This window comes from Bradyrhizobium sp. BR 10289 (assembly GCF_019455385.1).
Classification (GTDB): Bacteria; Pseudomonadota; Alphaproteobacteria; order Rhizobiales; family Xanthobacteraceae; genus Bradyrhizobium.
This window is the reverse complement of record NZ_JACOFR010000003.1, coordinates 396,387-487,097: the sequence shown is the minus strand read 5'-3', so window position 1 is coordinate 487,097 and position 90,711 is coordinate 396,387. Positions and strand designations below refer to the sequence as shown.

The 90,711-nt window shown below is 64.6% G+C and carries 78 protein-coding genes and 1 pseudogene (1 of these 79 cut by a window edge); 43 read left to right on the top strand and 36 right to left on the bottom strand.

Features of this window, described 5'->3' with window-relative positions:
- Positions 1-410: 410 nt before the first annotated feature.
- Positions 411-3,251, bottom strand: coding sequence for an ATP-binding protein (locus HYH08_RS08895; RefSeq protein WP_220009387.1), 2,841 nt, complete (start codon positions 3,249-3,251; stop codon positions 411-413).
- A gap of 198 nt (positions 3,252-3,449) precedes the next feature.
- Here HYH08_RS08895 and HYH08_RS08890 point away from each other — a divergent pair, with 198 nt between their 5' ends.
- The 4 genes from HYH08_RS08890 (at position 3,450) to HYH08_RS08875 (ending at position 6,419) form a co-directional block, all read left to right on the top strand.
- On the top strand, positions 3,450-3,869 hold the full coding sequence (locus HYH08_RS08890; protein ID WP_220009386.1) for an organic hydroperoxide resistance protein: 420 nt from the start codon (positions 3,450-3,452) through the stop codon (positions 3,867-3,869).
- Between the two features lie 36 nt (positions 3,870-3,905).
- Positions 3,906-4,937, top strand: a complete 1,032-nt coding sequence (locus HYH08_RS08885; RefSeq protein WP_220009385.1) for an alpha/beta fold hydrolase — start codon at positions 3,906-3,908, stop codon at positions 4,935-4,937.
- A 72-nt stretch (positions 4,938-5,009) separates the two neighbouring features.
- Positions 5,010-5,573, top strand: coding sequence for a cytochrome P460 family protein (locus HYH08_RS08880; protein ID WP_220009384.1), 564 nt, complete (start codon positions 5,010-5,012; stop codon positions 5,571-5,573).
- An 18-nt stretch (positions 5,574-5,591) separates the two neighbouring features.
- Positions 5,592-6,419, top strand: a complete 828-nt coding sequence (locus HYH08_RS08875; RefSeq protein WP_220009383.1) for an SDR family NAD(P)-dependent oxidoreductase — start codon at positions 5,592-5,594, stop codon at positions 6,417-6,419.
- Positions 6,420-6,424: 5 nt separating this feature from the next.
- On the opposite strand, the gene HYH08_RS08870 is transcribed toward HYH08_RS08875, so the two are convergent.
- The 3 genes from HYH08_RS08870 to HYH08_RS08860 form a co-directional block, all read right to left on the bottom strand.
- Complete coding sequence (locus HYH08_RS08870; protein WP_220009382.1) at positions 6,425-9,934, bottom strand: PAS domain-containing hybrid sensor histidine kinase/response regulator; 3,510 nt, start codon at positions 9,932-9,934, stop codon at positions 6,425-6,427.
- A 185-nt stretch (positions 9,935-10,119) separates the two neighbouring features.
- The gene (gene hemA, locus HYH08_RS08865) at positions 10,120-11,349 is read right to left on the bottom strand and encodes a 5-aminolevulinate synthase (RefSeq protein ID WP_220009381.1); all 1,230 of its coding nucleotides are present in this window, start codon (positions 11,347-11,349) and stop codon (positions 10,120-10,122) included.
- 195 nt (positions 11,350-11,544) lie between these two features.
- Complete coding sequence (locus HYH08_RS08860) at positions 11,545-12,273, bottom strand: GntR family transcriptional regulator (RefSeq protein ID WP_220009380.1); 729 nt, start codon at positions 12,271-12,273, stop codon at positions 11,545-11,547.
- Positions 12,274-12,430: 157 nt separating this feature from the next.
- Here HYH08_RS08860 and HYH08_RS08855 point away from each other — a divergent pair, with 157 nt between their 5' ends.
- From HYH08_RS08855 to aroQ, 4 genes are read left to right on the top strand one after another with little or no spacing between them, the layout of a single operon-like run.
- Complete coding sequence (locus HYH08_RS08855) at positions 12,431-13,459, top strand: TRAP transporter substrate-binding protein (protein ID WP_220009379.1); 1,029 nt, start codon at positions 12,431-12,433, stop codon at positions 13,457-13,459.
- 12 nt (positions 13,460-13,471) lie between these two features.
- Entirely contained in the window at positions 13,472-14,020 is a 549-nt protein-coding gene (locus HYH08_RS08850; RefSeq protein ID WP_220009378.1) for a TRAP transporter small permease, read from the top strand.
- On the top strand, positions 14,017-15,297 hold the full coding sequence (locus tag HYH08_RS08845; RefSeq protein WP_220009377.1) for a TRAP transporter large permease: 1,281 nt from the start codon (positions 14,017-14,019) through the stop codon (positions 15,295-15,297). Before HYH08_RS08850 ends, HYH08_RS08845 begins: the two co-directional genes overlap by 4 nt.
- A gap of 19 nt (positions 15,298-15,316) precedes the next feature.
- Positions 15,317-15,748 (top strand): type II 3-dehydroquinate dehydratase, encoded by a 432-nt coding sequence (aroQ, locus tag HYH08_RS08840; RefSeq protein ID WP_220009376.1) that lies wholly within the window; start codon positions 15,317-15,319, stop codon positions 15,746-15,748.
- 62 nt (positions 15,749-15,810) lie between these two features.
- On the opposite strand, the gene HYH08_RS08835 is transcribed toward aroQ, so the two are convergent.
- The 4 genes from HYH08_RS08835 to HYH08_RS08820 all read right to left on the bottom strand — a co-directional run bounded on the left by HYH08_RS08835 (position 15,811) and on the right by HYH08_RS08820 (position 20,553).
- The gene (locus HYH08_RS08835; protein WP_220009375.1) at positions 15,811-16,872 is read right to left on the bottom strand and encodes an MBL fold metallo-hydrolase; all 1,062 of its coding nucleotides are present in this window, start codon (positions 16,870-16,872) and stop codon (positions 15,811-15,813) included.
- 96 nt (positions 16,873-16,968) lie between these two features.
- On the bottom strand, positions 16,969-19,116 hold the full coding sequence (locus HYH08_RS08830) for a methyl-accepting chemotaxis protein (protein WP_220009374.1): 2,148 nt from the start codon (positions 19,114-19,116) through the stop codon (positions 16,969-16,971).
- A gap of 166 nt (positions 19,117-19,282) precedes the next feature.
- Positions 19,283-20,008 (bottom strand): outer membrane protein, encoded by a 726-nt coding sequence (locus HYH08_RS08825; protein ID WP_220009373.1) that lies wholly within the window; start codon positions 20,006-20,008, stop codon positions 19,283-19,285.
- Between the two features lie 224 nt (positions 20,009-20,232).
- Positions 20,233-20,553, bottom strand: coding sequence for a helix-turn-helix domain-containing protein (locus tag HYH08_RS08820; protein ID WP_220009372.1), 321 nt, complete (start codon positions 20,551-20,553; stop codon positions 20,233-20,235).
- 184 nt (positions 20,554-20,737) lie between these two features.
- Here HYH08_RS08820 and HYH08_RS08815 point away from each other — a divergent pair, with 184 nt between their 5' ends.
- On the top strand, positions 20,738-21,028 hold the full coding sequence (locus tag HYH08_RS08815) for a hypothetical protein (RefSeq protein ID WP_220009371.1): 291 nt from the start codon (positions 20,738-20,740) through the stop codon (positions 21,026-21,028).
- Between the two features lie 6 nt (positions 21,029-21,034).
- On the opposite strand, the gene HYH08_RS08810 is transcribed toward HYH08_RS08815, so the two are convergent.
- From HYH08_RS08810 to HYH08_RS08795, 4 genes are all read right to left on the bottom strand, one after another.
- Positions 21,035-21,547 carry a PaaI family thioesterase gene (locus HYH08_RS08810; protein WP_220009370.1) on the bottom strand — a complete coding sequence of 171 codons (513 nt, stop codon included), beginning with the start codon at positions 21,545-21,547 and terminating at the stop codon, positions 21,035-21,037.
- A gap of 161 nt (positions 21,548-21,708) precedes the next feature.
- The gene (locus HYH08_RS08805) at positions 21,709-21,918 is read right to left on the bottom strand and encodes a hypothetical protein (protein WP_220009369.1); all 210 of its coding nucleotides are present in this window, start codon (positions 21,916-21,918) and stop codon (positions 21,709-21,711) included.
- On the bottom strand, positions 21,915-22,079 hold the full coding sequence (locus HYH08_RS08800) for a hypothetical protein (RefSeq protein WP_220009368.1): 165 nt from the start codon (positions 22,077-22,079) through the stop codon (positions 21,915-21,917). Before HYH08_RS08800 ends, HYH08_RS08805 begins: the two co-directional genes overlap by 4 nt.
- Positions 22,080-22,276: 197 nt before the next feature.
- A complete protein-coding gene (locus HYH08_RS08795; protein WP_220009367.1) occupies positions 22,277-23,566 on the bottom strand; it encodes an NADH:flavin oxidoreductase/NADH oxidase family protein in 1,290 nt (429 codons plus the stop codon).
- 103 nt (positions 23,567-23,669) lie between these two features.
- Between HYH08_RS08795 and HYH08_RS08790 the strand changes: the two genes are divergently transcribed.
- Together HYH08_RS08790 and HYH08_RS37870 are read left to right on the top strand one after the other, a co-directional pair.
- Positions 23,670-24,122: a MerR family transcriptional regulator gene (locus HYH08_RS08790; protein ID WP_220009366.1), complete on the top strand. Its 453-nt coding sequence runs from the start codon at positions 23,670-23,672 to the stop codon at positions 24,120-24,122.
- 186 nt (positions 24,123-24,308) lie between these two features.
- On the top strand, positions 24,309-24,578 hold the full coding sequence (locus HYH08_RS37870) for a hypothetical protein (protein ID WP_228747637.1): 270 nt from the start codon (positions 24,309-24,311) through the stop codon (positions 24,576-24,578).
- A gap of 12 nt (positions 24,579-24,590) precedes the next feature.
- Here the strand turns inward: HYH08_RS37870 and HYH08_RS08785 are convergent, their stop codons facing one another.
- From HYH08_RS08785 to HYH08_RS08765, 5 genes are all read right to left on the bottom strand, one after another.
- Positions 24,591-26,210: an ABC transporter ATP-binding protein gene (locus tag HYH08_RS08785; RefSeq protein WP_220009401.1), complete on the bottom strand. Its 1,620-nt coding sequence runs from the start codon at positions 26,208-26,210 to the stop codon at positions 24,591-24,593.
- Between the two features lie 2 nt (positions 26,211-26,212).
- On the bottom strand, positions 26,213-27,052 hold the full coding sequence (locus HYH08_RS08780) for an ABC transporter permease (protein ID WP_220009365.1): 840 nt from the start codon (positions 27,050-27,052) through the stop codon (positions 26,213-26,215).
- Complete coding sequence (locus tag HYH08_RS08775) at positions 27,049-28,020, bottom strand: ABC transporter permease (RefSeq protein ID WP_220009364.1); 972 nt, start codon at positions 28,018-28,020, stop codon at positions 27,049-27,051. Before HYH08_RS08775 ends, HYH08_RS08780 begins: the two co-directional genes overlap by 4 nt.
- 203 nt (positions 28,021-28,223) lie before the next feature.
- Positions 28,224-29,786, bottom strand: coding sequence for an ABC transporter substrate-binding protein (locus tag HYH08_RS08770; RefSeq protein ID WP_220009363.1), 1,563 nt, complete (start codon positions 29,784-29,786; stop codon positions 28,224-28,226).
- A gap of 296 nt (positions 29,787-30,082) precedes the next feature.
- The gene (locus HYH08_RS08765) at positions 30,083-30,394 is read right to left on the bottom strand and encodes a hypothetical protein (protein ID WP_220009362.1); all 312 of its coding nucleotides are present in this window, start codon (positions 30,392-30,394) and stop codon (positions 30,083-30,085) included.
- Between the two features lie 184 nt (positions 30,395-30,578).
- On the opposite strand from HYH08_RS08765, the gene irr reads away from it, so the two are divergent.
- A complete protein-coding gene (gene irr, locus HYH08_RS08760; RefSeq protein WP_220009361.1) occupies positions 30,579-31,067 on the top strand; it encodes a Fur family transcriptional regulator Irr in 489 nt (162 codons plus the stop codon).
- Positions 31,068-31,186: 119 nt separating this feature from the next.
- On the opposite strand, the gene HYH08_RS08755 is transcribed toward irr, so the two are convergent.
- Positions 31,187-32,737: a winged helix-turn-helix domain-containing protein gene (locus tag HYH08_RS08755; RefSeq protein WP_220009360.1), complete on the bottom strand. Its 1,551-nt coding sequence runs from the start codon at positions 32,735-32,737 to the stop codon at positions 31,187-31,189.
- A gap of 133 nt (positions 32,738-32,870) precedes the next feature.
- Here HYH08_RS08755 and mddA point away from each other — a divergent pair, with 133 nt between their 5' ends.
- Entirely contained in the window at positions 32,871-33,659 is a 789-nt protein-coding gene (gene mddA, locus HYH08_RS08750) for a methanethiol S-methyltransferase (protein WP_220009359.1), read from the top strand.
- A gap of 224 nt (positions 33,660-33,883) precedes the next feature.
- Positions 33,884-34,306 carry a GFA family protein gene (locus HYH08_RS08745; protein ID WP_220009358.1) on the top strand — a complete coding sequence of 141 codons (423 nt, stop codon included), beginning with the start codon at positions 33,884-33,886 and terminating at the stop codon, positions 34,304-34,306.
- 175 nt (positions 34,307-34,481) lie between these two features.
- Here HYH08_RS08745 and HYH08_RS08740 read toward each other — a convergent pair whose 3' ends face one another.
- Complete coding sequence (locus HYH08_RS08740) at positions 34,482-36,029, bottom strand: winged helix-turn-helix domain-containing tetratricopeptide repeat protein (RefSeq protein WP_220009357.1); 1,548 nt, start codon at positions 36,027-36,029, stop codon at positions 34,482-34,484.
- Between HYH08_RS08740 and HYH08_RS08735 the strand changes: the two genes are divergently transcribed.
- The 3 genes from HYH08_RS08735 (at position 35,922) to HYH08_RS08725 (ending at position 39,229) form a co-directional block, all read left to right on the top strand.
- Positions 35,922-36,143 (top strand): hypothetical protein, encoded by a 222-nt coding sequence (locus HYH08_RS08735; RefSeq protein ID WP_220009402.1) that lies wholly within the window; start codon positions 35,922-35,924, stop codon positions 36,141-36,143. The genes HYH08_RS08740 and HYH08_RS08735 overlap by 108 nt on opposite strands.
- Positions 36,144-36,498: 355 nt before the next feature.
- Positions 36,499-37,860, top strand: coding sequence for a 3-carboxy-cis,cis-muconate cycloisomerase (gene pcaB, locus HYH08_RS08730; protein ID WP_220009356.1), 1,362 nt, complete (start codon positions 36,499-36,501; stop codon positions 37,858-37,860).
- A 112-nt stretch (positions 37,861-37,972) separates the two neighbouring features.
- Positions 37,973-39,229, top strand: a complete 1,257-nt coding sequence (locus tag HYH08_RS08725) for an aminopeptidase (RefSeq protein WP_220009355.1) — start codon at positions 37,973-37,975, stop codon at positions 39,227-39,229.
- 217 nt (positions 39,230-39,446) lie between these two features.
- On the opposite strand, the gene HYH08_RS08720 is transcribed toward HYH08_RS08725, so the two are convergent.
- Positions 39,447-40,001 (bottom strand): hypothetical protein, encoded by a 555-nt coding sequence (locus tag HYH08_RS08720; protein WP_220009354.1) that lies wholly within the window; start codon positions 39,999-40,001, stop codon positions 39,447-39,449.
- Positions 40,002-40,239: 238 nt separating this feature from the next.
- On the opposite strand from HYH08_RS08720, the gene HYH08_RS08715 reads away from it, so the two are divergent.
- On the top strand, positions 40,240-40,695 hold the full coding sequence (locus HYH08_RS08715) for a cupin domain-containing protein (RefSeq protein WP_220009353.1): 456 nt from the start codon (positions 40,240-40,242) through the stop codon (positions 40,693-40,695).
- 134 nt (positions 40,696-40,829) lie between these two features.
- On the opposite strand, the gene HYH08_RS08710 is transcribed toward HYH08_RS08715, so the two are convergent.
- The 5 genes and pseudogenes from HYH08_RS08710 to HYH08_RS08690 all read right to left on the bottom strand — a co-directional run.
- A complete protein-coding gene (locus HYH08_RS08710; protein ID WP_220009352.1) occupies positions 40,830-41,882 on the bottom strand; it encodes an amidohydrolase family protein in 1,053 nt (350 codons plus the stop codon).
- A gap of 95 nt (positions 41,883-41,977) precedes the next feature.
- Complete coding sequence (locus HYH08_RS08705) at positions 41,978-42,499, bottom strand: hypothetical protein (RefSeq protein WP_220009351.1); 522 nt, start codon at positions 42,497-42,499, stop codon at positions 41,978-41,980.
- 65 nt (positions 42,500-42,564) lie between these two features.
- Entirely contained in the window at positions 42,565-43,377 is an 813-nt protein-coding gene (locus HYH08_RS08700; RefSeq protein WP_220009350.1) for an MBL fold metallo-hydrolase, read from the bottom strand.
- A gap of 125 nt (positions 43,378-43,502) precedes the next feature.
- Positions 43,503-45,029 (bottom strand): permease, encoded by a 1,527-nt coding sequence (locus HYH08_RS08695; protein WP_220009349.1) that lies wholly within the window; start codon positions 45,027-45,029, stop codon positions 43,503-43,505.
- Positions 45,026-45,721 (bottom strand): annotated as a pseudogene (locus HYH08_RS08690) (ABC transporter ATP-binding protein); the annotation flags it as partial. The pseudogene HYH08_RS08690 and the gene HYH08_RS08695, both read right to left, overlap by 4 nt.
- Before the next feature lie 327 nt (positions 45,722-46,048).
- On the opposite strand from HYH08_RS08690, the gene HYH08_RS08685 reads away from it, so the two are divergent.
- The 6 genes from HYH08_RS08685 (at position 46,049) to HYH08_RS08660 (ending at position 52,903) form a co-directional block, all read left to right on the top strand.
- The gene (locus tag HYH08_RS08685) at positions 46,049-46,924 is read left to right on the top strand and encodes a branched-chain amino acid ABC transporter permease (RefSeq protein WP_220009348.1); all 876 of its coding nucleotides are present in this window, start codon (positions 46,049-46,051) and stop codon (positions 46,922-46,924) included.
- Positions 46,925-46,929: 5 nt separating this feature from the next.
- Entirely contained in the window at positions 46,930-48,081 is a 1,152-nt protein-coding gene (locus tag HYH08_RS08680; protein WP_220009347.1) for a branched-chain amino acid ABC transporter permease, read from the top strand.
- Positions 48,078-48,836: an ABC transporter ATP-binding protein gene (locus HYH08_RS08675; protein ID WP_220009346.1), complete on the top strand. Its 759-nt coding sequence runs from the start codon at positions 48,078-48,080 to the stop codon at positions 48,834-48,836. The genes HYH08_RS08680 and HYH08_RS08675 overlap by 4 nt, the downstream gene beginning before the upstream one ends.
- Before the next feature lie 4 nt (positions 48,837-48,840).
- Positions 48,841-49,629 carry an ABC transporter ATP-binding protein gene (locus HYH08_RS08670; RefSeq protein WP_220009345.1) on the top strand — a complete coding sequence of 263 codons (789 nt, stop codon included), beginning with the start codon at positions 48,841-48,843 and terminating at the stop codon, positions 49,627-49,629.
- 96 nt (positions 49,630-49,725) lie between these two features.
- Complete coding sequence (locus HYH08_RS08665; RefSeq protein WP_220009344.1) at positions 49,726-51,564, top strand: AMP-dependent synthetase/ligase; 1,839 nt, start codon at positions 49,726-49,728, stop codon at positions 51,562-51,564.
- Between the two features lie 139 nt (positions 51,565-51,703).
- Positions 51,704-52,903 (top strand): ABC transporter substrate-binding protein, encoded by a 1,200-nt coding sequence (locus HYH08_RS08660; RefSeq protein WP_220009343.1) that lies wholly within the window; start codon positions 51,704-51,706, stop codon positions 52,901-52,903.
- A gap of 185 nt (positions 52,904-53,088) precedes the next feature.
- Here HYH08_RS08660 and HYH08_RS08655 read toward each other — a convergent pair whose 3' ends face one another.
- Positions 53,089-54,213: a lysozyme inhibitor LprI family protein gene (locus HYH08_RS08655; RefSeq protein WP_220009342.1), complete on the bottom strand. Its 1,125-nt coding sequence runs from the start codon at positions 54,211-54,213 to the stop codon at positions 53,089-53,091.
- A 94-nt stretch (positions 54,214-54,307) separates the two neighbouring features.
- The gene (locus HYH08_RS08650) at positions 54,308-55,027 is read right to left on the bottom strand and encodes a transglutaminase-like cysteine peptidase (RefSeq protein WP_220009341.1); all 720 of its coding nucleotides are present in this window, start codon (positions 55,025-55,027) and stop codon (positions 54,308-54,310) included.
- Between the two features lie 725 nt (positions 55,028-55,752).
- On the opposite strand from HYH08_RS08650, the gene HYH08_RS08645 reads away from it, so the two are divergent.
- The gene (locus HYH08_RS08645; RefSeq protein WP_502787562.1) at positions 55,753-64,854 is read left to right on the top strand and encodes a FecR domain-containing protein; all 9,102 of its coding nucleotides are present in this window, start codon (positions 55,753-55,755) and stop codon (positions 64,852-64,854) included.
- A gap of 140 nt (positions 64,855-64,994) precedes the next feature.
- Complete coding sequence (locus HYH08_RS08640; RefSeq protein ID WP_220009339.1) at positions 64,995-67,226, top strand: CHASE2 domain-containing protein; 2,232 nt, start codon at positions 64,995-64,997, stop codon at positions 67,224-67,226.
- 36 nt (positions 67,227-67,262) lie between these two features.
- On the opposite strand, the gene HYH08_RS08635 is transcribed toward HYH08_RS08640, so the two are convergent.
- The 3 genes from HYH08_RS08635 to HYH08_RS08625 are packed head-to-tail and all read right to left on the bottom strand — an operon-like array spanning position 67,263 to position 69,841.
- On the bottom strand, positions 67,263-67,973 hold the full coding sequence (locus HYH08_RS08635; RefSeq protein ID WP_220009338.1) for a DUF1045 domain-containing protein: 711 nt from the start codon (positions 67,971-67,973) through the stop codon (positions 67,263-67,265).
- Between the two features lie 18 nt (positions 67,974-67,991).
- A complete protein-coding gene (locus tag HYH08_RS08630) occupies positions 67,992-69,185 on the bottom strand; it encodes an alpha-D-ribose 1-methylphosphonate 5-triphosphate diphosphatase (protein WP_220009337.1) in 1,194 nt (397 codons plus the stop codon).
- Positions 69,182-69,841, bottom strand: a complete 660-nt coding sequence (locus tag HYH08_RS08625; protein WP_220009336.1) for an LbetaH domain-containing protein — start codon at positions 69,839-69,841, stop codon at positions 69,182-69,184. The genes HYH08_RS08630 and HYH08_RS08625 overlap by 4 nt, the downstream gene beginning before the upstream one ends.
- Positions 69,842-70,016: 175 nt before the next feature.
- Between HYH08_RS08625 and phnC the strand changes: the two genes are divergently transcribed.
- The 4 genes from phnC (at position 70,017) to phnE (HYH08_RS08605) (ending at position 73,628) form a co-directional block, all read left to right on the top strand.
- A complete protein-coding gene (gene phnC / locus HYH08_RS08620) occupies positions 70,017-70,826 on the top strand; it encodes a phosphonate ABC transporter ATP-binding protein (RefSeq protein WP_220009335.1) in 810 nt (269 codons plus the stop codon).
- A 64-nt stretch (positions 70,827-70,890) separates the two neighbouring features.
- Complete coding sequence (phnD, locus tag HYH08_RS08615; RefSeq protein ID WP_220009334.1) at positions 70,891-71,826, top strand: phosphonate ABC transporter substrate-binding protein; 936 nt, start codon at positions 70,891-70,893, stop codon at positions 71,824-71,826.
- Between the two features lie 72 nt (positions 71,827-71,898).
- A complete protein-coding gene (gene phnE, locus HYH08_RS08610) occupies positions 71,899-72,783 on the top strand; it encodes a phosphonate ABC transporter, permease protein PhnE (protein ID WP_220009333.1) in 885 nt (294 codons plus the stop codon).
- A gap of 29 nt (positions 72,784-72,812) precedes the next feature.
- Positions 72,813-73,628 carry a phosphonate ABC transporter, permease protein PhnE gene (phnE, locus tag HYH08_RS08605; RefSeq protein ID WP_228747673.1) on the top strand — a complete coding sequence of 272 codons (816 nt, stop codon included), beginning with the start codon at positions 72,813-72,815 and terminating at the stop codon, positions 73,626-73,628.
- Between the two features lie 122 nt (positions 73,629-73,750).
- Here the strand turns inward: phnE (HYH08_RS08605) and phnF are convergent, their stop codons facing one another.
- On the bottom strand, positions 73,751-74,482 hold the full coding sequence (phnF, locus tag HYH08_RS08600) for a phosphonate metabolism transcriptional regulator PhnF (protein WP_220009331.1): 732 nt from the start codon (positions 74,480-74,482) through the stop codon (positions 73,751-73,753).
- A 168-nt stretch (positions 74,483-74,650) separates the two neighbouring features.
- On the opposite strand from phnF, the gene phnG reads away from it, so the two are divergent.
- From phnG to HYH08_RS08555, 9 genes are read left to right on the top strand one after another with little or no spacing between them, the layout of a single operon-like run.
- Positions 74,651-75,064, top strand: a complete 414-nt coding sequence (gene phnG / locus HYH08_RS08595; protein WP_220009399.1) for a phosphonate C-P lyase system protein PhnG — start codon at positions 74,651-74,653, stop codon at positions 75,062-75,064.
- Positions 75,065-75,068: 4 nt separating this feature from the next.
- Entirely contained in the window at positions 75,069-75,677 is a 609-nt protein-coding gene (phnH, locus tag HYH08_RS08590; protein WP_220009330.1) for a phosphonate C-P lyase system protein PhnH, read from the top strand.
- A 3-nt stretch (positions 75,678-75,680) separates the two neighbouring features.
- Positions 75,681-76,796 (top strand): carbon-phosphorus lyase complex subunit, encoded by a 1,116-nt coding sequence (locus tag HYH08_RS08585; RefSeq protein ID WP_220009329.1) that lies wholly within the window; start codon positions 75,681-75,683, stop codon positions 76,794-76,796.
- Positions 76,793-77,683 (top strand): alpha-D-ribose 1-methylphosphonate 5-phosphate C-P-lyase PhnJ, encoded by an 891-nt coding sequence (locus tag HYH08_RS08580; protein ID WP_220009328.1) that lies wholly within the window; start codon positions 76,793-76,795, stop codon positions 77,681-77,683. Before HYH08_RS08585 ends, HYH08_RS08580 begins: the two co-directional genes overlap by 4 nt.
- Positions 77,676-78,467 (top strand): phosphonate C-P lyase system protein PhnK, encoded by a 792-nt coding sequence (phnK, locus tag HYH08_RS08575; protein WP_220009327.1) that lies wholly within the window; start codon positions 77,676-77,678, stop codon positions 78,465-78,467. The genes HYH08_RS08580 and phnK overlap by 8 nt, the downstream gene beginning before the upstream one ends.
- 8 nt (positions 78,468-78,475) lie before the next feature.
- On the top strand, positions 78,476-79,174 hold the full coding sequence (gene phnL / locus HYH08_RS08570) for a phosphonate C-P lyase system protein PhnL (protein ID WP_220009326.1): 699 nt from the start codon (positions 78,476-78,478) through the stop codon (positions 79,172-79,174).
- Positions 79,175-79,185: 11 nt separating this feature from the next.
- On the top strand, positions 79,186-80,343 hold the full coding sequence (locus HYH08_RS08565) for an alpha-D-ribose 1-methylphosphonate 5-triphosphate diphosphatase (RefSeq protein ID WP_220009325.1): 1,158 nt from the start codon (positions 79,186-79,188) through the stop codon (positions 80,341-80,343).
- Positions 80,340-80,936, top strand: a complete 597-nt coding sequence (gene phnN, locus HYH08_RS08560; RefSeq protein ID WP_220009324.1) for a phosphonate metabolism protein/1,5-bisphosphokinase (PRPP-forming) PhnN — start codon at positions 80,340-80,342, stop codon at positions 80,934-80,936. Before HYH08_RS08565 ends, phnN begins: the two co-directional genes overlap by 4 nt.
- 26 nt (positions 80,937-80,962) lie before the next feature.
- Positions 80,963-81,574 (top strand): pyridoxamine 5'-phosphate oxidase family protein, encoded by a 612-nt coding sequence (locus tag HYH08_RS08555; RefSeq protein ID WP_220009323.1) that lies wholly within the window; start codon positions 80,963-80,965, stop codon positions 81,572-81,574.
- On the opposite strand, the gene HYH08_RS08550 is transcribed toward HYH08_RS08555, so the two are convergent.
- Positions 81,561-83,363: a tetratricopeptide repeat protein gene (locus tag HYH08_RS08550; RefSeq protein WP_220009322.1), complete on the bottom strand. Its 1,803-nt coding sequence runs from the start codon at positions 83,361-83,363 to the stop codon at positions 81,561-81,563. The genes HYH08_RS08555 and HYH08_RS08550 overlap by 14 nt on opposite strands.
- Positions 83,364-83,524: 161 nt before the next feature.
- Between HYH08_RS08550 and HYH08_RS08545 the strand changes: the two genes are divergently transcribed.
- Positions 83,525-84,877 carry a class I SAM-dependent methyltransferase gene (locus HYH08_RS08545; RefSeq protein ID WP_220009321.1) on the top strand — a complete coding sequence of 451 codons (1,353 nt, stop codon included), beginning with the start codon at positions 83,525-83,527 and terminating at the stop codon, positions 84,875-84,877.
- A gap of 1 nt (position 84,878) precedes the next feature.
- Here HYH08_RS08545 and HYH08_RS08540 read toward each other — a convergent pair whose 3' ends face one another.
- The gene (locus tag HYH08_RS08540; protein WP_220009320.1) at positions 84,879-85,610 is read right to left on the bottom strand and encodes an SDR family NAD(P)-dependent oxidoreductase; all 732 of its coding nucleotides are present in this window, start codon (positions 85,608-85,610) and stop codon (positions 84,879-84,881) included.
- Positions 85,611-86,001: 391 nt separating this feature from the next.
- On the opposite strand from HYH08_RS08540, the gene HYH08_RS08535 reads away from it, so the two are divergent.
- Complete coding sequence (locus HYH08_RS08535) at positions 86,002-86,223, top strand: hypothetical protein (protein ID WP_220009319.1); 222 nt, start codon at positions 86,002-86,004, stop codon at positions 86,221-86,223.
- Positions 86,224-86,241: 18 nt separating this feature from the next.
- Entirely contained in the window at positions 86,242-87,195 is a 954-nt protein-coding gene (locus tag HYH08_RS08530; protein ID WP_220009318.1) for an aliphatic sulfonate ABC transporter substrate-binding protein, read from the top strand.
- Here the strand turns inward: HYH08_RS08530 and HYH08_RS08525 are convergent.
- From HYH08_RS08525 to HYH08_RS08515, 3 genes are all read right to left on the bottom strand, one after another.
- Positions 87,192-87,974, bottom strand: coding sequence for an alpha/beta fold hydrolase (locus tag HYH08_RS08525; protein WP_220009317.1), 783 nt, complete (start codon positions 87,972-87,974; stop codon positions 87,192-87,194). The two genes, HYH08_RS08530 and HYH08_RS08525, sit on opposite strands and share 4 nt — an antisense overlap.
- 4 nt (positions 87,975-87,978) lie before the next feature.
- The gene (locus HYH08_RS08520) at positions 87,979-89,274 is read right to left on the bottom strand and encodes an O-acetylhomoserine aminocarboxypropyltransferase (RefSeq protein ID WP_220009316.1); all 1,296 of its coding nucleotides are present in this window, start codon (positions 89,272-89,274) and stop codon (positions 87,979-87,981) included.
- A gap of 138 nt (positions 89,275-89,412) precedes the next feature.
- Entirely contained in the window at positions 89,413-90,222 is an 810-nt protein-coding gene (locus HYH08_RS08515) for an IclR family transcriptional regulator (protein WP_220009315.1), read from the bottom strand.
- Between the two features lie 128 nt (positions 90,223-90,350).
- On the opposite strand from HYH08_RS08515, the gene HYH08_RS08510 reads away from it, so the two are divergent.
- Positions 90,351-90,711, top strand: the 5' portion of a protein-coding gene (locus HYH08_RS08510; RefSeq protein WP_220009314.1) for a Bug family tripartite tricarboxylate transporter substrate binding protein. The gene runs 605 nt beyond the window's last position; 361 of the gene's 966 nt are visible here — the first part of the coding sequence; the start codon lies at positions 90,351-90,353; its stop codon lies beyond the right edge, outside the window.

Below are 90,711 nucleotides of genomic sequence, written 5' to 3'. Positions count from 1 at the left end.
GGACCGTGCGTACGGCAAAACCGTGTGGTCCTGGCCGTCGTTGCTACGGTCAAGCCCTTCGCGGAGGTGTGCGCGAGCCCAACCGGGCGGACGGCATCGTCAATTCGCGGGGCGAGGGAGGCCAGAAGGAAAGGTCGGCTCCCGGGAGAGCACGGCATAAGCCGTCCGACCATCGCGCAGGGAAGGCCGAGTGTTCGGCTACACCTGTATGCTGCTGTGCGGTCTCTTTGCGCTACACTTTCGCGCAGCGGACCGCGGGTGCCAGTCGGCACCCGGTCTTCCCTGCGCCCTCTCGATTTCGAGGGTGGAGCGACCAGGCAAAGCTCGGGCGAAATGCGCCACGAGAACGAGAAGGTGTGTCTGCGGGGGCTGTGTGCGTTTGAGGATGGCAATGCTGCCCCTCGCCATCCCTATAATGTCTCCAACAACTCGTCGGCTGTCCTGATGTCTGCCGTCTCGGCCCCCGCGGCAAAGCCTTCGCGCGATGATCGAAGCAATTGCGCAGCCTCCTCGCGCCGGCCGCGCGCAGCAAGGAGTTGCGCCAGATCGATCGCGGCGCGCAGCTCCCAGGCCTTTGCGCCTTTGCGGCGGCTCAAATCCAGGGACTGCACGAACTGCGCCTCTGCCTGTTCGGATTGCGGCGCCGGCAGCGACAACAGAACTCTCCCCTTCATCCGCAGCAGCTCGGGCATGTACAAATGATCGCCGCCTTGCTGGACGAGGCGGATGGCGTCGCCGACCAGGCGCGCGCTCTGCTCGGACTCTCCGAGCGCCAGAAGGCCGTGAACCAGCGCGATATTGAACGTCGTAGTGAGCAGCTCGTAGCCGGACTCGTGGAGTTCGCGCAGGCAGCTGCGTATCGTCTCGATCCCGCCCGCAGCATTGCCGCGCCGGATCGCCAGCTCGCCTTTGACGCCGCGGCCGACCGCGAGATACGGGCCCATCGAATGCGATTCGGCATGTGCGATGAAGCGGTCGATGTTGGCTTCCGCATCGTCGAGATCTCCGCTCCAGAGGTCGATCGAGACCGCCCAGATCAGCGCGATGCAGAGCGTGATCGGATGGTCCATCTGCGCGGCGTCCGCGACCGTCTGCAGCGCGAGCTGCCGCGCATCCGCGGGCCGGCCCTGGAGCCAGAGCTCGCGCGCAAGCGAAATGCCGGCGCGGTTGCGATGGTCGAAGCCGTAGACCGTGCTGATCCGCTCCGTGCCCGGCCCGTGCCAGGCGGCCGTCAGCATCTTCAGCGCGTCACGATGCTCCCCGGCCAGATGCAGGGACACACCCAGCAGTGAATGAGCGAGCGCGATCGAGGCGGCATCACCGAGTGTTCCCGCGACTGCGAGGCTCTGCTGCGCATAGCCGAGCGCGGCGTCGAACTGCCCCAGCCGCTCGTGGAAGATATGCATGCGGCCGAGCAGCTGAAGCTGGTTCGGCGCGTCGCCGCGCGCCTCCGCAATCGCAAGGCTCCGGCGCAGCGCGGCAAGCGCCGCCTCGCTGCCGCCGCGCGTGAACATCAAGGTCAGTCCGAGGGCGGCCTGGATGTGCATCTCCTCGGCGCTGCCGCGCGCCGATGGATCGATTGCAAGCAGCGCGCGTTCCGACCGGCGCCGGCATTCGGTCAGCAGCGACATCGCAAGGAAGATCGGCGCCGCAGCAGCAGTCAGCGCAATGCCGATGTCGGCATTGCCGTTCGGGCCAAAGCACCAGTCGAGCGCGGCGCGCACATTGTGGAGGGCGGAGAAGTGGATCGCGCGTTCGTCCGGGCTCGGCACCGTCGCCCATGTCGTGCCGGCCTGCTCCAGCCATCGTTGGTAATACGCGGCGTGCCGGGCGGCGAGCGCTGCGTCGCCAGGCTCGATCCCCAGCAGATAGGCGCGCGTCGTGTCGAGCAGCCGGTAGCGCATCATGGCGCCGACGGGGCGCGGCGCGACCATCGACTTGGCGACGAGACTGTCGATGGCGTCGAACAGGCGGGCGCGGTCGACATGTTCATCCGGCACGATCTCGAGCGCGGCGTCGATGGTGAAATGGCCGGCGAAGACCGCAAGGCGGCGCAGCACGAGGCGTTCAGTGTCGGACAAGAGGCTGAAGCTCCAGTCCAGCGTCGCCTGCAACGTCTTCTGCCGCGGCGGCGCGGTGCGCTGACCCTGCCAGAGCAGATTGAGCCGTTCGTCGAGCAGCGCCGCGGTCTGCTCCAGGCCATAGGCTTCGACCCGGCCCGCGGCGAGTTCGATCGCCAGGGCCATGCCGTCGAGCCTGCGGCAGATACCCGCGACGATCGCGGCATTGCGATCGTCGAGAGCGATCTCGGCGCCGCCGGCCGCGGCACGTTCGAGGAAGAGCTGAAGCGCGGGATAGGTCTGTGCGGCAGCCGCCGTCAGTGCGGCATTGTCGGGTGGCACGGCGAGCGGCGCGAGGCGATGGACCTGCTCGCCCTCGACGCGCAGCGCCTCGCGGCTGGTGGCGAGGATATGGACATGCGGCGCGGCATGAAAGATCTCCGCCGCCAGCGGTGCGGCCGCGGTGATCACGTGCTCGCAATTGTCGAGGATCAGCAGCATCCGCTTGTCGCGGAGATGAGCGAGCAGCGCGGGCAGCGGATCGTCCGTCTGCGCCGGCAGGCCCAGCATCAGCAGGATCGATGTGAGCACGAGGTCGGGATCGCTCAAGGCGGCAAGGTCGACAAAGTGCGCGGCCTCGGAAAATGTTTCGAGCAGATCGTGAGCGATCGCCACCGCGACTGCGGTCTTGCCGACGCCGCCGGGGCCGACGATCGTGACGAAGCGCGAGGTGATGAGCCTGTCCGAAACAGCGGGGATCGCATCGTCGCGGCCGACCATCCGTTGCAACCGGCTCGGCAGTTTGACAGGCTGCAGCTCCGCCCGCGATGTTGGACGGCGTTCGGCTGCAATCTGCGCACGCGAGATCGGCGCCACAAAACAGTAGCCGCGCCCCGACAGCGTGGTGATGTAGCGGGCCCCGTCCTTGCCGTCGCCGAGGGCTTTACGAAGCGCTGCGACGTGAAAACGCAGATTGGCCTCCTCAACGGTGAGGCCGGGCCACACCAGCGCCATCAGATCCCATTTGCTGACGACCTCGTTCGGCCGCGACATCAGCGCGATCAGCGTGTCGAAGGCCTTTGCGCCGAGCGGCAGCGCAACCCCCTCGCGTGTCACGAGCCGCTCGTGCGGCGTCACGGTAAATGGCCCGAACGACAGGGTTCCCGTCGCGGTGCTCGCCGGCTCAGTCATGGCGGAATCCTGGTCCTTTCGAACGGACCGGATAGCAGATGCTCGCGATCCGGCAAGGGTGCTGCCGTATCGGGATCAGACCACGGATGCAGGCCTCGTGAGGAGTTGCAAGCCGGGTCCTTACAACATCTCACAAGTCCAAACGGGCGTCTTCCGGCCGCCGCTGATAGTCAGTTGCGCGACGGCAAGGAGACTTTCATGACGCAAACGGCAAAACTGCTCTACACGGCCAGGACCCACACCAGCGGCGGGCGACAGGATGGCGCATCGCGCAGCTCCGATGGCCGCCTCGATGTCAAATTGTCGCCGCCGGGCGGTGCGGGCCTCGGCACCAACCCCGAGCAATTGTTTGCAGCCGGCTGGTCGGCTTGCTTCGAGGGCGCCATGGAGAAGGCGGCTCGCACGCGGAAAATCGTGCTTCCGAGAAAAAGTGCGATCGATGCGGAAATCGATCTCGTGCTCGACGAGGGCACTTATTCGCTTCGAGCCCGTCTCAATGTCAGCCTGCCGGGCCTCGACCCCGAGATCGCACGCGGCATCATCGATGATGCACATCAGACCTGTCCCTATTCCAAGGCCGTTCGCGGCAACATCGAGGTCACGGTCGCGCTGGCCTGACGCAGCATCGTCAATCATCAACAAGGTAGCCACATCATGAAGCAGATCATCGACCAGCACCGCCGCAAGTTTTTTGGCGTCGCCGCAGGAACCGTTGCCGTCGGTCTCGGCGTCGCAGGTCTCGTGCGCGCCCAGACCGACGCGCCCCAATCGTCCGCATCGAACGCATCCTTCGGGCCGATCAAGCAGATCGACGCCGGCGTTCTCAATGTCGGCTATGCCGAGGCAGGTCCCGCGAACGGTCCCGTCGCGATCCTGCTGCACGGCTGGCCCTACGATATTCACGCTTTCGTCGACGTCGCACCGATCCTGGCCAAGGCCGGCTATCGCGTGATCATCCCATATTTGCGCGGCTACGGCTCGACGCAGTTCCTCTCCAGCGAGACGCCGCGCAACGGCGAGCCCGCCGCGCTGGCCGTCGACATCATCGCGCTGATGGACAAGCTCGACATCAAGAAGGCCGTTATCGCCGGCTTCGACTGGGGCGCGCGTACCGCCGACATCATCGCCGCGCTGTGGCCGGAACGCTGCCGCGCGCTGGTGTCGGTCAGCGGCTATCTGATCTCCAGCCAGGCGGCCGGCAACGCACCGCTGCCGCCGGCGGCCGAACTGCAATGGTGGTACCAGTTCTATTTCGCGACGGAGCGCGGCCGCGCCGGCTACGAGAAGTATACGCATGATTTCGCGAAACTGATCTGGAAGCTGGCTTCGCCGCAATGGAAGTTCGACGACGCCACCTTCAACCGAAGCGCGGCGGCGCTGGACAACAAGGATCATGTCGCAATCTCCATCCATAATTATCGCTGGCGGCTCGGCCTCGCCCAGGGCGAGGCGAAATACGAGGAGATCGAGAAGAAGCTCGCGGCGGCGCCGGTGATCAGCGTGCCGACGATCACGATGGAAGGCGACGCCAACGGCGCGCCGCATCCCGATCCCGGCGCCTATGCCAAGAAGTTCTCAGGTCGGTACGACTTCCGCCTGATCACCGGCGGCATTGGCCACAATCTGCCGCAGGAAGCGCCACAGGCCTTTGCCAAAGCCGTCATCGACGCCGAGGGCGGCGCCTGAGGATTTTGCTTGAAGCCTCGGTCCAGCACGGCTGGGCCGAGGATCGTTCGTTGCTCCAGCTTGGTGAAGGTCATGACGCCGACTGAACCTGAAAAGAAGAAATCCGCATTCACCACGGCCATCCTGCTCGCCGCGGCGCTGATCGTCGTTCTCCTGACGTGCGTGCCGTATCTGGTCTCGATCGCGCTTGCCGAAGGGCCGGCCCAAGCCAGCACAGCGGATGCGTCGCCGATCTTCGGCGTCACCATTCCCGCCGGCTACAAGCAATGGGAGCTGATCGCGCCAGCCGAAGAGGCTGCGCCGCTCGACGAACTGCGCGCTGTGGTCGGCAACCAGATCGCCATCGATGCTTATCAAGCCGGCAAGCTTCCGTTCCCGGACGGCACCATTCTGGTCAAGCGTGCCTGGAAGCGAAAGCAGTCACCGGAATTCGCCTCCGCGACGGTTCCGGGCGCCGCGACGACCGTGCAGGTGATGGTCAAGGATTCCAGAAAGTATGCCTCGACCGGCGGCTGGGGCTTCGGCCGCTTCATCAACGGCAAACCGGTCGACGAGGCCCAGCATCGCACCTGCTGGGGTTGTCACGAAGCCCGCGCCAAAAGCCGCGATTATGTTTTCACCAGGCCCGCGCCTTGAGACCTTACGGAGACTGACATGAAGACCTGGTTCATCAGTGGCAGCTCGCGTGGGCTCGGCCGTGCCATCACGGAGGCGGCGCTTGCGGCGGGAGATCGCGTGGTTGCCACGGCTCGGGAGCTCCAGTCGCTCAAATCGCTGGGTGAACGCTTCGGTGAGAGATTGCGGCTCGCAAAGCTCGATGTCACCGATGAGGCTGCCGCGCAAGCGGCCGTTGACCTCGCCGTCACGGCGTTCGGCGGCCTCGATGTGGTCGTGAACAACGCCGGCTACGGCGACCTCGGATCGGTCGAGGACACGAGCCTGGACTTGTTCCGGCGCCAGATCGAGGCCAACCTGATCGGCACCATCATCGTCACCAAGGCGGCTATTCCCGTGCTGCGCCGGCAGCGACGCGGGCACATTATGCAGATCTCCTCCGTCGGTGGACGGATCGGCGCGCCCGCACGCGCGGCCTATTCGGCTGCGAAGTGGGGGATCGAAGGCTTCTCGGAGTCGCTGGCACGGGAGATGGCGCTGATCGGGATGAACGTCACGATCGTCGAGCCCGGCGGCTTCCGGACGGGCTTCGCGCAGGCTGCGCATGCGACGGACGAGGGCAGGCCGGAATATGACGCGGTCGTCGGTGCCGCCGTGAGGATGCAGCGTGACTATGATGGCCGCCAGCCCGGTGATCCCGCGAAGGCTGCTGCCGTGGTCCTCGAGCTCGCGAACATGGAGCGTCCCCCTCTGCGGATCGCGCTCGGCAGCGATGCCGTGAACGCCATCGCGGCGGCGGACCGGCGACGTCTCGAAGAGCTCGAGAGGTGGCGAGCGCTCAGCATCTCCACGGACTTCGGAGCGTAGCCGTCCTATTCCGCCGCAACCATCTGCTGCGTGCGCCACTGTCCGAGCAGGGCGCGCAGCGAGGCCGGCTTCACCGGCTTGTTGAGCACCGCGATTTTTTCGTCACGCGCGGCCACTTGCACGGCGGGGCTGCGATCGGCGGTGATCAGGATCGCCGGGATCGAATCGCCGAAGCGGCGGCGGATCTCGCGGATCGCGGCGACGCCGTTGCCGCGGTCGAGATGATAATCGACCAGGAGGCCGGTGACCCTGCGGCCTGCCGCCTCGATCGCGGCGATCGCGCCCTCGGGGTCGGCGACCGCGATCACCTCGGCGTCCCACGCCTTCAGCAGCGTGCGCATGCCGTCGAGGATCGCCGCATCGTTCTCGATGCAGACGATCAGCGCGCCCGCGATCGGCGTCCGCGCCAGCGGCGTCGCGCTGGTGACGGCGGCGGTGAGGGTGATCGCCTTCGCCGTCGGCACCGTGACCGAGAACACGGAGCCGCGGCTCGCATTGGCATCGATGGCGATGCCGTGGTTGAGCACGCGCGCCAGACGCTCGACGATGGAGAGGCCAAGGCCGAGGCCGCGCGCGATCCGCGCGCCCTGCTCGAGCCGGTGGAATTCCTTGAAGATCTCGCCGCGCTTGACCGGCGGGATGCCGACGCCGGTGTCGTAGACGCAGATCTTGAGCGAAGGGCCCTGGCGGCGGCAGCCGACCAGCACGCGGCCGCGCGGGGTGTATTTGATCGCGTTGGAGATCAGATTCTGCAGCAGGCGCCGCAGCAGCAGGCGGTCGGACTCGACCGGGAGCGAGCAGGGCACGAAGGTGAGGTCGAGGCCCTTGGCGCGCGCGATCGGCGCGAACTCGATCTCCAGCGAGCGCATCAGGTCCGCCATCTTGAAGCTCGAGATCGAGGTCGCCATCGCGCCGGCGTCGAGCCGGGAGATGTCGAGCAGCGCGCCGAGGATCTCCTCGATGGCCTGCAGCGACTCGTCGATGTTCTCGACCAGCCGCGTCTCCTCGCCATTGTGCTGGCGCTCGACGAGGCTCGTGACATAGAGCCGCGCCGCGTTCAGCGGCTGTAGGATGTCGTGGCTGGCGGCCGCGAGGAAGCGCGTCTTGGAGATGCTGGCATCCTCCGCCGTGCTCTTGGCCAGCGCCAGCTCCGAGTTCAGCCGCGTCAGCTCCTCGGTGCGGTCGCGCACGCGCTTTTCCAGCGTCGCATTGGCGCGCTCCAGCGCTTCGGCCGCCTCGAATGTCGGCGTGACGTCGGTGAAGGTGATGACGAAGCCGCCGCCCGGCATGCGGTTGGTCAGGATCTCGATCACCATGTGCCGTTCCGGCAAGCGTTCGAGATAGGGCTCGCTGTCGGTGGTGTAGGCGGCCAGCCGCCGCTCCAGAAGGGCCTCGCGCTCGACCGGATCGGCGGGGTTGCTGACGTCCATGAATTCCAGGATCTCGCGCAGTGGCGTGCCGAACTGGATGAAGTGCGGGGGGACGTTGAGGAGGTCGCCGAACTGCCGGTTGGAGCAGATCAGGTGCAGGTCGGCGTCGAACACCGCGATGCCCTGGCGCACATGGTTGAGCGCGGTCTGGAGGATTTCGCGGTTGAAATGCAGCGCCGCATGGGAATCGTCGAGCAGCTTGAGCGCGGCTTTCGCGGAGACCGTGCGCTTGCGCAGCAGCAGCGACATCACGAGGCGCGAGGACGCAGCTCCGATCGAGGAGGCGATCAGGTGCTCGGCGTGCTGCAGCAGTTCGAAATCGGCGGGCGCGGCGGGCTCGAGCCGCACATTGCGCCTTGCCGAGAAGGCCTCGAACGAATGCCGGGCGCGGTCGGGCCCGAGATATTGCGCGACGGTGGCCTGGATGTCCTGCACCGTGACGGTGGTGCGCCAGCGGCGGAAGCTCGGGGCGATCGGCGCCAGCGTGTTGGGCACGAACAGGTCCGCCTGCACCAACTCGATCGACGACGGCTGTCGCGCCAGCGACAGCAACACATAGGTGAGGATGTTGAGCGACAGCGACCAGATCACGCCATGCATCAGCGGCGGCAGATCGGCGCCGAACAGCGCCTGCGGCCGCAGCGCCTCGATCCCGAACGGGCCATGCTGGAGCAGCAGGATGCCCGCCGTCGACGAGTCCATGAAGCTCGGAATAAACAGCGTGTAGAGCCAGACCGCAAAGCCGACCAGCATGCCGCCGATGGCCCCGCGCGCGGTCGCGCGTCGCCACAAAAGTCCGCCGAAGAAGCTCGGTGCGAGCTGGGCGATGGCGGCGAAGGAGAGCAGGCCGATCGCCGCGAGCTGGGTGTTGCCAAGCGCGCGATAGTAGAAATAGGCCATCACCATGATGGCGAAGATCGCAAGGCGCCGCGAGCGCAGCAGGAAGTCGCTGAAATCAGCGCCGCCAGGGCGTCCCTCCGGCCGTCGTTGCAGCACCAAGGGCACCACGAGATCGTTCGAGACCATGATCGACAGCGCGACGCATTCGACGATCACCATCGCGGTCGCCGCCGACAGCCCGCCGACGAAGACGGCGACGCTGATCAAATCCGCGCCGCCCTCCATCGGCAGTGCCAGCACATACATGTCGGGATCGGCGGCACCGAACGGGAAGCTGACGAGGCCGGCGAGCGCGATCGGAATCACGAACACATTGATGGCGACGAGATAGAGCGGGAACAGCCAGCGCGCGCGGCTGACCTCGGCGTCCGAGGAATTCTCGACGACGCTGACATGGAACTGGCGCGGCAGCAGCATGATTGCGCACAGCGACAGCAGCGTCATGGTGAGGAAGTTGCCGATCGACGGCGCGTATTCGATGGCGCGCACCGCCTCCGGCGTCTTCATCGCGCGCTCGATCAACTCATGCGGCGAGAACATCCAGAAGGTGACGAAGATGCCGGCGGTGAGGAAGGCGACCAGCTTGACGATGGATTCGGTTGCGACCGCCAGCATCAATCCGTGCTGATGCTCGGTGGCGTCGGTCTGCCTTGTGCCGAACAGCACGGCGAAGGCCGCCATCGCCAGCGTCACCATCAGCGCCATGTCGCCGACGATCGGGATGTGGGAGAAGGCCTGGTCCTCGCTCAGGATGGTCGCGAGCGAGGAGGCGACGGCTTTGAGCTGGAGCGCGATATAGGGCACCGAGCCGATGATCGCGATCAGCGCCACGGTTGCCGCCACCGCCTGGCTCTTGCCGTAGCGCGCGCCGATGAAGTCGGCGATCGAGGTGATGTTGTGGGCCTTGGCAAGCTGGATCACCCGGCGCAAGACACCGGCACCGAGGCCGATCATCAGGATCGGGCCGACATAGATCGCCAGGAAGTCGGTCGAGGTCCGCGTCGCAAAGCCGACCGAGCCGAAGAAGGTCCAGGAGGTGCAGTAGATCGCCAGCGACAGCGGATAGATCAGCCCGGACGCGCGGCCGGCCTGGGCCAGTGAGCGGCGGTCGCCATGGCTCGCCACCAGGAACAGGAAGCCGATATAGCCGAAGGCGGCGGCGATCACGCCCCAATCGTGCAGCATGGCGAGCGTGCTTCTCCCTGGGCGCTGGCGGCGCCGGGCCTCATTTTCCGAGCAAATCTAGCGCGTTGGACGAGAGGACGCGACAGCGAAATGCCGTACGGGAGCGGGAACTGGGGTTGTCGTTAAGGTGCAGGATGAGCTGCCCGCTCTCCCTCTCCCCGCAAGCGGGAAGAGGCGAAGAAAACCTACTCCGCCGCCAGCGACTTCTCGCGCAGCGGCAGGCCGAGCCGGTCCCACACTTGCAGCAGGGCTTCAGCGAGCTGATCGATCAGGCCGTCGTCGTGATAGGGCGAGGGAGTGATGCGCAGGCGCTCGGTACCCTTGGCCACCGTCGGATAGTTGATCGGCTGGATGTAGATGCCGTGCTCTTCGAGCAGCAGGTCGGAGGCCTGCTTGCACTTCTCGGCATCGCCGATGAACAGCGGCACGATGTGGGTGTCGCTCGACATCACCGGAAGGCCCGCGGCGTTGAGGATCGCCTTGACGCGTGCTGCACGGTCCTGGTGGCGCTCGCGCTCCCAGCTCGAGGTCTTCAGGTGCTTGATCGCGGCGGTCGCGGCCGAGCAGATCGCCGGCGGCAGCGCGGTGGTGAAGATGAAGCCCGGCGCGTAGGAGCGCACGGCGTCGATGATCTGGCCGTTGGCGGCGATGTAGCCGCCGAGGCAGCCGAACGCCTTCGCCAGCGTGCCTTCGAGAATGTCGATGCGATGCATGACGCCGTCACGCTCGGCAATGCCGCCGCCGCGCGGGCCGTACATACCGACGGCGTGGACCTCGTCGACATAGGTCATCGCGCCATATTTTTCGGCGAGATCGCAGATTTTTGCGAGCGGCGCGACGTCGCCGTCCATGGAGTAGAGGCTCTCGCAGGCGATCAGCTTCGGCCGGCTGGGACCGGCGGCCTTCAGCAGCGCTTCGAGATCGGTGAGGTCGTTGTGACGGAACACCTGGCGCTCGCAGCCGGACTGGCGAATGCCTTCGATCATCGAATTGTGGTTGAGTTCGTCCGACAGGATGAGGCAGTTCGGAATCAGCTTCGCGATGGTCGCGATGCCGGTCTGGTTCGAGACATAGCCCGAGGTGAACAGCAGCGCGGCTTCCTTGCCGTGGAGATCCGCGAGCTCGGCCTCAAGCTGCACCAGCGGATGATGCGTGCCGGCGATGTTGCGGGTGCCGCCTGCGCCGGTGCCGACGCGCGTCGCGGTCTCGACCATGGCGCCGACCACCTTGGGGTGCTGGCCCATGCCGAGGTAATCGTTGGAGCACCAGATCACGACGTCGCGCTTGCCCTTGGGCGAGTGCCAGAGCGCATGCGGGAACCGGCCGGCGATGCGTTCCAGATCGGCGAACACGCGGTAGCGCCGCTCAGTGTGGAGACGATCGAGGGCGGAATTGAAGAACTGGCTGTAATCCATCGGCGCAACCTGAGACGGAACTGACCAAAAGGGTGCATATCCTTAGAGCTTTTCCAGCTCCAATGTCTATGCGCTATCCCACATTTGGCCCTGTGGGGCGTCTGGGCAAAATGCCCTATCGTGCGAATTGAAACTTGATCCCGATCAAGTTCGCGCGAGAGGTCATGTTGCTCTGCACCATGCGTCTCCGCGCGCCTAGCCGGCCTTGGCCTTCCTGCGCGGCTCGGCGCGCGTGTCCTTGACGAGAGGCTTTAACCAATCCGAATTGCGCAAGGCATGCGCCACGCAATCATGGATGTGGGTATGCAGCACCTTGTTCGCGCCCTTGGCATCGCGCTTCAGCGCCAGCTCCTTCAGCTCGCGATGCTCGGCCGCCGCCATCTCCCCGCGGAAGACGACCGCGATCATCTGGTAGCGCAGATAGCGGTCATAGACAGCTGCATGCGCATCGAGCAGCACCTTCGAGCCGCAGGCCGCGACGAGCGCGCGATGAAACTGGAAATCGCACTGTTTCCAGCTCTCGGCGTCGGATCGCTCGCCTGACAGCAGCATCCGCTCCATTGCCGCGAGCTTGTGATGCGCGGAGACGATATGCGCCTCCCAATCGAGATCGCCGGTGGCGAACGACTTCTCGATCATGTGGCCTTCGAGCAGCTCGCGTAGCTCGGCGATCTCCTGGAATTCGGTCGCCGAGATCGGCGCCACCTCGAAGCCGCGCTGGCCTTCGGCGACGACGAACCCTTCCGAACACAGCCGGTTCAGCGTCTCGCGCAGCGTCGAGATGCTGGTGCCGTAGGCGCTGCTCATCCGCTCGAGCTTCAGCTTCTGACCGGGCGTCAGCTTGCCGAAGATCAGGTCGGTGCGGATGCGGCGGTAGGCGCTGTCGCCCACCGTCTCGGCGGTCGTGTCGGGAGAGATGTCCATGCCTCATCCTAGCGCTTTAAACCCGCGTATTGCCAAATTTCGCAACTTTATCAAGCGTTTCTTATATTACCAGACAAAATAGAAAATATAGGTTGATTTATAATACGTCATACAACACCTTCGCTCCCCAAGAACGAAGGTCATCAGGGAGGGCGCGATGCGGGTTCGGTTCAAAGGTCTGGCTTGGGTGGCGGCGGTTGGTGCGATCGCCATTGGCGTGGTGGGACCGGTTTCGGCCCAGGCCATTCAGGAGCGCACCATCCGGTGGGGGCACCTCAACAACACCGACCACCCCGTCAGCAAGGGCGTGCAAAAGTTCGCCGAGATCGTCGCGGCCAAGAGTGGCGGCAAGATCAAGGTGCGCGAATATCCGGCCAATCAGCTCGGCAGCGAGATGCAGCAGCAATCGGCGCTGCGTGCCGGTACCCAGGAGATGCAGTCGCCGGCGACGACGTCGTTGGTCGGCATCGTCAAGGATTTCGGCCTGATCGATTTCCCCTTCATCGTCTCGACGCCGCAGCAGGCCGATGCCTTGCTCGACGGTCCGCTCGGCGCGGCGCTGCTGGCAAAGCTGCCGGAGAAGGGGCTGGTCGGTCTCGCTTATTGGGATCTCGGCTTCCGCAACGTCACCAACAGCAAGCGCGCCATCACCAAGGGCGAAGACCTCGGCGGCATCAAGATCCGGGTGATCCCGAACCCCGTGTATCTGGAGACCTTCAAGGCCTTCAACGCCAACCCGGTGCCGATGAGCTTTTCGGAGCTCTACAGCGCGCTGGAGACCGGCACCGTCGACGGGCAGGAGAATCCGTTCTCGGTGATCCTGTCGAACAAGTTTTTCGAGGTGCAGAAATATCTCAGTGTCACCAACCACACTTATTCGACCAACATCATCCTGATCAGCAAGAAGTTCTGGGACGGGCTCTCGCCCGACGAGCAGAAGATCCTGCAGGACGCCGCCATCGAGGCGCGCGACTACCAGCGCAAGGTGAGCCGCGAGCAGGCCAAGGCCGCGATCGACGAGCTCAAGGCGAAGGGCATGGCGGTCAACGAGATCGCGCCCGTCGAGCTCGATCGCATGCGCGAGAAGACGAAGCCAATTGCGGAAAAGTTCTCGGCCGAATACGACCCGGCCATCGTCAAGCTGTTCAACAGCGAGCTCGATCGCGTCCACGCGCAAAAGCCCTGAGCGCCGGACACCATGAAAACGATCGTCGATGCCTATTTCTGGCTGCTCCGCGCCGTCATCGCCGTGCTGCTCGCCGCCATGGTTGTGCTGGTGTTCGGCAATGTCGTGCTGCGCTACGGCTTCAACTCCGGCATCGCGATCTCGGAGGAGCTGTCGCGCTGGCTGTTCGTCTGGATGGTGTTTCTGGGCGCGGTCATCGGCATGAAGGAGCACGCTCATCTCGGCGTCGACAGTCTCGTGAAAGTGTTGCCGCCGTTCGGCCGCAAGGTCTGTTACGGCCTCAGCCACGCGCTGATGCTCTATGCCTCCGTGCTGCTGACGGAGGGATCATGGAAGCAGACGGTGTTGAACTGGGACACGGTTGCCCCGGCCTCGGGACTCTCGGTCGGCCTGTTCTATGCCGCCGGTATCGTGTTCGGTGCCTCCTCCTGCGCGATCATCGGCCATGAGCTTTACCGGCTGATGATCGGGCAGATTGCCGACGCCGATCTCATCGCCATCAGCGAGTCCGAGGAACTTGCGCATTCTGCTGAAGCCGCGAGCGGAAAGCAGCAGGCATGACCGTCGCCGTCTTCACGTTCTCGCTGCTGGGCGCCATGGCGATCGGGATGCCGATCGCGTTCGCGCTGATCATCTGCGGCATCGCGCTGATGACGTATCTGGCGATGTTCGATTCCCAGATCATCGCGCAGAACGTCATCAACGGCGTCGATTCCTTCCCGCTGATGGCGGTGCCGTTCTTCATCCTCGCCGGCGAGGTCATGAACACCGGCGGACTGGCGCGCCGCATTCTCAATTTCGCGATCGCATTGGTCGGCCATTTCCGCGGCGGGCTCGGCTATGTCGCGATCCTGACGTCCTGCATCCTGGCATCGCTGTCGGGGTCGGCCGTCGCGGATGCCGCTGCGCTTGGCGCGCTGCTGGTGCCGATGATGGCAGCCGCCGGCCATAACCGCGCCAGCGCGGCTGGTCTCGTTGCGGCCGGCGGCATCATCGCGCCGGTGATTCCGCCCTCGATCGGTTTCGTCATCTTCGGCGTCGCCGCCAACGTCTCGATCTCGAAACTGTTCCTCGCCGGCATCGTGCCGGGCCTGCTGCTCGGCGTCGGCCTGTGCTTGGCCTGGTGGTGGGTAGTGCGCAAGGAGAACCCGGCGCGGCTGCCGCGCAAGAGTCTTGCCGAGATCTGGCGCGCGCTGATCGACGGCTTCTGGGCCCTGATGTTGCCGATGATCATCATCTTCGGCCTGCGCTTCGGCATTTTCACGCCGACGGAGGCCGCCGTCGTGGTCGCGGTCTATTCGCTTGTGGTGGCGATGGGCGTCTATCGCGAGCTCAAGCCATCGCAATTGCCGGGGCTATTGGTCTCGACGGCGCAGACCACGGCCGTCGTGATGTTCCTCGTCGCGGCGGCGCTGGTGTCGTCCTGGCTGATCACCGTCGCCGAGATCTCCGACCAGATCGTCGCGCTGGTGCAGCCGTTCGCCGGCAACAAGACCATCCTGACCCTGGTCCTGATGATCATCGTCGTGATCGTCGGCACAGCGCTCGACATGACGCCGACGATCTTGATCCTGACCCCGATCCTGATGCCTGTTGTCAAGCAGGCCGGCATCGACCCCGTCTATTTCGGCGTGCTCTTCATCATCAACAATGCGATCGGCCTGATCACGCCGCCGGTCGGCGTCGTGCTCAACGTGGTTGCCGGCGTCTCGCGCGTCTCGATGGACGACCTGATCCGCGGCGTCTGGCCGTTCATGATCGCCCAGCTTGTCGTGCTAGCCTTGCTGACGCTGTTTCCTGTTCTCGTCACCGGACCTGCAAAATGGTTCGGCGGCTAACTCCCGGAAGGACCCGACCATGAAGCGCGTGATGATCCTCAACGGTCCCAACCTCAATATGCTCGGCATCCGCGAGCCACACATCTACGGCACCACGACGCTCGACCAGGTGAATGCGAGCTGTGAGGAGATCGCCGCAAAGCTCGGGCTCAAGCTCGTCTTCCATCAGTCGAACCATGAGGGCGTGCTGGTCGATCTGATCCAGTCGGCGCGGCAGGATGCCGACGCGATCGTCATCAATCCGGCCGGGCTCTCCTTCACCTCGGTCTCGATCATGGACGCGATCAAGACGTTCGAAGGCCCGGTGCTGGAGGTCCACATCTCCAACATCCACGCCCGCGACGAATATCACCGCCACTCGAAGATCTCGTTCGTGGCGACCGGTGTGATCTGCGGGCTGGGGCCGTTTGGCTACATCGCGGCGCTGCACGCGATCGCGAATATGAAGTGAGTTGTTGCCGCGATGACGGAGCGCTCCCTCTCCCCGCAAGCGGGGCGAGCTGAAGGAAGAGCTCACGTCGTCCGGAACTGCAGCACGCCGTCCTTTGTCTCGGCCGTCAGCCGGCCCTCGACGATCATGTAGTTGACGTGGGCAACGAGCTCGCCGGCGGCAAAGCCCATCTGGTGCTCGTCGAGGACGTGCTTGTTGAAGACAACAGGCACCAGCGCGCGCGAGGTCTGCGGCACTTCGCGGCAGGCTTCCGCGATCAGGCGGCAGCGCTCCTCGTGGTGATCGGCGAGCTGCTTGATGCGGGTCTTCAGCCCGTAGAACGGCACGCCGTGGCCGGGCAGCACCAGGAGATCATAGGGCAGCGTGGTGGTGAGGCTCGCGAGCGAAGCCAGATATTCGCCGAGCGAATTCTGGTCGGGCTCGACCGCCCAGACACTGACATTCGGCGAGATCTTGCTCAGCACCTGGTCGGCGGACAGGAACAGCTTGTCGTCGGCGCAATACAGCATCACCTGGTCGAGTGCATGCCCGCCGCCGGTGATCACCTTGAAGCGGCGCGTGCCGATCACGACCTCGTCGCCATGCGAGATGCGGCGGTAGGACGGCGGCAGCACCGAGACCCGCTTGAGATAGTCCTGGCCGCGGCCGAGCAGCTTCTCGGTGAGCGACTCGTCCATGCCGTGGCGGCGGAAGAACAGCCGCTGTGCCTCGCACCGTTCCTCGGTGCCGCGGTTCTGGTGATAGACCGATTGCAGATACTCGACCTGCGACATCACCAGCGGACAGTTGAACCGCTCGACGATCCACCCCGCAAGGCCGACATGGTCGGGGTGTGAATGCGTCACGATCAGGCGCGTGATGTTGACGCCCTTCAGCGGCCCCTCGAACAGCCTGGTCCAGGCCTCGATCGTCTCCTCATTGCCGAAACCGGCATCGACCATCGCATAGCCGTCGCCGTCGGCGAGCAGATAGATGTTCACGTGGTTGAGGCGGAACGGCAGTTTCAGCCGCGCCCACAACACGCCGGGGCGGACCTCGACGACCTCGTCGGGGCCGGGATGCTGTTCCCAGGGGTAGCGCAGGGCCTCGGCCGAGGACGGCACAGTGTCGGTTTTCGCGTTCATGCTACCGGCTTAAACCTGCCGGGCGTGTGGCGCCAGCCGAAAAAGAATGCTGGCGCGCCCCCGCATAGCGGACATTCCGGGCTACGGGACGGTGCCTTACGCCGCCCGCATGTTGTTGAGGAACGCGTCGATCTCCCCGCGCAGCATGTCGGCCTCGCGGCGGAGCGCGTCCGAGGCGCCCAGCACTTCGCTCGCCGCGGCGCCGGCCTCGGCCGAAGCCGTGGAGACGCCGACGATGTTGCTCGAGACCTCGCTGGTGCCGCCGGCGGCGTGCTGGATGTTGCGGGCGATCTCGCGGGTGGCCGCGCCCTGTTCCTCGACCGCGGCAGCGATCGTCGTGGTGACGTCGTTGATCTCGCCGATGATCCGGCCGATGCCCTGGATGGCGCCGACGGCCGAGGTCGTGACCTCTTGCATGCTGGCGATCTGGGTGCGGATCTCCTCCGTCGCCTTCGCGGTCTGGCTCGCGAGGCTCTTCACTTCGGAGGCGACCACCGCAAAGCCGCGGCCGGCTTCGCCCGCGCGCGCCGCCTCGATGGTGGCGTTGAGCGCGAGCAGATTGGTCTGCGAGGCAATCGTCTGGATCAGATCGACGACGACGCTGATGCGGCTGGCGCTGTCCGCAAGGCTCTGCACCGTGGCGTCGGTAGCGCCCGCCTCGTCCACCGCCTTCTTGGCGATCGCGGCGGAGGTGACGACCTGCTTGCTGATCTCCTCGATCGAGGACGACAGCTGCTCGGTGCCCGACGACACGGTCTGCACGTTGACCGAGGTTTCCTCGGCGGCGGAAGCGACCGCGTTCACCAGCGCGTTGGACTGGTCGGCGGTGTTCGACATGCTCTGCGCGGTCGATTGCATCGAATTGGCCGATTGCGCGAGATTGTCGAGCGCATTGCGCACCGTGCCCTCGAACTCGGCGATGCGGGCTTCCATGCGCGCGGCGCGCTCGGCCTTGGCGACGCGGTCCTTGTCCTGCTCGTTCGCAAGCGCCCGGGCTTCGATCATGCTGTCGCGGAACACGGTCAGCGTTTCCTTCATCGCGCCGATCTCGTCGTTCTGCCGGGAGCGGACGATCTCGACGTCGAGGTCGCCGGCCGACAGCAGCTGCATGGCGCGCTGAAGCTCCCGGATGCGGCGCAGGATGTTGCGGCCGACATAGAGCCAGACGAACAGCACCGAACCGACCAGCGTCAGCGCGCCCAGTCCGAGCATGGCGGTGGTGGCGAGGGAAATCTCCTGCCGGGCCTGGAAGGTCGACGCGTCGGTCTCCTTCTGCACGCCGTCGACGAGCTGCTGCACGCTGATGCCGAGGCCGACATTGAGCTTGCGGGTCTCGTCCAGGATGGTCTGGCCGTAGTCGATGGCGTCGAGCTCCTTCTGGCGGATCTTGAACACCCCGGTCTTGCCCTCGCCGAACGCGAACAGTTTTTGCACCGCATCGCGCATCGACTGCATCGAGGCAATCTTCGGCAGGTCCTCGAGGTTCGACTTGACGCGGTCGCGCGTCGTCTTGAATTCCTTCTCGATCACCTCCAGCGTGTCGCTGTTGTTGGCCGAGAGCGCCGCCATCATGTCGGCGGCCATCAGATTGCCGTTGGCGGAGATCGTCGAGATCTGCGCGACGGTGCGGGCAGCTTCGGTGGCATCGTCGGCGGAGACGTCTGCCGCGCCGAGGATCGCGTTCAGGCGCGTTTGCGCGTCGAGCATCGCTGGGCCGGCCGCATCGACGAAGGCGAGCTGGGCCTTGCGCAGCGCTTCATATTGCTTGTCGTGCAGCGCGCCGGTTTCGAGCCGTTCGCGTGCCGCCGAGACCAGGCTCTGGGTGGCTTCGTCGATGCTCTTGGCGGTGTCGCGCAGCGCGGTCGCGATCTGCTTGTCGGCGCCGAGCTCGATGATCTCGCCGAGCTTGGCCATGGCGAGCTGCTGGATGTCCTGCACGCCCTTGGTGCGTTCCTTCAGCGCGTCTTCGCTCGGCGAAGCCAGCAGGCCCGGGCCCTGTGCCGCGAGCGTGGCGCTCTGTGATGCGAGTTGAAGGCTGGCGGAGAGGCGCGGAATGTCGCGGCCGCTCAGATCCATCATGGTCGCGCCGAGATGATTGAACACGAAGCCGGCGCCCGCGGCGATCACGAGGCCCATGCCCGCGATCACCGCGAAGGCGGTGAACAGGCTGCCGCGCACGCCCCATTTCGGCATTTTGAAACGAGGTTTGAAACGGCCAAGAAAGCCACCGAGACGGATCGCCATCGAAATTCCCCCACGCCTGATCTTTATATTTTCGTCGCGGAGTATCCTTGGCGCGGGTTAAAAAATCGCAAGTTGCACAATTGGTTGGCAAGTTCCGCAGAGCGAAAAAGCAAAGGGCCGGCAGCGTTGCCGGCCCTCGATGATGAAGACGTTTTTTGAGGCGCGATCAGTAGCGCGCGACCGTCGAGTTGGCCCAGTTGAAGCGGTAGTTGACGCCCGCCTTGAAGGTGTGGTCGTCGGTGGTGAAGTTGCCGGTGCCCGTCAGCGGGCCGCCGGTGAAGTGCGCGTCGCCGAAATTGTAATACTGGTACTCGGCCTTGGCCGACCAGTTCGGGGCGAACATGTATTCGAGGCCGGCGCCGACCGTGTAGCCGTTGCGGTGATCGCCGGTGATGACGAAGGCAGTCGGCACGCCGCCGACGGTGACCTTCTCGTTGTTGTCGGAATAGGCGTAGCCGCCTTTCACGTAGACGAGGCCGGGACCCCAGGTGTAGCCGACGCGGCCGGTGATCGAGCCGAGGCCGCGCTGGTCATTGGTGTAAGCAACGCCGCCGGGGAATACCGCGCCGACGCTGCCGGAGAGCCAGGAATACTGGGCTTCGGCACCGACCAGGAAATTCGGGTGGAACTGCCAGTCCGCGCCAGCCTGCACGCCGCCGAGGAAGCGGCCGTTGCCGTTGTTGCCGGTGGAGAGGCCGCTGAAATTGTTGTCGCTGGAGAACGCGCCGCCGAGATGCGCACCGATGTAGAAACCGGTCCAGTTATAGATCGGCGCGGCATAGGCAGGCGCGGGCGCCTTGTAGTAATTGCGGTTGCCGAGATCGGCGCCGATCGCCGGCGCAGCCGCGCCCAGCGCGATCAGTGCAACGGTCGCAAACAGAATCTTCTTCATCGTCTTGAACTCCAACACTAAAGGTCCCCGGCAGGCGCGCTGTCCGCGCCGCGTTGGTTTTGCAGATAGCTCGCTTTTGACGAAAATGCTGTCACATCCGTGGCACAGCGGCAGCCAACCTAACTTATTGGGCTGCAATTGATTTTCGTGCTTAATGGCGGCTTAAGAAGTGGTGAAGGAAGGTTTAATTTCGCGCCCGCGCGGTAACGCGCGTGCGTTTTGCCTTAACCAAGACGGCGTCGCGCTTCATCCCGCATCTGCTCGCGGAAGGCCGCGCGCTTCGCGGGCCGGTCTTCCTCGCGCACGTCGTGACGATCGAAGATGTCGAACTTCTCCATGATCGGATAACGCTCGCTCGCCATCGCGAGCACGCGCAGCACCTTGGTTGCCGACGGCGTAGGACCGCTCACCTCCCAGCGCCTGATGGTGTCGGCGCCGCCCTTCTCCGGCAGTCCGCACAGCTTTGCCATGTCGGCCGCGGTGAGCTTCCGCTCGAGGGCGTCGGAGAGATCGTTGCGGAGCTGCTTGAGTTCGGCGCCGGTCATGCTGCTTGCGTCCAGGGACATCACTTGATGAGCAATGCACTAGCGCTGATTCGGGTCCAGCCGAAGGCAGCGAGCGCGTGCTGTGGCACCTTCGCATTCGCACGGAGTTATGAACACCGGGCCAATGGAAATCTTGCGGACGATGAACACATGCTGGGTGCAGCCAGTTGCCGAGGGATCAACCATGACAAGCTTCAAATTCGCCATTGCCACGCTCATCGCTGCCGGACTGCTTGCTGCGCCCGTCGCGGCGGAAGCGAAGAAGCACCGGTCGAGCAGACATTATTACAACACGAGCACGGTGGCCCCTAGCTATGGCGGTGCCGGATCGCTCGCCGCGCAGCCGAGGCCGACTTACGGATCGTCGGGACAGACGGTCGGCACGGTGACGGCGCCGTCGATTGGAACTTACAATTGGCCGTCGGTCGGCGTGACCAATGCGGTCCCGACCTGGAGCAATACCAACCCTCGATGACGTCCGTCAGCCTTCCGGGCTGGCCTTCTCGATGCCGAACACCAGGCAGGTCGTCGTCGCGTGTGCGAGCAGCCGGCCCTTTGTATCGGTGATGCGGGCTTCGGCAGTGGCGACGCGGCGGCCGGCGTTGAGCACACGGCCTTCGGTGCGGATCGTGCCGCTGGCCTCGCTCATACCGCGTACGAACGAAATCTTGAATTCCAGCGTCGTGTAGCCGGTCCCGGCGGGCAGGGTGGTCTGCACCGCGAGTCCCATCGCAGAGTCCAGCAGGATCGCGGCATAGCCGCCATGGACGGAGCCGATCGGATTGTAATGACGCAGCCCCGGCACGCTGTGGATCACGACAATTCCGGGCTCGGCGGTGCAGTCGAACGGCTCGACCGTCTGCATGATCGGCGGCTCGGGCAATTGCCGGGCGAAAATCCCACGGACGAAATCAAGCCCGGACATCGATGTTATCAATTCGATGGGAACGACACCATATTTGGCTGCCGGCTTGTCGGCCTTGTCGTCACCCATCCCTGGTCTCCCCGCATCTCCATAAGATGATAATTATCATATGATGGAGGATGTCGACGAGTCAAAACGCAGCTCGCGGCCTGATTGGCGCATGCCACGACCCGCAAGTCGCGGCCCATAGGATCCGGATCGTGCCGCCCCCGATAGGCGGCTTTGTGTCGTTAGATTCCTCGGCCGTTCTGCTGACCGATCACGCAGCGCCAGGCTGCCAGGCGCTCGGCCGGGTGCTGGTTCATCCATTCGGCAAGCTGCGGCGCGCCCATCAGGCAGGACTGCACAGAGACTTCCGCAAAGTCGGAGCTGGTCACGAGCTGCTCGTGACAATTGGACGGAGAAGCGAGGCTGCAGAGGACTGCGATGATCTTGATCATGCGAGGTTGCCTCTGTCGCTCTGGCGCGTATTGGCTCCACGCGACGGCTCGCCGGCCGCATCAGCCGGCGGGAAGATGCTGTCGTAGATCGCGCGCGCTTCCTGGATGAGGCGAAGACGCTCGCGCTCGGATTTCGAGACAAACTGAATAATCTGGCCCATGTCGGCTCCAATCAATCGCAAGCTCCATCATCAGATGATGGAAATCATGCCATTCCATGTGGGTGCGAACCGCGGGTTTTCAGGTGTGCAAGCGGTCACAAGGAATAAAAAGCCCGTGACCATTCCGTTCCTATGCGGAGCCGGATACCGGAGACCAGCTCCGCCTCACTCTGCGGCCAAGGCTATCGACCAGGGCTCTAACTGGCCTCGGCTATGGGCAAATCTGCCCCGGACGCAGCAATTGTCGACGCCTCGGCCGCCGGACGCTGCGCAATCCACCGCCGATATTGCCGCGTCCGGAATGCGGCCGCGACCTGCTGCAGGATCAAAGCCCCTAGCGGCGACACTTTTGGGTTGGGGCTTCCACCTCGGCTCAATCGCCGCAACTGGAATTTGACGACAGCCATGTTGGCGAGCGAGGCCAGCATCTTGTTTGTCCATCTGATGGGCCGAAGCTCGGGGACCATGTCCTTGCCGAGACGCCAGTCGCGCGGCAGATGCGGGTCGATCGCGAGCGCGGTGCCGATGCCGACCATATCTACTCCGCTGCCGAGCACCTGATCGGCAATCGCGCGGCGCCGGATGCCTCCGGTGACCATCAGCGGCATTTTGGCAACCGTCCTGATGTCGCGTGCGAATTCCAGGAAGTAGGCTTCGCGCGCGAGCGTCCTTCCATCGCGCGACTGCCCCTGCATGGCCGGCGCCTCGTAGCTTCCGCCGGACAGCTCCACGAGATCGACGCCGAGATGGTTGAGCATCTCCACCACGTGCCGAGCGTCTTCGGTGCTGAAGCCGCCGCGCTGGAAGTCGGCCGAGTTGAGCTTGACGGCGACCGCGAAACCCGGCGAGACCTTGGCGCGCACGGCCTTCACGATCTCCAGCAGCAGGCGCGCCCTGTTCTCGAGCGAACCGCCCCATGCATCGGTTCTCCGGTTGCTGAGCGGTGAAAGGAATTGGCTGAGCAGATAGCCGTGCGCGGCGTGAATCTCGACGCCGGTAAATCCGGCCTGCTCGCCCAGTTGAGCCGCTCGCGCAAATCGCCTGATGACGTCGGCGATGCCGTCGTCCGTCAATGCCTCAGGTACCGCGAAGCGATTGGACATCTTGCCGAGGTCCAGCGCCACAGCGGAGGGCGCAAACGCCTTCTGGCCGAGATTGGCCTGCATCTGGCGGCCCGGGTGGTTGATCTGAAGCCAGATCTGGGCGCCTTTGGAGCGGCCGATCTCGGCCCAACGTTTGAACCTGTCGAGATGCCTGTCGTCCTCCAGCACGACGCCGCCCGGACCCGTCATCGCGCGTCCGTCGACCATGACGTTGCCGGTGATGATCAAGCCGACTTCGCCGTCGGCCCAGGATTGGTAGAGACGCATCAATTCCGGCGACGGCGCCTGGTCGGCGTCGGCCATGTTCTCTTCCATCGCGGCCTTGGCGATGCGGTTGGGAATCACGGAACCATTGGGGAGCGTCAGCTTCTCGAACGCTGTCATGGGGCTCATTTCGTAGACGGCCTGTCGTGGATGATTTGTCTTGATCGTGACGCGACTCTACCCTTAAAGTTAACTTTAAGGTCAACCCCTATCGAGGCGCGGCATGAGGATTGGAGAGCTGGCGGCCCGCAGCGGCCTGACCGCGTCCCGGATCCGCTTTTACGAAGCGAGCGGCCTGATCCGCTCAGTCGATCGTGGCGCGAATAATTACCGCGAGTTCACGCCGGACGCGGTCCTGCTGCTGGAGATCATCACCAGCGCCCAGAGTGCCGGCTTCTCGCTTGACGAGATCCGCCGTCTGATGCCGCCGAAATTCGACGCCTGGCGCCACGACGAACTCGTCGGCGCGCTCAAGGGGAAGGTTGCCGAAATCGAGGCGTTGCGTGAACGTCTCGGTGAGAGTCTGGAGCGACTGCGCGCCATCATCGAGACCATCGAGACCAAGCCCGACGGATTGAGCTGCGGCGACAATGCGAAGCGGGTGATGAGCCGCTTTCGCAAGCAAGGCGCGTCGGCTTCGAAGACGAGAACAGCGTCTCGTACGAGATCGTCCTAGCGCATCGGCTCTCGCCGCAAGGCCTGTATTCTTGTCGCGGCATCGTGATGGAGTGTTGAAGAGCCGTAGTGTGCCTGTTGCGGCACATTGTCGTGCGGGCGGAGTTGTAAGGTTGCTCAGGGCAAAAGCGGTTCGACGGGGGAAGGATCGATGCCACTGAGGCACCGCGCTCGAAAGGGACCTGCCATGACAAGAACGAGAAGCTTGATTGCTGCACTTATCGCCGTCGGATTTGCGGCGTCGCCGTTCGCTGCAAGCGCCCAGTCGTCAGCAGGTGCACAAAGCAGCACGCGTCTGAGCCCGGGCGTACCGGCTCAACAAGGCACCTATGGACAATCGGGACAGACGGTGGGCACGGTCACCGCACCCTCGGTCGGAACATCCAATCAGCCGTCCGTCGGCGTCACGAATTCCGTCCCTAACTGGAACAACACCAACCCTCCCGCCAAAAAGTAGCGACTTGTCACCTCACGCCGCCGGCGCACGCTCCTTGCGTCCCGGTACTGCCGCCAGCAGCTCGCGCGTATAGGCGTGCTCCGGTGCGGCAAACAGCTGCGTGGTCGGCTTCAGCTCGACGATGGCGCCGCGCTGCATCACCGCGATGCGGTCGCAGATTTGGGCTGCGACGCGCAGGTCGTGGGTGATGAACAGCATCGAGAGGCCGAGGCGCGCCTTGAGATCTTCGAGCAGTCTCAGCACCTGCGCCTGCACGGAGACGTCGAGCGCGGAGACGGCCTCGTCGGCGACGATGATCTCGGGCTCGAGCGCGAGAGCGCGCGCGATGCCGATGCGCTGGCGCTGGCCCCCGGAGAACTCATGCGGATAGCGTTCGAGCGCGCCGGCATCGAGGCCCACCATCTTGAGAAGATCGCGGGCGCGATCGAATGCGACCTTCGGATCGGTGCCGGCGGCGATCGGGCCGTCCGCAATGATGTGGCCGATCTTGCGGCGCGGATTGAGCGAGGCGAACGGGTCCTGAAAGATCATCTGGATGCGATGGCGCTCGGCGCGCAGCGCCTTGCCTGAAAGACTCGTGAGATCGGTCTCGCCGATCCGCACCGTGCCGCGGTCGGCTTCGATCAGCCGCATCACGAGACGCGCCACCGACGACTTGCCCGAGCCGGACTCGCCGACGAGGCCGAGCGTCTCGCCTCTGAGGATGTTGAAATTGACCTCGCGCGCGGCATCGACGCGGCGGTCCTCGCGAAACCAGCCGCCCGACGTGACATACGTCTTGCCGAGCCCGATCACCTCGACGGCCTTGGCCTGATCATCGAGCGGCGCGCGTTTCGGCGGATCCATCGACGGCACGGCGGCGAGCAGCGCCTTGGTGTAATCGTGCTGCGGATCGTTGAAGACGGTCGCGGCAGGACCTTCCTCCACGACTTTGCCGTGGCGGAGCACCACGACCTGGTCGGCGATGTCTGCGACCACGCCAAAGTCATGGGTGATGAACATCACCGCCATGTTGCGGTTGCGCTGGAGGTTGCGGATCAGCTTGAGGATCTGCGCCTGCGTGGTGACATCGAGCGCGGTGGTCGGCTCGTCCGCAACCAGCACGGCCGGCTCGAGCGCGAGCGCCATTGCGATCATGGCGCGCTGGCGCTGGCCGCCGGAGAGCTGGTGCGGATAGGCGCGCACGATGCGTTCGGGGTCGGGCAGACCGACCTCGCGCGCCAAAGCGAGTGCTCGCGCGCGCCGCTCCTTCGGCGTGAGCAGACCATGGGCCTCGAACATCTCGGCCATCTGGTCGCCGATCCGCATCAACGGATTGAGCGCGGTCATCGGCTCCTGGAAGATCATCGCGAGACGGCGGCCGCGCAGGTCGCGCCAGCCGTCGTGGTCGAGCTTTAGCAGGTCGCGGCCTTCGAACTGGATCTCGCCCGACCTGACCGACACCGTATCTGGCAGAAGTCCCATGAGCGCATGCGCGCACATCGACTTGCCAGAGCCAGACTCGCCGACGACGCAGACGATCTTGCCGGGCCGCAAATCGAGCGAGACGCCGTCGACGGCAAACGGACGCTCCGCGCCCCTGGGCAGCGCGATTCGCAAATTCCTGATCGAGACGGCGGGCGGAGCGGTCATCATCAGCGGCCCTCCCGCGACAGGCGCGGATTGAGCGCGTCGTTGAGGCCTTCGCCGATCAGGTTGAGCCCGAGCACCGAGATCAGGATCGCGACGCCAGGAAACACGGTGATCCACCAGGCCTGGCGGATCACGGTGCGCCCGGCGCCGACCATGTAGCCCCAGGAGATCAGATTGGGATCGCCGAGGCCAAGGAAGGCCAGCGAGGATTCCAGCAGGATCGCGGTCGCCACCATCAGCGAGGCCAGCACGATCACTGGGGACAGCGCGTTCGGCAAAATTTCGCGCAGGATGATCCAGCTGTTGCTCTGGCCGGTGACCACGGCGGCCTGGACATATTCGCGGGTGCGCAGCGACAACACCTCGCCGCGCACGAGGCGGGCGACCGGGGGCCAGCTCACCACGGCGATCGAGGCCACGATCGAGTAGATCGAGGGCTGCAGGATCGCGACCAGCACGATTGCCAGCGCAAAGCTCGGAATGGTCTGGAAGAATTCGGTGAAGCGCATCAGGGCGTCGTCGACCTTGCCGCCGAAATAGCCGGCCATGGCGCCGATGGGAACGCCGACGACCAGCGCGACGAGCGTGGACACCAGGCCAACCAGGAGTGACACGCGCGCACCAAAAATCATGCCGGCGAAGACGTCGCGGCCGAGTGCGTCGGTGCCGAGCGGCACGGTCGAGAGCGTGAAAGGGGGCAGGAACGGCCGCTGCACCATGCGCCATGGCGAATTCGGGAACAGCATCGGCCCGAACACCGCGACCGAGATCGCAAGCAGAAGGATGATGAGCCCGATGACGCCGCTCGGGCTTCTGAGCATCGATTTCCAGAACTGTTTCATGCGGCGAATTCGATGCGTGGGTCGACCAGGCGATAGACGAGGTCGGTGATGAGGTTGAAGATCAGCACCATGACCGAGCAGGTCACGAAGACGCCGAGCAACAGATTGTAGTCGCGCTGGAGCAGCGCGTCGTACATCAGCCGCCCGATGCCCGGCCAGGCGAACACGGTCTCGGTGATGACGGCGCCGCCGATCAGCGTGCCGGCATGCACGCCGGCCAGCGTCACGACGGGCAGCAGCGCGTTGCGCAGCACGTGGCGCCGCTGGATGACGGAATCGGAGAGGCCCTTGGCCCGCGCGGTCTTGACGAAGTCGAGCCGCTTCACCTCGAGCATCGAGGCCCGCGTCATGCGGGTATAGGTCGCCATGAAGAACAGGCCGAGCGTCATCGCCGGCATGATCAGGTGCTTTGCGACATCGACCACATACGCAAAGCCGGTGAGGTTGGCGCCGACCGTCTCGTAGCCGAAGCTCGGCAGCCAGTCGAAGGTCACCGAGAACAAGAGGATGCCCATCAGCGCCACCCAGAAGATCGGCATGGCGTAGAAGATCAGTGCGAATATCGTAATGCCGGTGTCGAGGATGGTTCCGGCAAAGCGCGCGGCAAAGGTTCCGAACAGGATGCCGAGCATCAGCGAGATCGCAAACGCCGTCAGCGTCAGCAGCAATGTTGCCGGCAGCCGTTCTGCGATCAGCTTTGCGACAGGCGCTTGCTGGCGGAACGAGAAGCCGAGGTCGAGGGTCGCGATGCCCTTGACGTAGATGAACAGCTGCTCGGGCACCGGCTTGTCGAGGCCGAATATTTCCCGGAGCTGCTGGACGAAGACCTGGTCACTGGCGCCGGCCTCGCCCGCCATCACGACCGCGGGATCGCCGGGCGCAAGCCGGATCAGGAAGAAATTGAGGACGACGATCGCAAGCAGGACGATCACGCCCTTCACGACACGCTGGGCAACGAAGGAGAGCATCTAGATTCGTATGCTAGTTGATTGAGCTGGTCTCGCCGCGAGGGACACCTCTCCCCAACGGGGAGAGGTCGCGCCGAAGGCGCGGGTGAGGGGGATCAGGTTCCACGAGGGAGCGCAGCCCCTCACCCGGATCGCATCTTTCGATGCGATCCGACCTCTCCCTATGGGAGAGGTGGGCACCGCCGCTGCCTCAGCGAGCGCGCTCACTTGTCGAGCCATGCGTCCTTGAAGCCGTCATTGACCCCGATCCCCGTGGTGATCAGGTTCTTGACCTTGCAGCGCGTGATGGTCGGGAACTGCAGCTCGAGCATCCAGGCCACCGGCACGTCCTCGACCAGGATCTTCTGCGCCTTCTCGTAGATCTCTTTGCGCTTGGAGTCCGGGGTGGCCACCGCGCCGTCGGCGAACAGCTTGTCGATCTCCGGGTTGGAGTAACCCTCGACGTTGTTGAACACCTGGCCCTTGGCGATGTTGCTGGAGATGTAGTTGCGGCCGACGCCGAGTGCGGGATCGCCATACTGGTAGAGATAGGTGAAGGCGATGTCGTAGTCCCAATCGCCGATCTTCTGGTTGCCGCCGGCAACGTCGGTGGCGATGGTCTCGATGTTCATGCCGACGTCCTGGAGGTTCTGCTTCACCGCTTCACCCCAGCGCTGCCAGGTCTCGCCATAGGCGAGCGGCAGCAGGCGGATCTTCTCGCCTTTGTAGCCGGCTTCCTTCAGCAGCGCCTTGGCCTTGGCAGGATCGTACGGGTATTTCTTCACGTCGTCGGTGTAATATTTGATGGCCGAAGACGAAGGGCCGGTCGCAACCTTGCCGAGCCCGTTCCAGATCACGTCCTTGGCGAAGTCGCGATCGATCGCATACATGATCGCCTGCCGCACCCGCTTGTCCGCGAGCGGACCCTGACGATTGTTCAGCCACAACCAAGCCAGCGGCGAGAAAAACTCCCAGCCGGCGCCGGTGACGCAGGTGTCCTTCAGCTTGGTCAGGCGGGGAACGTCGAAGTTCTCGACCGAACCGCCGGGCAGCACGTCGACCTTGCCGGTCTCATAGGCCACCGAGCGCGCGGCGGCGTCGGGTATGATCTGCCAGTAGATCTCGTCGAGATAGGGCTTGCCCTTCTCGTAATAGTTCGGATTCTTGACCAGGCGAATGAACGAGCCCTTCTGCCATTCCTTGAACATGAAGGGGCCGGTGCCGACAGGCGCGTTATTGTAGGGGTTGGTCTTGAAGTCGGTGCCTTCGTAGAGATGCTTCGGCACCATCGGCATCGAGCCGACCTCGAAAATGCCGAGGAACGGGCCGAACGGCTGCTTCAGCGTGAAGACGACAGTGTAATCGTCGGGCGCCTCGACCTTGTCGACCTGTGCGAGGTTGGTGCGCGCGCGGGCGTGCGTCTGCTTCAGCATCTCGATCGAGAACAGCACGTCCGCCGAGGTGAAGGGCTTGCCGTCATGCCAGGTGACGCCCTTGCGGAGCTTGAAGGTGTAGGTCTTGGCGTCCTCGCTGACTGTCCAGCTCTCGGCGAGCTCCGGAAGCGGCTCGAGCTTGGGGCTGTAGCGCAGCAGGCCCTCGAAAATGTTGCCCGAGACCATCTGGGTCGGGCCGTTCTGGATCATCGCAAGCATCAGGCCAGGCGGCTCGGGCTGGATCACGGCATTGATCACACCCCCCGTCTTCGGCTCTTGCGCAAGCGCCGGTTCGAGAGCCGAGGCCGTGAGGCCGCAAGCCAGGAGGAGTCCAAGCAACACTCGTTTTGGCATGTCGTATCTTTCTTAAGCGAGACCAGCCGTAAACGCTTCGCACGTCATGGCGCGCAAAGCTACGGCCGGCCCATCCCAGTCCCCATCCGATATGAGGCTCACATAGTCCCATTCGACGCCGCAAGATGAAAGTCTCGACAGTGTTCGCACAAAAAATGTACAGTGCGTCCTGTTTTGACCGCAGGTCTCCCATCGCCGAAGCGCTCGCATCGTGCGATTACAGGGGTCCGTCATGTCCGAGACGGGGCCAGGCACGATTGCGCAAGTCCGCGCCTGCGGCCAAAAGCATCAGGCCGTCAGCCTGTGCCGAGCGCCCGCTGCAGCTCGGCGAGCGCGTCCGCAAGCTGCTCGCGGTGCGCAATGTCGTCCTTGGAGAAGGCTGCCACGCTGCCTGCGAGTTCGTGCAGGATGCCGGCCAGCAGGCCGAAATTGATGTGCAGGTGCACCGATTTGCGTTCGTCGGCCGCACCGGGATGCTGCAGCACCAGCGCAAGGCCGCTGCCGTCGAGCTTCGCCTCGAACCGGGATGAATGCTCGAAAGTGCCGACATAGAACTTGTCGGGATATTCGAGCGCGATCTCTGCCTTGTCGGGAACCGGCCTGGACATGTGCCCCTCGTCGATAGCTCGTCACCCTGGCACGGAATAATTCAGGCCGCCTTGCGATAGGTCAGAGGTCTCCCGCTTGCAGATTTGATCCGGATCAAAGCCGGCTAGCCGCTCTTGCGATCCAATGGCAACTGGCGGTATGCGACGCAGCCCGTTCCCGTTCATTCAGCCGTGAGATTGATCGATGGACTTCCGGGCCGAGCATATACCGACCGTCGACGAGAGCGGCCCCGATCTCGCCGGCCCCGATCTGCAGCCGGACGAGGGCGTGCAGCATTGCTTGCGAGTGCTCAGCGAGGCCGGCCTGCGCCCGACCCGCCAGCGCTTGGCGCTCGGCCAATTGCTGTTCCTGCGCGGCCACCGTCACGTCACCGCGGAGGGGCTTCATGCCGAAGCGATCGCCGCGAATGCATATCTCTCGCTCGCGACCGTCTACAACACGCTGAACCAGTTCACCGAAGCCGGCCTGCTGCGCCGGATTGCGGCCGACGGCATCAAATCGTTCTTCGACACCGACACGTCCGTGCATCCGCACTTCTATATGGAGGGCGAGGACATGCTGGTCGACGTGGCCGACGGCCTGACCTTCACCAGGATTCCCGAGGCGCTTCCCGGCCACGAGATCGCGCGGCTCGACGTCATCGTCCATCTGCGCAGAAAGCACGCCTCGTGATCCGGGCCTGACGATCCGCTAAAGCATGATCCGGAATAGTGCGAAGCGGTTTTCCGAAAAGGTCATGCTCAAACAACAACCTAAAGCGCGATGACGATTCATCCCAATCTCATCGCGTTTTAGCGCAATCCCGCGCGCCGGAATCCCTCCAGATAGTGCTCGCGGTCGGCGTCGTTGGCCCATGGCAACTGCGTCGCGATCCAGTGCAGCGAGATATTTGGTTGGGTGCGGCGAAGTTCGCCCAGCGCCATCTCCGCAAGCGCGCTGTCGCCGGTCATGCCGGCGGAGACCGCGAGGACGCGATAGGCGCCGGTGAGGTCGCCGCGGTGGCGGATCGCCTCGCGCGCTAGCGTGATGGCCTCGTCATAGTGTCGTTCGGTGAAGCGCGCATAGCCGGCGATGCCGTAATAGATCGCCAGCGAAGGATCGCGGGGTGACAGCCGGATCGCCCGCTCCGCCGCGTCGTAGGATTCGCTCGAGCGTCCGGCATAGGACAGCGCCAGCGCGTAATAGCCCTGCGCCAGCGAAAAATTCGGATTGAGCGCGAGCGCCTGCTCGAACTCGGACAGTGCGTCGGACAGCCTGCTTGTGGAGAAGAAGACGCTGCCGAGTGCGGCGTGCGCCCAGGCATCCTCGTGGTCGTGGCGCACCGCGGCAAGGGCTGCAGCCTCCGCAATTGGCGCGGTCGTGGCAAGCTCGGCCCAGCCGAGATGGACGCCGAACATATGGCTCGCCGCGAGCACCGACAGTGCCTGGCCGTAATTCGAATCGATGGCGATGGCGCGTTCGAGCAGGGCTTGCGCCGCCTCGTGATCCTGCCGCGTCACCCGCCAGTAATGCGACAGCGCGCGCATCAGGAGGTCCCAGGCATCGAGGCTCGCGGGAGGCTTGCGCTGGCTGCGGAAATTCTCCGCCGCGTGGATCTGCGGCTCGATCGCGGCGACGATCGCATTGGTGATGTCGTCCTGCACGGCGAAGACGTCGACCAGCTCACGGTCGTAGCGCTCGGCCCAGAGATGGCTGCCGGTGGTGGCGTCGTTGAGCTGCGCGGTGATGCGCACGCGATTGTCGGCCTTGCGAACGCTGCCTTCGACGATGTAGCGGACGCCGAGCTCCTCGGCGATCTGCCTGATGTGAACCGCGCGTCCCTTGTAGGTGAAGGACGAGTTGCGGGCGATCACCATGAACCAGCGCTGTTTCGACAGCGCGGTGAGGATGTCCTCGCTGATGCCGTCGCCGAAATAGTCCTGCGTGGGATCGCCGCTCATGTTCTCGAAGGCGAGCACGGCGATCGCGGGCCGGTCCGTCACCACGCGCGCCAGGACAGGGCCTGGTTCCGCTGGTGCCAGCGGCGTTGCAACCTCTTCCCGGACTTCGCCGACGAAACGAAAGCCCTTGCGCGGGATGGTCTTGATCAGTCGCTGCGTCGCGCCGTCATCGCCAAGCGCCTTTCGCGCCGCGTTGATTCGGCTGTTCAGCGCCGAGTCCGAGACGATGCGGTCGCTCCAGATCTGGCTGATCAGGTCATCCTTGCTGACCACACGTGCGCGCTGCGCGACCAGGTAAAGCAGCAGGTCGAACACCTGCGGCTGCAGCGGCACGGCGGCGCCGCCGCAGGTGAGCTCCCGCAGGTCGCCGTCGAGCACTTTGTTTTCAAAGAGGAATCGCACGTTTCTGTCGTCTCAAGCAAAAATCAAAGTCGTCTCAGGCGAAAATCAACCGTCCGCCAAAGCCTGGGGACGTCCGATCCGGCATGGTGCGAAGACCAAACAGTGCCGATGCCTCGGCACAACGGAGCGTTCTATGACCCAACTTGATCACCAGGTTCATTCCATCGGCCCGGAGGTTGCGGGCTCTCGCATTTTCAAGTTCATCGCCTTTCTGTACGGAATTGCGGCATATCTCGTGTTTTTCGTCAGCATTCTCTACGCCATCGGCTTCGTCATGGGGCTGGTGGTGCCGAAGACCATCGACACCGGTGCCGACACGCCGACGGCCGAGGCCGTCATCATCAATCTCTTGCTGATGGCGCTGTTCGCCGTCCAGCACAGCGTGATGGCGCGGCAGCGCTTCAAGGCGTGGTGGACGCAGTTCGTCCCCAAGCCGGTCGAGCGCAGCACCTATGTGTTGTTCGCGAGCCTGTCGTTGCTGCTCCTGTTCTGGCAATGGCGACCGCTGCCGACCGTCATATGGGAGGTCCAGAATCCGGATCTCGCCGTGACGCTGGTCACGCTGTCCGTGGCGGGCTGGGTGCTGGTGTTCACCTCGACCTACATGATCAATCACTTCGAGTTGTTCGGCCTGCATCAGGTGACCAACCATCTCGTCGGCAAGGAAGCGGCGCCGGCGCGCTTCAAGACGCCGCTGCTCTACAAGTTCGTTCGTCATCCGATCTATCTCGGCTTCATCATCGCGTTCTGGGCCGCGCCGATCATGACGGCAGGACATCTGTTGTTCGCGGCCGTGACCACCGCATACATCTTCGTCGGCATCGCGCTGGAGGAGCGCGACCTCGTCGACCTCTTCGGTGACGAATACCGGCAGTACAAACAACGGGTGTCGATGCTTATTCCCTGGCGCCGGTCAGTCTAGGTCGCACGTGCCGCTGCCGCGTCCGCCGAAAGGAGGACGCGCGGCGGACCCGGCGCGCGTAACTGACTTTGCCGGACTTCAGCCTTCAAAATGTCTCGGAGTGTTTCCCCTCACTCCGGGGCCACCAGCGCGAACCAAGCTCGTCGCGACCCCCGTCTCTGCCGCGATGTCGGCGAACTGGAGCGGAGAGAAGAATTCCATCTTTCATCAATGGAGACGATTCAATGAAACATATCGGACACTGCTTCTGCGGCGCGGTCACGGTCGAGGTCACGGGCGAGCCGGCGGCGATGGGCTATTGCCATTGCCGCTCCTGCCGCTCCTGGTCGGGCGGACCGGTCAACGCCTTCAGCCTGTGGAAGCCTGAAGCGGTGCGCATCACCGAAGGCGCGCAGAACGTCGAGACTTTCGCCAAGACGCCGCTTAGCCAGCGCAAATATTGCAGGAAGTGCGGCGGCCATCTCATGACCAACCATCCGCCGCTCGACCTGATTGACGTCTTCACCGCCACGATCCCCACGCTCGCCTTCACGCCCGGCGTCCACGTCAATTATTCGGAGACAGTGCTGCCGATGCGCGACGGCCTGCCCAAGCTGAAGGATTTTCCCGCCGAGTTCGGCGGCAGCGGCGAGATGATGCAGGAGTAAGCGACGTCCTTCCTTCTCCCCTTGTGGGAGAAGGTGGCGCGAAGCGCCGGATGAGGGGTTCTCTCCGTTCGCGAAACTATTCGTGAGGACAGATACCCCTCACCCGGCTTCGATGCTTCGCATCGAAGCCACCCTCTCCCACAAGGGGCGAGGGTGCACCGTCACCGTGGTGGGTTTACCTCATCCCTGCGCGCCGAAACCCTTCCAGATAATGCTCGCGATCTTCGGCCCGCAGCATCGGCAGCTCGCGCGTGAGCCAGGCCAGAGAGAGGCCGGGCTGGGCGCGATTGAGGCCGCGAAGCGCGGATGCTGCGAGCTGGGCATCACCCGACATGCCGGCGGCGGCGGTCAGCACGCGATGGGCGCCGACGAAATCGGCGCGCTGCCGCATCGATTCCCGCGCCAGCTGGATCGAAGCCTCGTAATTGCGGCCAATGAACTGCGCGTACGCCGCTACTCCGCAATAGATCGCCGCGAGCGGATCGCGCGGGCTCAGCCGCAGCGCGCGCCGCGCGGCGGCGTCGCCGTCCTGCCATCGCCCCGCATAGCACAGCGTCACGCCATAGAAGGCGTGTGCCATCGCAAAATTCGGATTGAGTCTGAGCGCCAGCTCGAACTCCGCCAACGCATCGTCGAAGCGGCGGCGGAAAAGATAAGTATAGGCGAGGCCGTGATGGGCCCATGCGTCCTCGCGATCGGCCTGCACCGCCGCAAGTGCCGCGCGCTCGGCGACCGGCACGGTCGCGGCCATGTCGGCCCAGCCCATATGCGCACCGAAGATGTGGCTGGTCGCGAGCAGGCCCAGCGCCTTGCCATAGGCGGGATCGATCGACGTTGCCTTCTCCAGCAGGGCTTGCGCGGCGGCATTGTCCTCGCGGGTGATGCGCCAGTAATGCGACAGTGCGCGCATCACGAGATCCCAGGCATCGAGGCTGCCCGGCGGCTTTTGCTGGGCTCGAAAGCTTTCGGCGGCGTAGAGCTGCGGCTCGATCGCGGCGACGATCGCCTCGGTGATCTCGTCCTGGACGGCAAAAATGTCGGCGAGCTCGCGATCGTAGCGCTCGGCCCAGAGATGGCCGCCGGTCGAGACGTCATTGAGCTGCGCCGAGATGCGTACGCGCTCGCCGCTCCGCCGCACGCTGCCTTCGAGCACGTAGCGCACGCCGAGGTCGCGCGCGACCTCGTTCATGTGCACGGCACGGCCCTTGTAGACGAAGGAGGAATTGCGGGCGATGACGAAGAACCAGCGCAGCTTCGACAGCGCCGTGATGATGTCCTCGCTGATCCCGTCGGAGAAATAGTCCTGCTCGCGGTCGCCGCTCATATTGGTGAAGGGTAGCACGGCAATCGCGGGCCGGTCGGGCAGCGTGAGCGTCTGTGTCGCGCGGTTCGGCTCCGGCGCGATCGCGGCGAGCTTGGTCTCGACGTCGCCGACGAAGCGAAAGCCCTTTCGCGCGATGGTGCGGATCAAGGCCTGGTTCGCGCCATTGTCGCCGATCGCCTTGCGCGCCGCGTTGATCCGGCTGGTCAGGGTGGATTCGGAAACGCTGCGCCCGTGCCAGATCTTGTCGATCAGCTCGTCCTTGCTGACCACCCGGTCCCGGTTCTCCATGAGATGGACGACGAGGTCGAACACCTGTGGTTCCACGGAAACGGGAACCTGCTCGCGGCTCAGCTCGCGCCGGTCGGTGTCGAGAAGGTGATCCCGGAACAGAAACTGCACGTCGAAAACTCGGACCTCACGGCGACATCAGGCAATGAAGAAATCAAAAATGGATTTCGATTTGAAGTCTGTGAGTCCGCCGAGCGGTCGAGCCGGTTCACCACGATTGCGTGATGGCAGCCATGCGGTTTTCGGGGAGGTATACAACCTCGGCGAGAATTCAGCGGTTTGGAGCGGATTGCTGAGGGCTATGGCCGCTCTTTCTCCTTCATCCTGAGGTGCTCGCCTCTTCGGCGAGCCATCGAAGGATGGACGGCCCGGCTGCATCGGGGCCGCTCATCCTTCGAGGCTTCTCATGGGACGCGTTGCGTCCCATGCCTCGCGCCTCAGGATGACGGGGCGGCAGCCGGCGTGCTGCTGCGAGACTGTGGGACGTCGAAGGTGTGACGAACAATGAATGTCGATTGCTCCGCCAACGAAGCTGCGTAATCTCTCCCCCATACAAAACACCAACCATAAAGAAACGCCCATGCCCGCTTTTCACGCCTCCACCACCGTGCTCGACTCCATGCTGTTCCGTGATGCCTTCGGCACGTCGGCGGTGCGCGAAGTGTTTTCCGACGTCGCGTTGGTGGGGCGTTATGCCGAGGTCGAGGTGGCGCTGGCGAGGGCGGAGGCGCGATGCGGTGTGATCCCGCAGGAGGCGGCCGACCAGATCGCGGCGAGGACCGATGTCGCCGCGCTCGATTTCGACCTGCTCCGGCAGGAGACCGACATTGTCGGCTATCCGATCCTCCCTCTGGTGCATCAGATGGTGAAGCAGTGCGGCGAGGCCGGCCGCTACGTGCATTGGGGCGCGACCACGCAGGACATCATGGACACAGCGGTGGTGTTGCAATTGCGCGCTGCGCTCGAGATCGTCGGGCGTGACATCGCGGAGCTGCGCAAGATCCTCGCCGATCTCTCCAGGCGCTACCGCGATACGCCGATGGCGGGGCGCACCCACCTCCAGCAGGCGCTGCCGGTGACGTTCGGCTACAAGACCGCGATCTGGCTGGCGATGTTCGACCGTCACGCCGAGCGACTCGCGCAATTGAAGCCGCGCGTGCTGGTCGGGCAGTTCGCCGGTGCGGCCGGCACCCTGGCCTCACTCGGCGACAAGGGTTTTGAAGTGCAGGAGGCGCTCTGCGCCGAGCTGAAGCTCGGCGTGCCCGCTTCGACCTGGCATGTCGCGCGCGACGGCTTTGCCGAAGCGGTGAATTTCCTCGCCCTCGTCACCGGTTCGCTTGGCAAGATCGCCCTCGACATCATGATCATGGCCTCGACCGAGTTCGCGGAAGTCTACGAGCCCTTCGTCAAGGGCCGCGGCGCCTCCTCGACCATGCCGCAGAAGCGCAACCCGATCTCGTCCGAGCTGATGCTGGCGGCAAGCAAGGCAGTGCGCCAGCATGCCGGCCTGATGCTGGACGCGATGGTGCAGGATTTCGAGCGCGCCACCGGTCCCTGGCACGCCGAATGGATGGCGATCCCCGAAAGCTTCGTGCTGACCGCCGGCGCCCTGCACCAGGCCAAGTTCGCGCTCGCCGGCCTGATCGTGGACGAACCCAGGATGAACGACAATCTCGCCATAAGTCGTGGCCTGATCGTGGCCGAAGCGGTCATGATGGGGCTGGCGCCGCAAATCGGCCGGCAGGAGGCGCATGACGTGGTCTATGACGCCTGCCGGCTGGCCAACGACAAGGGGTTGACGCTGGCCGACGCACTGGCCGCCGACCCGCGCGTTTCGAGCAGAATCGACCGCGCGACCATCGATACCCTGACTTCACCGAAAAATTACCTCGGCCTCGCGCCCGCCATGGTCGACCGGGTGCTGAAATCGGCAACGCGTTGAAAACCAAACGCGTGGAATTGCGTATCTTTAACGGTTCGCAAGCCGCTCGCGCACTTGTGTCTGGGGATGCTAGGCTTAGATTGAACGACAGATTTTCGGCAGAGGACCACGCATGACCGATCACCGCAATTCCGCCGCTCCCATCGATCCCACCAAGCTCGACCGGCTGGCCGAGGTGGCGGTGAAGGTGGGATTGGGCTTGCGGCCGGGACAGGACCTGCTCCTGACGGCACCCGCGATCGCGCTGCCGCTGGTGCGCCGGATCGCCGTGCACGCCTACAAGGCCGGGGCCGGCATCGTCACGCCGATCCTGTCCGACGAGGAGATGACTCTGGCGCGCTACCGCCACGGTCACGACAACAGTTTCGACCGCGCCGCCAACTGGCTTTACGAGGGTATGGCGAAGGCATTCTCGAACAATACGGCGCGTCTCGCCATCGTCGGCGACAATCCGATGCTGCTGTCGGGCGAAGATGCCTCCAAGGTCGCGCGCGCCAGCAAGGCCAATTCGATGGCGTATCAGCCGGCGCTGGAAAAGATCGTCAATTTCGACACCAACTGGAACATCATTGCCTATCCGAGCCCGTCCTGGGCGAAGCAGGTGTTTCCGAACGATCCCGAAGACGTTGCGGTCGGCAAGCTTGCGGACGCGATCTTCGCGGCCTCTCGCGTCGATCGCGAGGACGCCACGGCCAATTGGGCGAGCCACAATGCGGTGCTGCGCGAGCGCACCAACTGGCTCAACGGCCAGCGCTTTCGCGCGCTGCAATATTCGGGTCCCGGCACCGACCTCACCATCGGGCTCGCCGACGGTCATGAATGGGAGGGCGGCGCCTCGCTGTCCAAGAACGGCATCAGCTGCAACGCCAACATTCCGACCGAGGAGGTCTTCACCACGCCGCATTGCCGGCGCGTGTATGGCCATGTCGTGAGCTCGAAGCCGCTGTCCTATCAGGGCACGCTGATCGACAACATCGCGGTGCGCTTCGAGGACGGCAAGATCGTGGACGCCAAGGCTTCGCGCGGCGCCGAGGTGCTGAACAAGGTGCTCGACACCGACGAGGGCGCGCGGCGGCTCGGCGAGGTGGCGCTGGTGCCGCACTCCTCGCCCATCTCGCAGAGCGGTCTGTTGTTCTACAACACGCTGTTCGACGAGAACGCCGCCTCGCACATCGCGCTCGGCCAGTGCTATTCGAAATGTTTCGTCAACGGCGCCCAGCTGACGCCGCAGCAGATCGCGGCGCAAGGCGGCAACCAGAGCCTGATCCATATCGACTGGATGATCGGCTCGGCCGAGACCGACATCGACGGCATCCTGGCCGACGGCAGCAAGGTGCCGGTGTTCCGCAAGGGCGAGTGGGCGAAGTAACTTACGTTCGTAGCCGAGACCTCTTCACCTCTCCCGTAGGGAGAGGTCGGATCGCATCGAAGATGCGATCCGGGTGAGGGGTTCTGGTCTCATTGGGTGCCGCGCCCCCTCACCCGGATTGCTATGGCGCGCAGTTGCGCGCCATAGCAATCCGACCTCTCCCCGCTGGGGAGAGGTGGACATCCGGGCCGCTCGGTCGATTGCTCGCCAAAGCTCCTCACGCCGCCGCGTTGCGCAGCATCGGGTTGTTGTCGATGTTGAAGCGGTTGAACAGCGTCGTGAACGGGCTGCCGTCGGTGGCCCGCACGATGGCATCGGACGCAGCCACGGCGTCGTAGAGCGCACCGACCGGATCATCCGGCTCGGGCAGGTCGAGGGCCCCGCGGATTTCCTCGCGCGCCTCGTTGACCTCGTCCTCATCCTCGAGTGTCGCTTCCAGCGCATCGGCCGCGCGCCGCATCTCCTGGAGATCACCGCCGGCGGAAAATTTCAGGATGTCCAGCCAGTAGGGACGGGCGACGACGAGCTGGATGAAGGCCTCGAAACTCTCCGCGATAATGCCTGCGCGGCCTTCCGATGAGACATAGAGCACATTCTGCGACGGCAGCAGCACGAAGGCGCCGCCGGAGCCGTCACTGCCGATCTGCCGCGGGCTGTCGACGCCGTCGATGCTGAACCAGGGTTCCTCGTCGGGGGCGAAGGAGATATCGAAGCCGCCAAGCCGGGCGACGACCTCGCTGTTGGCGCTCAGAACCTCGGGGGTCAGGGGCATCGGTGGGGGCTCCTTCCTGATATTTGACGCACTTTGTCGCACCCCGGAAAAGAAGGGTTCATGCGCCCGAATTTGCAGGGAAATCGCAAGGTTAACCGCTTCGCACCTGCAACTTACGGCTGATTGTCGAGGCCTGCGTAAGAAAGAATTAAAAACCGGCTACTAGCGTTCCCAACATCTTTCGAAACAATCCGGGCCAAGGCCCGGCCAGCCATAATTATATCCCCTGGGGAATTAGATGTCGCGCGCATTGATTGAAATCGGTAGTTGCAATGTGGACCTCGAACTGCGGCCGATCGAGCCGTCCTGGATCATCGAGGGCAATCCGGTGTCGCGCTCGCATATCCTGTCCACCAGCGCCGACGGCACCGCCTCCACCATCATCTGGCACTGCACCGAGGGCCGCTTCAACTGGTACTACGACATCGACGAGACGATCATGATCATGGAAGGATCGATCGTGCTCGAAAGCGATGGCATGCCCCCGAAGCGTTACGGCCCCGGCGACGTCATCTTCTTCCGCGACGGCGCGCATGCCAAATGGCATGTCGAAGGCTACGTCAAGAAGATCGCATTCTGCCGCAAGACCAATCCCGTCGCGATCGGCTTCCTGATCCGCGTCGTCAACAAGCTCAAGAAGATGTTCGTCTCCACCGGCGCGCCCCGTTCGGCCTCGCTGTTGGGGGCCGGCTAGTTCCGAGCATGATCCGGAAAAGCGTGAAGCGGTTTTCCGGAAAGATCATGCTCAAGCAATAAGAGTTTCAAGGACGCTTCCCAGCGGCCACGACGGAAGAGGGGTCGGGACCAGCATCCCGGCCCCTCTTCTCGTCATGAGGCCAGATCGAGCCGGTAGAAGTCGGTCGCGGTCTGCGAGAACAGCGCCGTCTTCTCGGCATCGCTCAAGGGCGCCGCAATGCGCTTGAACGCATTGAAGATCACCTGGTAGCTGCATTGTCCCTTGTCCGGCGGGAAATTGCTCTCGAACATCGCGCGCTTGGTGCCGAACGCCTCGATGCAGGTCTCGATATAGGGCCGCCACGCCGCGGCAAGCTCCTCGGACGAGGGCGGCCTCTCGCGCAGGTGGAAGTCATAGCCCAGCAGGCACATCGCGAGCCCGCCGAGCTTCACCACCACGTTCTCGCAACGGGCGATCTCCTGGATCGAGGCGCGCCATTCCGGAAACACCTCTTCGCGCCGCCCCGCAAAGCGGCCGATTCCGGCCGGACCGCCACAATGGTCGAGCACGATTTTGGTGTCCGGGAATGTACGCGCGAGCTCGGTCAGCTCACCGATTTGCGGATGAAATAGCCAGGCATCGAAGCTGAGATTGAGCGGCGCAAGACAGGCAAAGCCTTTGCGAAAGGTCGGATCCTGCAACAGGTCCTTCGGCCGGTTCGCATACATGCCGGCAACGGCGGGATCCGGATCCCAGGCGGAGGAGTGCCTGATGCCGCGGAAGCGGCCGTTGCCCGCCGCGATCTCGGCCTCAAGCACTGGCCTGGCCGCATCGCCCAGCAGCAGATTGGCGTGGCCGACGATGCCGGCGCAGATCGCGGCCTTGCCGTAACCGCCGCTCGCGCTCATCGCCGCGACGCCGTTTGCAAACTCGACCTCGCCGATCGGCCGGAATGCTTCGGGCCCATGCGCACGGTACATCGAGCGGCAGTCGACATAGACGGTGGCGATAATGTTGTGACCGCTGGCGATATCCGCCGCCATCTCCTCGATCAGATAGCGATGGCCGCGATTCCAGAGATGGTGATGGGGATCGACGATCGGCCGCAAGGGATCGATGATCTCCTCCTGATATTGCGCGAGCCAGTCCTCGCGCGGCTCGACGAAGAGCCCGCTCGTGTTGGCGGGCAGACCGCTGGCAGCCATCGGCATTCGCTCCCTTTTGTATTTTATAGGGGGAGCCTAGCACCTCATCCCCGCGCGCAGCAGCGCGCGTTGCGCAACCGCACCCGGCGCCGCCGTTAGCCCTTTCGCCGCCTCGCTCTCACACCGACCACAAGCCGCCAATCGGCTGCCGCGGCAGGCTTGACCTCGCCGAGCCAGTGGAAAGAATCATGGGTGATCTCCGTAAAACTCCAGCGAGTCAGGTCGCCGGTCTCGGTCGTGCCTTCTTGCACGATGTCCTCGCCGCGCGGACGGCCGATCTGCTGGCGGAATACGCTGCGGCCGGGATCGAACCAGGAAATCCGCCACGCGGAAATGGTGGGATCGTAGACCCGCAGCGTCGTGCCGTACCAATTGCCGGCAATCGGAAAGGCCGCGCCGCCGGCAGCGCGGGGGATGATCCAGATATCCTGCACGGCGCGGCCCTCCAGCACCCAGCCGAAGTGGATCTCTCCGGGGGCCGCGTGTTTCGCTCCATCCGGTCCGTGCGCCGTGACTTCGGCATCCCAGTCGCCGACGAAGCGGCCATAGAGCTGAAGCGCTGCCGCATGCTCGACGTTCGGTCCATCGGCGTGCAACAATCTGGCAAAGTCGGTCATGTCGATCTCCTCTTGTGGGGAGATCAGCACGCGCGGCGCGCAGCCGGCTTGGAAAAAATTGCGTCTCAGACCCCGTCGAGGATGATCACCGTCGGCTTGGTCGGCAGCGCATCCCGCGAGATCCGGAACGAGCGCTCGTGGCGCCGGTCGATCTCGAACTGCTGGCCGATCAGTTGCATGAACTCGTCGAGCGGCGTGGCGAAACGGTGCATCGGCAGCACCACCGACGCGCGCAGCCGCTTGGTGATCTCGGAGATGCCGTTCAGCGACATGGTGTAAGTGCCGTCGATCGGCACCATCACGATATCGAGCCGCCCAATCTGGGCAAAGTGGCTGTCATCGAGCTTGTGGTGAAGGTGGCCGAGATGGCCGATGCAGAGGCCCGCGACCTCGAAGATGAAGATCGAATTGCCGTCGCGGATCATGTCGGCGCCGGAATCATCGCCGAAATAGCGGCGGATGTCGGTGGTGACATTGCGGATGAAAGTGTCGCCGATGCGATCCGATACGATGGCCGGCTTGCCGTCTTCGCCCCAGCCATGCAGCACATGAGGAATGCGCTTGTCGGGAAACAGCGAATAGTGCGTGCTGTGGGCCCGGTTCATGGTGACGACATCGGGCAGCCGGCCGACCTGATAGGCGCCGCTATAATCGGTCGCGATGCGCAGGCCCCCGGGCGTGTCGATGAAATAGGTGGAGTGGCCGGCATAGGTGATCCCGATCTCGGCGGCTGCTGCCGCCTGCCGGAAGGCAGCTGGCATGATGCGAGGTGCGGCATTCGCCATCGCCAGGCATTCGCTGCGCTGAGGCTGCTGGGCGAGGGCCGGTGAGAGGAAGGCGCCGAACAGGGCCAGAGCCGCCGAAACCAGTCGCCGCATGAATCCATTCCCCAATGACTTCCCAGGGAAGTCTAGCGTGCAATGCAGCGCGTGGCCAACAGCCAGCGTTCAACAGCGCGTCCAGTGTCGCACCTTCAGATCAGCCTTACAGTCAAGACAGCGCCTCACTCCCGCCGCGGGCTGAACTTCCAGGTCATTGCCACGAGACCCGCGGTGATCAATCCGCTGATCAGGCCAGCAATAGGGAGGGCCAGCAGCAGCGCGGCGCTGGCGGCCCAGCCGATCGATGAGAAGGCCTCGGCGAAGGTCGCCAGCCGCGAGGAGGTCTGGCGGCGGCGGAATTGGCTGCGCCGGGCCTGCACCCGGAACCAGAGCTGGATTGCGGTCGCCGAGGCCGCGCTGATGATGATGGCGCCGGCGCTGACCGCGGCCTGGAACGGCGAGACAAAGGCGAGCGCTGCGATCAGAGGGCAGAAGATGGCGGCGATTGCGATCAGCACCACCTCGATTTTGGCCCGGATGACGCTGGACGGCGTCAGCGGTGCGGTGGCGACCAGGTCGGGCGCGTCCTCGCCGGAGATCGTCAGCCAGGCGAGCCCGCCGGCGAGCTGTCCCGCTGCCATCACGATGACGGGCGTGATCAGCGTCAGTGCGGCGGAGCTGTCGGCAAAGCTGCGCCAGAGCAGCAGCGCTGGCGGCACGAGGTAGAGCAGCTGCATCAGGGTCTGCGAGATCAGCCAGGGATCGCGCCAGAGCAGTGAAAATTCCTTGCGCCGCAGCGCCTGCTGCCGCGACCCGCCGCGGAACGGGCGCTCCTTCGCGCGCTTGCTGCCGGACCTTCCGTAGGCCGCGGCGTCGATCGCAGTGTCGGCAAAGCGGCCGGAAAAGATCGCCATGACGCTGCCGAGCAGCACGAGGCCAAGCGCGAGGAGCAGCAGCAGCGCCTCGCTGTCGCCCATGGTTGCGCGCGCCGGCCACCACCAGATGCTGTCGACGTCGGGGGCATACTCGGCAAAAACGCCAGAGGTCAGAATGGTGAAGCGCGACAGCGTGCCGTAGGACATGATCGCAGCGATCTGGAGGGCGATCACGAAGCCGGCGCCGATGATGGCGGCGAGGATCTGGGCGACGAAGCGCGTGCGGGCCGGGCCGATCAGGCGGAATAGCACGATGGTGACGGCGATCGCGATTGCCGCCGCCGATAGGCCCATCGCAATGACGACGCCGAAGGCGGCGAGCCAGCGCGGTCCGCCGCCGATGATCAGCACGTCGACGAAGGGCGTCGAGAACAACAGTGCCATCACCGTGACGGTCAGCGCGATCGCTGCGATCCGCACCGAGAACAGGTTGGCCAGCGTCGCGGGTGACGACATGATGAGGTCGAGATCGGCGCGGGCGTAGAACACCCGCGTGACCGACTCGATCGCCTGCGACAGCATCAAGGTCCAGGCGAGGAAGATCGTCGCCGTGATCACGATCAGCGAGGATTTGTCGAGCGGCAGTTGCAGATCGGCGAAGCGGCCGATCACCGCCCAGGCCGGCACGTGCAGCAGTGCTGCAAAGAGCAGCAGGCCGATCACGGCGGCGCGCGCCCGCTTGCGACGGCCGCCCGTCATCATGGCAAACCATTCGCGCCAGGCGAGGCGCAGCTCGTGGCGCGCGAACCAGGAGAGCGCGGTCGCCGAGCTCATGCGGCGTCCTGAAGCGTCACCAGCGCGATGAAGAGATCCTCGAGACTTGTATTGTCATGGCCGTTCTGACGGCGCAGCTCGGTCAGCGTGCCCTCGGCCACCAGGCGGCCCGAGGCGATCACGCCGATGCGGTCGGCCATGCGCTCGGCGACCTCGAGAATATGCGTGGTCATGATGATGGTGCAGCCGGCCTGCACGCGCTCGCTCAACAGGCCCTTTACATGGCGGGCGGAGACGGCATCTAAGCCGGTCAGCGGCTCGTCGAGAATGATGAGGCGGGGATCGTGCACCAGCGCGCCGGCCAGCGCGACCTTCTGGCGCATGCCCTTGGAAAAACCTTCGCAGCGTTCGTGCCGGTGCGGCTCGAGCCCGAGCGAGACCAGGAGTTCCTCGGCGACCGGTTCCGAGATAGACGGCGCAATGCCCCAGAGGCCGGCGACGAATTCGAGATATTCGAGTGGGGTGAGCTTGTCGTAGATCATGGGCTCGTCAGAAACCCACGCCATCACCTGCTTGGCAGCAACGGGATTCTGGAGCGCATCGATGCCGAAGATCGAGACCGCGCCGGAGTCGGGCCGGAGCAGGCCTGCAACCATGCGCAAAGTGGTGGTCTTGCCGGCGCCGTTGGGGCCGACCAGCGCATAGAATTCGCCGGCGCGAATGGTGAGATCGAGGCTGTCGACCGCCAGACGGTCAAAACGCTTCGTTAACCCTCGGACTTCGAGCGCCGAGTTGTCCGGCTTCATGACGGCCACACCATCCGGTTTTGCATCGCCCGCGACCATGACCTGAAGATGTTTCGGCACCGTGAATCGCGCTGCAGCAAATTCCGACGCCCGCCTTGGACTAAAGGCAGGATACCTCACAAGTCACCGTTTGTTGACAGCCGTTGACGGTTCAGGCTGAATTGCGAAGGGACAAATGGCGCTAACGCGGCGGAATGACTGCGTAGCGGCTGGACACAAGATGTGGCGAGGCGGCCAAAAGAACCGTCGGTTGCATCGGGAGGAAGCGCGGCGATGCTGGATTTCGTTCAGCAGCTGGTCAGCGGTGTTGCGCTCGGCTGCGTCTACGGCCTGATCGCGCTCGGCTTCGTGCTCGTCTACAAGGCCACCGAGGTCGTCAATTTCGCCCAGGGCGATCTGATGATGCTGGGCGGCTTCTTCGCCTTCACCTTCATCGGCATGATGGGACTGAACTACTGGATCGGTTTTGCCGGTGCGGTGGCCGCGATGGCGCTGTTCGGCATGCTGGCCGAACGCGTGGTGGTCCGGCCGATTCTCGGCTATCCGCAATTCTCGATCATCATGGCCACGATTGGGCTGGGCTATTTCCTGCGCTCGGTCGCCGGCATGGTCTGGGGCACCGACGATTTCAAGATCGATACGCCGTTCAGCCAGGGCGTGCTGCGCATCGGCTCGCTGGTGCTCGCCTACGACAAGCTGTCGGTGATCGCAGCGACCGTCATCCTCTGCACGCTGCTCTGGCTGTTCTTCAACAAGACCACGCTCGGCACCGCGATGCGCGCCTCTTCCGAGAACATGCTGGCGGCCTACTACATGGGCATCCCCGTCAAGCGCGTGGTCTCGATCGTGTGGGCGATCAGCGCTGCGGTCGCGACCTGCGCCGGCGTGCTGCTGGCGCCGATCACCTTCATCCATTCCAATGTCGGCCTCGTGCTGGGGCTCAAGGCATTTCCGGCCGCCGTGCTCGGCGGCTTCGGCTCGATCCCCGGCGCGGTCGTCGGCGGCGTCCTGATCGGTGTGATCGAGAGCATGGCCGGCTTTTACCTCGCCGAAGGCTGGAAGGACGTCGCGCCGTACATCGTGCTGCTCGCCGTGCTCTTGCTCAAGCCGGAAGGCCTGTTCGGCCTTCACGTCCGCAAGAAGGTCTGAACGCCATGCGCTTCCTGTTCAAGACCGACTATGAGGACGATATCAGGCTGTTTCCGCATTCGGGCTATGTCGTCTCCTATGGCATCCTGCTCGCGCTGCTGCTGATCGCGCCTTACGTGCTCTCGAGCTATCTGATGAGCCAGCTCGTCTTCGTCTGCATCTATGCAACGGTCGGCGTAGCGCTGCTGATTTTGACGGGCTTCACGGGACAGGCTTCGCTTGGCCACGCCGCGTTCCTGGCGATCGGCGCCTACACGGCGGCGTATCTGCAAAAATACAATGTGCCGTTCCCCGTCTATTTCCTTGCCGCCGGCATTCTAACCGGCTGCATCGGCGCGCTGGTCGGCTTTCCTGCGCTACGCCTGCAAGGCATCTATCTCGTCATCGCCACCATCTCCTTCGCCTTCATCATCGAGGAGATCCTGGCGCGCTGGGAGAGCGTGACCAACGGCAATGAGGGCATGCGGATCAAGGCGGTGTCGCTGCTCGGCGTCACGGTCTCGCGCGACAGTCCGACGTTCTACTTCCTCTGTCTTGCCGTGCTGGTACTGACCATCGTCGGCACGCTGAACTTGCTGCGCTCGCCTACGGGCCGCGCCTTCGTCGCGATACGGGATTCTGAGACTGCGGCGCGCAGCATGGGCATCAACGTCGCGCTCTACAAAGTAAAATCTTTCGCGATCTCGGCGGCGATCACCGGTTTTGCCGGCGTGCTGTTTGCGCACAAGCTCTCCTTCATCTCGCCGGAGATGTTCACGCTCCAGCTCTCGATCGAGTTCATCATCGTGATCCTGATCGGCGGCACCTTCAGCCTGCACGGTGCGGTGCTGGGCGCGATCTTCATCGTGATGATCGATCCGTTCCTGACTTACCTCAAGGATGACATGCCCGGCATCATCGCAGGCATTGCCGCGACGTTCGGCGCCGGCATGCAAACGGCGGCGAACATCCAGGCGAAGGTCGCAGCCTTCGCCTCGCTCAACGGGCTGAAGGGCGCGATCTACGGCATCATCATCGTGTTGTTCGTGCTGTTCGAGCCGCTCGGGCTCTACGGCCGCTGGCTCAAGATAAAGCTCTTCTTCCAGCTGTTCCCGCTCTACAAGCGCGCCACCTTCAAGCGGCAGAAGATCTACGTGAAGTCGGAGCGCAACCGATGAGCTATTTTCGCGCCGAGAACCTGTCGCTGCACTTCGGAGGCCTCAAGGCGGTCGATGCGGTGTCCTTCGCGGTGGAGAAGGGCGAGATCCTCTCGATCATCGGGCCGAACGGTGCCGGCAAGAGCTCGATCTTCAATTTGATCTCGCGAATCTACCGGCCGACCTCGGGCCGCATCTTCTTCGAGGATCAGGACATCACCGGGCAGCCGCCTTACGACATCGCAAGGCTCGGCATCGCCCGCACCTTCCAGAACATCGAGCTGTTCGAGAACGCGACCGTTCTGTCCAACCTGCTGGTCGGCCGTCACCGCCATTCCACCACGCAGCTCTGGCAGGAGCTGCTGTTCCTGCCGAGCGTTCGCGCCAACGAGAAGGTGCACCGCCGCCGGGTCGAGCAGGTGATCGAGTTCCTCGATCTCGAGCCCTATCGCGACAAGCTGATCTCCGGCCTGCCCTACGGTGTGCGCAAGGTGATCGAGCTGGCGCGCGCTCTGTGCTCGGAACCGAAGCTGATCCTGCTCGACGAGCCGTCCTCCGGCCTCAATGTCGAGGAGACCGACGATATGTCGTTCTGGATCCGCGACATGAAGAACGAGCTCGGCGTCACCGTGCTGATGGTCGAGCACGACATGTCGCTGGTCAATCGCGTCTCCGACCGCGTCATCGCGCTGAATTACGGCCGGGTGCTCGCCATGGGCTCGCCCAATGAGGTGCAGCAGCATCCCGACGTCGTCGCCGCCTATCTGGGAGCTTGACGCGATGGATGCTGCGGCGACACCAGACATCATCCTCAAGCTCAGCAACATCGAGAGCTATTACGGGCCGATCATGGCGATCCGCGGCATCTCGCTGGAAGTGCCGCGCGGCCGCATCGTCACGCTGCTCGGCGCCAACGGCGCCGGCAAGACCACGGTGCTGAAGACGATCTCCGGCATCCTCGATCCGCAGAAAGGCGCGATCGAATTCCTGGGCAAGCCGATCCAGCGCATGGAGGCAGACCGGATCGTGCGGCTCGGCCTCAGCCATGTGCCGGAGGGACGCGAGGTGTTTCCGTTCCTTTCGGTGCGCGAGAACCTGATGATGGGCGCCTATCCGCGCAAGGACCGCGACGGCGTCGCGGGAGATCTGGAGCGCGTCTACGGCTATTTCCCGCGATTGAAAGAGCGCCTCAACCAGCCGGCCGGCCAGCTCTCCGGCGGCGAGCAGCAGATGCTCGCGATCGGACGTGCGCTGATGAACCGGCCGACGCTGCTGCTGCTCGACGAGCCCTCGCTCGGCCTGTCACCGCTGCTGGTGAAGGAGATCTTCACGATCATCCGCCGCGTCAACGAGGAGCAGGGCATGTCGATCCTGCTGGTCGAGCAGAACGCCAAGGTGGCGCTGGAGACGGCGCATTACGGCTATGTGCTCGAGATCGGCCGCATCGTGATGAACGACACAAGCGACCGCTTGATGCATTCGAAGGATATCCAGGAGTTCTACCTTGGCGCCAAGGAAGCCGGCGCGCGAGGCGAGCGGCGCTGGAAAAAGAAGAAGACGTGGCGTTAGGGCAAGGACTGGCGTTAAATGAACTGACCCGTCCGCAACGATAGACCGCCGGCAAGGCAGGCAGCGGAGGGGGAAAGCGGCAAGGAGGGAATGCGCATGGCCAGACCGGCGGTGCTGACAGTCGCTGACACGATCGCGAAGAGTTTTTTGCGCGCCGCGGAGACGCGCGGCGAGCGGCCGGCCATTCGCGAGAAGAAATTCGGGATCTGGCAGCCGACCAGCTGGCGCGAATGGCTGGAGATCTCGAAAGAGGTCGCCTACGCGCTTCACGCCATCGGCTTCGCCGCCGGCGACGTCGCCTCCATCATCGCCAACGCCGTGCCCGAATGGGTCTATGCCGACATGGGCATCCTGTGCGCCGGTGGCGTCTCCTCCGGAATCTATCCGACCGACTCGGCGTCCCAGGTCGAATATCTCGTCAACGATTCCCGCACCAGGGTGATTTTCGCCGAGGACGAGGAGCAGCTCGACAAGATCCTCACATGCCGCGTGCGCTGTTCTTCGCTGCAAAAGATCATCGTGTTCGACATGGAGGGGCTACGCGGCTTCTCCGACGACATGGTGATGTCGCTCGACGAATTTCGCGCGCTCGGCCGCAACCATATGGTCGGCCGCGAGGCGCTGTGGCGTGAGATGCTCGACAGTCGCGGCGCCGGCGACCTCGCCGTGCTCGTCTACACGTCCGGTACCACGGGGCCGCCGAAGGGCGCGATGCATGCCAACCGCAGCGTCACGCATCAGATGCGGCATGCCAATGATTTCATCCCGGCGCGGGAGCACGAAGAGCGGCTGATCTTCCTGCCGCTCTGCCACGTCGCAGAGCGGATCGGCGGTTATTACATCTCGGTCGCGCTCGGTTCGGTCATGAACTTTGCCGAGAGCCCGGAGACGGTGCCGGACAATCTGCGCGAGGTGCAGCCGACCGTCTTCCTCGCGGTGCCGCGCATCTGGGAAAAATTCTATTCCGCCATCACCATCGCGCTGAAGGACGCGACGCCATTCCAGCAGTGGGTCTACCGTCGCGCCATCGATGTCGGCTATCGCATGGTGGATTGCCTGCTCGAGGGCAGGACGCCGCCGCTAGGCTTGCGCATCGCCAACCGCATTGCCTACCAGATCGCCTTCCGCAACATCCGCCGCATGATCGGGCTCGACCGCTGCCGCATCGCCTTTACCGGCGCGGCGCCGATCGCGCCGGATTTGATCCGCTGGTTTCTAGCGCTAGGCATCGACATGCACGAGGTCTACGGCCAGACCGAGAATTGCGGCGTCGCCACCATGATGCCGGCGCGGCGGATCAAACTCGGCTCGGTCGGCACCGCGGTGTCCTGGGGCCAGATCGCGCTGTCGCCCGACGGAGAGATCCTGATCAGGGGCGATTTCCTGTTCATGGGTTACCTGAACCAGCCGGAGAAGACCGCCGAGACCATCGATACCGGCGGCTGGCTGCACACCGGTGACGTCGGCACCATCGACAATGAAGGTTTTGTCCGGATCACCGACCGGATGAAGGACATCATCATCACATCAGGCGGCAAGAACATCACGCCGTCCGAGATCGAGAATCAGCTGAAATTCTCGCCCTACATCTCCGACGCCGTCGTGATTGGTGACAAGCGGCCCTACCTCACCTGCCTCGTCATGATCGACCAGGAGAACGTCGAGAAGTTCGCCCAGGACCACGACATCCCCTTCACCAATTACGCCAGCCTCTGCCGCGCGGCCGAGATCCAGGACCTGATCTGGCGCGAGATCGAAGGCGTCAACGGCAATTTCGCCCGCGTCGAAACCATCAAGCGATTCTATTTGATCGAGCGTCAGCTCACGCCGGAGGACGAGGAGCTGACGCCGACCATGAAGCTGAAGCGCAATTTCGTGAACAAGCGCTACGCCGCCGAGATCGACGCGATGTATCGCGAGCGAGCGGTGGCGTGACGCGCATGCCCCTGGAAAAGTGGCAACCGGTTTTCCGATAAAGGGGCATGCGCAGAAAAGAAAAGTTTCGTTCGAGACAGCGAAGGAGCGATGGCCCCCGCCCTTCGTAGAACACGGGCCTTCAGGAGAGGAGACGTCAATGTCGAGATCGTTGAAAGCGTTTGGCCTCGCTGTGGGCGCAGTTGCGCTCGCCTGCCAGCCGTCCCTGGCGCAAACCAAGGTCACCAATGAGGGCATCTCGGCGTCCGAGATCGTCATCGGCACCCATCAGGACCTCTCGGGGCCGATCAAGGTCTGGGGCGTGCCCGTGTCCAACGGCATGAAGATGGCGGTCGAGGAGATCAACGCGGCCGGCGGCATCCAGGGCCGCAAGATCAGGATGATCCTCGAGGATAACGGCTACGATCCGAAGAAGGGCGTGCTGGCCTCGCAGAAGATGGTCGAACGCGACAAGATCTTCGCCATGATCGGCTCGATGGGCTCGGCGCCGACGCTCGCCGCGCAGGATATCCTGTTCGACGCCGGCGTGCTCCAGCTGTTTCCGCTGACGGCGGCCGAGTTCACCTTCAAGTTCGATCCGGCCAAGCCGCAGGAGCGGCTGAAGTTCAACAACCTGTTGCCTTATGTCGAGAGCACGCGCGCCGCGCTGAAATACATGGTGGAGTGGAAGAATTTTGCAAAACCCTGCATCATGCATCAGGACGACGAGTACGGAAAAAACGTGCTCGACGGCTTCAACCAGCAACTCACCGCGATGAAGCTGCAGCCGGCCTCGGTGACGAGCTACAAGCGCGGCGCCTCGGACTTCAGCGCGCAGATCGCCAAGATGAAATCCGACGGCTGTGATCTCGTCGTGCTCGGCACCGTGATCCGCGAGACCATCGGCGCTATGACGGAGGCGAAGAAACTCGGCTGGGACGTCACCTTCCTCGGGGCGACCCCGACCAACGTGCTTGAAGTGCCGGCACTCGGCAAGGAGGCGGTCGAGGGCCTCTATGCGGCCTCGGGCTTCGAGATTCCCTATGAGGACACCGCCAAGGGCAAGGTTCACGACTGGCTGATCAACTACAAGAAGATGTTCGGCACCGACGCCAACACGCAGGCGATCATCGGCTATAATGCGGTGATGACGTTCGCCTTCTATGCGGACAAGGCGGGCAAGGATTTGACCGGGCAGAAGATGCTGGCCTCGCTCGAATCAGGCGAGAAATTCCTCGATATCTTCAACTCGCCGCCGACCAAATTCTCCAAGACCGACCACCTCGCCAACACCATCACCCAGGTGCAGCAGGTCAAGGGCGGCCGCTGGGTTCTGGTGAAGGACAATCTGATGTTTTGATATTTCTTCGCCTCTTCCCGCGTGCGGGGAGAGGCCGGAATTTGCGAAGCAAATTCCGGGTGAGGGGGACTCTCCGCGAGGGCGACTCTCACCATCATCGCGCAGATAGCCCCTCACCCCGGCCCTCTCAGCTCGAGCGAAGCTCGTCGCGGCCCCGTAAGAACGGCGAGAGGGAGAGGACAGCCCTACGACCCCCCGCTTGCGGTCCCAGAGTTCACCGGCGCCAATTCGTCCTCGCGGCAGCGCCAGCCGTCGGCGGCTTTCACGAACGCAAACGTCCGCTGGATCCTCAGCCGGCGCGTGACGTTGAAGGCCTCACCTGAGCGCTCCTTGCCGACCGTGCCCGGCTGCGGAAGCCCGGTCCTCGGGTCCCAGCAGGTGCCGGTGCAGCTCGATGCGACCTTGCTGCAGGTGGTGAACGGCGCCAGCACGACCATCTCGATCTCGCCGGTGACCTGTGCGTCCTGGTCGGTCAACTGAATGTCGAGCGCATGGACGCGGTTGATGCGCAGGAAATTGCCGCAGGAATTGGCGGCGTGAATCCGCGCGGCGCAGAAGTCGACGGCGTCGGTGTCGGGCATGCGGGCCGCGATCTGCCGGCCGAACACCTTTTTCGGATCGCCTTTGGCCGCGGCGATCTCGGCCGTCTTGCGCTTCAGGTATTCGGCGAGGCAATCTTCCGCGGATTCGAGCTCGGCAAGCGGCACGTTCTCCTTGCCGACCAGATTGCATTTGCGGTCGCGCTCCCGCGTCCATCGTCCGTATTCGGCGTAGGCAAAGCGGGCCGCGGTCGGATCGAGCTTGCCGATCAGGCCGAGCACCTGGCCGTTGAGCTCGGTTTCGCTGAGCGCCAGCGACGGGTCGGCGCAGATCACCGCGCCCGCCGCGGTGTTGGCCGCCAGACAATCGAAATCGGGATCGCGCAGGATGGCAGCGCGCTCCTCGGTCACCTTGAGCAGGCACGCCCTCACCTGATCGAACTCGTCGGAGCGGATCGCGGTCTGGCCGACGATGCCGCAGCCGAGATTGCGCTGGCGGGTCCAGGTCGCGTTCTCCTCGATCGCGGGCAGGCGGTCGGGCAGACGGGCGAGCCGCGCCTCGATCGCGCTGCCCAGCTTCTCGGCGGCGGCGGCAAGCTCGGCGTCGCCACAGAACAATTGATTGCCGGGATCGCGGATCTGCTGGCAGTTGTTCTTGGCGAACAGCGGCAGCCTGTCGGCGATGGAGCTTTCGGACGGGCCGGATTGCGCGGACGCAGGCGCCGCCGGGAGCGCCAGCAGCGCAAGCATAGTCAGCACGATGAACCGCATTCCAATCGCCCCCGCATCGAAGGCGCCATGCTAGCGGTCCGGATCGTGCGGTGGAATGGGTTTGTGGGGAAGGTCTATCGGGCGACGAGCGAGATCAGCGGGCCTCCGACAACCGCACCGGCTCGTCGGCATATTTCAGCACGGCCGACTGATAGAGCACGAAAAGCGGCTGGTAGGTGCGCGCCTCATCGTCCTCGACCATCGCCATGCGGCGGTTGTCCAGCATCAGCCAGTGGCCATCGAGCTTGGCGGCGGCAACCGCATGCTCCTCGCCGACCCTGACATCGCGCACCACCACGATGCGGAGATCGTTGCTGGCCACGCCAGCGAGCCGGAGCGCGGCCAGCTTGGCGATTGCGTAGTCTTCACAGTCGCCGGCGCCGCGCGCGAAGGTCGCAAGCGGCGAGCTCCAGACGTCGTCGATGCCGTCATTGGCGGCGCGGATGGCGAGGTTGATGGCGCGGTTGGTCTCGCCGAGCCTGGCGCGGCCGTCGCGGCTGCGGGCCTGGTCGACGATGGCAAGCAGCTTCAGCGCCGCCGGGGACGCGCAATTATCGCGGTCGCCGTCGCACAACGCGAGCTGCACCATGTCGTCGTCGAGCTTCTGCTTCAGCTCGGACCATTTGTGCTGGAGGCTGCCGGACGAAATGGCGAAGGCGAACACGCCGAACGGCTCGGCGGATTTGCGCACGAGCAGGCCTGCGCCCGGCGACAGCAGCGTGCCGGCGCGAAGCTCGGCGGCGGACCCGAACAGGATCAGTCCGCACAGGACAAGGATTGCGCGCCAGGCGCGCGAGCGAGCAGCGGTCTCCATCTGACATCCCCTTCCGGCTTCGTAAGGTCCCCGTCGACCTCAACGTGCCGGGCGTTGTTGCTTTCGCGGAGATAGTGCGAGGCGGGCGGTTTTGTTCTGCTTAACGCGCCCGGCAGGGGTCCTAAAACCGTGGGACAGGCTGAAACGCGACTGGCCAAATTGCGTAAAATTTTACGATTCGCCGGCTAGCTCGGGCCCGACCGCGGCGAAACGGAATCAATTGCAGGCACAAGTTGTAACGGAGCCGATTCTGCCTCGTATGGCTAACAGCCCGCTATTTCACGGGTTCTGTTAGTTGGGTCACAGATTTAACTCCGTATTTGCCGCAGGATGTTGCGGGGTACCACGAAGGGAAGTGGACGCAAGTATTCGCGGACTTCTCTTCGCAGCCGATTACCTTGGATGACTGGAAATGCGCGCGATAAGCCGAATTCGACTGCAAAATATTCGAAAAACGACTTCGGTATATCTGCGGATGTCGCCGTAGGCATAGTCGTCGATGGCCAAGTGACACGAAATCACACAAGCAATAGATGGTTTCGCTAAGGACTTGGTAATGCTAAGCAAGCTTAGGCGGTCGATACTTACTTAGATTTTAACCCTTTTACGGTGCCCGGTTGAATTACGCTGGCAAATTTGACGCCGCGAACTCCTTGGACGGCCAGGTTTCCCGCTCGCCTGCGGACGGCCGTGTCGATTCCTTTACGGCCAAGGCACATGGTCACGTGCCCGATGGCGCGTTCGTCGTTCCCGATCCGAACCTGATCTTCAACGCCGACTTCAAGCGCGCCGGTCTCGACCTTGTGCTGTCCCACGACGGCCATGAGTTCGTCGTTCACGATTATTTCAGGGGCGACAAGCGCGCCGCGATCGCCTCGCCCGATGGCGCCCATCTCACCGGCGACGTCGTCAATGCGCTCACCGGCCACGTCCAATATGCCCAGGCCGGGTCCGGCGCCGCCGCCGCCCAGGTCATTGGCCACGTCACCAAGCTGTCCGGCAGCGCGACCGCGGTCCGCAACGGCGTCTCGGTCATCCTGAACAACGGCGACAATGTCGAGAAGGGCGACGTGGTCTCGACCGGCGCCGATTCGACACTTGGCATCACCTTCATCGACGGCACCGTGTTCGGCCTGTCCTCCAATGCGCGGATGGTGCTGAACGAGATGGTCTACGACCCCAACGGGTCGAACAATTCCTCGCTGCTGAGCCTCGTCGCCGGCACCATCACCTTCGTCGCCGGCGAGACCGCCAAGCATGGCGACATGAAGATCGACACGCCGGTCGCTACCATGGGCATCCGCGGCACGGCGGTGCTGACCCAGATCAACTTCGTCGTCCCCGCCGGCGGCGGCGATCCGCAGCCGCAGGCGAGCTTCCAGGTTCTGGTCGAGCCAAACGGCACGACCGGCTCCTACATCCTGTTCGACAAGGTCACGCTGCTGCCGATCGCGACGGTCAATCAGGCCGGCCAGATGATCCAGATCAGCGGGGGCAACGTCTCGATCACCAATGCACTGATGTCGCCGGACATTCAGAAGCTGATCACCGACGTGTTCACGCTGAAGTTCACCGATAATAACACCAATACAAAGCTGACCACGAACTTCACCGACACGATCACGCCGACCAGCGACGGCGTGTTGATCAAGACGTCGAGCGGCGCAACCGCACAGGTGATCGTCGCCAACACGGTCAGCGGCAGTGGCTCCGGCGGGTCGTCGAGTGGAGGCAGCAGTACGTCCGATCGTTATCCCGGACCGCCCGACGCGCGCATCCTCGACGCCAACGGCAATGTGACGACGGCGCTCGCGACGGCCGAACAGGCTGCGGCGACCGGCGATCGCGCAGACGGGACCGGCGCGCCTGTGCCTTCCGACATCACCATCTTCCACGTCAACTTTGTCGACCAGAACCTGGGCGACCGGCCAACGGTGTCGGTGAACGTCGACCCATCAAAATACACCTACAAGGACGCTGGCCACCACGACGTCACCAACTCGCTCACGGCTCTCCAGAAGCAGGACATCGCGGCGACGCAGGTCCAGATCTCCGTCGCAGCCGCCGCCGGCAATAACAACAACGGTTCGGCGACCCTGACCTACTCGGTCCCAGACCACGTATTTGACTTCCTCGCGGCCGGCGAAACGCTGACGCTGACCTACATTGTCACCGTGAATAACAATTTCGCGGTCAATCCCGAATCCACGAACATCCCGATCACCATCACGATCACCGGTACCAACGACAAGCCGGTGATCACGACCAGCGTTCCGACCATCACTTTCGAAGGCGGCACCAGCGTGCCGGGCGGTCCGCTCACCAGCGATGTGCCGAAGTCGGGAACGCTGAGCTTCACCGATGTCGATCTTACCGACACGCACACGGTGTCGGTGGCGCTGACCAGCGCGACCCTGCCTGGCGGCGCCGTGCCGCCGGGCCCGCTCGCGGCGTTCCAGAAGGCGATGTCGGTTGCGATCGCGGCCGGCGCCGACAGCACCGGGGACGGCACCGGCACCATCAACTGGTCGCTGGCCGACCTGCCGGTCTATCTCGCCGACTTCATCCCGAAGGGCGAGGTGCTGACGCTGGTCTACACCGTGACGGTCACGGATTCGCAGGGCGCGACCTCGAAGCAGACGATCACCGTCACAATCAAAGGCACCGACGCGCCGGCGGTGGTGTGGATCGCGACCGACAAGGCCGGCGCGCCCTCGGGCGGTTTCTGGAAGGATGCGGCCAACTGGGAAACCGGCACGGTCCCAACCATCAATGACGACGTCATCGTCATCACCGATCAGCTGCACGGCCTGACGCCGTCTTATCCGGTGACGATCGACGCCGCGGCCTTCGCCAAGTCGGTCACGATGAACGACTTTGGCGGTCCGCCGCCGAAGCTGATCAACCTGAGCTCGCTGACGATCTCAGGCGCGCTCAACATGAGCGCAGACTCCATCCTCACCAACGTTGCGACCGGAACGATGTCGGTCGGCGGTAAGGCCGAGATCCTCGGCACCAGCGTGCTCACCAATGCCGGCCATCTGACCCTCGCCGGCGGCGGCGATTTCGCCAAGGGCACGGCGATCACCAATTCCGGCACCATCGAACTGTCCGGCGGCACGCTGAAGACGCTGGCCACGATCCACAATGCCGGCGGCACGCTGAAGGCGGATGCGGGCACGACGCTGATCGTCGACACCGCGATCGTGGATGGCGGCACCGTCAACATTCTCGGCACGCTCGAACTCGACGGCACCAGCCTGATCGAGAACGGCACGCTGAACAATTCCGGCACGGTCAAAATCAAGGGCACGGCCGAGTTCGCGAGCGAGACCGTCTCCAACACCGCGAGCGGTTTGATCGAGGTGCTGGCGAATGGCTGGCTGACGATCCACCAGGGCTCCAATGTCACGAACAATGGCGCGGTCACCGTCGACGTCAACGGCAGGCTGACCGTCAACGGCGCGACGATCGACGGCGGTGGGGATCCCGTCCTTCACGGCTGGTCGGGATCCGACGGCGGCGAGAGCGGCACTGGCCTTCATGCGTTCATCGATTTGCCATCGCGCGGCGGTACGGTCACCAATAGCGGCGAGCTCGATCTCACCGGCAATGCGGTTCTGACTAGCGGCTTCCTGAAGAATAATGCGACGCTCAAGGCCAGCGGCACCGGCAACGCGCTAGACAGCGAGACCGTCACCAATGCCGGCACCATCGAAGTGCTGGCGAACGGCGTGCTTGCGATCGACAAGGGCTCGACTGTCGCCAACACAAGCGGTAGCGTGATCATTGATGGCACTGGCGCTCTGACCCTAGACCACGCCACGATCAGTGGCGGCGTCGTCAAGGGCGCCGGCACGATCGACGTCACCGGCGCCAGCAAGATCGACAGCGGCGCCACGGTCAGCGTCAGCACCATCACCGCCGATGCGGCGCTGACGCTGGACGGTGTCACCGTCTCCGGCACCGTCATCACCGACAACTCCAGCGTTGCAATCGCCAATACCGTCAGACTCAAGGACGGTGCCACGATCCAGGGCATTTCCAGCTCGACCAAGGGCCCGATCACCAACAATGGCACGCTCGAGATCGCTGGTGCCGCGACGCTGCTCAATGACGTCGTCACCAACGCCGGCCATGTCATCAAGATCGACGATGGCCAGACGCTGACGCTGTCCGGCACCGAGATCACCGGCGGCACCATCAACAATTACAGCCTCGGGACGGGCGGCACGATCGACGTGACCGGTGACAGCGCGATTGGCGGCAGCGCCACTCTGAACAAGGGCGCTGTCACGGTCGAAAACGGCGTCACGCTGACGTTCGGCGACGCGACCGTCGTCGACACGGCGATCACCAACCATGGCACCGTCGGCGTCGCCGGGAGCAAGAAGACGACGCTGAACGGCGCGAGCCTGAGCGGTGGCACGCTGGCCGTTTCAGGCACGCTGGATTCAACCGGCACCAGCATCCTCACCGGCGCGGCCATCACCAATAACGGCCTGATCGAGGCGCTCGGCGGCCTGCTGACGCTCGCCGCCACGACTTCGGCCGCCACCATCGCCAACGCCAACACGCTCCAGGCCAATCTCGGCGAGCTCGACATTGACCATCAGGCCGTCACCAATACCGGCACGCTGGCCGCGATCAACGCGGGCACGCTGAAGCTGATTGGGATGACGGTGACCAATACCGGTGGCACCGTGTCGGTCGCGTCGGGCTCCACGCTCGACCTCGTCGGGGCAATTGTCGATGGCGGCACCGTGACCGTCACGGGCACGCTGGAATCGACCGGCACGAGCGCGATCGACAGCGCCGACATCACCGTCGCCAGCACCGGCATCATCTCGGTCACCAACGGCACGCTGACGATCGACCCCGCGACGCTGCACGCCATCACCAATCACGGCCTGATCCAGGCAAGCGCCGCCGAGCTCGATATCACCAGCGAAGACATCACCAATTCCGCTGATCTCAAGGCGATCAACGGTGGCACGCTGAAGCTGGTCCATCTCACCGTCAGCAACAGCAGCACCGGCGCGCTCGCAGTCGACGGAACGTCGAAACTCTACCTGACCGACGTCTCGATCAACGGCGGCAGCCTGAGCAATGCCGGCAATCTCTACAGCGTCGGCGCCAACATGGTTACCGGCAGCGTCACCAACACCGGTAACATCGAGGTGCAGAGCGGCACGCTCAATCTCTCCGGCGGCCTTTACGGCGTCGGCAAGATGATCGTCATTGACGATGGCGCGACGCTGGAACTCGGCGGCGCGGACGCGCAGACCGTCACGTTCGCCGGCAGTTCCGGCACGCTCCAGCTCGACGCCGGCAGCCATGCCTTTACCGGCACGATCGCTGGTCAGGCCTCGGCCGGCGGCACCTTCACCGTCACCGGCGATGCCGACATCAATTCGAAGGCGGGCGACGCGCTCGACTTCTCGGCATCGGGCGGGACGACCGGCAGTCATGGCAATGTCGTGCTGACGCCGACCGGCGCACTGACCGGCGCGGTCAACGGCGTCGTCGCGACGCAGAACGGCACCGGCAGCATTTCGCTGACCGCGACAGGTGACATCAAGGGGCTCGCCGGCAACGGCATTGTGCTGCGCGACAGCGCGACCGGCTCCGGCGATATCACCGTCAATAATCTCACCGGCAAGGCGACCGGCACCGGCGCGAACTCGGTCGGCGTCCTTGTCGAGAATCTGAACAGCGCCAATGCCGGCGACATCTCGATCACCCAGCGCGGGGGCGCCGTGGGTGGCGCCTTCGGCATCGACGCGTTGACCGGTGGTAACGGCGACATCATCATCGACGCCGGCGGCACGATCACGGGCAGCTCCATTTATGGTATCCGGTCGCGCAGCTACGGGGCCGGCAACCAGACCATCACGACCGAGGCCGGCAGCGTCATTTCGTCGGGCAGCTCAGGCGTCGTCGCCGTCAATCGCGCGATCTCGCTCGGCGAAGCCGCCGGCAGCACCATCACGGTCAACGCCTATGGCACGATCAACTCGGGCAGCAGCTCGAACCTCGGCGGCAATCCGCCGGCAGGCATCGAGGCCGGCTACACCGGCGCCACGACCGGCACCAATGCCAATACCGGCGTCAACGGCACGGTGATCGTCAACAACCACGCCAACATCACAGCTGCGGCCGGTCACGGCATCAACGCCTATAACTATGGGAATGGCGACGTCACGGTGAACAGCTTTGCCTGGACCACGATCACGGTGTCCGGAGCGCAGAGTGTCGGCATCAATGCCGTGGCATTGAGCGGCGGCCCCGGCGACGTGACCGTCACGCTTGGCGAGAACGTCACGATCTCGGGCGCGACTAGCTACGGCATCAGGGCCCACAGCGTTGACCAGGGCGACATCAGCGTCACTCTGGCCAAGGGCGACAGCATCACGTCCGGCAGCTCCGGCATCGTGGCCGTCAGCTTTGCGACCGCGATCGCCGCCGGCGTCGGCAGCACGATCTCGGTCGAGGCGCACGGCACCATCCATTCCGGCTCGACGCTGAACAACGACGGCACCACCCCGGGCGGGATCATCGCCGGCTACAAGCCCGGCGGGAACGGCACGTTCTCGAATGCGGTCAATGGCGACGTCGTCGTCACCAGCGACGCGACGATCTTCGCGGATGGGGGCTACGGCATCGAGGCGTTCACCTACGCTGCCGGTGACATCACTGTCATGACCGGCGCGACATCTTCGATCATCGCGACCGCTGGCACGGCGATCGGGGCCTTCGATCACGGCGGCGGCGACGTCAGCGTCACCAACGACGGCTCCGCCTCCGGCACGATCGGTCTGGCCGCGCTCGCCACCGGCGGCGGCGACATTACCATCGTCAACCATGGCCACATCAGCAGCACGAGCCTTGCCGGCATCAGCGTCACCCAAAACGGAACCGGCGCGATCGGCTCGACCCATATCACCAACACCGGCTCGGTCGCGGCTCCGACGGGCCATACCGCGATCTTCATCCAGGAAAATACCACCGGATCGGCGACGATCGACAATTCCGGAACGATCGGGCCGGCTCTCGCCTCCAATGTAACCGCGGCGACCTACGCCATCGTCGAGACCGGCGGCGCCATCACGATCAACAATAGCGGCCACATCAACGGCAACATCTCGGTCGCCACGGCCACGTTCAACAACAACGCTGGCGGTATCTGGACGGTCGCCGGCAGCGGCGTTTTCGGCAATGCGTCCTCGATCGTCAACCACGGCGCTATCGATCTGCATGGCGCGTCGATCTCCGGGACCGGACTGACCATCGAGAATTACGCGGACATCGACAGCTGGGGCACGGCGTCAATCTCGGGCACCATCGCCAATGCCGGCGCCATCGAGGTCCATGACGGCGAGTTGACATTGTTTGGCACGCTGTCGGGCACCGGCTCGGTCACGGTCGACGCCGGCGCGCTCCTGAAGCTCGATGGCTCGGTCACGCAAACGATCAACCTCGCGGGCGACGGCGCCGCGCTTCAGATCGATACGTCGACCTTCGGCGGATCGATCGCGGAATTGTCCATGGCCGACACGATCGACCTGTCGAGCATCGTTTATGATGACGGCACCTCGGCGACCTACAACGCCGCGACCGGCGAGCTCGTCGTCAGCGACGCCTACAACCACACGATCACGCTGAAGCTCACAGGTGGCGACTACAGCAATTATCATTTCGCCGGCAGCGACGACGGTCATGGCGGCACGCTGATCACGATCAACGCGAACGACGATGCGCCTACCTTCGCCGCAGCATCGCTGACCGCCACCGTTCCCGAACGCGCGAACACCACCGGCTCCTCCGCGCCGGACCCGACGCCGACCGCCGCCACCGGCGCGATCGGCTTCAAGGACGTCGACCTGACCGACCGGCCGACGGCCGGGATCACGGGCCAATCCGTGACCTGGTTCGATACCGATGGCACGACGCCGCTGACACTGACGGGCCAGGAAACCGCGCTCGCGCAGGCGCTGACGCTGCTGCCTCAGACCGGCAAGAATAACGGCACGGTGACCTGGAGCTATTCGGTTGCCGACAGCGCGCTGGATTTCCTCGGCGAGAACCAGGCCGCGAAAGTGGTTTCGACCGTCACGCTCGACGACCATCGGGGCCAGACAATTACGACCGACGTCACCATCACGCTCACTGGCAAGAATGATGCGCCGGTGATCACGGCCGAGGCGGGGGACAGCGCCGGCGCGACCCTGCCGGAGACCAATGCGGGGCTGGGCAAGACCGGCACGCTGACCTTGTCCGACGTCGACGCCACCGATCACGTGAGCGTCGTGCGCGACAGCCTCTCCGTCCATCTCGACGGCGTCCTGAAGACCGACGACGTCGGTGGTCTCTCGCACGCCACCCTGCTCAGCTATTTCACCGTGCCGTCCGGCGACATCCTGAACGGCACCGCCAACCACGCTCAGTTCACCTGGGCGTTCAATTCGGGCGGCCAAGCCTTGGACTTCCTTGCCGCCGGCCACACGCTGTCGCTGCAATACACCATCGTGCCGGACGACGGGCACGCCGCGACCGGCACCGGCAATGGCGTCGTCACCATCAATATCGCCGGCAGCAACGATTCTCCGACGCTCGACAGCACGGCGCTGGACGCCGTCGCCGGCAATGATAACAACCCGAGCGGAGCTGCGATCAGCGATCTCTTCGCGAACAAGTTCCACGACGCCGACGCCGGCGCGAGCTTCACCGCCATCGCGGTCACGTCGGATACGGCAACGGCCGATCAGGGCGTGTGGCAATACCAAATCGCCGGCACCGATCATTGGGTCGATATCGGCGCGGTTAGCGATACCCATGCGCTGGTGCTGAGCCCGGATACGCTGCTCCGCTTCGTGCCGGCCGAGGGTTTCAGTGGCACGCCGGACGCGCTGGGCGTCCATGCCCTCGACGATACCTATGCTGGTCTCATCTCGACCGACGGGTCGGCGGCGACGACCGATATCACTGCCATGGCCGCCGACGGCACGGCGCCGGTGTCGGGCCAGCTCACCACGATCAGCACGAGTGTGACCGCGCCGCCGGCCACCGGGCCGGTGATCGATACCGATCACTTCTATGTCGAGCACATCCGTGAGAACAGTACCGACGTCATCCACGATATCGTGGTGACCGACACCGATGCCGGCGCCACGACCGACGAGTTTACCGTACAGGTCTCAACCGCGCATCCCGATCTGAGCCAGGTCAATTTCTATCCCGCGTGCGGCTCGCTCAGCGACATCAACAACGGCTTCGAGACCGGCATTGCCTACAATCCGACCGGTGCCAGCACGGACGAATACCCCCAGCCGCCGGAGACCGACAAGATCACATTGACAGTGACGGACAAGGCCACGGGCCTGTCCGACACGGTTAACTTCATCTTCAACGAAGCTGGCGACGACAGCCAGGGCGTCTGGCTGCAGGGCGCGGGCGGCAAGGACGTCATCTTTGCGTCCACGACGAACGACACGCTGACCGGCGGCGGCGCGAAGGATCAGTTCGTGTTCACGCCGGCTGCGATTGGGTATGACGACGAGGGGCACCCCATCCCCGACTTCTCGCACACCATTACCGATTTCACGCTCGATCTGGACAAGATCGACCTGCGCCAGTTCTCGGGTGTCACCTCCATCGACAATCTCCACATTGTTCAGCAGCAGGACTCCGACGACACGCTGGTCACGTGGCAGCAGCAAGTGACCCCGCCGGAGGGAGCTCCGGTCACGGAGACCGAGTCGCTGCTGTTGAAGAACGTCATTGCGGCCAATCTCAAAGGCAGCGATTTCATCTTCCACATCACCTGATCCCCTTGCTTGGTAAGCTCGGCCGCAGCTTGATCGTGGCAAAAAATCCATAGTCCTTGCGATCCGGGGAATAGCCAATTGCGCGGGGACGCTCCATGATCGGGCGGACGGCACAGTGCACGGCAGGAAGTCCGATCCAAATGAGACGTCTCAAGATCCTGCGACGGTGGTTTGCGCAAAAGCTCGGCTTTGCGCGGCTGATGTGCCTCGCGCTGCTGGTCGTGTTCGCTGGCATCCGTCTCTGGGATCCGCCGCCGGTGCAGGAATTGCGGCTGCGCACCTTCGACATGTTCCAGCTGGTCGACCCGCGCCACAAGACGGTGCGGCCGGTCACCGTCGTCGACATCGACGACAAGAGCCTCGCCAAGTTCGGTCAATGGCCGTGGCCGCGCACGCGGATCGCCGATTTGATCCAGAACCTCACGAGCAACGGCGCGGTGGTGATCGGCTTCGACGTCGTGTTTTCCGAACCTGACCGGCTCAATCCCGATCTGGTCGCGAGCCAGATGCGCTATCTGGACGACGCCACGCGCACGAGGCTGCGCGAGCTGCCGAGCAACGACCAGATCCTCTCCGAAGCGATCAAGCGTTCGCGGGTGGTGCTGGGCGAGACCGGGCAGTCGGCGATCACGTCGGAGATCGACAAGGAGCTTCCCTTCACCGGCGTGGCAACGGTCGGTGAAGCGGGAGCCGAGCGCTTTCTGTTCGAATTCCCGGGCCTGCTGCGCAACGTGCCCGTCATCGAGAAGGTCGCCGCCGGCCGCGGACTGTTCACGATCAGGACCGAGCGCGACGGCCTGGTCCGGCGCGTGCCGATGATCATGCGCGCGCAGGGCAACATCATGCCCTCGCTGAGCCTCGAAATCCTGCGGGTCGTCACCGGGACGCCGACGCTGCTGGTACGTACCGACAAGACCGGCATCCGCGCCGTCCGCCTCAAAGGGCTCGAGATCCCGACCGACGAGAACGGCCAGCTCTGGGTGCATTATGCCCGCCAGGATCCCTCGATCTACGTTTCGGCAGCCGACGTGATCGACAACACGGTGGCGCCGTCCAAGATCAACGGCAAGCTGGTGCTGATCGGCACCTCCGCGGTCGGCCTGAACGACATCAAGACCACGCCGGTGTCGCGGGCCATGCCCGGCGTCGAGATTCACGCCCAGGTGCTCGAAAGCGTGCTGACGGGTGCCGCGATCTCCCGGCCGAATTATGCGCTCGGCGTCGAGCTGCTCGCGGCGCTCCTGATCGGCATCCTCGTCATCATCTTCACGCCAAATCTGGGGCCCGTGCGGCTCGTGCTAGCCGGCGCGATGTTTGCCGCGATCCTGATCGGGGTCTCCTGGTTCTTCTACGCGCAGTACCGGTACCTTATCGACTTCACCTATCCGCTGTTGTCGACCACGGCGATCTACGTGACCTTCATCTTCTCGAGCTTCGTCCGCGAGCAGCGCCAGCGCGTGCAGATCCGCGGCATGTTCGCGCAATACATGTCGCCGGTGCTGGTCGAGCAGCTGGCGCAGTCGCCGGAGAAGCTGGTGCTCGGCGGCGAGGAGCGCGAGATGACGATCATGTTCTCCGACGTGCGCGGCTTCACCACGATTTCGGAGAGCTACAAGCACGATCCGCAAGGCCTGATCGCGCTGATGAACCGCTTCCTGACGCCGCTGACCGACGTCATCATCGATCAGAAGGGCTATATCGATAAATACATGGGTGACGCCATCATGGCGTTCTGGAACGCGCCGCTCGACGACAAGGAGCACGAGGTCAACGCCTGCGAGGCCGCGATCCAGATGCTGGAGCAGATCGACGCGGTCAACAAGGAGCGCGAGGAGGAGGCCGCCGACGGAGGCCATGTCTACATCCCGCTCAACGTCGGCATCGGTCTCAACACCGGCATTGGCGTCGTCGGCAACATGGGCTCCGACCTGAAGAAGAACTATTCGGTGCTCGGCGACAGCGTGAATCTCGCCTCGCGCCTGGAAGGGCAGACCAAGGAATACGGCTTCCCCATCATCGTCGGCTCCAGGACCGCGCTTGCCGCCAAGGACAAGTTCGCGATCCTCGAGCTCGACTTCATCATGGTCAAGGGCAAGAGCGAGCCGGAGGTGATCTATGCCATCGCCGGCCGCGAGGACGTGATGCATTCAGGGGCGTTCCAGCGCCTGCGCAACATCACCATCGAGATGCTCGGCTGCTACCGCAGCCGTGACTGGCAGGGCGCGCTCGATGCCATCGAGCGTGGCCGTCGCAGCGAAGACGCCGACACGCTGGAAAAGCTGTTCAATCTCTACGAAGCGCGGATCAAGGATTTCCAGATCAATCCGCCGCCGGAAGACTGGACCGGCGCCTATGCGCTGCTGACCAAGTAATTGCACGCGCCGGCGGAGACGGCACCGCGATGCCGGCTATTTCGCGAGCGGCCACTCGCCCATGATGCGGAACCTTGCCTTCGCATCACCCTGCTTGAACAAGGCGATGCGATCGATGTCCAGCGTATCGCGCTTCAGCTCCGCAAACCTGTCCCGCAGCATCGCCAGGATCGGTCCGCGCCGCTCCGCATCCAGCCGTCCCGTCAGCGTCATGTGGAAGCGGAATTCCTCCATCACATACGGGTAGCCCCAGCGGTCGAGATAATCGCGCTGCCGCTCGCTCAGCTGCTCGGGCTTGCGCCGGGCCCGGTCAGCGGCGTTAAGTCCCGCACGGAATGCGTCGAAATCCCGCACGCAATCGGCCGCGAGCTGCTGGAGCGCTTCGACGGGTTCGGCTGGAATAACGGCAATGAAGCCGCTGATGGCATCGACGACGGGGCGGATCACCGGGACGGGGCGCGCCTTGGTAGTGACCTTGGCCGCGAACTCCGCGCAAGCCGCGATCAGCCCGGCTTCGGTCCTGCCGGGCGCCAGCGCCATCGGCGCCTTCAGTGTGGCGTGAAAGCCATATTTGCGGGGATCGGCGGTAATGTCGCGCCAGTCCGGCGCAACGTGGAGCGCGTCCTGCGGAAACGGCAGCTCGTCGCCGGTATAGGCATCATAGCCGAGCAGCCCGGCGCCGAAGCGGGAGAGGGCGCTGTCGGCGCCTGCGGCAAAATAGATCGCGTAGCGGGGAAAACCTGTCATCGCCGGAGCATAGCCAATTTATGCCGCAACGACAGCCTCGCGCGGCACCGCCGCTGCAGCGAGCAGCCGCGTCGCATCGGTGAGATGCACGAGCTTGCCGCCTGAGATCACGGCTATCAGCCGCGGCCGCAGCGGCACGGCGTCGTCCACCAGCAGAATATCGGCGCGGCGGCCTTCCGCGAGGAGGCCGCGATCGGCGAGGCCGGTCGCGCGCGCGGGACCGGCGGAAACCAGATCCCAGGCCTTCGTCAGCGGGACAATGCCATCGGCGACGAGGCGAAATGCGGCGAGCAGCTGCGCCGGATAGTAATAGTCCGACGCCAGCACCGAGCAGAGCCCCTTGGCGATCATGTCGGATGCTTTGGTCCAGCCGGTATGGCTGCCGCCACGCACCACGTTCGGCGCGCCGTAGACGATCGCATCGCCATGGCTTGCCGCCGCCCGCGCGGTCTCCTCGTTGATCGGGAATTCGGCGATGTCAGCGCCCATGGCCCGATAATCCGCGCGCATCTCCGGCGTCGCATCGTCATGCGAGAGCATCCGCACCTCGGCGGCGCGGGCGACCGCGGCAAGCCGCGAAACCGAAGCCGGCACATCTGCCGCGCGCGCGACGACGCGATCGACCAGCTTGTCGAAGTCCTCAGCCGACAGCCCGGTGCGCTCCACCATGCGGTTGCGCTTGCGCGGCTTGGCCATGTCGGCGACGGTGCCGTCCATGTGGTCGTTGAAGGCGAACAGGTCGACGCGGCCCTCGGCGAGCCACTGGCTCATCTCGGCCTCGGCATCGAGATTGTAGGTCTCGTGCCGCAAATGGAAGCGGGTGTCGGCGGCGAATTGCGGGCGCTGGCGTTCGATCGCCTCCATCAGGGCGCGCGCATTGTCGGCGCTACGCAGCCCCGGCTCCCACGAGCAGGTCGTGGCGTGGAACACCGTGGTGATGCCGTTGCTGATCGCCTGGCGGTCGCTGTCGGCGAGCGCGACGTCGATCGGGAAGTCGACACCGGCGCGCGGCATCATCTGCCGCTCGAAGGCATCGCCATGAATATCGACGATGCCGGGCAGCACCAGCAGATTGCGCGCATCGATCGCGAGCCGTGCGCGGCCGCGGGAGGCGTCAACCTGCGTGATGTCCGTTCCGGACACGGAAAGCGAGGTTTCGACGAGCTCGATGCCGATCAGGGCCCGGCCGCCTTCAAGGAAAATGTCTGTCACGCGACCGCGCTTCGTTTGCTGGCAGAGGAGCTAACCTGTGCTTCATATGTCGAGAGCAAATCTTCAATCCCGAGTGTGCGGAAATCGGGCAGGGCTGCACGCAATTTGTCGTGATCCCAGTCCCACCAGGCGAGCCGCGCCAGCCGGTCTGCCACCTCTTCCGAGAACCGGCGCCGCACGATCCGCGCCGGATTGCCGGCGACGATGGTGTAGGCAGGCACGTCCTTGGTGACGATGGCACCGGCCGCGATCACAGCGCCGGTGCCGATATTGCGGCCGGGCAGCACGATCGCGCCATGGCCGATCCAGACGTCATGCCCGATGTGGACATGATGCTGGCGCGGCCAGTCGAAGAAGTCGGTGTCGTCGCTCTCGCCGGGAAAATAGGCACTCGAACGATAGGTGAAGTGCGCCTGCGTGGCGCGGTGCATCGGATGATTGCCGGGATTGATGCGGGTCATCGCGGCGATTGAGCAGAATTTTCCGATGGTAGTGTAGGTGATCTGCGCATCGTTCACGACGTAGGAGTAATCGCCCATGGCGACTTCGGTCAGGATCGTGCGCGCGCCGACCTCGGTATAGGCGCCAAGTCTGGTCTCGTGCAGTTTGGCGGAAGCGTCGATGGTCGGTTGGACTGAGAGCACCTTGCCGGCCATGTCGTATCCAGAAGTCTGAGGGCGGGCGTTTCTCTTCGAGCGGCTTGATGACGATGTCATGACGAAGCGATGACAGGGGACGGGATGTGTAGGATCGCCGCACCGCAACGCGATTGTCACACAAGTGTCAAGCGCCGGCGGTAGCGATGGATCCCAGCTATTCTGGAGCCCCTGCATGCTGGTGGTTGAAGGTCTGACGTGCCGCTTCGGCGCAAAAGCCGCGGTGGACGACGCTTCGTTTCAAATCTCCCCCGGCGGATTCGTCGGCGTGATCGGGCGCTCCGGCGCCGGCAAGTCGACCATGCTGCGCATGATCAATCGCCTGGCAACGCCGACCCAGGGCCGCATCCTGTTCGACGGCCTCGATGTCACCGCGTTGCGCGGCAAGCAATTGCGCCAGTGGCGCGCGCGCTCGGCGATGATCTTCCAGCAGTTCAACCTGGTCGGCCGGCTCGACGTGCTGACCAACGTGCTGATGGGCCGCCTTGCGACCATGCCGGCCTGGCGCTCGCTGTCGCAGACCTGGCCCGAGCACGACAAGGCGCTGGCGATGTCCGCGCTCGAGCAGTTCGATATCGCCTCGCTCGCCGCGCAGCGTGCCGATCAACTGTCCGGCGGCCAGCAGCAGCGTGTCGCGATCGCCCGCGCGCTGGTGCAGCAGCCCGACATCATCCTCGCCGACGAGCCGATCGCCTCGCTCGATCCGCGCAACACCAAGATCGTCATGGATGCGCTGCTGCGCATCAACAAGCATTTCGGCATCACCGTGCTCTGCAATCTGCATTCGCTGGATCTCGCGCGCAGCTATTGCGACCGCCTGATCGGCATGGCCGCGGGCCGCGTCGTGTTCGACGGCGTGCCGTCCGAGCTCACCGATCGCGTCGCCCGCGAGCTCTACGATCTCGAAGCCGCCGACGTCATGGGCGGCACGCCTGCACCGGCGCCAGAGGGCGTCCCGGCCCTCGGAACGGCCGCCGCGGCCTGAGCCGCGCCGCACCTGTTGAATTACCTGTTCGCGTCAACCGATCCTATCAGATCAAGAGGGTATCATGATCACTCGCAGACTCATCCTTGCCGGCGCCGCGGCGCTCGCGCTCGTCTCGCCTGCCTCCGCCGAAGACTGGAAAGCCAAATATCCCGAGCTGACCTTCGCGGTCATTCCGGCTGAAAACGCCTCGGGCGTCACCGAGCGCTGGGCGCCGTTCATGAGCTATCTCTCCAAGGAACTGGGCGTGAAGGTCACGCTGCGCATCGCCAACGACTACGCCGCGGTGATCGAAGGCCAGCGCGCCGGTAACATCCACATCGCCAGCTACGGCTCGGCCTCGTTCGCCCGCGCCCGTCTGACCGGCGTCAAGACCGACGCCTTCGCCAACGACATCAACGCCGACGGTTCGACCGGCTACTATTCGGTGTTTTTCGTCAAGGCGAACAGCCCCTACAAGAGCATCGACCAGCTCAAGGGCAAGAATCTGGGCCTAGTCGACCCGAACTCGACCTCGGGCAACAACGTGCCGCGGTTCGAGCTCGACAAGATGGGTATCGCGGATGCCGACACCTATTTCAGCAAGGTCGTCTTTACCGGCAGCCATGAGAACGCGATCCTCGCGCTTGCGCAGGGCACCGTCGACGTTGCCGCCAACCAGTGGACCAGCGATGACGATTCCACGCTGGCGCAGATGCTGACCAAGGGCATGCTGAAGAACGCCGACGGCTCACCGATGAAGAAGGACGATTTCCGCATCATCCACAAGTCGGCGCCGATCATCAACGGCCCCTACGCCTACAACTCCGACCTGCCGGAAGACGCCAAGGCCGCCATCGCCAAGGCGTTCTTCGATGCGCCGACCAAGGACAAGGCGGCGTTCGATCGTCTCCAGGACGGCCAGAAGAAGGGTTTCCATCCCGCCACCACCAAGGACTGGGATGGCACGATCGAGCTGATCAAGTTCGTCGATGCATTGCGTAAGAAGAAGGCGTCCTGATCTCAGGGCGACGTCACTGGAGCCGGGTCGATGGACCCGGCTCTTTCTCTTTTAACTAGCCATAGTTCCTTGATGACTGTCGCGGTTTCGATCCTTCCCGAGCAGCAGCTCGCAGCGCTCAACGCGGCCTATCGCCAGGCGGTCTCGCGCAGGCGGCTTCGCCTCCTGTTGGGAGCAGGGGTCTTTGCCGCAGCGCTCGTGCTCGCCGCGATCGGCGCAGAGGTGAACCTGCGCACCTTCTTCACCTATTTCGGCAACTTCATCAGCTATTTCGACCGCATCCTCACCCTCGACAACGGCCAGCGCGTCTGGGCCGATGTCGGCGAATGGTTCTGGGGCTTGCGCAAATGGCTGAAGATGCTGGGCGAGACGCTGCTGATCTCCTATGTCGGCACGCTGATCGGCGCGATCTTCGCGTTTGCCCTGAACTTCTTCGCGGCTGAGAACACCTCGCCGTCGTCCTGGCTGCGCTTCGTCGTGCGCCGCCTGCTCGAATTCGCCCGCACCGTCCCCGGCATCGTCTTCGCACTGATCTTCGTGATCGCGTTCGGTCTCGGGCCGATGGCGGGCGTGCTCGCGATCGCGATCCACTCCACCGGCGCGCTCGGAAAGCTGTTCTCGGAGATCGTCGAGAATGCCGACATGAAGCCGGTCGAAGGCATTCGCTCGACCGGCGCGAGCTGGCTGTCCTGCATGCGGTTCGCCATCGTGCCGCAGGTGACCGCGGGCTACGCCAGCTACGCGCTGCTCCGGTTCGAGATCAATGTGCGCGAGGCCTCCGTGATGGGGTTTGTCGGCGCCGGCGGCATCGGCCAGGAACTCGTCGTCGCGATTCGCAAGTTCTATTACTCCGACGTCAGCGCGATCCTGATCACGATCATCGTGACGGTCTTTATCATCGACATCAGCACGGGCTGGCTGCGCGGCCGCCTGTTCGGCAAGGAGGCGCGGACGTGACGGCTCCTCAGGATGTCGATACGGCGCAGATGCGCGCCCGCTACCCTGACGTCTTCGACCGTCCGGCCTCGGCGAGGCTCGCCATGCCGGCAATGATCGTCGCGGCCCTCGCGATCTTGGTCTACGGGCTCGTCGATCTCGATTTCTCGCCGTCGCGCTTGTTTGCAGGGCTGAGCCAGCTCGGCTGGATCAGCCTGATGATGATTCCGCCGGATCCCGGCTCCTCGCTTCCGATCTATCTGAAGGCGCTGGGCGAGACGCTGTCGATCGCGCTGCTCGGCACCACGCTGGCCGCGCTGTTCGCGCTTCCGGTCAGCCTGCTGGCTGCGCGCAATATCATCCCCTCGCAGATCCTGCGCTTCCCGGTGCGCCGGTTCCTCGACTCGATCCGCGGCGTCGATACGCTGATCTGGGCGCTGGTGTGGATCAACGTGGTCGGCCTCGGCCCGTTCGCCGGCGTGCTCGCCATCGCGGTGTCGGATTTCGGCGCGTTCGGAAAGCTGTTCTCGGAGGCGATCGAGGGCGCCGACCAGAAGCAGGTCGAGGGCATCCGTGCCTCCGGCGGCAGCGCGCTGCATGAGATCCGGTTCGGCCTGCTGCCGCAGGTGCTGCCCGTGATCGCCGGCCAGGTGCTCTATTTCATCGAATCCAACACCCGCTCGGCCACCATCATCGGCATCGTCGGCGCCGGCGGCATCGGCCTTCAGCTCGCCGAGCAGATCCGGGTGCTGGAATGGCAGAAGGTGTCGTTCCTGATCCTGATGATCCTCGTCGCAGTCGCCGCGATCGATTTCATCTCCGGCAAGCTGCGGTTTGCGATCATTGGAAGGCGGGCGGTGGCCTGATCCCAGGTGCGGTAGGATGGGCAAAGCGCAGCGTGCCCACCACCTCTAACGATCGCGAGAGATCGTGGGCACAGCGCAAGTGCGCCTTTGCTCACCCCACGATTTCTGCGCGGGCGAGGAGATCACCCGTTCTCCACCAAGAACTCCACCCGCTCCGCGGCGAACCGCGAATGCTTGGTCACCAGCGGCTTGCCCTCGAGATCGTGGTCGGTCGCATCGACCACCAGGATCGGCCGGCCCAGCGGAAGATCCAGCCGCGCGGCGTCGGTCGCATCGACGATGCCGGCGGTGATCCGCGTCGCGCCGCGGCGATAATCGCGGACGCCATAATGTTCGAGCAGCTTCGTCATCGACCGCGTTGCTGCGAACACCTCGCCGGCGCCGGGAAACAACTCCGCTGACAGCCAGGTCGTGGAGACGCAGATCGGCGTGCGGTCGGCAAGGCGGATCGCCTCGATCCGCACCAGCGGTGCGCCGGCCTTAACCCCCAATTCTTTCGCCAGCTCGCGGGTCGCGACATCTTCCGATGCCTCGATCAGCCGGCCATGCGGCTCGCGGCCGTCGGCGCCGACGATCTCGGAGAAGCGCGTGCGCGAGCGCAGGGGATAGGCGAGCTTTTGCGCTTCGACATAGGTTCCGCTGCCGCGTTCGGCGCGCACGATGCCGCGCTCGGCAAGCGCTGCCAGCGCGCGCCGCACGGTGTGGCGGTTCACCCGATAGGTTTCGGCGATCTCCATCTCGCCCGGCAATTTGTCGCCGGCCGCAAAGCGGCCGTCGGCAATACCGCGCTCGATGCCGTCGGCAACGAGGCGCCACAGCGCGACGCCAGAGGAGGCGATGTCCTGCATGCTCATATCGCCGGCAACCTACTCCAGAAATCACAGCTTTGTCACGAAACAGTCATGGCGCTCGCCTATGAAGTTGTCTAGTATCATAGACAACTTCGGTTCGGCAAGTTCAGTCAAAGATTCGGTGGATTGGTGACCCAGCACAACAACCAGCAAGCCCAGCGCCAGGCCGCAATGGCCGTGCTGGCACATGCGGAGGCGGGCGAGATCGCCGCTCGCCTCCGCAACCTGGCCGTTCCGGCCCATCAGAATCTGCGCGAGCCGGAAAGCGGCCTCGTCATGCTGCGCGGCCGCGTCGGCGGTGATGGTGCGCCGTTCAACCTCGGCGAAGCGACGGTGTCGCGCGCCGCGGTAAAGCTCGCCAGCGGAGAGGTCGGTTTCGGCTACACGCTCGGGCGCGATGGCGAGAAGGCGCGGCTGATCGCGCTGTGCGACGCGCTGGTTCAGTCGCGCGATTTCGGGGCGGTCGTCGAGCGGGACATCATCGCGCCGTTGCGCGCGCAGCTTATGATTCGGCGCAGCCGCGCGGCGGAAGAGACCGCTGCGACGAAGGTTGATTTCTACACCATGGTGCGCGGTGAGGGATGAGATCATGACCACGATTGCGGAACTGCCGCCGGGTTTCGCCGACAAGGTGTTGTCGGCGCAATCGACCTTTCGTTCGGTGATGGATGCGATGGCCCGGCCGGGCTCGGTCCAGCGCATCGTGCCGATGGCCGGAACGGCCGGCCCCATGATGCGCGGCACTGCCGCGATTGCGCTGACGCTGTTCGATCACGACACGCCGCTCTGGCTCGATGCAGGGATGTCCGAGAGCGCCGACGTGTTGAAGTGGCTCAAGTTCCACACCGGCGCGCCGGTGGTGCAGGATTCCTCGATTGCGGCCTTCGCGCTGATCGGCGATGGTGCAGCGCTTCCTTCGCTCGAGCGTTTCGCCCTCGGCACGAACGAATATCCGGATCGTTCGACCACATTGATCGTTCAGGTCGACAGCCTCGATGCAGGCCGCAGTTTCGAGCTGCGCGGTCCCGGCATCAACGGCGTCGCGACGCTGCAGGCGTCGATCAAGCCGCTCGACCTGTTCGAGCGCTTGCGCATGAACGAAGCGCTGTTTCCGCGTGGCATCGACGTGGTTCTCGTGGCCGACGACGCCGTGGTCGCGATTCCGCGTACCACGCGTGTCGTGAACAAGGGAAGCTGAAGCATGTATGTCGCAGTCAAAGGCGGCGAACGCGCCATCGAGAATGCCCATCGCCTGCTTGCCCATAAGCGGCGCGGCGATCAAAGCGTGGCCGAAGTCACCCTCGACCAGATCTCGGAACAGCTCGGCCTTGCCGTCGACCGCGTCATGAGCGAAGGCTCGCTCTATGACCGCGAGCTCGCGGCGCTTGCGATCAAGCAGGCCCGCGGTGATCTGATCGAGGCGATCTTCCTGGTCCGTGCCTTCCGCGCCACCCTGCCGCGCTTCGGCACCAGCGAGCCGGTCGACACCGGCGCGATGCGGGTGCAGCGGCGGGTGTCCGCGACCTTCAAGGACATTCCAGGCGGCCAGATCCTGGGTCCGACTTTCGACTACACGCATCGCCTGCTCGATCCCTCGCTCGCCGAAGGCTTCGTGCCTGACGCGCCGGCGACCGCAGATGCCGCGACCGCGCCGACGCCGCGCGTCACCGATATTCTCGGCCGCGACGGGCTGATCGAATCCTCGCCGCAGGCCGAGGAGGGCGCCAGCGTCGGCGATCTCACCCGCGAGCCGCTGAACTTCCCTGCGGACCGCGATCTGCGCCTGCAAAACCTCGCGCGCGGCGACGAAGGTTTTCTGCTGGCGATGGGCTATTCCACGCAGCGCGGCTATGGCCGCAACCATCCCTTCGTCGGCGAGATCCGCTTCGGCGAGGTCGAGGTCGAATTCGCGGCGGAGGACGTCGGCTTCGCCGTGCCGCTCGGCGCGATCGAGTTGACCGAGTGCCAGATGGTCAACCAGTTCAAGGGATCGGCGACCGAAGCGCCGTGCTTCACCCGCGGCTACGGCCTTGCCTTCGGCCAGAGCGAGCGCAAGACCATGTCGATGGCGCTGGTCGATCGCGCGCTGCGTGCCCGCGAGCTCGGCGAGGAGGCACTCGCCCCGGCGCAAGATGAGGAATTCGTGATGTCGCATTCGGACAACGTCCAGGCGACCGGCTTCGTCGAACATCTGAAGCTGCCGCATTATGTCGACTTCCAGTCCGAGCTCGGCCTGCTCCGCAAGCTGCGCCAAGAATTTTCTAAAGCGTTCGCTGATGCTCAAGCCCCCGATGCCATGAAGGAGGCCGCGGAATGAACGCGCCCGCCTACAATTTCGCCTATCTCGACGAGCAGACCAAGCGGATGATCCGCCGGGCGATCCTGAAAGCGATCGCGATCCCCGGCTATCAGGTGCCGTTCGCCAGCCGCGAGATGCCGATGCCCTATGGCTGGGGCACCGGCGGCGTACAGGTGACTGCCGCGATCCTCGGTCCGGCCGACGTACTCAAGGTGATCGACCAGGGCTCCGACGACACAACCAACGCGATCTCGATCCGCAAATTCTTCGCCAAGACCGCGGGCGTCGCCACGACCACCGCGACGGATGAGGCGACCGTGATCCAGACCCGTCACCGCATCCCGGAGACGGCGCTGCACGCCAATCAGGTGCTGGTCTATCAGGTGCCGATCCCGGAACCCCTGCGTTTCCTCGAGCCGCGCGAGACCGAGACGCGACGCATGCATGCGCTCGCCGAATACGGCCTGATGCATGTGAAGCTGTACGAAGACATCGCACGCTTCGGCCACATCGCCACCGCCTACGCCTATCCGGTGAAGGTCAACGCGCGCTACGTGATGGATCCGTCGCCGACGCCGAAATTCGACAATCCCAAGATGGACAACAGCCCGGCGCTGCAGCTGTTCGGCGCCGGCCGCGAGAAGCGCATCTACGCGATCCCGCCCTATACCAAAGTTGTGTCGCTCGACTTCGAGGACCATCCGTTCGAGCCCTATCGCTTCAACGCGCCCTGCGCGCTGTGCGGTGCAGAGAATTCCTATCTCGACGAGATCGTCACCGACGACAAGGGCAGCCGGATGTTCGTCTGCTCCGACACCGATTATTGCGAGGGTCGCCAGGCCGCCGGCCATCACGGCAGCCTCAGCGCCGCACCGTACAAGGAGAAGGCTCCCTCACATGGCTGATGCTCTTGAAAACGATCAGCCGCTGCTGGTCGCAAACGCGCTCAGCAAGTCCTATGGCCGTATCGCCGCCTGCCGCGACGTCTCCTTCGCGCTCTATCCCGGCGAAGTGCTGGCGATCGTCGGCGAGTCCGGCTCCGGCAAGTCGACGCTGCTGCAAATGCTGTCGGGCCAGCTCGCGCCGAGCGCCGGCCATGTCTCCTATCGCATGCGCGACGGAATCACCCGCGATCTCGCGACGCTGGGCGAAGCCGAGCGGCGCTTCCTGTTCCGCACCGACTGGGGCTTCGTGCACCAGGATCCCGCGCAGGGCCTGCGCATGGCGGTTTCCGCCGGCGCCAATGTCGGCGAACGGCTGATGGCGGTGGGCTGGAATCATTATGGCCGCATCCGCGACACTGCCTCCGACTGGCTCACCCGCGTCGAGATCGACATCGCCCGCATCGACGATGCGCCGCGCACCTATTCCGGCGGCATGCGCCAGCGCCTCCAGATCGCCCGCAACCTCGTCAGCGAGCCGCGGCTGGTGTTCATGGACGAGCCGACCGGCGGCCTCGATGTTTCGGTGCAGGCGCGTCTGCTCGACCTCGTGCGCAGCCTCGTTGCCGAGCTGCACCTCGCCGTCATCATCGTCACCCACGATCTCGCGGTCGCACGGCTGTTGTCGCACCGCGTGATGGTGATGAAGGGCGGCCGCGTCATCGAGACCGGCCTCACCGACCAGGTGCTCGACGATCCCCGCGAGCCCTATACCCAGCTGCTCGTTTCCTCGATTCTGCCGCCATGAGTGTTCCGATGACCGCCATGATCGAAATCGCCGACGCCAAAAAGACCTTTACGATGCACCTGCAAGGCGGCATCGAACTCCCGGTCGTCAGTGGCGTGACCTTCAACGTCAATCCGGGCGAATGCGTCGTGCTGTCGGGGCCATCGGGCGCCGGCAAGTCGTCGATCCTGAAAATGATCTTCGGCAACTACCGCTGCGATTCCGGCCGCATCGGCATCCGCCATCGCGGCGCGGTGGTCGATCTCGCCACCGCCGAGCCCCGGCAGGTGCTCAACATCCGCCGTTCCACGATCGGCTATGTCAGTCAGTTCCTGCGCGCGGTGCCGCGTGTGGCGACCATCGACGTCGTTGCCGAGCCCTTGATCGTGAACGGCATGGCTCGCGCCGATGCGCAAGTCCGCGCCGGCGAGCTGCTGCACCGTCTCAACATCCCCGAGCGCCTCTGGCAGCTGCCGCCCGCGACCTTCTCCGGCGGCGAGCAGCAGCGTGTCAACATCGCGCGCGGCTTCATCTCGGATCTGCCGATCCTGCTGCTGGACGAGCCCACCGCCTCGCTCGATGCCGCCAACCGCGCCGTCGTGGTCGAACTGATCGCCGAGAAGAAACGCCAGGGTGTCGCCATGGTCGCCATTGTCCATGACGACGAAATCCGTCATTTGATCGCCGACCGTATCGTCGACGTCACCAGTTTTGCCGCTGCCGCCTGAAGGACATGGAAATGAACGCCAAGCCGAAGGACACAGTGCTCGCCAACGCCAGGATCGTGCTGGCGGACCGGGTGATCGAGCAGGGCTGGCTTGCTCTCGCGGATGGGCGCATCGCCGAGATCGGCGAGGGCAGGGCGCCGGCGGGCGCGGAAGATGCCGGCGGCGATCTGATCATGCCGGGCCTGATCGAGCTCCACACCGACCATCTCGAAGCGCACTACGTGCCGCGGCCAAAGGTGTTCTGGAATCCGGTTGCCGCCGTCATCTCCTATGACGGCCAGCTCGCCACCTCGGGCATCACCACCGTGTTCGACTCGCTCCGGGTCTGGCGCGAGGACGGCGCCGAGGAGGTCGATGGCCGCGCCGGCGTGCTCGCCGCCGCGATCACCACCGCGCGCGAGGCGAGCCTGCTCCGCGCCGATCACTTCCTGCATTTGCGCTGCGAAATCCCGATGCCGAGCGTGGTCGAGGAGGCGAAGGAGCTGATCGAGCGCCCCGACGTCAGATTGATGTCGCTGATGGACCACACGCCCGGCCAGCGCCAGTTCCGCGACGAGGTCAAGCTGCGCGATTATTACCGCGGCAAGGGCGGCGGCAAGACCGATGCCGAGCTCGACGAGCTGTTCGCAAAGCGCTTCGAGTATCAGAAGAAATACGCCGCGACCAACATGCGCGCGATCGTGTCGCTCGCGCATGAGTACAAGATCCCGCTGGCGAGCCACGACGACACCACCGAGGAGAACGTCGCGGACGCCGTGCGCGATCGTGTCTCGGTGGCGGAATTCCCGACCACGCTGGAGGCCGCGCGCGGCCTGCACCAAGCCGGCATTGACATTTTGATGGGCGCGCCGAATGTGGTGCGCGGCGGCTCGCATTCCGGCAACATCGCCGCGGTCGATCTCGCCCGCGAGGGTCTGCTCGACATCCTGTCGTCGGACTACATTCCGTCAAGCCTGTTGATGGCCGCGCTGCAATTGCCCGAACACGTGCCGGCGATCAGCCTTCCGGCGGCGGTCCGCACCGTGACCAAGGCGCCGGCCGAGGCGGTCGGCCTCACCGATCGCGGCGAGATCGCGACCGGCAAGCGCGGCGATCTGATCCGCGTGCACATCGCCGGCAGCGTTCCCGTGGTCCGCAGCGTCTGGCGCGAAGGGCATCGCGTCGCATGAGCGAGACCACGACCATGACGCAGGACAAGGCGGGTGCGATCGGTCCCGGCCGGCTCGTGCTCGTGGTCGGTCCCAGCGGCGCCGGCAAGGACACGCTGCTGCGGCTCGCGCAGGCAGCCTGCATCGACGATGACAATATCGTCTTCCCGCGCCGTATCGTGACGCGCGAATCCTCGGCCGACGAGGACAACATGGCGATGAGCCACGACGACTTCCGCAAAGCCCGCGAGCACGGCGATTTCGCCGTGCATTGGGATGCGCACGGCCATTCCTATGCGCTGCCGCTCGACATCAACGACGACATCCGCGCGGGCCGCGCCGTCGTCGCCAATGTCTCGCGCACGGTGATCGGCGCGCTGCGCCATGCCTATGCGAATGTCGTCGTGGTCGCGATCACGGCGCCGCCGGACGTGCTGGCACAGCGGCTCGCCGCGCGCGCCCGGCACAGCGACGGCAATATCGCCGATCGCCTCGCGCGCAGCGTCGACGACGCTTCGGCCCATGCCGACGTCACCATCCTCAATGCGGGCAGTGCGGACTATCACAGCCGCCACCTCCTGCGCGTCATCAGGAACGAAGGCTGGCACGAATAGTCGCCAGCAGAACAGGAGAGAGTGGAATGTCGGTGATTGAAACGGTCGAGCAGCTCGAAGCCATCTACGGCGTCACCAATGACGCCTCGACCGTGAAAGTCGCCGACCACGTCACGCCGCTCTACCGCATCTTCATCGAGAAGGCGCCGTTCGCTGCGCTCGCGACCATCGGGCCCGAAGGCATCGATTGCTCGCCGCGCGGCGATCTGCCCGGCTTCGTCCGCATCCACGATCCCAAGACGCTGATGCTGCCGGATCGCCGCGGCAACAACCGGGTCGATTCCCTGCGCAACATCGTGCGCGACCCGCGCGTGTCGCTGATGTTCCTGATCCCCGGCTCCGGCAACGCGGTGCGCGCCAACGGCCGCGCGCATCTCTCGGTCGATCCGGACCTTCTGGCCTCGTTCAAGGTCGAAGGCAAGGCGCCGCGCAGCGTCATGGTGATGAATGTGGAGGAGATCTACTTCCAGTGCGCCCGCGCCATCGTCCGCTCCGACCTCTGGAATCCGGACAAGCGCATCGATCCCAAGACGCTGCCGACGCCCGGCCAGATCCTCGCCGAAATGAGCGAGAACAAGGTCGGCGGCCCCGAATATGACCGTCTCTGGCCGCAGCGCGCTGCTGCTACGATGTGGTAGGGAATTCCTCGATCAGCGCGTGATCGACGCGCGCGATCACCGTGCTCCAGTCGCGGCCCGCATCCTGACGGAACAGGCGGGCGGTGGGATACCATGGGCTGTCCTCGCGATCGAGCAGCCAGCGCCAATCCGGCACGTGCGGCAGCAGCAGCCAGACCGGGCGTCCGAGCGCGCCGGCGAGGTGCGCCGCGCTGGTATCGACGGTGATGACGAGGTCGAGCGCCGCAACCACCGCGGCCGTATCGCTGAAATCGGCAAAGGATGGCCCGGCCAGGATGAGATTGTCGCGCTCGCCCAGCGCGGCCCTGTCGTGTGGCCGCACTTCCGTCTGCAGGCCGACGAACACGGCATTGCGCGCCAGCAGTGGCGCGAGCAGCTCGGCACGGATCGAGCGGTTCCGGTCATTGCTATGCGTCGCGTTGCCCGACCAGACCAGGCCGATCTTCATCCTCTCGTCATTGCCGAAGCGTTCGCGCCACGTCTCCGGCAGCTCCGGTGCGGTCAGGTAGGGAACGGCCGCAGGAATGCTCTCCAGCGTAGTGCCGAAGGCCAGCGGCAGGCTGGACAGCGGACAGTGCAGGTCGAACTCGGGCAGCGGTGCGCTCTTGTCGATGCACAGGCTCACCCCCTCCATGGTGCCGATCAGCTTTCGCAGCGCGGCCTGCACCCTCGCAATCACCCGTGCGCCGCGCGCGGCCAGCATCGGGATGTAGCGGGCGAAGTGGATGGTGTCGCCGAAACCGAGATCGGCATGGACCAAAATGGTCTTGCCTTCCAGCGAGCTCTCGCCGAGCCACAATGGCTGCGCGAAATTCGGCGTGACGATGCCGAGCGCTGGAACCTTCCTCTGCCATTCCGCTTCGGCAAACCCTCTCGCGTAATCGCCGGTCAGCAGCCGCAGCGTCGCATCGTTCCAATGAGCCAGCGCGTGATCGGGATTGATCCGCTGGGCCTGCGCATAGGCCGCCAGCGCCTCGTCGTAGCGGGCGAGATCCTGCAGCACGCTGCCGCGGTTGACGATGGCGTCGACGAAGTCCGGCTTCAGCGCGGCGGCGCGATCGAACTCGGCCAGGGCGTCGTCGAGCCGACCGACCGCGCGCAGCGCCGAGCCGCGGCTGTTCGCGATCTCGGGCGATCGAGGTTCGAGCGCGATGGCCGCGTCGAAATCGGCAAGCGCCGCCTCCGCCCGCAGCAGCCGGAGCAGCACGATGCCGCGATTGTTCAGCGCGGCGGCATGGCCGGGCATGATCTTGATCACGCGATCATAGTCGGCCAGCGCCGCGTCGAAGCGATCGAGGTCCGAGAGGATATCGGCCCGATATTTCAGGGCGCCGACATGGTCGGGATTATGCGCAATGGCGCGGCCGAGCGCCGTCAGCGCCTCCTCTGTCCGCCCCATCGCCAGCAAGGTCAGCGCGCGATGAAAATGCGCTTCCCAATAGTCGGATTTGCGGCGCAAGGCCTTGTCGAACATGGCGAGCGCATCGTCGAATTTGTGCTGGTTGCGGAGCGCGACGCCGAGATTGGCGAGGTAGAGAGGGTTGCGCGGGCTCGCCGCGATTGCCTGCCGGATCAGCTGTTCCGCCTCACCGGGGTGCTCGGTCAGGAAGCTGACGCCCAGCAGATGCAGCGCATCGGGCTGCCGCGGATCGAGCGACAGCGCGAAGCGATAGGTCTCGCGCGCCTGGGGCAAATTGCCTGCCTGATGCAAGGCCAAGCCGCGGCCGAGCAGATCAGCGATCTGCTGCTGTGCCAGCGGGCTACCGGGTCGATGCTTGCCGGGAATCATCGGACGGGAATCTAAGTCAGCGCGGGGAATCTGGCCAGCGATCTCCCCGGCGGGCCACCGTTATTGGCCGTGATTGACCCTGATTCGGCCGAATGGTTACATCGCAGCCGGCGATTCGTCGCCGTAGGCCGGTACAGCCTTCCTCAACCATGGAGCCGGCGATGGGCCGCAAAGACCGCGCGCAAGCGCAGCTGCGGAAGACCGATGTGGCGCGCTGGTCGGATCCGGCGTCACTCGAGGCCGCCTGGGACGCGAGAGCCGAACTCGCCGCACAATTCATCCCCGCAGGGGCCCGCGTCCTCGACCTCGGCTGCGGCAAGATGTCGTTGCGCCGGTTTCTGCCGCCCGGCGCCAGCTATCGCGGCTGTGACCTCGTCGCACGCGAAGCCGACACGATCGTCTGCGATTTCAATGCCGGGGAGTTTCCGACCGATGCCGCGACCGATGCCGACATCATCACGCTGCTCGGCGTGCTCGAATACATTCCCGACTCCGACGCGTTCTTCGCGCATCTGCGCGCGGCCGGGCGGGACGTGGTGCTGAGCTATTGCGCGACGGACCTGACGGGCTCGGTGGACCGGCCGGCGCTGGGCTGGCTGACCCATTTCAGCTTCCTCGGCCTCGCCAAGCTGTTCGACCGCCACGGCTTCCAGATCACCGCGACGATGCCGGTCGATCAGCTGCAGATCCTGATGCGCCTCTCGCCGATGGACCGTCTGCCTGCGCTGAACCCGAGCAGGGTTGCGATCATCTCCTACAACGATGTCGGCAATTTCGGCGACCGGCTCGGCTATCACATGATCAACTCGCTGCTGCCGGGCGATGCGCAGGTCGATCATTTGACCTTCCGGACGCTGGACCGCGCCCGCGACGCCTATGATCTGATCGTGCTGGGCATCGGCAACAGCATCTACCAGCCGCTGCTTACCGACGACCTCATGAAGGTGCTGGCGCGCGGCAAGGCCAAGGTCGGCATTTTCGGAACGCAATACCGCGAGCTGATCCCGCGCGCCGCGCTCGACCGGCTGATCGACCGGCTCGACACCTGGTTTGCGCGCTATGAGGACGACGTCCTGATGTACGGCCGCGGCCGCTCCAATGTCGAGCATCTCGGCGACTGGCTGATCGATCAGTTTCCGATGGCGACGCCGGTTGTCGACGAGCAGCTCAACATCGGCGACGAGATTTTGAAGAACCTTCCGCTCGACCGCGTCATCCAGGACATCCAGCGGCACAAGCACGTATTCTCGACCCGGCTGCATCCGCTGCTCTGCGCGCTGACCTCGGCCGAGACGGTCGCCTATAGCGAGCAGCCGGCGGGCGACACGGAGATCGTATCCGGCAAGTTCCGCAGCATGCTGATCGATATTTTCGGCCGCACCTATCCGGAGAAAGCGCTGTTCGCGGTCGATCGCGACGCGGTCAGCCGCTACAAGGTCCGGGTTCACGGCAACGTCGCGAAGGTCGGATCGCGGCTCCAGGCGATGTTGCGCAACGTGGCAACGCCAGCCTGACCTAGTTGAACGCCATCCCGCCGCTCAGCGCGATCGTCTGCCCGGTCATGTAGGCGTTGTCGATCAGCAGCATCGCCGCTTTCGCCACCTCGTCCGCCGTGCCGAAGCGGCCGAGCGGGATGCGGCTGACGAGTTGCGGCTGTCCGCTCATCATGTCGGTCTCGATCAGTGACGGCGCCACTGCGTTGACGGTGATGCCCTCCTTCACCAGACGCGCCGCATAACCGCGCGTGAGACCCTCCATGCCGGCCTTGGATGCATTGTAGTGCGGGCCGATCGCGCCGGCGCCGCGGGCGGCGCCCGAGGAGATGTTGACGATGCGGCCCCACTTTCGGGCGCGCATCGAGGGCAGCACCGCCTGCGTGCATAGGAAGACCGATTTCAGGTTGACCAGGATGGTGCGGTCGAAATCGGCTTCGGTGAGATCCTCGATGCCGCGCGTGATGGCGATGCCGGCGTTGTTGACGAGGATGTCGATCGGTCCGAGTCCGGCCTTGACGCGCTCGACCATCTCGGCCACGGCCACCGCTTGCGAGACATCGGCGGCGACGACGGTGGCGCGGCCACCCTGCCTGACGATCTCGCCGGCCAGCTGCTCGGCCTGGCCGATCTGCTCGCGGCAATTGATCGCCACGGCCGCACCCGATGCGGCCAGCGCGCGACAGATTGCTGCGCCGATGCCGCGCGAGCCGCCGGTGACGAGCGCCGTGCGCCCCTTCAGATCATCCGCCATGTCCAGGCCTCCCGGATCGTTCGTTTGCTGTCGCCGAAAGCCTATCATGACGGGCGCGCCGGCGTGTTGAACTCATCGCGAGATGAATCCGGCTGTCGGTGCTTCCTGCGGGAGAAGCGCCCCCGCGCGCCGGGGCCAAATATGGATAGCCATTTCATTGACCAATCATAGCAATCGCTCGATATTCGAAGCATCGAAACTGCTCCTCGAGCCCAAAGCCGCACCATGAGAACCGATCACCAGCGTAACTTTGACGACATGCATGCGTGCATGGCGCGGCGCTGTTTCTCGGCGGCAACGGGCGCCTGTTGTTGTTGCTGATCGCCTCCTAACAGCACCCACACCATCATTTCCGCGACAGGAACGCCGAGCTTTTGGCGAATGAGCAGCCATGTCCCGATTCCAATCGAACGCCTACATCATCGAGATCCAGGATCGCGCCGCAGGCATCATCACAAGAGATGAGCGCGGCTTCCGCTTCTTCTCCTCCGAGCGCCTGTTCGACAGCCTCGAAGGTCGCCAATTCCGTTCGGCGCGCGAGGCCGAGCGCGCCGCGCGTGCCGTGTTGTCCGAGCGGAATCGGCGCGCGAATTCCTCCGTTTTCGCCAACTGAACACACAAGGATCACGCCATGATTGCACGACGACATATCCTGACCGCCGCGCTGCTGCTCACAACTGCGTTTGCAGCGCCCGCGTATGCCGAGGACAAGCCGGCCGAAATCCGGATCGGCACCCAGAAAGGCGGCTTCTTCCCGGCCGTGCGCCAGCGTCAGACGCTGGAAAACGCCTTCAAGCCGCTCGGCATCGAGGTCAAGTGGATTGACTTCCAGTTCGGTCCGCCGCTGCTGGAGGCCATCAATGTCGGCAGCGTCGATTTCGGCTATGTCGGCGATGCCCCGCCGATCTTCGCACAGGCCGGCGGCGCCAAGATCCGCTACGCTGCGGCGGTGAAATCGGACGGTAACACGCAGGCGATCATCGTACCGAAAGACTCCCCCATCAAGACGCTCGCCGATCTCAAGGGCAAGCGCATCGCCTTCGGCAAGGGCTCCAGCGCGCACAATCTTCTGGTTGCGGCGCTCGAAAAGGCCGGCCTCTCGTGGTCCGACATCACGCCCGCTCCACTTGCGCCGGCGGACGCGACCGCGGCCTTCGTCAAGGGCTCGGTCGATGCCTGGTCGATCTGGGATCCCTATTTCGCCCTCGCCGAGTTGAAGGAGAATGCGCGCGTCATCGCCTTCGACAAGGACGTGCACAAGCCGAATGCGTTCTACATTGCCAACACGGATTTCGTGGAGAAGTATCCGTCCCTCGTCGCGAAGCTCAACACGACGTTCGCGTCCGAAGGCGTCTGGGCCAACGAACATCACGAGGAGGTGGCAAAGGCGCAGGCGGACGCCACCGGCGTTGACATCGAGGCGGTCAGGCGCTTCGTGGATCGTTCCAACTTCCGGGTCGTGCCGGTGGATGCCGAGGTGATCGCAACCCAGCAAGCGGTCGCCGACCGTTTTGCGAAACTCGGCCTGATCCCGAAACCGGTCAACGTCTCCGATATCGTCTGGAAGTGGACGCCGGGCTCCTAACTTCTCAGCGCCGCCAACAATTCATCCGGGCGTTCGGCCATGATCATGTGGCCGGCGCCCGGCACCACGACAGTCTTCGCGTGCGGGATCGCCGCCGCAAGCGCCTTGCCGGCTTTCGCCGGCGTCATCATGTCCCGCTCGCCGAGGATGAGGGTGACGGGCACCTTCACGCTGGCTGCGGCGGCAAGTGCGTTCGCGTAGGCATTGCAGGCGGACAAATCCCTGAATAGTACGCCCGGCTCGCAGGACTTCAGGACGGATTGCGCGCCGCCATGCATCCAGAGGCCGGGCGCGAGGCTGCCGCCGAGCTCGGCGTTGAAGCCGAGGCCCCAGATCGACACCATGTCGTTGGCGTCCTGCGAATTGGCCTCGGCGGCCTTCAGCAGGTCGGGACCGACCGTCATGGTCGCCGCGGTGCCGATCAGGCTCAGCGCGGAGACCTTGTCGGGGTGACGCGCGGCCGTCTCCAGCGCGATCAGCGATCCCATGGAATGGCCGGTCAGATGCGCCTTCGCAGCTCCGGCCGCATCGAGCAGCGCGGCTGTCCAGTCGGCCATCTCGGCGATGCTTCCCAAGGAAGGTCCGGCGGAAAGGCCGTGGCCAGGCAGGTCGGGCGCCAGCACGCCAAAACCGTGATGGGCGAACCAGCGCGTATGCAGCGCCCAGGTGGAACGATCGAAGCCGGCGCCATGGAGGAAGACGACCGTGGGCAGGGACTTGTCGAACTCGCGGCCGCCGGTTGCGACGAACACCTCGAGGCCGTTGACGGGAAGCTTCATGGCGTCAGACCTTCTGCGAGGTGCGCAGCGCCTGCGCGAGATCGTCGATGATGTCGCTGGCCGTCTCGATGCCGACCGAGAGACGTACCAGCTCCTCGCCGATGCCGGCGGCCTTGAGCTGCTCGGCGTCCATCTGCTGATGCGTGGTCGAGGCGGGGTGAATCACCAGCGTCTTGGCGTCGCCGACATTGGCGAGATGGCTGATCATGCGCAGGCTTTCGATGAACTTGCGGCCTGCGGGGCGGCCGCCCTTGATGCCGAAGGAGACGATCGAGCCGGCGCCGCGCGGCAGCAGCTGTTTTGCCAGCTGGTAGTCGGTGTGGTCCTCGAGCGAGGGATGCAGCACCCAGTCGACGGCCTTGTTGGCCTTCAGCGCTTCCAGCACGGATAGCGTGTTCTGCATGTGGCGATCCATGCGCACGCCCAGCGTCTCGATGCCCTGCAGCAGCTGGAACGCGTTGGTCGGCGACAGGCACGCGCCGAAATCACGCAGTCCCTCGGTGCGCGCGCGCATGATGAAGGCGCTCGTGCCGAACTGCTCGTCGAAGACGATGCCGTGATAGCCGCCATAAGGCTCAGTCAGCACGCCGAACTTGCCGGAGCCACGCCAGTCGAAGCGGCCGCCGTCGACAATGGCGCCGCCGATCGCGATGCCGTGGCCGCCGATCCACTTTGTCGCCGAATGCATCACGATGTCGGCGCCGAGCTCAATCGGACGGCTGAGATAGGGCGTGGCAAAGGTGTTGTCGATCAGCAGCGGAATTTTTGCGTCGTGTGCGATCGCCGCGACCTTGGGAATGTCGAGCACCTCCAGCCCGGGATTGCCGATGGTCTCGCCGATCACCAGCCTGGTGTTCGGTTTGATCGCTTTCCGGAACGCATCGTGATCGCGCGGCTTCACGAAAGTCGTGGTGATGCCGAAGCGCGGCAGCGTGTGCGCCAGCAGATTGATGGTGCCGCCATAGAGCGAGCTCGACGCCACGATATGATCGCCGGCATTGAGCAGCGTCGCGATGGCCAGATGCAGCGCGGCCATGCCGCTCGCGGTGCAGATCGCGCCGACGCCGCCCTCCAGCGCCGCGAGCCGCTCTTCCAGCACGCCCGTGGTGGGGTTGGAAATGCGCGTATAGATGTGGCCGGCGCGCTCCAGATTGAACAGCGCGGCGGCGTGGTCGGAATCCTGGAACACGTAGGACGTGGTCTGGTAGATCGGCACCGCGCGGGCCCCGGTCGCGGGATCCGGATGCTGGCCCGCATGCAGGCTCAGGGTCTCGAAGGCAGGCGGTTTCGGCGCGGGCATGCGTGGCCTCGTTGGTCGGTCGCGATGGCGGCTCTTGTGCCATAAAACGGAGCGCGAAGTCAGCCATTGACAGCGCCGCATCGGTGGTGCGCCCCCTCGCCCCTTCTTACGGGGAGAGGTGAAGCAGCACCGTCCGCTCTAGCTAGTTACGCCCCCGATCGCCTGCTCGATGATCCCAGCCTCGCGCAGCAGGATCTCCGCGACCTCCTGTTCGCGCCTTGGGCCTAGCCTCGTTCGAACGGCGGAGACGGTGATCGCCGCAGCGGGCTGCCCGTCCGGCGTCTTGATCCAGGTCGAGATCGACTTCGTGCCCTGCACAAGGCCAATCTCTCTCATGTTATATCCGCGCTTCCGTGCCGCAATGACCTGGCCGAGCACGGTCGCGGCGTCGGTGTGGTACGCCTCGAACCGCTTCTCATTGGCTGCGACGATCTTTCGCGCGTCTAGCGCCGGCATCGCGGCGAGGATGGCAACGCCCGCGCTGGAGACGCCGAGCGGCCGGCGCGCGCCGATCTCGATCGACAGCACCTGGATCGGATAGATGCCGATCCTGCGATCGACGCATAGTGTGTCGTTGCCGGTCCGCACCGTCAGGAACAGCGTGTCGCCGATCTCGGCGGAGGCCCGTCGCAGCGACGGATTGGCAGCAACCAGCAGCCGCGATGGCCGCGCACGCGCGAGCGCCAGCTCCGGCACCTGGTTGCCGATCGCGTAGCGGCCGGTCTTGTCGTGCCGCTCCACGATGCCTTCCTCGATCAGCACGTGGACGATGCGATGCACGGTCGGGCGGGTGAGGCCGGTTGCGCGGACGACCTCGGCCAATGGCACACCGTCCTCGCGCCCTGCGGCAAGAATGCGCAGCACGGCCAGCGCGCGCCGGATCGCCTGCGCGCCTTGCCGCGGTTCCATTGCGTTACGCGCCGCTTTCGGTGAAGGTCGCTTGTCCATAATATGGGCAAGAACGCCACAATTCACTCGACAGGTAAAGCCCACATCTGGAGATTGCGCGGCGATCGGGCGCGATCCGCAACGTCAAGACGCTCGAAATGAACTGGAAGCGCCGCCGGGAGGTTAACATGAGATTAATCGCGATTGCCATCGCCGCTGTCACTGCGATGCTGGCGGGGCCCGCATCGGCCCAGCAATGGCCGGCGCGCAGCGTCAAGCTGATCGTGCCCTATCCGGCCGGCGGCAACGTCGACAGCGCCGCGCGCATCATCGCCGACAAGCTGCAGGAAAAGCTCGGTCAGCCCTTCATCATCGAGAACAAGGCCGGTGCCGGCGGCATGATCGCGGGCGAGGCTTTCGCGAAATCGGCGCCCGACGGCTACACGCTGTTCGTCGGCGCCAACGGCCCGGTGCTGTTCGCGACCGAGATCAACAAGCGCGACGCCTATAACTGGAAGAAGGATTTCCTTCCCATCACGACGATCTCGA

Excerpts from the sequence above, each read along its gene's own strand:
- HYH08_RS08895 (WP_220009387.1), bottom strand. The coding sequence starts at position 3,251 with ATGACTGAGCCGGCGAGCACCGCGACGGGAACCCTGTCGTTCGGGCCA.
- HYH08_RS08890 (WP_220009386.1), top strand. The coding sequence starts at position 3,450 with ATGACGCAAACGGCAAAACTGCTCTACACGGCCAGGACCCACACCAGC.
- HYH08_RS08885 (WP_220009385.1), top strand. The coding sequence starts at position 3,906 with ATGAAGCAGATCATCGACCAGCACCGCCGCAAGTTTTTTGGCGTCGCC.
- HYH08_RS08880 (WP_220009384.1), top strand. The coding sequence starts at position 5,010 with ATGACGCCGACTGAACCTGAAAAGAAGAAATCCGCATTCACCACGGCC.
- HYH08_RS08875 (WP_220009383.1), top strand. The coding sequence starts at position 5,592 with ATGAAGACCTGGTTCATCAGTGGCAGCTCGCGTGGGCTCGGCCGTGCC.
- HYH08_RS08870 (WP_220009382.1), bottom strand. The coding sequence starts at position 9,934 with ATGCTGCACGATTGGGGCGTGATCGCCGCCGCCTTCGGCTATATCGGC.
- hemA (WP_220009381.1), bottom strand. The coding sequence starts at position 11,349 with ATGGATTACAGCCAGTTCTTCAATTCCGCCCTCGATCGTCTCCACACT.
- HYH08_RS08860 (WP_220009380.1), bottom strand. The coding sequence starts at position 12,273 with ATGGACATCTCTCCCGACACGACCGCCGAGACGGTGGGCGACAGCGCC.
- HYH08_RS08855 (WP_220009379.1), top strand. The coding sequence starts at position 12,431 with ATGCGGGTTCGGTTCAAAGGTCTGGCTTGGGTGGCGGCGGTTGGTGCG.
- HYH08_RS08850 (WP_220009378.1), top strand. The coding sequence starts at position 13,472 with ATGAAAACGATCGTCGATGCCTATTTCTGGCTGCTCCGCGCCGTCATC.
- HYH08_RS08845 (WP_220009377.1), top strand. The coding sequence starts at position 14,017 with ATGACCGTCGCCGTCTTCACGTTCTCGCTGCTGGGCGCCATGGCGATC.
- aroQ (WP_220009376.1), top strand. The coding sequence starts at position 15,317 with ATGAAGCGCGTGATGATCCTCAACGGTCCCAACCTCAATATGCTCGGC.
- HYH08_RS08835 (WP_220009375.1), bottom strand. The coding sequence starts at position 16,872 with ATGAACGCGAAAACCGACACTGTGCCGTCCTCGGCCGAGGCCCTGCGC.
- HYH08_RS08830 (WP_220009374.1), bottom strand. The coding sequence starts at position 19,116 with ATGGCGATCCGTCTCGGTGGCTTTCTTGGCCGTTTCAAACCTCGTTTC.
- HYH08_RS08825 (WP_220009373.1), bottom strand. The coding sequence starts at position 20,008 with ATGAAGAAGATTCTGTTTGCGACCGTTGCACTGATCGCGCTGGGCGCG.
- HYH08_RS08820 (WP_220009372.1), bottom strand. The coding sequence starts at position 20,553 with ATGACCGGCGCCGAACTCAAGCAGCTCCGCAACGATCTCTCCGACGCC.
- HYH08_RS08815 (WP_220009371.1), top strand. The coding sequence starts at position 20,738 with ATGACAAGCTTCAAATTCGCCATTGCCACGCTCATCGCTGCCGGACTG.
- HYH08_RS08810 (WP_220009370.1), bottom strand. The coding sequence starts at position 21,547 with ATGGGTGACGACAAGGCCGACAAGCCGGCAGCCAAATATGGTGTCGTT.
- HYH08_RS08805 (WP_220009369.1), bottom strand. The coding sequence starts at position 21,918 with ATGATCAAGATCATCGCAGTCCTCTGCAGCCTCGCTTCTCCGTCCAAT.
- HYH08_RS08800 (WP_220009368.1), bottom strand. The coding sequence starts at position 22,079 with ATGGGCCAGATTATTCAGTTTGTCTCGAAATCCGAGCGCGAGCGTCTT.
- HYH08_RS08795 (WP_220009367.1), bottom strand. The coding sequence starts at position 23,566 with ATGACAGCGTTCGAGAAGCTGACGCTCCCCAATGGTTCCGTGATTCCC.
- HYH08_RS08790 (WP_220009366.1), top strand. The coding sequence starts at position 23,670 with ATGAGGATTGGAGAGCTGGCGGCCCGCAGCGGCCTGACCGCGTCCCGG.
- HYH08_RS37870 (WP_228747637.1), top strand. The coding sequence starts at position 24,309 with ATGACAAGAACGAGAAGCTTGATTGCTGCACTTATCGCCGTCGGATTT.
- HYH08_RS08785 (WP_220009401.1), bottom strand. The coding sequence starts at position 26,210 with ATGACCGCTCCGCCCGCCGTCTCGATCAGGAATTTGCGAATCGCGCTG.
- HYH08_RS08780 (WP_220009365.1), bottom strand. The coding sequence starts at position 27,052 with ATGAAACAGTTCTGGAAATCGATGCTCAGAAGCCCGAGCGGCGTCATC.
- HYH08_RS08775 (WP_220009364.1), bottom strand. The coding sequence starts at position 28,020 with ATGCTCTCCTTCGTTGCCCAGCGTGTCGTGAAGGGCGTGATCGTCCTG.
- HYH08_RS08770 (WP_220009363.1), bottom strand. The coding sequence starts at position 29,786 with ATGCCAAAACGAGTGTTGCTTGGACTCCTCCTGGCTTGCGGCCTCACG.
- HYH08_RS08765 (WP_220009362.1), bottom strand. The coding sequence starts at position 30,394 with ATGTCCAGGCCGGTTCCCGACAAGGCAGAGATCGCGCTCGAATATCCC.
- irr (WP_220009361.1), top strand. The coding sequence starts at position 30,579 with ATGGACTTCCGGGCCGAGCATATACCGACCGTCGACGAGAGCGGCCCC.
- mddA (WP_220009359.1), top strand. The coding sequence starts at position 32,871 with ATGACCCAACTTGATCACCAGGTTCATTCCATCGGCCCGGAGGTTGCG.
- HYH08_RS08745 (WP_220009358.1), top strand. The coding sequence starts at position 33,884 with ATGAAACATATCGGACACTGCTTCTGCGGCGCGGTCACGGTCGAGGTC.
- HYH08_RS08735 (WP_220009402.1), top strand. The coding sequence starts at position 35,922 with ATGGACGACGAGGTCGAACACCTGTGGTTCCACGGAAACGGGAACCTG.
- pcaB (WP_220009356.1), top strand. The coding sequence starts at position 36,499 with ATGCCCGCTTTTCACGCCTCCACCACCGTGCTCGACTCCATGCTGTTC.
- HYH08_RS08725 (WP_220009355.1), top strand. The coding sequence starts at position 37,973 with ATGACCGATCACCGCAATTCCGCCGCTCCCATCGATCCCACCAAGCTC.
- HYH08_RS08720 (WP_220009354.1), bottom strand. The coding sequence starts at position 40,001 with ATGCCCCTGACCCCCGAGGTTCTGAGCGCCAACAGCGAGGTCGTCGCC.
- HYH08_RS08715 (WP_220009353.1), top strand. The coding sequence starts at position 40,240 with ATGTCGCGCGCATTGATTGAAATCGGTAGTTGCAATGTGGACCTCGAA.
- HYH08_RS08710 (WP_220009352.1), bottom strand. The coding sequence starts at position 41,882 with ATGGCTGCCAGCGGTCTGCCCGCCAACACGAGCGGGCTCTTCGTCGAG.
- HYH08_RS08705 (WP_220009351.1), bottom strand. The coding sequence starts at position 42,499 with ATGACCGACTTTGCCAGATTGTTGCACGCCGATGGACCGAACGTCGAG.
- HYH08_RS08700 (WP_220009350.1), bottom strand. The coding sequence starts at position 43,377 with ATGCGGCGACTGGTTTCGGCGGCTCTGGCCCTGTTCGGCGCCTTCCTC.
- HYH08_RS08695 (WP_220009349.1), bottom strand. The coding sequence starts at position 45,029 with ATGAGCTCGGCGACCGCGCTCTCCTGGTTCGCGCGCCACGAGCTGCGC.
- HYH08_RS08685 (WP_220009348.1), top strand. The coding sequence starts at position 46,049 with ATGCTGGATTTCGTTCAGCAGCTGGTCAGCGGTGTTGCGCTCGGCTGC.
- HYH08_RS08680 (WP_220009347.1), top strand. The coding sequence starts at position 46,930 with ATGCGCTTCCTGTTCAAGACCGACTATGAGGACGATATCAGGCTGTTT.
- HYH08_RS08675 (WP_220009346.1), top strand. The coding sequence starts at position 48,078 with ATGAGCTATTTTCGCGCCGAGAACCTGTCGCTGCACTTCGGAGGCCTC.
- HYH08_RS08670 (WP_220009345.1), top strand. The coding sequence starts at position 48,841 with ATGGATGCTGCGGCGACACCAGACATCATCCTCAAGCTCAGCAACATC.
- HYH08_RS08665 (WP_220009344.1), top strand. The coding sequence starts at position 49,726 with ATGGCCAGACCGGCGGTGCTGACAGTCGCTGACACGATCGCGAAGAGT.
- HYH08_RS08660 (WP_220009343.1), top strand. The coding sequence starts at position 51,704 with ATGTCGAGATCGTTGAAAGCGTTTGGCCTCGCTGTGGGCGCAGTTGCG.
- HYH08_RS08655 (WP_220009342.1), bottom strand. The coding sequence starts at position 54,213 with ATGCGGTTCATCGTGCTGACTATGCTTGCGCTGCTGGCGCTCCCGGCG.
- HYH08_RS08650 (WP_220009341.1), bottom strand. The coding sequence starts at position 55,027 with ATGGAGACCGCTGCTCGCTCGCGCGCCTGGCGCGCAATCCTTGTCCTG.
- HYH08_RS08640 (WP_220009339.1), top strand. The coding sequence starts at position 64,995 with ATGAGACGTCTCAAGATCCTGCGACGGTGGTTTGCGCAAAAGCTCGGC.
- HYH08_RS08635 (WP_220009338.1), bottom strand. The coding sequence starts at position 67,973 with ATGACAGGTTTTCCCCGCTACGCGATCTATTTTGCCGCAGGCGCCGAC.
- HYH08_RS08625 (WP_220009336.1), bottom strand. The coding sequence starts at position 69,841 with ATGGCCGGCAAGGTGCTCTCAGTCCAACCGACCATCGACGCTTCCGCC.
- phnC (WP_220009335.1), top strand. The coding sequence starts at position 70,017 with ATGCTGGTGGTTGAAGGTCTGACGTGCCGCTTCGGCGCAAAAGCCGCG.
- phnD (WP_220009334.1), top strand. The coding sequence starts at position 70,891 with ATGATCACTCGCAGACTCATCCTTGCCGGCGCCGCGGCGCTCGCGCTC.
- phnE (WP_220009333.1), top strand. The coding sequence starts at position 71,899 with ATGACTGTCGCGGTTTCGATCCTTCCCGAGCAGCAGCTCGCAGCGCTC.
- phnE (WP_228747673.1), top strand. The coding sequence starts at position 72,813 with ATGCGCGCCCGCTACCCTGACGTCTTCGACCGTCCGGCCTCGGCGAGG.
- phnF (WP_220009331.1), bottom strand. The coding sequence starts at position 74,482 with ATGAGCATGCAGGACATCGCCTCCTCTGGCGTCGCGCTGTGGCGCCTC.
- phnG (WP_220009399.1), top strand. The coding sequence starts at position 74,651 with ATGGCCGTGCTGGCACATGCGGAGGCGGGCGAGATCGCCGCTCGCCTC.
- phnH (WP_220009330.1), top strand. The coding sequence starts at position 75,069 with ATGACCACGATTGCGGAACTGCCGCCGGGTTTCGCCGACAAGGTGTTG.
- HYH08_RS08585 (WP_220009329.1), top strand. The coding sequence starts at position 75,681 with ATGTATGTCGCAGTCAAAGGCGGCGAACGCGCCATCGAGAATGCCCAT.
- HYH08_RS08580 (WP_220009328.1), top strand. The coding sequence starts at position 76,793 with ATGAACGCGCCCGCCTACAATTTCGCCTATCTCGACGAGCAGACCAAG.
- phnK (WP_220009327.1), top strand. The coding sequence starts at position 77,676 with ATGGCTGATGCTCTTGAAAACGATCAGCCGCTGCTGGTCGCAAACGCG.
- phnL (WP_220009326.1), top strand. The coding sequence starts at position 78,476 with ATGACCGCCATGATCGAAATCGCCGACGCCAAAAAGACCTTTACGATG.
- HYH08_RS08565 (WP_220009325.1), top strand. The coding sequence starts at position 79,186 with ATGAACGCCAAGCCGAAGGACACAGTGCTCGCCAACGCCAGGATCGTG.
- phnN (WP_220009324.1), top strand. The coding sequence starts at position 80,340 with ATGAGCGAGACCACGACCATGACGCAGGACAAGGCGGGTGCGATCGGT.
- HYH08_RS08555 (WP_220009323.1), top strand. The coding sequence starts at position 80,963 with ATGTCGGTGATTGAAACGGTCGAGCAGCTCGAAGCCATCTACGGCGTC.
- HYH08_RS08550 (WP_220009322.1), bottom strand. The coding sequence starts at position 83,363 with ATGATTCCCGGCAAGCATCGACCCGGTAGCCCGCTGGCACAGCAGCAG.
- HYH08_RS08545 (WP_220009321.1), top strand. The coding sequence starts at position 83,525 with ATGGGCCGCAAAGACCGCGCGCAAGCGCAGCTGCGGAAGACCGATGTG.
- HYH08_RS08540 (WP_220009320.1), bottom strand. The coding sequence starts at position 85,610 with ATGGCGGATGATCTGAAGGGGCGCACGGCGCTCGTCACCGGCGGCTCG.
- HYH08_RS08535 (WP_220009319.1), top strand. The coding sequence starts at position 86,002 with ATGTCCCGATTCCAATCGAACGCCTACATCATCGAGATCCAGGATCGC.
- HYH08_RS08530 (WP_220009318.1), top strand. The coding sequence starts at position 86,242 with ATGATTGCACGACGACATATCCTGACCGCCGCGCTGCTGCTCACAACT.
- HYH08_RS08525 (WP_220009317.1), bottom strand. The coding sequence starts at position 87,974 with ATGAAGCTTCCCGTCAACGGCCTCGAGGTGTTCGTCGCAACCGGCGGC.
- HYH08_RS08520 (WP_220009316.1), bottom strand. The coding sequence starts at position 89,274 with ATGCCCGCGCCGAAACCGCCTGCCTTCGAGACCCTGAGCCTGCATGCG.
- HYH08_RS08515 (WP_220009315.1), bottom strand. The coding sequence starts at position 90,222 with ATGGACAAGCGACCTTCACCGAAAGCGGCGCGTAACGCAATGGAACCG.